This window comes from Pseudomonas sp. GX19020, from assembly GCF_023371075.1.
GTDB lineage: Bacteria > Pseudomonadota > Alphaproteobacteria > Rhodobacterales > Rhodobacteraceae > Pseudogemmobacter.
Genome location: NZ_JAMCCR010000016.1, coordinates 1 through 113,358 on the forward strand (window position 1 = coordinate 1; position 113,358 = coordinate 113,358).

General features: G+C 62.9%; 97 protein-coding genes, 2 tRNA genes and 1 pseudogene. 36 read left to right on the forward strand and 64 right to left on the reverse strand.

Annotated features, from left to right (window positions below):
* Window positions 1-175: 175 nt before the first annotated feature.
* From M3484_RS19185 to M3484_RS19205, 5 genes are all read right to left on the reverse strand, one after another.
* Window positions 176-2,842, reverse strand: coding sequence for a phosphoenolpyruvate carboxylase (locus M3484_RS19185; protein ID WP_249498797.1), 2,667 nt, complete (start codon window positions 2,840-2,842; stop codon window positions 176-178).
* A complete protein-coding gene (locus tag M3484_RS19190) occupies window positions 2,842-3,816 on the reverse strand; it encodes a 2-hydroxyacid dehydrogenase (RefSeq protein ID WP_249498798.1) in 975 nt (324 codons plus the stop codon). Before M3484_RS19190 ends, M3484_RS19185 begins: the two co-directional genes overlap by 1 nt.
* A 21-nt stretch (window positions 3,817-3,837) precedes the next feature.
* Window positions 3,838-4,725 (reverse strand): succinate--CoA ligase subunit alpha, encoded by an 888-nt coding sequence (gene sucD / locus M3484_RS19195; RefSeq protein ID WP_092895998.1) that lies wholly within the window; start codon window positions 4,723-4,725, stop codon window positions 3,838-3,840.
* On the reverse strand, window positions 4,722-5,921 hold the full coding sequence (locus M3484_RS19200; RefSeq protein WP_092896000.1) for a malate--CoA ligase subunit beta: 1,200 nt from the start codon (window positions 5,919-5,921) through the stop codon (window positions 4,722-4,724). Before M3484_RS19200 ends, sucD begins: the two co-directional genes overlap by 4 nt.
* A gap of 93 nt (window positions 5,922-6,014) precedes the next feature.
* The gene (locus tag M3484_RS19205) at window positions 6,015-7,208 is read right to left on the reverse strand and encodes an aminotransferase class V-fold PLP-dependent enzyme (protein WP_249498799.1); all 1,194 of its coding nucleotides are present in this window, start codon (window positions 7,206-7,208) and stop codon (window positions 6,015-6,017) included.
* A 220-nt stretch (window positions 7,209-7,428) separates the two neighbouring features.
* Between M3484_RS19205 and M3484_RS19210 the strand changes: the two genes are divergently transcribed.
* From M3484_RS19210 to M3484_RS19220, 3 genes are all read left to right on the forward strand, one after another.
* Window positions 7,429-8,103, forward strand: coding sequence for a response regulator transcription factor (locus M3484_RS19210; RefSeq protein ID WP_092896004.1), 675 nt, complete (start codon window positions 7,429-7,431; stop codon window positions 8,101-8,103).
* 73 nt (window positions 8,104-8,176) lie between these two features.
* Window positions 8,177-9,151 carry an HpcH/HpaI aldolase/citrate lyase family protein gene (locus tag M3484_RS19215; protein WP_249498800.1) on the forward strand — a complete coding sequence of 325 codons (975 nt, stop codon included), beginning with the start codon at window positions 8,177-8,179 and terminating at the stop codon, window positions 9,149-9,151.
* Between the two features lie 3 nt (window positions 9,152-9,154).
* Window positions 9,155-10,432 (forward strand): glycerate kinase type-2 family protein, encoded by a 1,278-nt coding sequence (locus tag M3484_RS19220; RefSeq protein ID WP_249498801.1) that lies wholly within the window; start codon window positions 9,155-9,157, stop codon window positions 10,430-10,432.
* 3 nt (window positions 10,433-10,435) lie between these two features.
* Here M3484_RS19220 and M3484_RS19225 read toward each other — a convergent pair whose 3' ends face one another.
* The 6 genes from M3484_RS19225 to M3484_RS19250 all read right to left on the reverse strand — a co-directional run bounded on the left by M3484_RS19225 (window position 10,436) and on the right by M3484_RS19250 (window position 17,333).
* On the reverse strand, window positions 10,436-10,840 hold the full coding sequence (locus M3484_RS19225; RefSeq protein WP_092896008.1) for a group II truncated hemoglobin: 405 nt from the start codon (window positions 10,838-10,840) through the stop codon (window positions 10,436-10,438).
* A gap of 13 nt (window positions 10,841-10,853) precedes the next feature.
* Window positions 10,854-13,223 (reverse strand): trimethylamine N-oxide demethylase, encoded by a 2,370-nt coding sequence (locus M3484_RS19230; protein WP_249498802.1) that lies wholly within the window; start codon window positions 13,221-13,223, stop codon window positions 10,854-10,856.
* Window positions 13,224-13,356: 133 nt separating this feature from the next.
* Entirely contained in the window at window positions 13,357-14,247 is an 891-nt protein-coding gene (locus tag M3484_RS23830; protein ID WP_092896010.1) for a bifunctional 5,10-methylenetetrahydrofolate dehydrogenase/5,10-methenyltetrahydrofolate cyclohydrolase, read from the reverse strand.
* Window positions 14,244-15,134, reverse strand: coding sequence for a bifunctional methylenetetrahydrofolate dehydrogenase/methenyltetrahydrofolate cyclohydrolase FolD (folD, locus tag M3484_RS19240; protein ID WP_092896012.1), 891 nt, complete (start codon window positions 15,132-15,134; stop codon window positions 14,244-14,246). The genes M3484_RS23830 and folD overlap by 4 nt, the downstream gene beginning before the upstream one ends.
* 48 nt (window positions 15,135-15,182) lie before the next feature.
* Entirely contained in the window at window positions 15,183-15,500 is a 318-nt protein-coding gene (locus tag M3484_RS19245) for a chorismate mutase (protein ID WP_092896014.1), read from the reverse strand.
* A gap of 156 nt (window positions 15,501-15,656) precedes the next feature.
* Entirely contained in the window at window positions 15,657-17,333 is a 1,677-nt protein-coding gene (locus tag M3484_RS19250) for a formate--tetrahydrofolate ligase (RefSeq protein WP_249498803.1), read from the reverse strand.
* 460 nt (window positions 17,334-17,793) lie between these two features.
* Between M3484_RS19250 and M3484_RS19255 the strand changes: the two genes are divergently transcribed.
* Entirely contained in the window at window positions 17,794-18,738 is a 945-nt protein-coding gene (locus M3484_RS19255; RefSeq protein ID WP_249498804.1) for a 1-phosphofructokinase family hexose kinase, read from the forward strand.
* 159 nt (window positions 18,739-18,897) lie between these two features.
* Here M3484_RS19255 and M3484_RS19260 read toward each other — a convergent pair whose 3' ends face one another.
* The 13 genes from M3484_RS19260 to M3484_RS19320 all read right to left on the reverse strand — a co-directional run bounded on the left by M3484_RS19260 (window position 18,898) and on the right by M3484_RS19320 (window position 35,465).
* Complete coding sequence (locus tag M3484_RS19260; RefSeq protein WP_249498805.1) at window positions 18,898-19,398, reverse strand: RNA pyrophosphohydrolase; 501 nt, start codon at window positions 19,396-19,398, stop codon at window positions 18,898-18,900.
* A 5-nt stretch (window positions 19,399-19,403) separates the two neighbouring features.
* Window positions 19,404-20,744 carry a S41 family peptidase gene (locus M3484_RS19265; protein WP_249498806.1) on the reverse strand — a complete coding sequence of 447 codons (1,341 nt, stop codon included), beginning with the start codon at window positions 20,742-20,744 and terminating at the stop codon, window positions 19,404-19,406.
* Window positions 20,745-20,751: 7 nt separating this feature from the next.
* Window positions 20,752-22,002, reverse strand: coding sequence for a murein hydrolase activator EnvC family protein (locus M3484_RS19270; RefSeq protein ID WP_249498807.1), 1,251 nt, complete (start codon window positions 22,000-22,002; stop codon window positions 20,752-20,754).
* Window positions 21,999-23,534: a 2,3-bisphosphoglycerate-independent phosphoglycerate mutase gene (gene gpmI / locus M3484_RS19275; protein ID WP_249498808.1), complete on the reverse strand. Its 1,536-nt coding sequence runs from the start codon at window positions 23,532-23,534 to the stop codon at window positions 21,999-22,001. The genes M3484_RS19270 and gpmI overlap by 4 nt, the downstream gene beginning before the upstream one ends.
* Window positions 23,535-23,630: 96 nt before the next feature.
* A complete protein-coding gene (locus M3484_RS19280) occupies window positions 23,631-24,518 on the reverse strand; it encodes a DMT family transporter (RefSeq protein ID WP_092896026.1) in 888 nt (295 codons plus the stop codon).
* Window positions 24,519-24,628: 110 nt separating this feature from the next.
* Window positions 24,629-25,792: a DNA recombination protein RmuC gene (locus M3484_RS19285; RefSeq protein WP_249498809.1), complete on the reverse strand. Its 1,164-nt coding sequence runs from the start codon at window positions 25,790-25,792 to the stop codon at window positions 24,629-24,631.
* Window positions 25,789-27,690, reverse strand: a complete 1,902-nt coding sequence (gene mutL / locus M3484_RS19290) for a DNA mismatch repair endonuclease MutL (protein ID WP_249498810.1) — start codon at window positions 27,688-27,690, stop codon at window positions 25,789-25,791. The genes M3484_RS19285 and mutL overlap by 4 nt, the downstream gene beginning before the upstream one ends.
* A 172-nt stretch (window positions 27,691-27,862) precedes the next feature.
* Window positions 27,863-29,176: a M16 family metallopeptidase gene (locus tag M3484_RS19295; protein ID WP_249498811.1), complete on the reverse strand. Its 1,314-nt coding sequence runs from the start codon at window positions 29,174-29,176 to the stop codon at window positions 27,863-27,865.
* Window positions 29,173-30,645 carry a M16 family metallopeptidase gene (locus M3484_RS19300; protein ID WP_249498812.1) on the reverse strand — a complete coding sequence of 491 codons (1,473 nt, stop codon included), beginning with the start codon at window positions 30,643-30,645 and terminating at the stop codon, window positions 29,173-29,175. Before M3484_RS19300 ends, M3484_RS19295 begins: the two co-directional genes overlap by 4 nt.
* A 114-nt stretch (window positions 30,646-30,759) precedes the next feature.
* On the reverse strand, window positions 30,760-31,362 hold the full coding sequence (locus M3484_RS19305) for a DUF3035 domain-containing protein (RefSeq protein WP_249498813.1): 603 nt from the start codon (window positions 31,360-31,362) through the stop codon (window positions 30,760-30,762).
* Between the two features lie 115 nt (window positions 31,363-31,477).
* Window positions 31,478-31,972, reverse strand: coding sequence for a signal peptidase II (gene lspA / locus M3484_RS19310; protein WP_249498814.1), 495 nt, complete (start codon window positions 31,970-31,972; stop codon window positions 31,478-31,480).
* Between the two features lies 1 nt (window position 31,973).
* Entirely contained in the window at window positions 31,974-33,587 is a 1,614-nt protein-coding gene (gene purH / locus M3484_RS19315) for a bifunctional phosphoribosylaminoimidazolecarboxamide formyltransferase/IMP cyclohydrolase (protein WP_249498815.1), read from the reverse strand.
* Window positions 33,588-33,608: 21 nt separating this feature from the next.
* Window positions 33,609-35,465, reverse strand: coding sequence for a heparinase II/III family protein (locus M3484_RS19320; protein ID WP_249498816.1), 1,857 nt, complete (start codon window positions 35,463-35,465; stop codon window positions 33,609-33,611).
* 172 nt (window positions 35,466-35,637) lie between these two features.
* Between M3484_RS19320 and M3484_RS19325 the strand changes: the two genes are divergently transcribed.
* The 3 genes from M3484_RS19325 to M3484_RS19335 are packed head-to-tail and all read left to right on the forward strand — an operon-like array spanning window position 35,638 to window position 39,136.
* The gene (locus tag M3484_RS19325; protein WP_249498817.1) at window positions 35,638-36,597 is read left to right on the forward strand and encodes a hypothetical protein; all 960 of its coding nucleotides are present in this window, start codon (window positions 35,638-35,640) and stop codon (window positions 36,595-36,597) included.
* Between the two features lie 2 nt (window positions 36,598-36,599).
* Window positions 36,600-38,309, forward strand: a complete 1,710-nt coding sequence (locus M3484_RS19330; protein ID WP_249498818.1) for a hypothetical protein — start codon at window positions 36,600-36,602, stop codon at window positions 38,307-38,309.
* Window positions 38,303-39,136, forward strand: coding sequence for a glycosyltransferase family 2 protein (locus M3484_RS19335; RefSeq protein WP_249498819.1), 834 nt, complete (start codon window positions 38,303-38,305; stop codon window positions 39,134-39,136). The genes M3484_RS19330 and M3484_RS19335 overlap by 7 nt, the downstream gene beginning before the upstream one ends.
* On the opposite strand, the gene M3484_RS19340 is transcribed toward M3484_RS19335, so the two are convergent.
* Window positions 39,120-40,382, reverse strand: coding sequence for a glycosyltransferase (locus M3484_RS19340; RefSeq protein ID WP_249498820.1), 1,263 nt, complete (start codon window positions 40,380-40,382; stop codon window positions 39,120-39,122). The two genes, M3484_RS19335 and M3484_RS19340, sit on opposite strands and share 17 nt — an antisense overlap.
* A gap of 194 nt (window positions 40,383-40,576) precedes the next feature.
* On the opposite strand from M3484_RS19340, the gene M3484_RS19345 reads away from it, so the two are divergent.
* From M3484_RS19345 to M3484_RS19375, 7 genes are all read left to right on the forward strand, one after another.
* Window positions 40,577-41,920: an oligosaccharide flippase family protein gene (locus tag M3484_RS19345; RefSeq protein ID WP_249498821.1), complete on the forward strand. Its 1,344-nt coding sequence runs from the start codon at window positions 40,577-40,579 to the stop codon at window positions 41,918-41,920.
* 177 nt (window positions 41,921-42,097) lie between these two features.
* Window positions 42,098-42,667 (forward strand): dTDP-4-dehydrorhamnose 3,5-epimerase, encoded by a 570-nt coding sequence (rfbC, locus tag M3484_RS19350; RefSeq protein ID WP_249498822.1) that lies wholly within the window; start codon window positions 42,098-42,100, stop codon window positions 42,665-42,667.
* On the forward strand, window positions 42,664-43,713 hold the full coding sequence (gene rfbB / locus M3484_RS19355) for a dTDP-glucose 4,6-dehydratase (RefSeq protein WP_249498823.1): 1,050 nt from the start codon (window positions 42,664-42,666) through the stop codon (window positions 43,711-43,713). Before rfbC ends, rfbB begins: the two co-directional genes overlap by 4 nt.
* A complete protein-coding gene (gene rfbD / locus M3484_RS19360) occupies window positions 43,710-44,564 on the forward strand; it encodes a dTDP-4-dehydrorhamnose reductase (RefSeq protein WP_249498824.1) in 855 nt (284 codons plus the stop codon). Before rfbB ends, rfbD begins: the two co-directional genes overlap by 4 nt.
* An 8-nt stretch (window positions 44,565-44,572) precedes the next feature.
* Window positions 44,573-45,445, forward strand: coding sequence for a glucose-1-phosphate thymidylyltransferase RfbA (gene rfbA, locus M3484_RS19365; protein WP_249498876.1), 873 nt, complete (start codon window positions 44,573-44,575; stop codon window positions 45,443-45,445).
* Between the two features lie 225 nt (window positions 45,446-45,670).
* Window positions 45,671-45,859, forward strand: a complete 189-nt coding sequence (locus M3484_RS19370; RefSeq protein WP_143040420.1) for a hypothetical protein — start codon at window positions 45,671-45,673, stop codon at window positions 45,857-45,859.
* A gap of 506 nt (window positions 45,860-46,365) precedes the next feature.
* Window positions 46,366-47,028 (forward strand): sugar transferase, encoded by a 663-nt coding sequence (locus M3484_RS19375; RefSeq protein ID WP_249498825.1) that lies wholly within the window; start codon window positions 46,366-46,368, stop codon window positions 47,026-47,028.
* A gap of 291 nt (window positions 47,029-47,319) precedes the next feature.
* On the opposite strand, the gene M3484_RS19380 is transcribed toward M3484_RS19375, so the two are convergent.
* Window positions 47,320-48,582: a Wzz/FepE/Etk N-terminal domain-containing protein gene (locus tag M3484_RS19380; RefSeq protein ID WP_249498826.1), complete on the reverse strand. Its 1,263-nt coding sequence runs from the start codon at window positions 48,580-48,582 to the stop codon at window positions 47,320-47,322.
* Between the two features lie 12 nt (window positions 48,583-48,594).
* Complete coding sequence (locus tag M3484_RS19385) at window positions 48,595-49,521, reverse strand: CpsD/CapB family tyrosine-protein kinase (RefSeq protein WP_249498827.1); 927 nt, start codon at window positions 49,519-49,521, stop codon at window positions 48,595-48,597.
* Window positions 49,522-49,934: 413 nt separating this feature from the next.
* Here M3484_RS19385 and M3484_RS19390 point away from each other — a divergent pair, with 413 nt between their 5' ends.
* Complete coding sequence (locus tag M3484_RS19390) at window positions 49,935-50,960, forward strand: glycosyltransferase family 2 protein (protein ID WP_249498828.1); 1,026 nt, start codon at window positions 49,935-49,937, stop codon at window positions 50,958-50,960.
* 54 nt (window positions 50,961-51,014) lie between these two features.
* Here the strand turns inward: M3484_RS19390 and M3484_RS19395 are convergent.
* Window positions 51,015-51,767, reverse strand: a pseudogene (locus M3484_RS19395) (WecB/TagA/CpsF family glycosyltransferase); the annotation flags it as partial.
* A 158-nt stretch (window positions 51,768-51,925) separates the two neighbouring features.
* Between M3484_RS19395 and M3484_RS19400 the strand changes: the two are divergent.
* From M3484_RS19400 to M3484_RS19430, 5 genes are all read left to right on the forward strand, one after another.
* On the forward strand, window positions 51,926-53,323 hold the full coding sequence (locus tag M3484_RS19400) for a hypothetical protein (protein ID WP_249498829.1): 1,398 nt from the start codon (window positions 51,926-51,928) through the stop codon (window positions 53,321-53,323).
* A 265-nt stretch (window positions 53,324-53,588) separates the two neighbouring features.
* On the forward strand, window positions 53,589-60,110 hold the full coding sequence (locus tag M3484_RS19405) for a type I polyketide synthase (protein WP_249498830.1): 6,522 nt from the start codon (window positions 53,589-53,591) through the stop codon (window positions 60,108-60,110).
* Between the two features lie 3 nt (window positions 60,111-60,113).
* Window positions 60,114-61,136, forward strand: coding sequence for a glycosyltransferase family 2 protein (locus tag M3484_RS19410; RefSeq protein WP_249498831.1), 1,023 nt, complete (start codon window positions 60,114-60,116; stop codon window positions 61,134-61,136).
* Window positions 61,137-61,139: 3 nt separating this feature from the next.
* Complete coding sequence (locus M3484_RS19425; protein ID WP_283258512.1) at window positions 61,140-65,858, forward strand: MupA/Atu3671 family FMN-dependent luciferase-like monooxygenase; 4,719 nt, start codon at window positions 61,140-61,142, stop codon at window positions 65,856-65,858.
* Window positions 65,851-66,498, forward strand: coding sequence for a 4'-phosphopantetheinyl transferase family protein (locus tag M3484_RS19430; RefSeq protein ID WP_249498832.1), 648 nt, complete (start codon window positions 65,851-65,853; stop codon window positions 66,496-66,498). The genes M3484_RS19425 and M3484_RS19430 overlap by 8 nt, the downstream gene beginning before the upstream one ends.
* A gap of 6 nt (window positions 66,499-66,504) precedes the next feature.
* Here M3484_RS19430 and M3484_RS19435 read toward each other — a convergent pair whose 3' ends face one another.
* From M3484_RS19435 to M3484_RS19465, 7 genes are all read right to left on the reverse strand, one after another.
* Window positions 66,505-66,738 (reverse strand): formate dehydrogenase subunit delta, encoded by a 234-nt coding sequence (locus M3484_RS19435; protein ID WP_249498833.1) that lies wholly within the window; start codon window positions 66,736-66,738, stop codon window positions 66,505-66,507.
* Window positions 66,728-67,546 carry a formate dehydrogenase accessory sulfurtransferase FdhD gene (gene fdhD, locus M3484_RS19440; RefSeq protein WP_249498834.1) on the reverse strand — a complete coding sequence of 273 codons (819 nt, stop codon included), beginning with the start codon at window positions 67,544-67,546 and terminating at the stop codon, window positions 66,728-66,730. Before fdhD ends, M3484_RS19435 begins: the two co-directional genes overlap by 11 nt.
* A 13-nt stretch (window positions 67,547-67,559) precedes the next feature.
* On the reverse strand, window positions 67,560-70,469 hold the full coding sequence (fdhF, locus tag M3484_RS19445; protein ID WP_092896069.1) for a formate dehydrogenase subunit alpha: 2,910 nt from the start codon (window positions 70,467-70,469) through the stop codon (window positions 67,560-67,562).
* 1 nt (window position 70,470) lies between these two features.
* Complete coding sequence (locus M3484_RS19450; RefSeq protein ID WP_249498835.1) at window positions 70,471-70,695, reverse strand: DUF4287 domain-containing protein; 225 nt, start codon at window positions 70,693-70,695, stop codon at window positions 70,471-70,473.
* A complete protein-coding gene (locus M3484_RS19455) occupies window positions 70,692-72,230 on the reverse strand; it encodes a formate dehydrogenase beta subunit (protein ID WP_249498878.1) in 1,539 nt (512 codons plus the stop codon). Before M3484_RS19455 ends, M3484_RS19450 begins: the two co-directional genes overlap by 4 nt.
* Window positions 72,227-72,694, reverse strand: a complete 468-nt coding sequence (locus M3484_RS19460; RefSeq protein ID WP_249498836.1) for a formate dehydrogenase subunit gamma — start codon at window positions 72,692-72,694, stop codon at window positions 72,227-72,229. Before M3484_RS19460 ends, M3484_RS19455 begins: the two co-directional genes overlap by 4 nt.
* Window positions 72,695-72,822: 128 nt before the next feature.
* On the reverse strand, window positions 72,823-73,710 hold the full coding sequence (locus M3484_RS19465; protein ID WP_092896077.1) for a LysR family transcriptional regulator: 888 nt from the start codon (window positions 73,708-73,710) through the stop codon (window positions 72,823-72,825).
* A 416-nt stretch (window positions 73,711-74,126) separates the two neighbouring features.
* Between M3484_RS19465 and M3484_RS19470 the strand changes: the two genes are divergently transcribed.
* From M3484_RS19470 to M3484_RS19510, 9 genes are all read left to right on the forward strand, one after another.
* The gene (locus tag M3484_RS19470) at window positions 74,127-75,197 is read left to right on the forward strand and encodes a hypothetical protein (RefSeq protein ID WP_171909459.1); all 1,071 of its coding nucleotides are present in this window, start codon (window positions 74,127-74,129) and stop codon (window positions 75,195-75,197) included.
* Window positions 75,194-75,466 (forward strand): hypothetical protein, encoded by a 273-nt coding sequence (locus tag M3484_RS19475; protein ID WP_249498837.1) that lies wholly within the window; start codon window positions 75,194-75,196, stop codon window positions 75,464-75,466. Before M3484_RS19470 ends, M3484_RS19475 begins: the two co-directional genes overlap by 4 nt.
* Window positions 75,459-76,583, forward strand: a complete 1,125-nt coding sequence (locus M3484_RS19480) for a hypothetical protein (protein ID WP_249498838.1) — start codon at window positions 75,459-75,461, stop codon at window positions 76,581-76,583. Before M3484_RS19475 ends, M3484_RS19480 begins: the two co-directional genes overlap by 8 nt.
* 145 nt (window positions 76,584-76,728) lie before the next feature.
* Entirely contained in the window at window positions 76,729-78,657 is a 1,929-nt protein-coding gene (locus M3484_RS19485) for an AAA family ATPase (RefSeq protein WP_249498839.1), read from the forward strand.
* Window positions 78,657-79,013, forward strand: coding sequence for a hypothetical protein (locus tag M3484_RS19490; protein WP_249498840.1), 357 nt, complete (start codon window positions 78,657-78,659; stop codon window positions 79,011-79,013). The genes M3484_RS19485 and M3484_RS19490 overlap by 1 nt, the downstream gene beginning before the upstream one ends.
* Window positions 79,010-80,416: a DUF6638 family protein gene (locus M3484_RS19495; protein WP_249498841.1), complete on the forward strand. Its 1,407-nt coding sequence runs from the start codon at window positions 79,010-79,012 to the stop codon at window positions 80,414-80,416. Before M3484_RS19490 ends, M3484_RS19495 begins: the two co-directional genes overlap by 4 nt.
* 139 nt (window positions 80,417-80,555) lie before the next feature.
* A complete protein-coding gene (locus M3484_RS19500; RefSeq protein WP_249498842.1) occupies window positions 80,556-80,825 on the forward strand; it encodes a hypothetical protein in 270 nt (89 codons plus the stop codon).
* Window positions 80,826-80,829: 4 nt separating this feature from the next.
* The gene (locus M3484_RS19505; RefSeq protein ID WP_249498843.1) at window positions 80,830-81,501 is read left to right on the forward strand and encodes a DUF1523 family protein; all 672 of its coding nucleotides are present in this window, start codon (window positions 80,830-80,832) and stop codon (window positions 81,499-81,501) included.
* A 1,657-nt stretch (window positions 81,502-83,158) separates the two neighbouring features.
* Window positions 83,159-83,232 (forward strand) — tRNA-Cys (locus tag M3484_RS19510).
* Between the two features lie 98 nt (window positions 83,233-83,330).
* Here the strand turns inward: M3484_RS19510 and M3484_RS19515 are convergent.
* Both M3484_RS19515 and M3484_RS19520 read right to left on the reverse strand, forming a co-directional pair.
* Window positions 83,331-83,624, reverse strand: coding sequence for a tyrosine-type recombinase/integrase (locus tag M3484_RS19515; RefSeq protein ID WP_249498844.1), 294 nt, complete (start codon window positions 83,622-83,624; stop codon window positions 83,331-83,333).
* 52 nt (window positions 83,625-83,676) lie between these two features.
* Window positions 83,677-83,850 carry a hypothetical protein gene (locus M3484_RS19520; protein WP_249498845.1) on the reverse strand — a complete coding sequence of 58 codons (174 nt, stop codon included), beginning with the start codon at window positions 83,848-83,850 and terminating at the stop codon, window positions 83,677-83,679.
* Between the two features lie 53 nt (window positions 83,851-83,903).
* On the opposite strand from M3484_RS19520, the gene M3484_RS19525 reads away from it, so the two are divergent.
* The 3 genes from M3484_RS19525 (at window position 83,904) to M3484_RS19535 (ending at window position 86,077) form a co-directional block, all read left to right on the forward strand.
* Window positions 83,904-85,025 (forward strand): endonuclease domain-containing protein, encoded by a 1,122-nt coding sequence (locus M3484_RS19525; RefSeq protein ID WP_249498846.1) that lies wholly within the window; start codon window positions 83,904-83,906, stop codon window positions 85,023-85,025.
* Window positions 84,946-85,695: a DEAD/DEAH box helicase gene (locus M3484_RS19530; protein ID WP_249498847.1), complete on the forward strand. Its 750-nt coding sequence runs from the start codon at window positions 84,946-84,948 to the stop codon at window positions 85,693-85,695. Before M3484_RS19525 ends, M3484_RS19530 begins: the two co-directional genes overlap by 80 nt.
* Before the next feature lie 226 nt (window positions 85,696-85,921).
* Window positions 85,922-86,077, forward strand: a complete 156-nt coding sequence (locus M3484_RS19535) for a hypothetical protein (RefSeq protein WP_249498848.1) — start codon at window positions 85,922-85,924, stop codon at window positions 86,075-86,077.
* On the opposite strand, the gene M3484_RS19540 is transcribed toward M3484_RS19535, so the two are convergent.
* The 3 genes from M3484_RS19540 to M3484_RS19550 all read right to left on the reverse strand — a co-directional run bounded on the left by M3484_RS19540 (window position 86,058) and on the right by M3484_RS19550 (window position 89,731).
* Entirely contained in the window at window positions 86,058-86,774 is a 717-nt protein-coding gene (locus M3484_RS19540; RefSeq protein ID WP_249498849.1) for an FkbM family methyltransferase, read from the reverse strand. The genes M3484_RS19535 and M3484_RS19540 overlap by 20 nt on opposite strands.
* Window positions 86,774-87,589 carry a hypothetical protein gene (locus tag M3484_RS19545; RefSeq protein ID WP_249498850.1) on the reverse strand — a complete coding sequence of 272 codons (816 nt, stop codon included), beginning with the start codon at window positions 87,587-87,589 and terminating at the stop codon, window positions 86,774-86,776. Before M3484_RS19545 ends, M3484_RS19540 begins: the two co-directional genes overlap by 1 nt.
* Window positions 87,590-87,748: 159 nt before the next feature.
* Window positions 87,749-89,731, reverse strand: coding sequence for a bifunctional glycosyltransferase/class I SAM-dependent methyltransferase (locus tag M3484_RS19550; protein ID WP_249498851.1), 1,983 nt, complete (start codon window positions 89,729-89,731; stop codon window positions 87,749-87,751).
* Between the two features lie 211 nt (window positions 89,732-89,942).
* On the opposite strand from M3484_RS19550, the gene M3484_RS19555 reads away from it, so the two are divergent.
* Together M3484_RS19555 and M3484_RS19560 are read left to right on the forward strand one after the other, a co-directional pair.
* Window positions 89,943-90,632 carry an FkbM family methyltransferase gene (locus tag M3484_RS19555; RefSeq protein WP_249498852.1) on the forward strand — a complete coding sequence of 230 codons (690 nt, stop codon included), beginning with the start codon at window positions 89,943-89,945 and terminating at the stop codon, window positions 90,630-90,632.
* Window positions 90,633-90,650: 18 nt separating this feature from the next.
* Complete coding sequence (locus M3484_RS19560) at window positions 90,651-92,897, forward strand: glycosyltransferase family 61 protein (protein WP_249498853.1); 2,247 nt, start codon at window positions 90,651-90,653, stop codon at window positions 92,895-92,897.
* A gap of 95 nt (window positions 92,898-92,992) precedes the next feature.
* Here M3484_RS19560 and M3484_RS19565 read toward each other — a convergent pair whose 3' ends face one another.
* The 8 genes from M3484_RS19565 to M3484_RS19600 form a co-directional block, all read right to left on the reverse strand.
* Window positions 92,993-93,346: a cupin domain-containing protein gene (locus M3484_RS19565; RefSeq protein WP_092896119.1), complete on the reverse strand. Its 354-nt coding sequence runs from the start codon at window positions 93,344-93,346 to the stop codon at window positions 92,993-92,995.
* 17 nt (window positions 93,347-93,363) lie between these two features.
* On the reverse strand, window positions 93,364-94,752 hold the full coding sequence (locus M3484_RS19570; RefSeq protein ID WP_249498854.1) for an NAD(P)/FAD-dependent oxidoreductase: 1,389 nt from the start codon (window positions 94,750-94,752) through the stop codon (window positions 93,364-93,366).
* 27 nt (window positions 94,753-94,779) lie between these two features.
* On the reverse strand, window positions 94,780-95,898 hold the full coding sequence (locus M3484_RS19575) for an ABC transporter ATP-binding protein (protein WP_249498855.1): 1,119 nt from the start codon (window positions 95,896-95,898) through the stop codon (window positions 94,780-94,782).
* On the reverse strand, window positions 95,895-96,689 hold the full coding sequence (locus M3484_RS19580) for an ABC transporter permease (RefSeq protein ID WP_249498856.1): 795 nt from the start codon (window positions 96,687-96,689) through the stop codon (window positions 95,895-95,897). Before M3484_RS19580 ends, M3484_RS19575 begins: the two co-directional genes overlap by 4 nt.
* Window positions 96,686-97,549: an ABC transporter permease gene (locus M3484_RS19585; protein ID WP_249498857.1), complete on the reverse strand. Its 864-nt coding sequence runs from the start codon at window positions 97,547-97,549 to the stop codon at window positions 96,686-96,688. Before M3484_RS19585 ends, M3484_RS19580 begins: the two co-directional genes overlap by 4 nt.
* A gap of 143 nt (window positions 97,550-97,692) precedes the next feature.
* Window positions 97,693-98,763, reverse strand: coding sequence for an extracellular solute-binding protein (locus M3484_RS19590; protein WP_092896127.1), 1,071 nt, complete (start codon window positions 98,761-98,763; stop codon window positions 97,693-97,695).
* Window positions 98,764-98,793: 30 nt separating this feature from the next.
* Window positions 98,794-99,462 carry a helix-turn-helix domain-containing protein gene (locus tag M3484_RS19595; protein ID WP_092896129.1) on the reverse strand — a complete coding sequence of 223 codons (669 nt, stop codon included), beginning with the start codon at window positions 99,460-99,462 and terminating at the stop codon, window positions 98,794-98,796.
* Between the two features lie 474 nt (window positions 99,463-99,936).
* Window positions 99,937-101,358, reverse strand: coding sequence for a GGDEF domain-containing protein (locus tag M3484_RS19600; RefSeq protein WP_249498858.1), 1,422 nt, complete (start codon window positions 101,356-101,358; stop codon window positions 99,937-99,939).
* Between the two features lie 339 nt (window positions 101,359-101,697).
* Between M3484_RS19600 and M3484_RS19605 the strand changes: the two genes are divergently transcribed.
* A tRNA-Sec gene (locus M3484_RS19605) sits at window positions 101,698-101,793 on the forward strand.
* Window positions 101,794-101,960: 167 nt separating this feature from the next.
* Here M3484_RS19605 and M3484_RS19610 read toward each other — a convergent pair.
* From M3484_RS19610 to M3484_RS19670, 13 genes are all read right to left on the reverse strand, one after another.
* Complete coding sequence (locus M3484_RS19610; RefSeq protein WP_249498859.1) at window positions 101,961-102,230, reverse strand: helix-turn-helix domain-containing protein; 270 nt, start codon at window positions 102,228-102,230, stop codon at window positions 101,961-101,963.
* Complete coding sequence (locus M3484_RS19615) at window positions 102,227-102,565, reverse strand: hypothetical protein (protein ID WP_249498860.1); 339 nt, start codon at window positions 102,563-102,565, stop codon at window positions 102,227-102,229. The genes M3484_RS19610 and M3484_RS19615 overlap by 4 nt, the downstream gene beginning before the upstream one ends.
* 106 nt (window positions 102,566-102,671) lie before the next feature.
* The gene (locus tag M3484_RS19620) at window positions 102,672-102,863 is read right to left on the reverse strand and encodes a hypothetical protein (RefSeq protein ID WP_092896140.1); all 192 of its coding nucleotides are present in this window, start codon (window positions 102,861-102,863) and stop codon (window positions 102,672-102,674) included.
* The gene (locus M3484_RS19625) at window positions 102,860-103,225 is read right to left on the reverse strand and encodes a hypothetical protein (RefSeq protein WP_249498861.1); all 366 of its coding nucleotides are present in this window, start codon (window positions 103,223-103,225) and stop codon (window positions 102,860-102,862) included. Before M3484_RS19625 ends, M3484_RS19620 begins: the two co-directional genes overlap by 4 nt.
* Complete coding sequence (locus tag M3484_RS19630; protein WP_249498862.1) at window positions 103,212-103,487, reverse strand: hypothetical protein; 276 nt, start codon at window positions 103,485-103,487, stop codon at window positions 103,212-103,214. The genes M3484_RS19625 and M3484_RS19630 overlap by 14 nt, the downstream gene beginning before the upstream one ends.
* Window positions 103,484-103,666, reverse strand: coding sequence for a hypothetical protein (locus tag M3484_RS19635; RefSeq protein WP_249498863.1), 183 nt, complete (start codon window positions 103,664-103,666; stop codon window positions 103,484-103,486). Before M3484_RS19635 ends, M3484_RS19630 begins: the two co-directional genes overlap by 4 nt.
* A 728-nt stretch (window positions 103,667-104,394) precedes the next feature.
* The gene (locus M3484_RS19640; protein ID WP_249498864.1) at window positions 104,395-105,054 is read right to left on the reverse strand and encodes a TrmH family RNA methyltransferase; all 660 of its coding nucleotides are present in this window, start codon (window positions 105,052-105,054) and stop codon (window positions 104,395-104,397) included.
* Between the two features lie 181 nt (window positions 105,055-105,235).
* Window positions 105,236-105,655: a hypothetical protein gene (locus M3484_RS19645; protein WP_249498865.1), complete on the reverse strand. Its 420-nt coding sequence runs from the start codon at window positions 105,653-105,655 to the stop codon at window positions 105,236-105,238.
* A 632-nt stretch (window positions 105,656-106,287) separates the two neighbouring features.
* Entirely contained in the window at window positions 106,288-106,557 is a 270-nt protein-coding gene (locus M3484_RS19650; protein ID WP_249498866.1) for a glutaredoxin domain-containing protein, read from the reverse strand.
* The gene (locus tag M3484_RS19655) at window positions 106,542-106,742 is read right to left on the reverse strand and encodes a hypothetical protein (RefSeq protein ID WP_249498867.1); all 201 of its coding nucleotides are present in this window, start codon (window positions 106,740-106,742) and stop codon (window positions 106,542-106,544) included. The genes M3484_RS19650 and M3484_RS19655 overlap by 16 nt, the downstream gene beginning before the upstream one ends.
* Window positions 106,743-106,744: 2 nt before the next feature.
* Window positions 106,745-107,284, reverse strand: a complete 540-nt coding sequence (locus M3484_RS19660) for an N-acetylmuramoyl-L-alanine amidase (protein ID WP_249498868.1) — start codon at window positions 107,282-107,284, stop codon at window positions 106,745-106,747.
* A 112-nt stretch (window positions 107,285-107,396) separates the two neighbouring features.
* Window positions 107,397-107,909, reverse strand: a complete 513-nt coding sequence (locus tag M3484_RS19665) for an acetyltransferase (protein ID WP_249498869.1) — start codon at window positions 107,907-107,909, stop codon at window positions 107,397-107,399.
* Window positions 107,910-108,158: 249 nt separating this feature from the next.
* Window positions 108,159-108,509, reverse strand: a complete 351-nt coding sequence (locus M3484_RS19670; RefSeq protein WP_249498870.1) for a hypothetical protein — start codon at window positions 108,507-108,509, stop codon at window positions 108,159-108,161.
* An 83-nt stretch (window positions 108,510-108,592) separates the two neighbouring features.
* On the opposite strand from M3484_RS19670, the gene M3484_RS19675 reads away from it, so the two are divergent.
* Window positions 108,593-108,991: a hypothetical protein gene (locus tag M3484_RS19675; RefSeq protein ID WP_249498871.1), complete on the forward strand. Its 399-nt coding sequence runs from the start codon at window positions 108,593-108,595 to the stop codon at window positions 108,989-108,991.
* A 597-nt stretch (window positions 108,992-109,588) separates the two neighbouring features.
* Here M3484_RS19675 and M3484_RS19680 read toward each other — a convergent pair.
* From M3484_RS19680 to M3484_RS19690, 3 genes are all read right to left on the reverse strand, one after another.
* Window positions 109,589-110,476, reverse strand: a complete 888-nt coding sequence (locus M3484_RS19680; RefSeq protein ID WP_249498872.1) for a hypothetical protein — start codon at window positions 110,474-110,476, stop codon at window positions 109,589-109,591.
* Window positions 110,477-110,479: 3 nt separating this feature from the next.
* Window positions 110,480-112,282 carry a hypothetical protein gene (locus tag M3484_RS19685; RefSeq protein ID WP_249498873.1) on the reverse strand — a complete coding sequence of 601 codons (1,803 nt, stop codon included), beginning with the start codon at window positions 112,280-112,282 and terminating at the stop codon, window positions 110,480-110,482.
* A 266-nt stretch (window positions 112,283-112,548) separates the two neighbouring features.
* The gene (locus M3484_RS19690) at window positions 112,549-113,211 is read right to left on the reverse strand and encodes a hypothetical protein (protein ID WP_249498874.1); all 663 of its coding nucleotides are present in this window, start codon (window positions 113,209-113,211) and stop codon (window positions 112,549-112,551) included.
* Window positions 113,212-113,358: the final 147 nt, after the last annotated feature.

The following is a 113,358-nucleotide window of genomic DNA, read 5'->3' on the forward strand; positions in this document are numbered from 1 at the left end:
GTTCTCGCTCGCGATCAACTCGATCTCATCGCGCTGACGGCCAAGTTCAGAGCGCACCGCTCCGAAAAGTTCGGGGTCGCGCGAGGAAAGAGATTCGGTGAAAAAGCCGGAGCTTTGGAAACTTGTATCGGGCATATCGGGCCTCTTTCTGGTCCTGGATCTGCGGAAAGGGGGGTCAGCCGGTCCAACCGAGGCCGGCGGCGATGCAGTTCATGCTTTGCAGGAGCGGCACGGAAAGGGCTTGCCGTTCGCTTTGGCGCGCATGGCGCAAGAGGTCAATCTGCAGGCGGTTGAGCTGATCAAGGGCGACCCGGTTGCGTTCGAATCCTTCGCGGAACATCGGGAACCGCGCGGCAAGAACATCCTGATTGGTGATCTGCAAGACCGCCGCGCAGGTCAGTTGGTATTCCTCGCGGATCATCCCGAACAGGGTGCGGGCGAGATCGCGGTCGGTGACAAGGCTGGCATAGCCGGCTGCGACATCCATATCCGCCTGTGCCAGGCTCTTTTCGATCTCGTCAACCACCATGCGAAACAAAGGGTTAGAGGAGAACATCCGCGCCAGGAGCAACCTGCCGCTTTCGCCACGCACCGAAAGGAAGGAGGTGATGGCAGATCCGAAACCATACCAGCCGGTCAGCATATGCCGGTTCTGGGACCAGGCGAAGACCCATGGGATGGCACGCAGATCAGCGAGCGTCTTTGCCCCGTGGCGCCGCGCCGGCCGCGAGCCGAGTTTCAACGCCGACAATTCGCCGACCGGGCTTGCCTCCTCGAAATAGCGCACGAAATCCGGGCTTTCGACCAGGCGAGACCAGACCGCCTGCGACATGCCGGAAAGGGCAACAAGGGCCTCGTCCTGATCAGGATGGACCACCGGTCCCTGCGGACCGGTGACGGCGGTATGGGTGAGGACGGCGGCGGTGAGCAACTCCATATTATGGAGGGCTGTGCCGCGATTGGCGTATTTTGCGGAAACAACCTCACCTTGCTCGGTGAGTTTCAAAGCGCCACCAATGGTGCCGGCGGGTTGCGCCGCAATGGCGCGTTCTGTCGGCGCGCCGCCCCGGCTGGCTGAACCACCACGACCGTGGAAAAAGCTGGGACGGAAACCATGGGCGGCCAGTGTTGCAGTGATGCGCCGTTGGGCACGGTGCAATTCCCAGGTCGAACAGAGAAAGCCTCCGTCTTTCCCGGAATCGGAATAGCCCAGCATGACTTCGACATGGCCGCGTTTTTCCCGCAGTCCTGCGCGAAATGCGTTGTTTTTCAACAGCTCTTCCAGAATTTCCGGACCAGCGCGCAGATCGGCGATGGTCTCGAACAGGGGGGCTACGATCAGCGCAGGCGCGCCGGGGCAGGGGCCAGCGGCATAACGCGCAAGCAGATGTACCGCCAGAATATCTTCGGCAGAGCGCGCCATTGACACGATGAAGGGGCCAAAGGCCTCCGGGTCATGCCCGCTTTCGCGGGTCAGCCGAAGCAGAGCGAGCAGGTCCTGCGCGACCGGCCCGAGGTCAGAATCCTGCGCCTGGGGCAGTTCGGGGTCGGCGAGGGCGCGCCGGATTTCCGCAGCACCGGCAGGAGTGCCGCTGCGCGCGCTGATCCCTTGCGCAGCCCAGATCTCATCCAGGACCGCATTGATAATGGTCGAATTTTGTCGCAAATCCAGCGAGGCTGTGCGAAAGCCGAAAACTTCGGCCCGCCAGCGCACCGGGCGGATCCAGGCCCTTGCGAGATCACCGGCACCGATGGCAAGCAGGGCGGTTTCGACGCTGTTCAGGTCTCCGACCAGCTCATGCGGGCCACGATAGGCGGTCGCAGTGCCATCGCGGCTCGCGATCAGGCGGGCGAGGATCGCGCTCAGTGCCTGTCGGAAAATCTCGTTGGGATTTCGTTGATTATGTGGCGTGCCGCTTCTGCTCTGGACGATGACGGCGGCCAGAGCGGCCATATTGGCCTCGGGAACCGGCACGATGCGACAGGAAATGCTGAGCCGCCGCGCGGCGCGCTCGACCCCTTCGATATGGCAGGCGAGCGCGGCCAGCCTCCCGGCATCGATCGCGGCCCGCGTCACCTCGGCCGTCACATTGGGATTGCCGTCGCGGTCGCCGCCGATCCAGGTGTTGAACCGCAGACAGGGACGTTCCGATGCCGCCGATTGCGGCGCGAATTCGGCGCGCGCGTCGATAAAGCGTTCATAAAGCTGGGGAACCGCGTCAAAGAGGCTGTTGCGGAAGAATTGCAGGCCCCAGTTTATCTCATCGGTGAGGCTGGGGCGTTCCAGCCGCAATTCCCCGGTCAGCCATAAAAGACCGATCTCGCAGCGGATCTCTGTATAAAGCGCTTCGCGTTCCCGCGGGGTCCAGCGTTGGGTCTCAAGCTCGACAAGGCGGCGATAGATGCGGCGGTGAATTTCAAGAATGGTGACCCGTTTCGCCTCGGTCGGATGCGCGGTCATCGTCGGCACCACCGAGAGCTTTGCGACCGCGGCATCAATTGCGGCAGAATCCAGCCCCTGCTGCGCAAGGCCCGCAAAGGCCGCGGCGAAAGAGCCGGGAACATTCTCCGCCCCTTCTCGCGCCTCGATCCGGCGGCGCTGCCGCATCGCGTCGTTTTCTTCGGCAATCCGCGACAGCTGAAAGCGGATGTTCAGCGCCTGGAGATAGGGGATGGCGCGATCATCGGCGGGGATCGGGTCGGTCGCGCCGGTGGAAAGCCAGGCAGCGACTTCAGGCGCACGCTGGGTCACCACCTCGGCCAGCAGGTCATGCAACAGGTGGCGCAGCGCGGCGGCATCGCTGTCGGCGGGCAGGCCCGGATCAGGCATCACCCGGTTCATCATGCCACCCTGTCGCGAGGGGCGCGGCCCTCAAAGAAATCGACCAGGTTTTCAAAGACGCGGAACCCCATGGCCTCGCGGGTTTCGCGGGTCGCCGATCCCAGATGCGGCAGCAGCACAAGGTTGTCGCTGTTCAGAAGATCGGCCGGGATCTGTGGTTCGCGTTCAAACACATCAAGCCCGGCGCCACCGATGGTGCCATACCAAAGCGCACGGGAAAGCGCATGTTCATCAACCACTTCGCCGCGCGCCGTGTTGATCAGGAACGCACCGGGCCGCATCAGATCGAGGCGCCGCGCATTGATCAGATGCCGGTTTGCCGCGCCCCCGGGGCAGTGGAGCGAGAAGAAATCGCAGGCCGGCAACAGGTCTTCGATGGTTTCTACCTGCACCGCGTTGTAGCGGGCAAGCACCTCAGGCGAGATGGGCGAGCGGTTCTGCACCAGGATCTTCATGCCAAATCCGTGATGCGCGCGCTGCGCCATCGCCTGGCCGATGCGGCCAAAGCCGATGATGCCGAGCGTTGCGCCTGAAACCCGGGTGCCGATCATATGGGTCGGCCGCCAGCCGGTCCATTTGCCGTCCCGGACCTCGCGTTCACCTTCACCGGCGCGCCGTGCAACCATCAGCATCAGCGTCATGGCGATATCGGCGGTGCATTCGGACAGCACATCGGGCGTATTCGTCACCATGATGCCGCGATCCTTCGCAGATCCGGTGTCGATATGGGAAAAGCCAACCCCATAATTTGCAAGGATTTTCACCCGCGCCGGGGCCTCGCAAAAGGCCTCGGCGGGAAGTTTGTCAGTCACTGTCGGAAGAACCGCATCATAGCTGCGAAAGGCGTCCCGGAACTCTGCGAGCCCCAGAGGCCGGTCGGCCCGGTTCAGATCGGTGTCGAAGATCTCCGACATTTTCGCCTCGACCGCAGCGGGCCAGCGGCGGGTGACAAGAACCTTTGGTTTTGCAGCCATGATGCGTTCCCCCCTTGCGGTTCAGGCGGCGTTCAGCACGCGGGCGATGGTCTCACCGATAACCGAGGGGTTCTCGGCCACGGTGACGCCTGCGGCGGTGAGGATCTCGACTTTTTCGCTGGCGCTTTCGCCAAAGGCCGAGATGATCGCGCCGGCATGACCCATGGTGCGGCCCTTCGGTGCGGTGAGGCCGGCGATATAGGCGACCACCGGTTTCGTCATGTTTTCCTGGATCCAGGCGGCGGCTTCGGCCTCTTGCGGGCCGCCGATTTCACCGATCAGGCAGACGATATGGGTGTCGGGATCCTTCTCGAACTGCTCAAGAATATCGCGGAAACTGGAGCCGTTGATCGGATCACCACCGATGCCGACGCTGGTCGAAACCCCGATGCCGCGATCTTTCAGCTGCTGTGCCGCCTCATAGCCGAGCGTGCCGGAGCGGCCAACGATGCCAACATGACCGGGCAGATAGATATGCCCCGGCATGATGCCGACCAGTGATTTCCCGGGAGAAATGGTGCCGGCGCAGTTCGGCCCGGTCAGGACCATGCGCTTTTCCTTGGGATAACGCATCATATAGCGCTTCACCCGGATCATGTCCTGGGCCGGGATACCGTCGGTGATGCAGACGCAGTAGCGGATGCCGCCATCTGCGGCTTCCATGATGCTGTCAGCGGCGAAGGGCGGGGGAACGAAGACAAGGCTTGCTTCGGCGCCGGTGGCCTCGACCGCTTGTTTTACCGTGTCAAAAACCGGAACGCCGTGGACGGTTTCACCGGCCTTGCCGGGCACGACGCCGCCGACGAGGTTGGTGCCGTAATCCAGCATTTCCTTGGCGTGGAACTGCGCCATGCGGCCGGTGATGCCCTGGATGATGACGGGGGTGTTTCTGTCGAGAAAGATGCTCATTTCACGATCCTCATCCGGGTGTTCTGGGTTTTGTCGTTTTTCCAGGCCGAAACAGCGCGCTCTGCCGCTTCCATCAGCGAGGTCGCACGGATGATCGGCAGCCCGCTTTTCGCAAGGATCTTCAGCCCTTCCTCGACATTGGTTCCGGCAAGGCGCACAACGACCGGCACATCGACCGGATTGGCCTGCAATGCCTGAACCACACCTTCAGCGACCCAGTCACAGCGGTTGATGCCGGCAAAGATGTTCACAAGGATCGCCTGGACGTTTTCATCCGAATTCACGAGACGAAACGCCTTCGCCACCCGCTCGGGCGTCGCGCCGCCGCCGATATCGAGGAAGTTCGCAGGCTCGCCACCTGCCAGCTTGATCGTATCCATCGTCGCCATAGCAAGCCCGGCGCCGTTCACGATGCAGCCGATATTGCCGGAAAGGCCAATGTAAGAGAGGCCACGATCCGCCGCGCGGCTTTCACGCGGGTCTTCCTGACTTTTGTCGCGCAGCTCGGCAATGGCCGGGTGGCGGAACAGGGCATTGGTATCAAAGGTCATTTTCGCGTCGAGCGCCAGGATGCGGCGGTCGGCGGTGATCACCAGCGGGTTGATCTCGACCATTGTCGCGTCAAGCTCGGTAAAGGCGCGGTAGCAGCCTTGCAGCGTGCGGACCATCTGCTGGATCATGTCGGTCGGGATCTTCAGCGCAAACGCGATTTCCCGCGCCTGGAATTCCTGAAGGCCCACCGCCGGCTCCACCGTCGAGCGAACGATGCTGTCCGGGCGGTTTGCCGAGATCTCTTCGATCTCCATCCCGCCTTCCGAGGAGGCGACGATCATCACCCGCTGCGACGAGCGGTCAAGCACGAAGCCGAGATAGATCTCGCGCTCAAACGGCACTGCCGCCTCGACATAGATGCGGTAGATGCCTTTGCCTTCGGCGCCGGTCTGATGCGTGACCAGACGGCGGCCGAACATCTCATTGGTGGCGTCCTGGATCTCATGTTCCGAGGAGCAGATCTTGACGCCGCCGGCCTTGCCACGCCCGCCGGCATGGACCTGGGCCTTAACGATCCAGCGTGAGCCCCCCATTTCCCTTGCGCGGTAAGCCGCCTGTTCGGGGCTGTATGCCAGTGCCCCATCCGGAATTGCGACACCGAAACGGTGAAGAATCTCTTTCGCCTGATATTCATGAATATCCATGCGCGGCCCTCCCTGACCGGTTATGGTTGTGAATTTCCGCGTTTCTCGCGGTTGGTGTCTGGCTGCGGGCGATGCCGCAGCCAGGGAAACGGCTTATTCCGCCGCCAGCGCCATCGAGCGCGAATTGGATTTACGCCAGAATTCCTCGGCCGCCGCGACGCCGGAACCGGCCTCAATCGGGATGCCGACATCGCGCATCGACATCTCGGCGCCGCCAAGCGCCATCATCAGCATCAGCTCGTTCAGATCACCAAGATGGCCGATGCGGAAAACCTTGCCGGCCACGACCGACAGCCCGGCGCCCAGCGAGAGACCATAGCGGTCATAGGCGCGCGCGATCACCTGGCGGGCGTCATGGCCCTCGGGCACGACGATGGCGCTGACGGTGTCGGAATGCCATTTCGGCTCTTTCGCGCAGAGCGTCATATTCCAGGCCGAGACCGCGCGGCGCACGCCTTCGGCAAGGAACTTATGCCGCGCCCAGATATTCTCGATCCCTTCCGCATTGATGCGGTCGAGCGAGGCGCGCAAGCCGCGCAGCATGTTCATCGGCGGCGTATAGGGGAAATAACCGGTCGCATTGGTCGCGGTCATGTCCTTGAAGTCAAAATAGCAGCGGCGCAGCCCGTTGGCTTTCGAGGCTTCCAGCGCTTTCTGGCTGACGCCGATGATTGCCAGGCCCGCCGGCATCATAAAGCCCTTTTGCGAGCCGGCCACGGCCAGGTCGACCCCCCATTCATCCATGCGGAATTCGAGCGAACCGATGGAAGAGATGCCGTCCACGTAAAGCAAAGCCGGGTGATCGCACTGATCCATCACTTTTCGAACACCGGCGATATCCGAGGTCACGCCGGTCGCGGTCTCGTTATGGCAGGCGAGGATGGCCTTGATCTCGCGCTTTTTGTCGGCGCTGAGGCGCTCGGCCAGCTTGTCGAGCGGAACGCCCGTGCCCCATTCGCAGTCGATGGTTTCGACATCGAGACCGAGGCGCTGGCAGAGATCAACCCAGAGCACCGAAAACTGGCCGAAACGCGGTGCCAGAACCTTGTCGCCGGGCGACAGCGTGTTGGTGATCGAGGCTTCCCAGCCACCGGTGCCGGTTGCCGGGAAAATGAAGACCTGGCCGGTTTCGGTGTGGAAGACCTTCTTCAGATCCTGGAACAGCGGCAGCACCAGCGCAGGCACATCGGGCGAACGATGATCCTCCATCGGCACATCAATCGCCTTGCGAATCGCCTCGGGAACATTGGTGGGGCCGGGGACGAAAAGGCCACGGATACCTTGCATAACAGTCCTCCCATGGGGCGGCGTCGGGTTATTCCCTTCACGCCGTGAATAATCGTTGACCTCAGGGAATACTTGTTATGAAAGTTTCACAACGGAACTACCTCCTGCTTTTGGGCTTCCGTTTGGGTGGGAAAAAACCTGCCATAATGTCTTGATATGCGGTTGTATGCAGAAAATTTACCTATCCATACGGGTAGGTTTCCTAGCGGAAGGGTTGTAAATGCAAGTGCTTAGCCCGGCGTCCAGACAGATCTCGCTTGCGCTGGCGGACAGCAATCCGCTGGTTCTGGGTGCGATGTCCGAGATTTTCGACCGTGATCCCCGATTCTCACTGGTCGCCACCAGTTCAAGCGCCGAAGGGTTTCTTGGTGCGGTGATGCGGGTGCCGGTGGAACTGGGGATTATCGACTGGCGGATCCCCGCGCTTGGTGGCCAGAAGCTGATCGAGGTGCTGCGTGATCAGCCCAATGCGCCCCGTCTGATCGTCTATGGCGATGATCAGAACGGCGAACTGCCGCGCAAGTCGATGATCGCTGGCGCTGCCGGCTTTGTCGCGCGTTCCACCTCGGTCGAGAAGCTGGTCGATACCTGTCTCGCGGTCGCGTCGGGCCAGATGGTTTTCCCCTTTCTCGACGTGCGCGAGCTGCAGACCGATCCGATCCACCAGCTGACGCGACGCGAAAAATCGCTGCTGGAGGCATTGGCACGCGGGCTGACGAATCGCGACCTGGCGGGCGATTTCGGCATCTCGGCCAATACGGTGAAATTTCACTTGTCGAACCTTTATGAGAAGCTCGGCGTCCACAGTCGCGCTCAGGCAATCGCTTGGTTCTACTCGCATCAGCAGAGCGGCGATGCCGGGGCTGCGCGGCTCGCATTTACGGCGCAGAAATAATATTTCTTGACAGGAAAGTAATTTTCTTTCTCGCATTGGGTCAGCACAGACCACATCCTGAGGAGGATCCACAATGAGCTTTCACCCCATCGAACAGGCGCCCGCACGGCTGAACCGCAGCGAATTGGCGGTTCCGGGAAGCCAGCCGCAACTGTTTGAAAAGGCAGCGCAATCTGACGCGGATGTGGTGTTCCTCGATCTCGAGGATGCGGTGGCGCCCGATGACAAGGCCCAGGCCCGCAAGAATATCATCAAGGCCCTGAACGAGATGGACTGGGGCAAGAAAACCATGTCGGTGCGAATCAACGGGCTCGATACGCATTACATGTATCGCGATGTTGTCGATGTGGTGGAGCAGGCGGGCGAACGGCTCGACCTGATCATGATCCCGAAAGTGGGCACTGCCGCCGATGTCTATGCTGTCGATATGCTGGTGACGCAGATCGAGGATGCAAAGGGCTATAAAAAGCGAATCGGGTTTGAACATATCATCGAGACCGCGCTTGGCATGCAGAACGTGACCGAGATCGCCGGCGCATCCAAACGCAATGAGAGCCTGCATTTCGGTGTGGCCGATTACGCGGCCTCGACCCGCGCCCGCACCACGATCATCGGCGGCGTGAACCCGGATTATTCGGTGCTGACCGACCCGCTGGAAGATGGCACCCGCGCCATTCATTGGGGGGATATGTGGCATTACGCGCTGGCGCGGATGGTGGTTGCGGCGCGCGCGAACGGGCTGCGCCCGGTGGACGGGCCGTTCGGTGATTTCTCGGATCCCGATGGCTATCGCGCGGCGGCAAAGCGCGCGGCAGTGCTGGGCTGCGAGGGCAAATGGGCGATCCATCCGAGTCAGGTTGCGCTGGCCAATGAGGTCATGAGCCCGTCTGAAGCCGAGGTCACCCGCGCACAACGTATCCTTGAGGCGATGGCGAAAGCGGCGTCGGAAGGCAAAGGGGCTGTTTCGCTTGACGGGCGGCTGATTGACTATGCGTCGATCCGTCAGGCAGAAGTTCTTGTCGAGAAAGCAAAACAGATCGCAGGGTAAGACATGACCATGGGAGAGGGCGCGGCCCGGGCTGAGATTTCGGGGCTGCGCGAAGAAGCGCGGGCGTTGTTCGCGCGTGCGGTTCAGGCGGCGGATCCGGCACTGGCGCTCCGGCGCGCGCTGGAGACTGCGCCCTTTCCTCTGGCGCCCGGGCGCCAGATCGTCATCGCCGTCGGTAAGGCGGCGGTGCCGATGGTGGCCGAAGCGCTGCGGCATCTGTCGCCCGAGGCCGAGATCATTCTGGTAACGAATTATGAGAATGCCGCGTCCCTGCCCGATGGGTTCGGGCGCGTGCAGGTTTTTGCCTCGGGTCATCCGGTACCTGATGAGAATGGGCTGCGCGCCGGTCAGGCCGTGATGGCTGCACTGCAAGGGGCAGGGGCGGATGATCGGGTGATCGCACTGATCTCGGGCGGTGGCTCGGCGCTGTTGCCGGCGCCGGTCGAGGGCGTCAGCCTTGCGAACAAGGCCGAAGTGAACCGGCTTTTGCTGGCGGGCGGGCTCGAGATCACCCAGATGAACCTGATCCGGCAGAACCTGTCGCAGCTGAAAGGCGGCGGAATGCTGCGGCTGGCGGCCCCGGCCCCGGTTTCGGCCTGGATCCTTTCCGATGTGATCGGCGATGATCTGCGCACGATCGCGAGCGGGCCGACGGTGGCCCCGCTCGGCGGACGGGCGGCGGCGGGTGACATCCTGCGCAAGGCAGGGCTTTGGGATGCCTTGCCCGAGTCAGTCCGGGCGCATCTGAGTGCTGCGGCAGACGAGACACCACCACCCGCAGCTGCGCTGAACCGGCTGATCGGGTCGAACCGGCAAAGCCTGGAAGCGATCCGTGACGGCGCAGGCCACCCGGTGGTGATCATGGATCAGCCGCTGGTCGGCGATGTGGGGGCTGCGGCAGAGACGATCCTCGCTGCGGCGGAACAGGCCGCGCCCGGGGATTGCCTGATCTGGGGTGGCGAGACCACAGTGACGCTGCGCGGAGACGGTAAAGGCGGTCGAAATCAAGAGCTTGCGCTTCGTGTGGCGCTTGGGGCCACGCGGATCAGCCGGCCCTGGGTCTTTCTGTCAGGCGGCACTGACGGGCGCGACGGGCCAACCGATGCGGCGGGCGGGCTGGTCGATGCGGGATCGGCTGCGCGGATGCGCGAAAGCGTCGATCCCGGGGCCTTGCTTGCGAATAATGATTCCAACAAGGCGCTGGCCGCGTCGGGTGATCTGCTGATCACCGGAGCCAGCGGCACCAATGTGGCCGATGTGCAGATCCTGCTGATCGGCTGAGCCTCAGGCGGGAATTCCCGAGGCGGGAAGGTCATTGACCAGCACATGCGCGACCCGGGTGAAGGTCGCGCGCATCCTGTCGACATGCGGGCCGCTGAGCCCGCAATCCAGGATCGCCTGATCCATCAGCGCCAGCCAGTCATCCGCATCGCCTGCCCGGATCGGGATATGGGCGTGCATCGTCTTCACGTCCATATTCCCATGTTTTTCAAGGTAATAGCGTCGACCGCCCAGAAAACCCGAGAGAAAGTTGAACTGTTCTTCCCGCACATGGCTCAGCCCGTGGCCGCGGAAATGCAGATGAAGGATCTGTCGGCCGCGCGGATCGGTCTCGACCAGATCATAGAAGCGGTTGACGAGGCGCCTGAGCGCCTCCTCTCCGCCGATCTGGTCGAGTATGCTGGTCATTTCGATTGCGGCCTCACGATTGCGGGCGGGTCTTTTTCGGATCGTAATGCGACAGCGTCACGATCTTCGCAGGCAGGCGTTTTTGCTGCCCGTCAAGCTTGCCGACCTCAACCTCGGTTCCCGGTTCCGAATGCGAAATATCAACGCGGGCCAGCGCGATATTCTTCTTCAGGAGCGGCGAGCGCATCGAAGAGGTGACCACGCCGATCTGCGCCCGACCGATATGGATGCAATCGCCATGCCCCACCGAGACATTCGAATCGATGTCGAGCCCGACAAACTTATGCATCGGATTTTCCTTGCGCCGGACCAGCGCATCACGCCCGATAAAGTCATCCGTCTTGCCCTTCAGCGGCACGGTAAAGCCGATGCCGGCTTCGAACGGGTCGGTCTGGTCGGTGAAGTCGTAATTCGCAAAGATCAGCCCGGCTTCGATCCGGAGCATGTCCAGCGCCAGCAGACCCATCGGGCGCAGCCCGTGTTCAGGACCTTTTTCCCAAATCGCGTCGAAGACTTCGCCCGCATGTTTCGGGTGGCACCAGACCTCATAGCCCAGCTCGCCCGTATAGCCGGTGCGCGAGACGACGACCGGAATGCCCTGGTCATGACCGATCCGGCCGACGGTAAAGCGGAACCAGGCCAGTTCCTGGATCTTCGGCTGATGCGGCGGCGTCCAGATCACCTTGTCGAGCAGGTCGCGGCTTTCCGGCCCCTGTACGGCGAGGTTATGCAGCTGATCGGTGGAATCGCGGATCAGCACTTTCAGGCCCAGCTTCTCGGCCTGTTCGCGCAGCCAGGTGCCGGAATATTCGTCCCCACAGACCCAGCGGAAGTTGTTATCGCCAAGCTTGAAGATGGTGCCATCATCGATCATGCCGCCATGCGGATAGCACATCGCCGAATAGACGATCTGGCCGGTGGTCAGCTTTTTCACATCGCGCGTCAGCGTATATTGCATCAGCGCCTCAGAGTCCGGCCCGGTGATCTCGTATTTCCGCAGCGCGGAAAGATCCATGATCACCGATTTCTGGCGCGCGGCGAGGTATTCCTCGGTCGGGCCGGCCTCGGCGAAGGAATTCACCAGCCAGAACCCTTTATATTCCACAAAATTGCGGGTGAGTTTGGACAGGCGGTCGTGGAACCCGGTTTCCCTGGTCATCTTCGGCTCCGAATCTGGGGTCGCGCGGAAAGCGACGGCGCGGCTGAATTTCTGCGTGGCCGCATAGGTGCGGACATGAATGTCGGTCGGGTTCCAGCCATTGGCGGCCGTGGTGTCATCGGGGCAGGCCGAATTGACGCAGACGATGTCGGTCAGGGCGCGCAGGAGGACATAATCACCCGGGCGCGACCAGGGTTCATCGGCATACATGACACCATGATCATCGACGCCGGTGTTGAAGAAGAAGTTCGCAGCCATCCAGCCGCCGCGTGCACCGATCCCATGCGGTGCGAGGACCGCATTGAAATTCTCGGTACAGTTCACATGGCCCGGATAGCCGATATCGTCGTAATATTTGGCATAGCAGGCCAGCGAGAAGGCGTCATGGCGCCCGCAGGTGTCCTGGATCACCTCGACCAGCGGGGTGAAGTCCTGGTCGTAATATTTCGCATGCAGGCCCGGCATCGGATAGGCGTGGCCCATGACCGAACGGGTCGCGGTGACGTCCAGCGCATGTTCGATGCCGCGATCCAGCTTACGGGCGTCAAAGCACTGGAAATCGGTGCATTGGCGGCCGTCGACATCAAGGATCTGGATATATTCGCCTGCTTTAACCACATAGGCCTCGGCCGTGGCCGAGCGCACACGGACCTCTTGCAGCGGGTCCGACAGCGGGTCGGGCAGTTCGGATTTCAGCGCGAAATTCGCCGCCGCACGTTTGACAAAGACGGTGAGCGGCGTCGCGGTGTCCTGGCCATCGGGATCCATATCGCCGCCAGGCGCCGCCACCACCAGAAAGCCCTCGCGGCTGGCGGTGAAATCGACCGAGGTGCGCGCGGGGGTATCGGCGGCAAAAAAGCGGCTGGCCTTTGCCCCGGCCAGATCGAGGCCAAGACGCTCAAGCCCCTGGCGCATCCGCGCAAGGCTCGGCTCGCCCGAGGCCAGCAGTGCTTTCAGCCCGCTTGCGTCACAGTCGCCGCCAAGCCCCAGAAGGGCCGGATCGATCCGCCCGTCCTGGCCTGCCGCCAGCACCTCGCAGGGCTGTCCGCCCTCGTCATTGACCACCGTGATCCGGTCGCCGGTGCCGATCCGGATCATCATCGCGCCGGCACCGGGCACCGAATAGCGCTCGGTGCCTTTGGGCAGCATCAGCCCGGCGGGGCGGATGATCTGGCTGGGTCTGGGCGGGCCCGGGATCACATCGGGATAAGCCTGGTCGAGCATCGCATCCTCCATCACGCCATTGGCGTATGCAGAAAATAAGTTTACGCTGAGGAATATTCTAGGCCCGGGCAAGCGCAAGTCAACGGAAACCACAGGCTCTTTTACTGATAAAGCGACCGAAGGGGTGGGGGGCTCAGCTTTGCAGCCAGCCCGCCGCGATCTGGCGTTGATGTGCGGTCACCGCATTGCGCATCAGGATCGCCACGGTGACCGGACCGACACCGCCCGGAACCGGCGTGATCCAGCCTGCGACTTCTTTGACGCGGTCGGTGTCGACATCGCCGACGATCCGCACAGTGCCATCGGGATCGGTCACCTGGTTGATGCCGATATCAATGACAGCCGCACCGGGCTTGATCATATCCGGCCCGATCAGATGCGCCTTGCCAACGGCAACGACCACCGCATCAGCGCGGCGCGAATGCATGGCAAGGTTGCGCGTCATATGGTGGCAGATTGTCACCGTCGCCCCCTCGGCCATCAGAAGAAACGCTGCCGGTTTGCCGACGATCTCGGAATGGCCGATCATCACGACCTCCAGCCCCTTCATCTCGAGGCCGGTTTCACGAAGCAGTTCAACCGCCGCGGCGGCGGTGCAGGGCGCCATCGCCACGTCATTATAGACGATATTGCCGATCGAGGCGGGGTTCATCCCCTCGACATCCTTCAGCGGATGGATCGCCGATTGCAGCGAGCGCACATTGATATGCGCCGGCACCGGACGCTGCAGGATGATCCCCAGCACATCGTCGCGGTCATTCATCTCGACGATCAGGCGCTTGGCCTCTTCCTGGGTGATCTCGGCAGGCCAGAGCTGCTGGTCGAACGGAATTCCCGCTGCCGCAGCGCCCCGCGCCTGGTTGCGCACATAGACCGCCACCTCGGGCGAGGGGCCAATCGAGACCGAGACCAGCCGCCCGATGGGGCGTGTCGCCGAAGCCTCCTGCACTTTGGCCCGAACCTCGGCAAGGAGGCGCTGTTGCACCGCCTTGCCGTCGATGAAACGGTGGTCGCTTACAGTCACGCGGTCAGACCTTCGGGCTCGGGGAGGTTATTGGCGCGGCAGGCAGCCGTCAGCGTATTTGCCAGCAGGCAGGCAATGGTCATCGGGCCAACGCCACCCGGCACCGGGGTGATCGCACCGGCCACTGCGGCGGCGCTTTCATAATGCACATCGCCGACAAGCTTTGCCTTGCCGTCGCGCTCGATCCGGTTGATGCCGACATCGATCACGGTCGCGCCGGGGCGCACCATGTCGCCGGTGATCATCTCGGGGCGACCGACTGCGGCCACGAGGATATCCGCGCCACGGCAGACTTCCGCGAGGTCTTTGGTGCGGCTATGCGCGATGGTCACGGTGCAGCTGTCGCCCAGCAGAAGCTGCGCCATCGGCTTGCCGACGATATTCGAGCGTCCGACCACAACCGCATTCAGCCCTGCAAGCTTGCCATGGTGATCGCGCAACATCATCAGGCAGCCCAGCGGCGTGCAGGGCACCATCGACTTCTGCCCGGTGCCCAGAAGACCCACATTCGAGATATGGAATCCGTCTACATCCTTCGCCGGATCGATCCGGTTGATCACCAGCTCGGAATTCAGATGGCCGGGCAGCGGCAGCTGCACGAGGATGCCATGCACCGCCGGATCGGCATTCAGCCTGTCAATCAAAGCCAGCAGATCGGCCTCTGACGTATCGGCCTCCAGCTTGTGCTCGAAGGAATTCATCCCCGAGGCCTTGGTCTGGATGCCCTTGTTTTTCACATAGACCGCCGAGGCCGGATCTTCGCCAACCAGCACCACGGCGAGGCCGGGCACCAGGCCCTTTTCCGCCTTCAGCCGGGCGACATGCGCCGCCACCTGCTCGCGCACCTTTTCGGCAAAAGCCTTGCCGTCGATCACCTTCGCCGCCATCCGATAATCCTTCCTGTGTGACGCCTGACCCCGTCTGAGCGGGCAGGTTTATCCGTTCCTGTCCCTGAGGCTGTCCGGCCCCAGGTGGCTTTCCTCACGCGCGATCGACCAGTCGATCAGCCGCCGCCAAAGCTTCTCCACCAGGTCGGGGGGCAGGCCTTCGCGCGCGGCATGGGCGCGGACATTGGCCACCACTTCCTCAACCCGGGAGGGGATCCGTGCTGGCAGATCCACCCCGGCCTTGATCGACGCCGCCCGGTCGATAAACTGCGCCCTCAGAGCGAACAGCCGGACCAGGTCCTGATCCAGCGCATCAATCCCGGCACGAATTTCCGCCATGGTCGAGCAGTCTTCCGGCTTTTGCATCTCATGCCCTCCGCAAACATCGCCCCTGACTTATGCCAGCAGGCCCTTAGCGAAAAGCCCTCTTCCTCTTGACGTAAATAGTCTGTGGGCGGATGGGGGGCGCAAAGCCCCCCATCCCGGTATCATACTGAGCGAAGGCTCAGAACAGAGCCGTGATCAGAACAGGCCTTCGACCTGGCCCGCTTCATTCAGACGGATGGTCTCAGCTGCCGGCACGCGCGGCAGGCCCGGCATGGTCATGATCTCACCGCAGATCGCCACGACGAAACCGGCACCCGCCGAAAGACGCACTTCGCGGACCGGGATCGTATGGCCCTCGGGCGCGCCGCGCAGGTTGGGATCGGTCGAGAAGCTGTATTGGGTTTTCGCCATGCAGACCGGCAGATTGCCGTAACCGGCAGCTTCCCAGGCCTTCAGCTGATCGCGAACCGACTTGTCGGCAATGACTTCGCCCGCGTGATAGATGCGCTTGGCGATGGTCTCGATCTTGGCGAAAAGCCCCATTTCGTCCGGATAGAGCGGTGCGAAGCTGGATTTGCCGCCTTCGGCCAGCTCGACGACTTTCTTCGCCAGATCCTCGATCCCGGCGGAACCCTGGGCCCAGTGCTTGCACAGGATCGCTTCAGCGCCCTGTTCCGCGACATAGGCTTTCACCGCTTCGACCTCGGCATCGGTGTCCGAATAGAAGTGGTTGATGGCAACCACCACCGGCACGCCGAAACCTTTGACATTGGCGATGTGACGACCGAGGTTCGGACAGCCCTTTTTCACCGCATCAACGTTTTCAGCGCCCAGATCGGCCTTCGCCACGCCGCCATTCATCTTCATCGCGCGCACCGTGGCCACGATCACCGCCGCCGCCGGTTTCAGCCCCGCCTTGCGGCATTTGATGTCGAAGAACTTCTCGGCGCCCAGATCGGCCCCGAAGCCGGCCTCGGTCACGACATATTCGCCCAGCTTCAGCGCGGTGCGGGTCGCGATGACCGAGTTACAGCCATGCGCGATATTCGCAAACGGGCCGCCATGGACGAATGCCGGGTTGTTTTCCAGCGTCTGCACCAGGTTCGGCTGCATCGCGTCTTTCAGGAGCACGGTCATCGCGCCATCGGCTTTGATGTCGCGGCAATAGACCGGCTTTTTCTCGCGGGTATAGGCGACGATGATGTCACCGAGGCGCTTTTGCAGGTCTTCGAGGTCTTTCGACAGGCAGAGGATCGCCATGACTTCCGAGGCCACGGTGATATCGAACCCGGTCTGACGCGGGAAGCCGTTTGCCACGCCACCAAGCGAGATGACCGCATCGCGCAGCGCGCGGTCGTTCATGTCCATCACGCGGCGCCAGGCGATGCGGCGCTCGTCGATGTCGAGCTCATTGCCCCAGTAGATATGGTTGTCGATCATGCAGGACAGCAGGTTATGTGCTGCGGTGATCGCGTGGAAGTCACCGGTGAAATGGAGGTTCATTTCCTCCATCGGCACGACCTGGGCCATGCCGCCACCGGCGGCGCCACCCTTCATGCCGAAATTCGGGCCGAGCGAGGCCTCACGGATACAGATCACCGCTTTTTTGCCGATGCGGTTCAGACCATCTCCCAGACCCACGGTGGTGGTGGTCTTGCCTTCGCCTGCCGGCGTCGGGTTGATCGCGGTCACGAGGATCAGCTTGCCATCGGGCTTGCCTTCCAGCGAACGGATGAACTCCTGGCCGACCTTGGCCTTGTCATGGCCGTAGGGCAGCAGATGCTCCGACGGAATGCCCAGTTTCGAGCCGATCTCCATGATCGGCTTTTTCTTCGCTTCCCGTGCAATCTCGATATCAGACTTGAACGCCATTGTGGCTCTCTCCCGTTGGCACTTTTCCCGCTGATGCATCCTTGTCTCGGATGGCACCAGATTCCCTTAACGCGTCCGGCCCCGGCAGGCCCGTCTCACCGGGCTATGCACCCGGGCGGCGGGCGCGACAGCTCGGCTGACGCGCTATTATTCTCGATAATAAATAGATATTCCTGACGGTCAACAAGTGACAGGTTCACAAACCCAGTTTCGCGCGATTTCTCTCCCATCTGGCGCGCCCCCCAGGTGCCGGGGGCGGTGACACTGCCCGCAAATGTCGCAAGGGCCAGAGAACATGATGTTTATTTGCTCTGTGCGGCTGAAACCGGCAATTCAGTGTAAATTTCCGTAGCCCGCAGACAGAGTTCGCCGATGCGCGATTCTCTTGCCTTCAGACAGGTGGTAGCGCAAACAGTAGCCGTGGCGCCGCAGCAGCAGACCAAAACAAGGAATATCGGCGATGAGCGACCAGGCCCCGATCCTGACCCTGACCCTCAATCCGGCGCTGGATATGGCAACAGATGTGGCCGAGATGCTTCCGGGCTGCAAGCTGCGCTGCTCCGAGCCGATGCTTGATCCCGGCGGCGGCGGGCTGAATGTCAGCCGGGCGATTCTCGCGCTTGGCGGCGACAGTCTGGCTCTGGTTGCCATCGGCGGGCTGACCGGTGACCGGCTTTCGGGGCTCATCCGCGAGGCAGGGGTGACCTTCCTGACGCTGCCCGGCCCGGGCGAGACGCGGCAATCCCTGACCGTCACCGAAGAGACCAGCGGCCAGCAGTTTCGCTTCATGCTGCCCGGGCCCCTTTGGGGCGAGGCCGAGCGCAACCGGGTCTTCACGCTTTTGCGCGCAACCTCGCGCCCGGGCGGCTATTCGGTCATCTCCGGCAGCCAGCCGCCCGGTGTTCCGGCGGATTTCCCGGCACAGCTTGCCGCAGCGATGCCGGGCTGCCGCGTGGTGCTGGATACATCCGGAAAACCCCTGACCGAGGCGGTGCGGGCACCTATCCCGGGGCTCGAAGTCCTGCGGATGGATGCGGAAGAGGCCGAAAGCCTGACCGGCCATGCCCTGGAAAACCGCGAGGCTACGGCTGATTTCGCGCAAGACCTCGTCCGGCGCGGCGTGGCGCAAAAGGTGGTGGTCGCGCGCGGTGCCGAAGGCAACATCCTCGCCACCGCTGAACGCCGCCTCTTCGCCAATGCCCCTAAGGTTAAAGTGAGATCGGCGGTCGGGGCGGGGGACAGTTTCGTCGCGGGCCTCGTCCTCTCGCTCGCGAGGGGGCAAAGCGATGATGAGGCACTCGCTCTCGCTGCCGCCGCCGCTGCGGTCTCCACCGATGCGACCCAGCTTTGCCGCCCGGCAGATGTCATGCGCCTGCGGCCCGGCGTAACGGTGGTGGAAATCTGAAGAATTTCTTTGCCGTCTGACGACGGCAATGCCTCCGGCGGGGATATTTAGAGACAGATGAAAAACCTTTGCTGCTTTCATCTGTCCTTAAATATCCCGGGGGTAAGCCGCAAAGCGGCGAGGGGGCAGGGCCCCCTTACCCGGCCGCGCGCCCCGGGATCAGGCCAGATGCGGCCGGAACGCCGCCACCACCTGCTCATAGACCGCGCGTTTGAACGGCACGATGGCCGAGACAAGGTCATCGGCCCGGATCCAGCACCAGGACGAGAATTCCGGGTGGGTGGTGGCGATGCCGATCTGATCATCGGTGCCGAGATAGCGCAGCAGGAACCATTTCTGGCGCTGGCCGCGATACTTACCCCCCCAGACTTTGCCGATCAGCTCTTCCGGCAGGTCATAGGTCAGCCAGTCATCCGTCTTCGCGATCTTTTCGACGAGATCGGCGGTCACGCCGGTCTCTTCCCACAGCTCGCGCAGAGCCGCGCCCTTTGGTGTCTCGCCCTCGTCAATCCCGCCCTGGGGCATCTGCCAGGCCAGCCGGTCGGGGGGGCTGGTGGCCCGCCCCCCGTCGATACGCTGCCCTGCAAAGATCAGGCCTTCAGAGTTCACCAGCACGATCCCGACGCAGGGCCGGTAGGGCAGATCCGCCGCCTTCACCATCACAGTCACTCTTCCCGGAGGGTGTTCAGCCCCTTCAGAATATCCACCGCATAGGCGAGCTGATAATCCTCATCGCGCAGTTTGGCGGTCTCTTCCGCATGTTCCTGCTCTTCGAGATAGAGTTTTTTCTCATCCTCGGTCATCGAATCATTGGTGATCGCACCGCGCAGCCCGGCTTCGGTCCGGGGCTGGATCGCCGTTTTGGGCTCAGCTGCGGGGGTGTCGGTCGCCGGATTGGGGCGCGCCGGCTGCTGCACCACGATATCGGGCGAGATGCCGAGCGCCTGGATCGAACGGCCCGAGGGCGTGTAATAGCGCGCCGTCGTCAGCCGCATCGCGCCTTCGTCGCGCAGCGGGATCAGCGACTGGACCGAGCCCTTGCCGAAGCTCTTGGTGCCGACCACCACCGCGCGGCGGTGATCCTGCAACGCGCCGGCCACGATTTCGGAGGCCGAGGCCGAGCCGCCATTGATCAGCACGACCATCGGCTTGCCTTCGGCCAGATCGCCGGCTTTGGCGTTGAAACGCTCTCCGTCTTCGGGGGTGCGGCCACGGGTCGAGACGATTTCGCCGGAATTCAGGAAAGTATCCGAGACGGTGATCGCCTCGTTCAGAAGCCCGCCCGGATTGTTCCTCAGATCAAGCACCACGCCGTCGATATTCTCAACGCCGCCAAGCTCTGCAATGCCTTTTTCAAGTGCGGTTTTCAGATCGCTGGTGGTCTGGTCATTGAAGGTGGTCACGCGCAGGACCACCGCCTTGCCGACAGTGCGGCCCTTGACCGCGTCAACCTTGATCGTATCGCGGATGACCGAGACGTCGAAGGGCTGATCAGTCCCGACCCGCACGACGGTGATGATGATCTCGGAGCCAACCGGCCCGCGCATCAGATCCACCGCCTGGTTCAGGTTGAGCCCGAGGATCGATTCCCCGTTCACATGGGTGATGTAATCGCCCGCCTGGATGCCAGCCTTGTCGGCGGGGGTGCCATCCATCGGCGAGATCACCTTGATGAAGCCCTCTTCCTGGGTGACCTCGATCCCAAGCCCGCCGAATTCGCCCTTGGTCTGGACGCGCATATCTTCGAAATCTTTCGCGGAAAGATAGGACGAATGCGGGTCAAGCGAGGTCAGCATGCCGTTGATCGCGGCCTCGACCAGTTTCTCGGTATCAACCGGTTCGACATATTGCGCGCGCACACGGTCGAAAATGGTGCCGAACAGATCGAGTTGCTCATAGACCGAACTGTCACGGGAGGCCTGCTCGGCGATCAGGGGACCGACTTGCGAGGTCAGGACCACACCGGCGACGGTACCGCCCACGGCGGCAAGCACGAGTTTCTTCATAAGGACCTCAGTCTCCTGTCGAGGCAGTGGCGGCGAACCATTCGGTCGGATCGACCGCAGTGGCCCCCATTCTCAATTCCAAGTAAAGCGTTTCCGTGGCTTCTGCACCAGCCCCGCTTTTCGATCCGCCCGGTGCAAGCGGCGCCTGTTCGGTGGGGACCGGCACGGATCCGCTGCCGTCACTGCCGCCCATCAGCCCAAGCGGCGCGCCGGTTGCGACAACTTCGCCCACTTCGCCATAAACCGTCCCGAGCCCGCCCAGAACCAGAAGATAGCCGTCACCGAGCTCGAGGATGATCACATTTCCGTAGTCGAGCAGTGGCCCGAGATAGCGGATGGTGCCGGGCCAGGGGGCGGTGACCAGAGCGCGGTCGCGGGTGGCAAGCGTCATACCGGGGCGGCGCACGCCGGCGCCATCGGCTTCATCGGGGCGCCGGATCAGGCTGCCCACCACCGGCAATGGCAATACACCCATCGCGGTGACAAAGGGGCGCGGTGCCGCGCCATCGGTCGAGGTTTCGATCAGCCCGGCGGCGAAACTGTCCAGCGTATCGGCGCTTTCCAGCAAGGCGCGCAGGATCACCGGATCATCGGTGAAGCGTTTGGGCAGATCGGTACGTGCCGAGATTGCCTTTGACAGCGCGGTACGTGCCGCCTGGGCCGAGGCGAGCCCGTCGGTCAGATGCTGTCCGGCCGAGACCTGCAGCGCCCTGAGATCGGCCAGTTCCTGAAGTTCGCGGCGCAGCTGATCGGCCTCGGCCTGGATCAGCGGCGTGACTTCGGCCACCAGCATGCCCGAGCGGGCAGTGCCAAGCGGCCCTGCCGGATGGATCAGCAATAAGGGCCCGCGGTTCTGTTCCATCTGCGCCAGCGCCGAGACCAGCTGACCCACGCGGTCGCGCTTGGCATTGAAGCGGAGTTTCAGCACTTCCTCGCGCAGTTCCGCCTGGCGCAGGGCTTCGCGCAGCGCGGCGAGGCCTTCCTCATAGGCGCGCACGGTCTGGGTCAGCGCGGCCACCTGGGCGCGGCCCGTGGTCGCCGCCTCCATTGCCGCCACCGCGTCACGCAGCTGACCAGAGGCACGCGCCGCCTGGTCGGAAACCGTCAACCCGGCATCGGTCGTCAGCGCCGGCTCTGCCACCGGCAGCGCGGCTGAAATCTCGTCCGGCTCTGCCTCCTGCGCGCAGGTCATCGCGGGCGCCAGCATCAGCGCGAGCGCGAGACCGCCGCAGAGAAAAGAGCCGTGCGCGGATGTCATCGCAGGATCAGGCTTTCGCCGGTCATCTCGGCCGGTTTGTCCAGCCCCATCAGATCCAGCAGCGTCGGTGCCAGATCGGCAAGCCGGCCACCGCTGCGCAGATGCGCGCCGCCCTGAATGCCGGTCGGCCCGCCAACCAGGATCACCGGCACCGGGTTCAGCGTATGGGCAGTATGGGGCTGATGCGTGACCGGATCGGTCATCACATCGCAATTGCCGTGATCGGCACAGATCACCATGGCGCCACCGGCTTTTTCCAATGCGGCAAGCGCAGCCGTCAGACCCTGATCCACCGCCTCGCAGGCCTTTATGGCGGCCCCGATCTTGCCGGTATGGCCGACCATATCGGGATTGGCGTAATTCACCACGATCAGGTCATAGCCTTTTTCAATGGCTTCGACGAATTTCGCAGTCACCTCCGGCGCCGACATCTCGGGTTGCAGGTCATAGGTCGCCACTTTCGGCGATTGCGGCATGAAGCGATCTTCACCGGGGAACGGCTCTTCACGGCCCCCATTGAGGAAGAAGGTCACATGCGGATATTTCTCGGTTTCCGCGAGGCGGAACTGGGTCTTGCCCTGTTTCGCCACCCATTCGCCCAGCGTGTTTACGATGTCCTGCTTGGGGAACATCGTGGTCATATAGTGGTTATGGGCCTCGGAGTAATCGACCATGCCGAGGCGCGCGACCAGATGCGGGCGGGCGCCGGGGTCAAAGCCGTCGAAATCCGGCTGGCCGATGGCGGCGAGGATCTCGCGCGCGCGGTCGGCGCGGAAGTTCAGGAAAAAGAGCCCGTCGCCGTCTTTCATGCCCTGGTAATCGCCCAGGACCGTCGCCGGGATGAATTCATCGGTCACGCCCGCAGCATAGGCCCGGGCAATCGCCTGACCCGCACTGTCTGCCGTCTCGCCTTTGCCATGCACCATTGCCTCATAGGCGGTGGCAACGCGTTCCCAGCGATTGTCGCGGTCCATCGCGAAATACCGCCCGGTGACGGTGACGATCTTCACCGAAGGCGGCAGCGCGGCTTCGATCCCGGCAATCTGGCTCGCAGCGGAAGAGGGCGCCACGTCGCGCCCGTCGGTGATTGCATGGATCACGACCCTGACGCCTTCGGCTGCGATGATCTTCGCGGCTTCGATCAGATGCGCCTGATGGGCATGGACACCGCCGGGCGAGCAAAGGCCCGCCAGATGCGCGGTGCCGCCAGAGGCCTCAAGCGCCGCAATGAATTGCCGGAGCGCCGGCTCCGCGCCGAAAGAGCCCGTCTCGATGGCCAGGTCGATCTGGCCCAGATCCATCGCCACCACGCGGCCCGCGCCGATATTGGTATGGCCGACCTCGGAATTTCCCATCTGTCCGGTCGGCAGCCCGACATCGGGGCCAAAGGTCACGAGGGTGGAATTGGGCCGCGTGGCCATCAGGTTGCGGAAGGTCGGGATATTGGCCTGGGCCGGGGCCGAGGTAGTCGGATCCGGTCCGATCCCCCATCCGTCGAGGATACATAAAACGACGGGTTTCGGAACAGACATGCGCGACCTCTCAGGCAGTAACGGGCCAAGTTTTACGCGCGGCCCGGGGGCAGAGCAACCGCAGAAAGCCGCCATTCCCACCCGCAGGGGGCTCTGTCACAGAGCTTTGTTGTTCCGTGCGCGAACCCGCTGCCGCCAGAGCGTGAAAAGCCCGGCCGCGACCACGATCACCGCCCCGATCACCACATTGATGCGCAGGTTCTCATTGAGGAAAACCAGACCGAGGAAAGACACGAATGGCAGCTGGAAATAGGCGAAGGGCTGGATATCCGAAGCCTCTGCCACATCATAGGCCTTGATCAGCAGCCAGTGCCCCAGCACGGCAGTGCAGCACAGAATGGCCATCAGGCTCCAGTCGAAGCCGGACATGTTCTGCCAGTGCATCAGCCCGAAAGGCGTGATGAAAACGGCACCCGAAATCCCGGTCCAGAAGAAACTGGTCGAGGCACTGTCCTCGCGCGCCACATAGCGGGTCAACAGCCCGTAAAGCGCGAACATGGCCGCAGCCGAAAGCGGCAAAAGCGCCCAGGGGGTGAAAACGCCGCCGCCCGGGTTGAGGATGACGATCACCCCGATAAAACCGACCAGCACCGCCAGCCAGCGCCGCCAGCCGACTTTTTCACCAAGGATCGGGCCCGAAAACAGCGTCACCAGCAGCGGATAGACCACGAAAACCGCATGGGTCTCGATCAGGCCCAGTCTGATGAAGGCCACAACCATGACGCAGATTTCCGCCACCAGCAGAAAGCCGCGCAGGATCTGCAACAGGGGATAGCGGCTCTTTGCCGCCGCTTTCAGCCCGCCCGGGCTGCGCGCGGCCAGCGCCAGCACGAAAACGGTCATGAACCAGAAGCGGATCATCACCACCATATAGATGTTCACCGACTCGCCGAGATGGCGCGAAAGACCATCCTGAATCGCAAAAATCGCCGAAGTGGCGATCATCAGCAGGATACCGAGTCGGGTGTTTTGGGGCGCGCTCATGATGCTGTCACCGCTATCACGGAGAACAGGGCTGCAACAGGGGCGAGGGCCGCGATCCTGCCCCCGTGACATTTCTGGCAGCCTTGCGCTTTTTGCATGGCACTGTCGGTTCAGCCCGGCCCGGCGTCCCGGCCCGGCAGGACGGGCGTGGCGTCCGGGGCCAGCTCCTCGAAGTCGAAATTATCAAGCCGGCGGGCTCGTTTTCCGGCCTTGTCCGAAGAGATACGGATCTCTTCTATATCCCGCGCCGCCATCTGGAAATGACGGTCAAGATTGCCGACCCGCGCGCCAAGCCGATCCACATCCTGCGACAAAAGCGAGAGCTCTTTGCGGATGGCGCCGGCCTGTTCGCGCATCCGCGCGTCTTTCAGCACCGCGCGCATTGTGTTCAGCGTCGCCATGCAGGTCGTGGGCGAGACGATCCAGACCCGGGCGGCAAACCCCTCACGCACGAGCTCGGGGAAATTCGCATGCAGTTCGGCATAGACCGCTTCCGAGGGCAGGAACATCAGCGCGCCATCTGCGGTCTCGCCCTCAAGGATATAGCGCTCCGATATGGCGCGGATATGGGCGCGCAGCGCCTGGCGCAACTGCTGGGCGGCCTCATGGTTCTGGCGCGGGTTTTCGGCGCGGCGCAGCGCCTCGTAGGGTTCCAGCGGAAATTTCGCATCGATCACGATGGGGCCGGGAGGCTTTGGCAGATGCACAAGGCAATCCGCACGGCGGCCATTCGGAAGCGTCGCCTGCATCGTATAGCTGTCGGCGGGCAGCGCCTTCGAGACGATGTCATGCAGCTGGATCTCGCCAAAGGCGCCCCGGGTCTGTTTGTTTGCCAGAATATCCTGCAAGGACAGAACGTTGCCGGAAAGTTTCTCGATCTTTTCCTGCGCCTTGTCGATGGTTTCCAGCCGCTGGTGCAATTCCCCGAGAGACCGCGCCGTGCGGGTCGATGTGCCATGTAGCGCCTCGGTCATCTGGCGCTGCACATCGGCAAGGCGGGCTTCCATCAGTTTCAGCATCGAGACCTGCGATGCGGCCTGCGCTTCAGATACATGGCTCAGCCCGCCCGAGAGCCGCTCCTGCCCCTCGGACAGGGCCTGGACGCGGTGGCTCATCCAGGCGATCTCATTCATCAGGGGCTGCGCGGAATTGCCCGCGCGACTGGCGGCCCGCAGGATCAGGATCAGAAGGGCAATGATCCCGAAGCCGATCGCGCCGCCGATCAGGATCTCAGGGGCGTTCCAGGCATAAGTCTGGCCGAAAAGCGTGATCATCTGCGCCCGAAAAGCCGTTCGATATCATGGAGCTTCAGCTCGACCCAGGTGGGGCGGCCGTGATTGCACTGGCCGGAATTCGGTGTGACCTCCATCTCGCGCAAAAGCGCGTTCATCTCTTCGGGGCGCATCTGCCGGCCAGAGCGGACCGAGCCATGGCAGGCCATACGCGACAGCACCACGTCGATTTTCGCGCGGGTCAGCTGGCTGTCGCCCTGATCCGACAACTCGTCGAGAATATCGCGGATCAGCGCGGCCGCGTTGACCTCGCCGAGGATCGCCGGGGTTTCGGTCACCGATATCGCCGAACCGCCGAAAGATTCGATGATGAGGCCGGCGCCGGCGAGGCTTTCAGCCGCCGAGAGGATCAGGCTCGCATCGGGCGGAGAGAGGGTGATGATCTCGGGGATCAGCAGCACCTGACGCGGGATCTCGCGGCTGGCCATCTGCGCCTTCAGCCGTTCATAGACGAGGCGTTCATGTGCAGCATGCTGGTCGACGATGACAATGCCGTCCGGCGTCTGGGCGATGATCCAGTTTTCGTGCAGCTGGGCGCGGGCGGCGCCGAGGGGGAAGCTCTGCGGCGCGGGCGCGGGCCCTGCCGGATCCTGATCCCGGATCTGCGCCGAGGTCCCGCCCAGATCTGCAATCGTGTTGACCTGAGGGGCTTCGGCGAAGCCGGGGGCGGGCAGGGGCGCCTGAAAGGCGAAGGCCTGGGCGAGGCTGCTCTGCGCAGGACGGTGCGGCAGGTCATGCGCGTAAGTCGGCCGCATCGGCTGGGGCGCCAGGTTCTGGCCTGGCCGGAAAGCCCCGATTGTTTCGGCCCCCACAGTGGTCGAGGCCCGATGGCCCGCTCCGCTCAGGGCCGTCCGGATCGCGGTGATGATCAGCGAGCGGGCGGCATCGGGCTCGCGAAACCGCACCTCGGATTTCGCCGGATGCACGTTCACATCCACCCGTTCGGGATCGACAATCAGGTTCAGCACCGCCGCCGGATGGCGGTCGCGTGACAGCACGTCGAAATAGGCGGCCCGCAACGCACCGAGCAGCAGGCGGTCATTCACCGGGCGACCATTGACGAAGAGATATTGCTGCGTCGAGGAACCGCGCGAATAGGTCGGCAGCGCGGCATAGCCCAGCAGGGCAAGACCATCGCGGCTGGCATCAATCGCCATGGCATTGGCGGTGAAATCCGCGCCGATGACCCGCGTAAGCCGCCCCTGCAATGCGTCAAACAAATCGCCCTGTTCGGGGTCAAGGCGCAGGATCACTCTTGGCCCGTCTGCGGTAACCTCGGACAGGGTAAAGCCCACCGCCGGCTCGGCCATGGCAAGACGTTTGACCACTTCATGGATCGCCTGGGCCTCGGCCCGGTCTGATCGCATGAATTTCAGCCGCGCGGGCGTTGCGTGGAACAGATCGCGCAGCTCGACCACGGTGCCCGAGGTCAGTGCGGCCGGTCGTGGCCCGTCAAGCCGCCCGCCGGTGCAGGTGATCAGGGCTGCGTCAAATCCCGCCGCGCGCGATGTGATCGCCAGTCGGCCGACGGCGCCCAGGGAGGGCAGCGCCTCGCCGCGAAACCCGAAAGACCGGATGTTCAGCAGATCACTGCCGTCGATTTTCGAGGTCGCATGGCGGCTAAGCGCCAGCGGCAGATCCTCGGGCGTCATGCCGCAGCCATCATCGGTGACCCGGATCAGCGTCTTGCCACCATCGGTATACTCGATCCGGATCCGTGTCGCGCCTGCGTCTATCGCGTTTTCCACCAGCTCTTTCACGGCGGATGCGGGCCGTTCCACCACTTCCCCGGCGGCGATGCGGTTGATCGCGGCCTCGTCCAGCTGACGGATCACAGGACGCATGGCTTCTTGCGAGAGGTTGGGGGCGAACTGGCTCATGCCGCAATATCTAGCAGCCGATAGCGAGTCGCGAAAGGCCCGCCAGATCTTGCCCGGCCTGCGGCTCTCCCCGCACAGGTCCCCCCACGCGCGGCGGGGAGGGGGCCGGGGAGGGTTGCCCTCCCCGGCTTTGTTCAGGAAAACACCGCCCTGTCAGGTGCTACAAAGCGCGTCACGGTGACGGGGTCACATCCACCGGCTGGCCCACCACCACGAAACGCAGGGCCTCGGGCTGATAAAGCCGCGCCGCGACCCGTTTCACATCCTCCATCGTGACCGCTTCGATCTTCGCATTGCGGGTGTTCGGATAGTCGATCGGCATCCCCTGCATCTGCATGCCCACAAGGATCGAGGCAATCGGCGCATTGCCGTCAAAGCGCAACGGATAGGCGCCGGTCAGATAGGTCTTCGCATCGGTAAGCTCTTTCTCGCTGATCCCTTCGGTCGCGATTTTTGCCCATTGCGCCCGGATCACGCTGATCGCCTCGGCGACCTTGTCATTCGAGGCCTGGAACTGCCCGAGATAGCTGTCCGAATGATCCATCCCCACGAGGTAGGTGCCGATCCCATAGGTCAGGCCGCGCTTGTCGCGTACCTCGGTCATCAGCCGGGCCGAGAACCGCCCGCCGCCCATCACCTCATTCAGGATGAAGGCGGCAAAGAAATCCGGATCCTTCTGCGAAATTCCCGACTGACCAAACACCACCACCGATTGCGGCGAGGGGAAATCGATCACGCTCACCCCCGGTGGCAGCAGCCAGGGCGCCGCCCCGGGCAGGGGGGCGCCGGTTTCCGGCAGACCGCCCAGCACGCGGTCGATGATCAGCCCCAGCTCTGCGGCGGTGATGTCGCCTGCGGCCGAGATATAGACATTCTCGCGCGCAAGAGCGGTCTTCCAGGCCTGGACGATATCGTCGCGGCTCAGGGCCGCAACAGATGCAAGCGTGCCGCGCCCGGTGCTGCCATAGGGATGTTCGCCATAAGCCAGCTGATCAAAGGTCTGCGACGCAATCGAAGAAGGATCGCGCAGGTTCGAGCGCAGCCCGGAGAGCACCTGTTCGCGCACCCTGATCACCGCATCCTCATCAAAGCGCGGCTTGTTCAGGGCCAGGGCCAGCAGATCCACCGCCTCATCGCGGTTCTCGCTCAGAAACCGGGCCGAGACCGAAAAGGTATCGGTCGAGGCCGCGAAGGAAAACGAGGCCGCAAGACTGTCTCGCGCCTCGGCGAAGCCCTTGCTGTCGAGATCGCCGGCGCCTTCCTCGATCAGCCCCGACATGAGGTAAATCGCGCCGCGTTTGCCCGGATCATCCAGCGAAGTGCCGCCGCGAAAGCGGATCTCCAGCGCGGTGAAGGGGATATTGTGATCTTCAACCAGCCAGGCGGTCAGCCCGCCGGGGCTTTTCACCTCTTTGATCGGAATATCGGCGCAGGCGAGCCCGGGGAGAAGGATCGCAAAAGCTGCGACCAGAGCACGAAACATCATTCTGCGGCCTCCGTTTCACCTGTTGCCGGTTCCGTCCCGGGGGCTGCCTCAGCCGGAGCGGCAGATTGTTCCGGTGACGCTTCCGGCGAGGCTTCCGGCGGGCGCTCCAGCCAGCCGGTCACCGCATTGTTGCGGTTCAGCACCTGATGCGCGGCCTGCATCACATCCTCGATGGTCACCTCATCCAGCACCGACGTATAGCTTTGGATATCATCAAGGCCGAGGCCGACCGAAAGCTCCTCGCCGTAAAGCTTTGCCAGCCCCATCGCATCGTCTTTGGCATAGATATCCGAGGCACGGATCTGGGTCTTGATCCGGTCAAACGCCTCCGGATCGGGGCCTTCCTCAAGGAATTTCGCCAGAACCGCATCCATCGCGGCCTCTGCCTCGCCAAGGCTCACCCCGGGTGCGGGCACGACATAAAGCCCGAAAGTCGCGTCATCCAGCGCAGTGCCATCGTAAAAGGCCGAAGACCAGACCGCGACCTGGCTATCGAACTGAAGCGCGCGCGGCAGGATCGCCGTCTGACCATTGCCGCCGAGAAGCTCAGCCAGGATCGACAATGCGGCTGCGGTCTTCTGATCGCCCGGATTGCGCTCCGGCGCCAGGTAAGAGCGGTAGACATAGGGGTCAGAGACCCGCTCATCGGCATAGGCCAGCCGGCGTTCCGCCAGATGCGGCGGCTCTTGCGGGCGGATGCGCGGTTTTATGCCTTCCGAGGGCGCGATGGGGCCGTAATATTTTTCGGCCAGTCCCTTCACCTGATCGGGGGTCACATCGCCCGCGATGATCAGCGTGGCATTGTTCGGGGCGTAATACTTCTCATACCAGGCCAAGGCATCCTCGCGGGTCAGCTCGGCAATCTCATGGCGCCAGCCGATGATCGGAACGCCGTAGCGGTGGTTCAGGAACAAGGCCGCCCGCATCTGTTCGCCCAGCAGCGCGCCCGGATCGGAATCGGTGCGCTGCGCGCGTTCCTCAAGGATCACCTGGCGTTCGGTGAGCACCACGGCGGGGTCGAGTTTCAGCCCCCGCATCCGGTCGGCCTCCATCTCCATCACCATTTCCAGCTTATCGGCGGCAATGCGCTGGAAATAGGCGGTGTAATCCCAGGAGGTGAAGGCATTGTCATCACCGCCATGCGCTTCGACCGTGGCGGAAAACTGGCCGGCGGGCACTTTGTCGGTGCCCTTGAACATCAGATGTTCCAGAAAATGTGCGATTCCGGACTTGCCTGCAGTCTCATCGGCGGCGCCGGCGCGATACCAGATCATCTGGACGACGACCGGGGCGCGGTGATCTTCGATCACCACCACATCAAGGCCGTTTTCCAGCCGGAAAGCCGAAACCGTTTCGGCCTGGGCGGCAAAGGCCGACAATGCCGCAAGCAGCGGCAAGGCAGGCATGATCCTCGCAAAGCCGCGGGTTTTTCCCCTGGCTTTACGGGCAAGTCGGGTCACAAGACGCATCCGTCCTCCGATGGTTTTCCGCTGTGTTCCGTGCGCTGCCCGGCAAGGGGCAGGTTTAACGGGCTCCTGGCGGCTGAGGTCCGGGGCGCGCGGCTTACGGGCGCATCCCCGACATCAGAACAGCTGGAGGCCGCCGCGCTTCTTCTTCTGGCGTTCCTTTTCTTCCTTCTGCTTGTCATAGCCTTCCGGCGGAGCAGATGGGGTCAAAAGACCGCGAGAACGCCAGTATTCCAGTTCACGATACTGATTCAGCGACTGGTCTTTATAGGCGCGGTAATAGGTGTTGACGCTGAACATGCGCTCAAGAATGCGGCCCTTGTTGTCGCGGCGCCATTGCAGATCTTCCGAGGCCAGCTGGCTGCGGATATCGGCCTGGGTGCCATTGCGCGCGGCATGGGCGTAAAGTGCGGAATCAGCGGCGGGGATGCCACCCGAGGCGCCGGGCTTGCCACCAAGCGCCACCACAGCATCATCAAGCGGGCGCTGATCGGTGCGGTTGCCGCCGCCCGGCGTGGGCGCGGGCAGGTCCTTGAGACTGGTTGGCATTTCCAGCGCCTTCGGCGGCAGGACCGCGAATTCATCCGGCCCGTCTTTCGAGCGCAGCCGCATCAGATCGGTAGAATCGCCCTTGTCGGCGGCACATCCGGACAGCACCAGCGCAATCGTCAGCGCGATCATGCCCTTGCCCGATCTTGCCTGCATCCTGTTCCCCGGCATTCGTCTTTCCGTCTTATGCTGCCCTTCGGCCTTTGAAGTCTCTTAGCCTATGGGATTGGTCGCGTCACGGGGTCTTTCGGCCAGGGCACAGGCCCGGCACCGTCAGAAATCCGGCTCAGCCCTTTTTTGCCCCCGATTTGCTGCCCTCAGCCGGCTTGCCGGTAAAGAGCACCAGGCCAAGGGCCCCGGCAAAGATTGCGATATCGGCGACGTTGAACGCATAGGGATTCTCGAATCCGCAGCAGGACGTATTGAGGAAATCCGCCACCGCGCCGTACCAGATCCGGTCGATCACATTGCCAAGCGCGCCGCCGACAAGCAGACCGGCGGAAATCTGCGCAAGGGTGCCGGGGCGCGAGCGCCGCACCCAGATCCAGACCCAGCCCGAGATCACCAGCGAGACCAGAACGATTCCCCACCGCACCGCCTCGGCATCCCCGGCAAAGAGGCCGAAATTGATGCCGCGATTCCAGGCCATGCGGAAGACGAGGAAGGGCGGCCAGACATCGATCTCGCCGCGGCTGATAAGATCGAGCCCCTGGACCACCGCCAGTTTGGACGCCTGGTCGAGGCCGAAGGTGATGAGGGCGGAAAGCCAGGCTGCGCGCATGTCAGTGCCGGAAATGGCGCTGGCCGGTGAAGACCATCGCAAGACCAAGCCGGTCCGCGGCCTCGATCACATCGGCATCTTTCATCGAGCCGCCGGGCTGGATCACGGCTTTGACGCCATTCCCCGCCAGAACTTCGATCCCGTCGGCAAAGGGGAAGAAGGCGTCCGAGGCGACGACCGAACCAACCGCCGGGCTTTCGCTCAGCCCCAGTGCCTGGGCGATCTCGCCGGCTTTCCTCGCGCCGATCATGGTGCTGTCGACGCGGCTCATCTGGCCCGCGCCGATGCCGACCGTGGCCCCGTCTTTCACATAGACGATGGCGTTCGATTTCACATGTTTCGCGACTTTCCAGGCGAAGAACAGGTCTTCCAGCTCCTGGTCCGAAGGGGCGCGTTTCGTCACCACTTTCAGATCAGAGGGCGTGATGGTGTCGACATCCGAGTCCTGGACAAGAAAGCCACCCGCGACCTGGCGGAACGAGAGCATGCCCTGCGACGCATCCGGCAGCGCGCCCGTGGTCAGGAGGCGGAGGTTCTTTTTCGCCGCAAAGACCGCTTTCGCCGCATCGGTGGCCGAAGGCGCGATCACGACTTCGGTGAAGATCTTCACGATCTCTTCGGCGGTGGCAGCGTCAAGTTCCTGGTTCAGTGCGACGATGCCGCCGAAAGCCGAGGTCGTGTCGCAGGTCCAGGCGCGCTGGTAAGCCTCGAGCAGCGTAGACCCTTTGCCGACGCCGCAGGGGTTCGCATGTTTGATAATGGCAACCGCCGGGCCCTGGCCCGCAAACTCCGCCACCAGCTCGAATGCGGCATCGGTATCGTTGATATTGTTGTAGCTGAGCTCCTTGCCCTGCCACTGTTTTGCGGTGGCCACGCCGGGCCTGTTCGATCCGTCCAGGTAGAAGGCCGCTTTCTGATGCGGATTCTCGCCATAACGCAGGGTCTGTGCAAGTTTGCCGGCCATGGCGCGGTAACGCGGCGCGGGTTCCGCAATCGCCGCCGCCATCCAGGTCGACACGGCGGTATCATAGGCCGCGGTGCGGGCATAGGCGGTCAGCGCGAGCCGCTGGCGGAACGCATAGCTCGTGCCGCCATTCTGTTCGATTTCTGCAATTACACCGGCATAATCTTCGGTATCGGTCACCACCGCGACAAAGGCGTGGTTCTTGGCCGCCGCCCGGATCATCGCCGGGCCGCCAATGTCGATATTCTCGACTGCGGTGGCATAATCGGCGCCCTTCGCCACGGTCTCTTCAAACGGGTAGAGGTTCACGACCAGGATATCGATCGCGCCGATCCCGTGATCCTCCAACGCCGCGACATGATCTTTATTGTCGCGCAAAGCCAGCAGCCCGCCATGCACCATCGGATGCAGTGTCTTGACGCGACCGTCCATCATTTCCGGGAAACCGGTGATCTCGGCCACGTCCTTCACCGGCAGATCTGCCTCGCGCAGCGCTTTTGCGGTGCCGCCGGTCGAGAGCAGTTCGACCCCGTGGCCATGCAGCGCGCGCGCAAACCCGATCAGGCCGGTCTTGTCTGATACCGACAAAAGGGCGCGGCGCGGGCGGACGGGCGTGGTAGGGGCGGCGGAGCTGGGCGCGGAAATCGACATGGGGCCTCTCTGACGGGTAATTCAGATGGGAACCGGGTCATCCCGGTCCAGATCGCGGATCGCGAGCGGAGTATCCTGGGCTTTCGCAAGCGTCCAGCCGATACGGTTGTCATAGTGCTGGGCAAAGCCCATCAACACGATCTGTTGTGCATGGCGGGGCGCAAGCCGGCCACGTTCAAGCCAGGCCGAAGGCTCCAGCGACAGATCGGCGCCGCTGTCATGGCGGAAAACCCAGATCTCGCCGGAGCGCAGCTGCATCGACACCGCCGCGCCCCCCATATCCAGCGAGGCATCGACATCGGGATGCAGATGAAAGCGGATAGTGAAGGGCAGCCCTCCGAGCGGCGAGCGTTCTACCATCCGGTCGAACTGCGCGCGGGCATCCGGTGTGGTCGAGGACAGAAGATCCGTGCCACTCAGCCGCCGCCCGTCAGGCGAGAGATGCAGCTCGCGTGTGGCGATGAGGCCGTGACCCGCCTGCCAGCCATCATGGCTGAGCCGCACGAAAGCGCCGTCGGCTCCGGCGAAATGCAGGTCCGAGACATGGGCGCGCTCGCTCAGATGGCTGGTCGAGGCGCCGAAGCGCGACGAGGAAAACCCGGTCAGAGACAGGGCCGAATGCGACTGCGTCGCCCGTGCCGCGAGCCGCCATTCCGGCCCGGCGCTCTGACCCGGGCCGCAATTGACGATCAGCGGGCGGCGCCCGGAACTCAGCTCAAACGCGGTGGTCGAGGCATGTGCATGAAGCGCCGCCGGGCCACCGGGCGGGTCGGCCACATCAAGAATGACGCTGGTGCGGGCGGCGGAAAGCCGTGCATAGCCCATCGCCAGAGTAACATGCCCCGCAGCGGGCAGCGCCCGTGAGGCAGCGAGTGCCTGGTCAAGCCGCCCCTCCGTCCCTGTACCGCCGGAATGGAAGCGCGCCAGCCCGCCATCGGAATGGCGCAGCGCGCGCAGGCAGGGCGCGATCCGATCCAAAGCCGCCGAAAGCGCCACCGGAACCGTGTGCCCCGCATCCGAGAGGCTTTGCACCACCCAGCCGAGCAGGGTGAAAATCTCCAGCAATTCCTCGGGGTTGCGGCTGTTGATCGCGCCGCTGCGGTCAATACGCTCGTCGCATTCCTTTGCCAGAGCGGTCAGGGCCTGGGCCAGTTTTGGCGCCTCTTCCTCCAGCGAGAGATGGGTGTAGACCAAGCCGGTCAGCGCCTCGATCCTGGCCAGGCCAGGCCGGGCCGAAGTCGCGCGGCGCGCCAGAAACCCCGCCTGCCGCGCCAGAGAGGCAAAGAATCGCGCGCGGTCTGAAGGTGCTTCGCCCTCAAGCAGGAAATCGGAATGGTGGATCCAGCGGATCAGCCGCCTGCCCGTCAGCGCCGGGGTCCAGCCGGGGCGGGTGCCATCGCCGAATCGCCGGATCCAGCTCCAGGTCCAGGCACGGGCCCGGTCGCGCGCCCGCGATGTGCCAAGTGCTGCCAGGTCATCAAGCCAGGTGAAGCCATGCGCCTCATCGGTAAAGGCGGGGTCGGGCGCGGTCAGATCCCAGATCTCGGCTTCGGCAGTTGCGTCCCGGGCCTCGACCAGATGGCCGGCCAGGACGATATTCCCGGCCATGATCTGCTTGCCGCGCGCATAAAGCCCGATGGAGCGTGGTTCGGGGCGCAGCGAAAAGCCGTCCGCCGGTTTTGCATGGCGCGCGGCCCAGGCTGCATAGCGATTTGCCAGCCGCTCGCGCCGGCCCGGCGCCTCAGCGCCCCCCGCAAAGATGCGATCACCGATGCGATCATTGGCGCGTGTCACCCGCTGCTGCCCTTCCTGCCAGACGCCCTCGGATTGTTCCCCGGAGGCGGCGCGGAGAATAGCCGCAGCCCGGAGGAATGTCACCGGGCGGTCGTGTGAAACTCCTCTGCGCGTGGGTCATAACGCGGCAGCCCGCTCAGTTTTCGGTATCGTTTTCAGCCTGGAAACGCAGCTTTTTCTGCCCCGCTGTGGTAACTGCGAAGAATTAAGGGCAAAATCATCCGGTGATCCTTCTGTGGCAGCCAGGGAACAAGCTGTGAAAAAGCCGATTCTTCTGCTGGCGGGCGCCATTCTGGCCTGCGTCGTTCTTCTGGGCGCGGTGCTGAGCCTGCCATTCGTGCTGCCCGGCGCGGCGCTGGGGCGCGAATTGTCGCAGGAGGAATTTGCCGCGCGCTATGAGGTGCCGCTGGCACCACCGGTCGGGCCGGTTGCGGTCTACCATCTGGGCCATTCGCTGACCGGGCGCGATATGCCGGCGATTCTCGCGGGCTTCGCCGGGCATGACTGGAACAGCCAGCTCGGCTGGGGGGCAAGCCTGAACGCGCATCGTAAGGGCGAAGTAGCTGGAATGGCAGAGGAAAACGCGACAACCGCCTTCCGTCCGGCGGGTGAGGCCATTGCCAGTGGTGAATATCCGGTGGTGGTTCTGACCGAAATGGTGGCGCTGGAAGACGCGATCCGCTGGCATGATGCGCCGGGCGCGCTCGGCTTCTGGGTGGCCGAGGTCCGCAAGGCGCGTCCTGATGCGCGGGTCTATCTTTACGAGACCTGGCATTCGCTGAACGACACGTCGAACGACCCCGGCGACTGGCTGGGGCGGATCGGCCAGGACCTGCCCGCCCTGTGGGAGGGCGCGCTGCTCCGCCCGGCCATGGCGGCAGAGGGCACCGGCACCATCCATGTCATCCCGGGCGGCCAGGTGATGGCCGCAGCAGTTCGCGCGGCAGAGGCGGGTGAGTTGCCTGGCCTTCGGGGTGTCGAGGATTTCCTGAGCGATGACATCCATTTCAACGATACCGGCGCCTGGCTGATGGCGGTGGCACATTATGCGGTGATCTATGGCCGCTCGCCGGTGGGGCTGCCCGTCGCAGTCTCCCGTGCCGATGGCAGCCGCATCAATATTGATCCGGTGGCGGCAAGGCGGATGCAGGAAATCGCCTGGGATGTCGTGACCGCCTATCCGCCAAGCGGTGTGGTACAAAGGCGGGAGCCGTGAGGGTGGCGCTGACCCGCCGGGCTTTTGGCAGAACCGTTGCGGGCGCTGTTTCGGGCGCGATGGCTGTGCCGCTGTTGCCCGGCATCGCCTCGGCAGAGGCGAGGGCGCGGGGCCTCGGCATGGGGCTTTTGGGCGGGCGCGACTGGTCGCCGGAGCAGCCCTTCCTTGATGTGATGAAATCGGCACGCGACTGGATCGGGCATCAGCCGGGGCAATGGGGCGGTCAGGACCATAACGCGCTGGCAGCGGCGGGCGTGCTGGATGATCAGGGCTGGCCGCGGCGCATCCCCGAAGGGCTCGACGCCATCGGCACCGTGCTTTTGACGGATATGCCGCCCGGCGCGCGCGATCTGGCCGGCCGTTATCTCGTGACCTGGGGCGGCACTGGTGATGTTGCGGTTGGCGGGCTTGCGCGCAATCCGCGCAGGGATGGCAGCCGGATCATCTTTGATTTTACGCCAGGACCGGGGCTCGTCGATCTGCGCATCACCGCCAGCGATCCCGCCGATCCGGTCCGCGAGATCCGCGTCTTGCGCGAAGACCGTGAGGCGCTCATGGCGGCGGGTGAGGTTTTCAACCCCGATTTCCTTGCGCGGCTCAAAGGGATCGGGCTTTTGCGGTTCATGGACTGGCTGCAGACCAATGACTCGCCGCTGATCACGCCCGAAGACCGGCCCCGGCCCGGGGATTACACCTGGACGCGGCGCGGCGTGCCGGTCGAGGTCGTGGTAGAGCTTGCGAACCGGCTGGAGGCCGATCCCTGGATCACGCTGCCGCATATGGCGTCGGATTCGCTGCTGCGCGAGATGGCGCAGATTGTGGCAACAGGTCTGGCGCCGGGCCGTGTGGCCTGGGTGGAATATTCCAACGAGGTCTGGAACTGGCAGTTTTCCCAGGCTGCATGGGCGGATCAGCAGGCAAAGGCCCGCTGGGGCGGGGAGGGTGGCTGGCTTGCCTTTTATGCGCTGCGTGCGGCCGAGGCCATGGCGATCTGGGCGGAAGAAATCACTGATCAGGCGCGGCTGGTGCGGGTCCTGTCGACCCAGACCGGCTGGCTGGGGCTGGAAGAGCATATTCTTGCGCCAAAGCAGGTGACGGATGAGGGGCGGCCCGCACCGGTGACCAGCTTTGATGCCTGGGCGGTGACCGGCTATTTCTCGGGCGCGCTGGGCCATGAGGACCGGCTGCCGATGATCCGTGCCTGGCTTGACGAAAGCAAGGCGGCAGCAACGGATCACGCGGCGCGGCTGGGGCTTGAAGGTCGGTCGCTGGAGGCCTGGGGCGAGAAATACGGGCTCGACGAGGCGATTGAGCGCGCGGTCGCGGAGCTGCGCCATGGCGCGGTTTCCGGCAGGCCCGATGACACGCTTGCCCATCTGATCGATGTGGTCTGGCCCTATCAGGCTGAAATCGCAAGAAAACACGGGCTTCGCCTGGTGATGTATGAGGGGGGCACCCATGTGACCGGGATCGGTCCGGTCGCCGATGACGCCGAGGTTACTGCCTTTTTTACCGCTCTGAATTACTCGGACGGAATGGGTGTGCTTTATGAGGACCTGCTCGCGTCCTGGGCTGCGCTGACCGATGCGCCTTTCACCCATTACGGCTTTGTCGCGACGCCTGGACGGCATGGCAGCTGGGGCGCGCTCAGGCATCTCTCGGATGACAATCCGCGCTGGCGGGCGCTGATCCGGGCCTGTGGCACATGCTGAACCCGCCGTCTGCGCTCAGCGTTATCATCCCGGCCTCGAATGAGGAGGCCTGGATCGGCCCCTGCCTCATGGCTGTCTTTGCCTCGGATCCGGTGCCAGGAGGGGCCGAAGTGATCGTGGTGGCCAATGGCTGCGGCGACCGCACGGCAGAGTTCGCGCGGCGGGTCGCGGTGCCGGACGGCTGGGAGATGACGGTGCTTGATCTCGCCGAGGGCTCGAAACCAGGCGCGCTGAATGCGGGCGAGGCGGTGGCGCGGGGCCGCGTTCTCGCCTGGCTTGATGCCGATTGCCTGGTGTCACCGGGGGTGGCGGCGGGGCTGGTGGCGGCGCTGGCCAGCCCCCGCGCGCTTTATGCCGGGGCCACGCCGCAGATCCCGCGGGCGAAGTCATGGATCACCCGCGCCTATGCGCGGTTCTGGCAGAGCCTGCCTTTCGCGCAGAGCACTGCACCGGGCTACGGGCTTTACGCCACCAACCCGGAGGGCCGCGCGCGATGGGGGGAATTTCCCCGGCTGATCTCGGATGACACTTTCGTGCGGCTGCAATTCGAGCCTGAGGAGCGGGTGCAGATCGCCGCACATTATTCCTGGCCGATGGTCGAGGGCTTTGCCGCCCTGGTCAGGGTGCGCCGCCGTCAGGATCTTGGCGTGCGCGAACTCGCCGCGACCTGTCCCGGCATTCTGGAACGCGAGGGCAAGGCCTCTTTGGGCGTGGGCGGGCTGATGCGACTTGCGGCGCGCGACCCGCTGGGCTTCGCGGCCTATGCGGCGGTTGCACTGGCGGTGCGGCTCAGACGCGGCACTACGGAGTTCACCCGTGGTCGCTGACCGGATCCTGGCCTTCGGCCGGCAGGCGCATCGCAGCGCGGAAATGACGGGCGAGCTTTGCGGCTTCGATATTGATGTCATGGCGGGCAAAGACATCGGCCCGCGCCTCGCGCCCCATCCGGGCCAGCACCCCGACCGGCACCGCGGCAAAGCCGCGCATCGCATCGGCCAGCGCATCGGCGTCACCTGCGGGCACCAGCCAGCCGGTGCCGGGCGTGACCAGTTCCGGAATGCCGGCAATGGCGCTGGCAATCGCGGGGCGCCCGGCGGCGAAAGCCTCCATCAGCACCATGGGCAGCCCCTCGGCGAAAGAGGGCAGCACCAGCGCATGCGCGCGTGCGAGCTCATCGCGGACGCCTGCCTCATCCAGCCAGCCGGTCAGGGTGATGCGGTCCTCAAGCCCCGCCGCGCGGATCTGCGATTCGATCATCGGGCGCAGCTCGCCCTCGCCGATCAGGGTGAGGCGCAGATCGGGCAGATCGGTTTTCACCCGCGTCATTGCCTCGATCAGCAGCGGAAAGCCCTTTTGTTCCGACATGCGGCCAATGGCAACCAGGCGGCGCGGTCCGGTATCGCGCATCGGTGCGGGCTCGGGAAAGCGCCAGGTCTCGATGCCGCAATGCACGACCTCGATCGTTGGCCAGTCCTGCACCCCGGCCCAGCGGCAAAGCTGCGAGCGCCCGAAAGACGAAATCGCCACCGAGAAATCGGCGCGCGAGGCTTTCTCACCGAGATTATGGGCGCGGGGGGCGTCGAACTCTTCGGGCCCATGCGTGGTGAAGGAAAAGCCAAGCCCGCCGATTTCGGCCGCAAGCATGGCAACCGTGGTGGAATTGGTGCCGAAATGCGCGTGAATATGCGGCAGGCGCGCCAGGTGGCAGCGCCGCGCGACCTCGGCCCCTTCGATCCAATAGACCAGATGACGCAGCCGCCCGCCGGTTCCGGGCGCGCCGCCCGCGCCATTGGCCCCGCATTTCAGCGCCAGTCTGAGGCTGCGCCAGGCTGCGCCAGGGCGGCGCAGGGCGAAGGGCAGGGCGCTGCGGATCAGACGGAACAGCCCGTGTTCCAGCAAATGTTCGGTGCGGCTGTCTTCGGCGATATCGGCGGCTTCGACCAGCGCCGCGTGTGCCGAGCGCATGGCGAAACGATGCACCTGCCAGCCCATCCGCTCCAGCGCGTGAATCTCGCGGCGGATGAAAGTCTGCGAGGGCAGCGGATAGCTGTTGACCAGATAGGCGAGTTTCATGATCCGAATTTATGGCAGCGGCAGCGAATGCCAGGATCGGGTGCGGCCGTGCCGCTTGCAAGCGTAAAGCGCCCGGGCCAAAGGGATGAGGGCAAAGCGTTGCACAGGGGCACTTGTGGCGGCACTGACGGCGGTACTTCTGGCCGCATCATGTGTCGCATGACGGGCCGGGGCAGGGCAGAAAAGGGCAGATCATGGAACTGACCGGAGGCAAGAGCCTCTTCCGGCGTGCGCTTGGCGGCGGTGCCTTTGTCGCGGGGTCTTACGTTTTCGCGCAATTCGCCCGGCTGTTGTCGAACCTGGTTCTGACGCGGCTTTTATATCCCGAGGCCTTCGGGGTGATGGCGCTGGTCATGGTCGTGCTGGTCGGCCTTCAGATGTTTTCCGATGTCGGCATCGGCCCGGCGATCTCGCGTTCTGCGCGGGGCGATGACCCGGATTTTCTGAACACGGCCTGGACGCTGAATGTGTTTCGTGGTGCGGGGCTCTGGGTTCTGACCTGCCTTGTCGCCTGGCCCGCTGCCTGGTTTTACGGCGTGCCGGAGCTTGCGCTTATGGTGCCTGTCGCGGGGCTGACATTGCTGATCGGTGGCTTTAACCCGACGCGGATCGACACGGCGAACCGACATTTGCTTCTGGTGCGGGTGACGCTTCTTGATCTCGCGGCGCAGATCGGCGGCATTGTGGTGATGGTGGGTTTCGCCTGGATCACCGGCTCGATCTGGGCGCTGGTGGTGGGGGCGGTGGCGCAGGTCCTGCTGAAACTGTGCCTCAGCTCGGCCTTCCTTCCCGGCGCCGCCAACCGTTTCCGCTGGGAACCCGATGCCGCGCGCGAACTGGTGCATTTCGGGAAATGGATCCTTGCCTCGACGGCCGCAGGGTTCCTGCTGACCCAGGGCGATAAGGCGGTGCTGGGGTCTTATCTCAGCATGGCCGATCTCGGGCACTATAATATCGGCTTTTTCCTTGCCTCCTTCCCGGTGCTGCTGGCGGGGCTGGTGGTGACGCGGATCATGATCCCGATCTACCGCGAACTGGGCCCGCATGCCGATCCGGCGGGCGCGCGCAAACTGCGTCATTTGCGCTTTGGCCTGACGATCCCGATGCTTTTGGTGATGGGCGCCATGGCGGCGGGCGGTGACCTGATCGCCGGCGTTTTATACGATGCGCGCTACCAGGATGTGGGCGTGATCGTCTCGGCGGTGGCGATGGCGCAGATGCCGATGCTGATCGGGCTGACCTATGACCAGGCGGCCCTGGCGGCCGGAGACGGGCGGGGCTTTTTCTTCGTTCAGGCGATAAGGGCGGCGTTGCAGACCACGGCGCTGATCATCGGCGCAGGCTGGGGCGGGCTTGGCGGCGCCCTTCTGGGTCAGGGGCTGGCGCTGGCGCTGACACATCCGTTCCTGATCCGGCTGGCGCGGCGTCACAAGGCCTGGGATCCGCGCCATGATCTGACGGCCGCCGCGCTGGCACTGGTGCTGATAATTGCACTTTGCTGGTCCGGGCGTGACGAATTGCTGACATTATTTGGATAGATATGACGGTTACGGGCTGTTCCGTGCCCCGAAAGCTGCAGCACTTGCGACAGGCGGCGCGGGGCTTATGGAGGGGCACTGCCCGTTGATGACGATGCCCGATTGCGACCCAGACCTGATTGTGCCCCGACCCGATTGCGACCGCCCCGATTGCGACCCCTGAGGAAGACCACCCAGATGCAGACCGAAGCCACCGCCCTTCCCGAAGTCCTCCTGCTGACGCCGCGCCGTTTTGGCGATGCGCGGGGCTGGTTCACCGAGACGTTCAATGCGCTTCGGATGAAAGAGGCCGGGATCGATATTGACTGGGTGCAGGACAACCATTCCTTTTCCGCCGCCAAAGGCACTTTGCGCGGGCTGCATTACCAGTCCGCCCCCCATGCCCAGGACAAGCTGGTGCGCTGCACCCGCGGCGCGATCCTTGATGTGGCGGTGGATTTCCGCGAAGGCTCGCCCCGCTTTGGCAAATGGGTCGCCGAAGAGCTGTCGGCGGAAAACGGGCGCCAGCTTCTGATCCCGCAGGGCTTTTTGCATGGCTTTGTTACCCTGACCCCGGATGTCGAGGTGCAATATAAATGTTCGGATTTCTACGCGCCCGACTGCGACGGTGCCGTCCGCTGGGATGACCCGGAGATCGCGATTGACTGGGGCCTCGACGGCGCGCAGCCGGTTTTGTCCGACAAAGACAAGGCCGCGCCGCTGTTGAAAGATGCGGGCCGCCCCTTCCGCTATGAGGTGAAAGCATGAAGCTTCTCGTGACCGGAGGCGCGGGGTTCATCGGATCCGCCGTGGTGCGGCTGGCGGTCTCGCGCGGGTACAGTGTTGTGAATGTCGATGCGCTGACCTATGCGGCCTGCCTGGAAAATGTCGCCGCAGTCGGGAACAGCCCGCTTTATACCTTTGAACAGGCCGATATCCGGGACCGGGCGGCGCTTGACCGGATTTTCGACGCGCATAAGCCCGATGCAGTGATGCACCTGGCGGCGGAAAGCCATGTTGATCGCTCGATCGACGGGCCGGGGGATTTCGTCGAGACGAATATCACCGGCACCTATAACATGCTCGAGGCCGCGCGGGCCTGGTGGACGCGCGCCGGCAAACCTGCGGCTTTCCGGTTTCACCATATCTCGACCGATGAGGTCTTCGGCTCGCTGCCGCGCGATCCGGCGGTGAAATTCACTGAAGACACCGCCTATGACCCGCGTTCGCCCTATTCGGCATCGAAAGCGGCCTCGGATCATCTGGTGCGCGCCTGGGCCGAGACTTACGGCCTGCCGGTGGTGCTCACGAATTGCTCGAACAATTACGGGCCGTTCCATTTCCCGGAAAAACTGATCCCGGTGATCATCCTGAACGCTCTGGCCGGCAAACCACTGCCGATCTATGGCGATGGGTCGAATATCCGCGACTGGCTTTATGTCGAGGATCACGCCGATGCGCTGCTGCTGGTTGTGGAAAAGGGTCAGCTGAACCGCAGCTATAATATCGGCGGCGAGAATGAGCGTACCAATCTGGAACTGGTACAGACGCTTTGCGCCATCCTTGACCGCAAACGCCCGAAAGGGGCGGGGTCTTACGCCGATCAGATCACTTTCGTGACCGACCGGCCCGGCCATGATGCGCGCTATGCCATTGATCCGTCACGCATCCGTGAGGAACTTGGCTGGCGCCCGTCGGTCACCGTCGAAGAGGGGCTGGAGCGCACGGTCGACTGGTATCTCGCCAATGAGGCCTGGTGGCAGCCATTGCTGGCCCGTCGGGGCGTGGGCGAGCGGCTGGGGGTTAAGGCATGAAGCTGCTCGTTTTCGGAAAGACCGGCCAGGTCGCGACGGAATTGCAGCGCCGTCTGCCGGCGGGCGTGCAGGCGGTGTTCCTTGGCCGCGATCACGCGGATCTCACCGATCCCGCCGCCTGCGCAGCCGCGATTGCCGACGGGCGGACCGAAGCGGTGATCAATGCCGCCGCCTGGACGGCGGTCGACAAGGCCGAAAGCGAGGAGGCGCTGGCGAGTGTGGTCAATGGGGACGCGCCCACCGCCATGGCCCAGGCCTGCGCCAAAGCGCGGATCCCCTTTCTGCATATTTCGACCGATTATGTCTTTTCGGGCCGGGGTGATCAGCCCTTCCGCCCTGGCGATCCGGTCGCGCCGCTGGGCGCCTATGGCCGCTCGAAGCTGAAGGGCGAGGAAGGCGTGCGCGCCGCCGGCGGTCAGCATCTGATCCTGCGCACCTCCTGGGTATTTTCGGCCCATGGCGCGAATTTCGTCAAAACCATGCTGCGGCTCGGGCGCGAGCGTGAGACTCTGAACGTGGTTTCAGATCAGCATGGCGGCCCGACCCAGGCTTCGGCAATCGCCGATGCACTGCTGGTGGCCGTGCAGGCGATGAAGGCGGGGGCGCCGGGGGGCACACATCATTTCTCTGGCGCGCCGGATACGACCTGGGCGGATTTCGCGCGCGAGATCATGACCCGTGCCGGGCTTTCCTGCCGGATCGGGGGTATTCCGACCCGCGAATATCCGACCCCGGCGCAGCGGCCGCTCAATTCGCGGCTGGACTGTTCAGCGCTGGAGGCGGCGTTCGGCATCCCGCGTCCTGACTGGCGGAGCGGGCTTGATGAGGTTCTGAAGGAGCTGGCGGTATGACACAGGGCATGGCACGCAAAGGCATTATTCTGGCGGGCGGTTCGGGCACGCGGCTCTATCCGATCACCATGGGCGTCTCGAAACAGCTGCTGCCGCTTTATGACAAGCCGATGATTTACTATCCGCTCTCGGTGCTGATGCTGGGCGGCATCCGCGAGATCGCGATCATCACCACGCCAGACGACCAGATGCAGTTCCAGCGGCTGATGGGCGATGGCAGCCAATGGGGCCTTTCCCTGACCTGGATCACCCAGCCCTCGCCCGATGGTCTGGCTCAGGCCTATCTGCTGGCCGAAAATTTCCTCGACGGCGCGCCTTCTGCGATGGTGCTTGGCGATAATATCTTCTTCGGCCATGGTCTGCCGGAAGTTCTGGCCTCGGCCTCAGAATGCGAGACCGGCGGCACGGTGTTCGGCTATCACGTCTCTGACCCCGAACGATATGGCGTGGTGGATTTCGACCGCGACGGCAATGTGCGCGCGATCATCGAGAAACCGGCCAATCCGCCATCGAATTTCGCCGTGACCGGGCTGTATTTCCTCGACGGTCGCGCATCGGAACTGGCGGCGCGGGTGAAGCCTTCCGCGCGCGGCGAGCTGGAGATTGCGGATCTGCTGGAGATCTACCGGGTCGAGGGCACTCTCAGGGTTGAGCGGATGGGGCGCGGCTATGCCTGGCTTGACACAGGCACCCATGGCAGCCTGCTCGATGCGGGGAATTTCGTGCGCACGCTGACGCTGCGGCAGGGGCTGCAGGTGGGCTCGCCCGATGAAATCGCCTTCCGTCAGGGCTGGATCGACGCGGCGCAGCTGGCCGCGCGGGCCAAGCTCTTCGGCAAGAATGATTATGGCCGTTATCTGTCAGAGTTGGCCGCCGACTGAGAGCCTCCTCCGCCTGAATCGCCTGCCGGCTGTGTCACCCTGTGACTGATATCCCCGGCAGGCGAGCGGGCTGCCCTGTGGTTTTTCTGCGCAACATTCGGCAATTATTAACCTGTTTTACAGCAATCCTTGCAAAATTCCTGCTTTTGCGCTGTTCTGAGGGGAGTAGCCGCGGCCCCAGGTCGGGACACGCCGCGTTGCAGGTAGTGTAAGTAGCGGTGACATATGATAGCAGGATATCTCGCGCTCTCGGTTCTGGTTGCTGGTCTTGCGCTCAGTCTCTCTGTCATGGCGGGCCACCCGCCTCTGGCCTGGCTGCTCTGCTATTCCGGGGCAGGGGCTACCTCTCTTATGACGATGGCTTTTTTCCACACAGGCGACTGGGAAGAGACCTCGGGCGCCGGTGACGCCTGAGAAACCGCGCGGCGATACGCCTGTTGCCAGGGGGCAGAGCGGCCAGATCTCGCCGATTGTAATAGAATACGAAACAACATTTCGGGACTTTTCAGCCGCCTCCCCAAAAGCCCGCATGCTTTGCGGCGATCAACGGGCTCCGAATCGCGTCTGGGACCTTGTGTCGTTCGCCGGGCGCTTCCGGGCCGGAACGTGGCATTTCCGGCGCGAAGACAGGAGTTGCCCCCCTGTTATGGCCAAAAATCTCTGAATTGCGTCGGAATTGTGGTGATCACATGGCGATCATGCTTTTCGCGCCCTATCCCCATCGGATAAAATAGTCCCTGGGGGCATTCTGACCGGGTGCTGTAAATGTGGTTAAAAGTTCTGCCAAATTTTGATGTGGCGACGGTGAATATCGTCACCCGGGGGGTCTGTGCTGTGCCTCATTCGCCAAATTTGTTGACCGAGCGCTGACAATGTCAATCATGTCAGCAAAAACCGCAGGGGCTGCGGGCGCTTCACCATTGTTGCGGAAAGCATCTGATAATGGCGAGCGGGTGTTGAACCTGCCCGGCCGTGGCGGTGTCTATCGCCATGCTTTCAAACGGGCGCTGGATCTGTTCGCCATATTGGCGGCGGTGCCGATTATGGTGCCGGTGGTTCTTGTGCTGGCGATCCTTGTGGCGCGCGATGGGGGCAGCCCCTTCTACAGCCAGATGCGGATCGGCAAAGGCGGGCGTGCGTTCCGGATGTGGAAGCTGCGCTCGATGGTGGTTGATGCGGATCAGCGGCTGGAGGCCTGGCTGGCGGCCAATCCCGCGGCGCGCGCGGAATGGGACAGCACGCAAAAACTGCGCAATGACCCGCGTGTCACCCGGTTTGGCCATTTTCTGCGTCGCTCGTCGCTGGATGAGCTGCCGCAGCTCTGGAACGTCTTCATCGGCAATATGAGCCTTGTCGGCCCGCGACCGATGATGCTGAACCAGCGCGACCTCTATCCCGGCACGGCTTATTACGCGCTGCGCCCGGGTGTGACGGGCTACTGGCAGACCGCAGGCCGCAACCGCACGACCTTTGAGGCGCGGGCAGAATATGATGCAGTCTATGAGGAACAGCTTTCTCTGATGACTGACCTGCGTATTCTGGCGCGGACGGTGAGCGTGGTGCTGCGCGGCACTGGCTGCTGAAACACGGATGTCTATGAGCGGGGCGTTTTTGCCCCCGCAAAAATCCTCTAAAGCTTTTCACTACAAGGATGCAGATCCGGCCTCGCGGCCCGATGTTACGGGACGCGGCCAGTAGACTGGTCAGGGCTGCGCGGGGCGGTGAAGGAGGTGCCGGGATATCTGGTCGCGAGATCCAAAAGCGTGGCCAGCCGTGACGCCGGCTCGCGCTGCACTCAGAAATGTCTGCGACCCAAGCCCCTGTGACGCATAGCGCCGATGTAAGCGGCGGAGCGATTGCCTTGTCCTTGCAGGTCATCCTGACGCGCTGGCGCCGGCCCGTTTGTGATGGCCGGCAGGGTGGATTTCCGGCAAGGCAATGATCGGGCGCAGACCGAGTTCGCGTTCCATCTGCGCTGACGTGCGGATCACCGGCCTCAGCAGATCGAGCAGGAAGGCAAGGATCAGCCCGCCGAGCAGCCCCGCAATCGCCCCTGCAGCCACGAACATCTTGCGGCGCGGGCCGTCGGGATGTTCGGGCGTGATGGCGCGATCGAGAATGCCGAAACGTTCGCCCTGCTGGCGTTCGGCCAGCCGCACCTGAGAATCTGCTTCGGCCAGCGCATCCGACGCCTGGTCGAAATTGCGCTGGATCTGACCAAGGTCCCGCTCGAGATCCGCGAGACCGCGTTCCGCCACTGCAACACCAGCGAGCCCGGCTTCGATGCCCGCGGCACGGGTCTTCAGCGCCGCTTGCTGGCCCGCGATCAGCGTGGTCTGGTCATCCAGCTCGCGCAGCCGCTGCCGGTCGGTCGGGCGCAGCGTCTCGCGCGCCGAGATGCGGCGGCGCTCTTCATCGACCAGCAGCAGATCACGGTCGAGCCCGCGCAGATCGGTCTCGATGGTTGTCAGTTCTTCGCGCCGCGTCGCCGATACCGGCGGCAGCATTTCGGCATTTGCGTTGCGCCAGGAGATGATCTTCGCCTCCTGCGCCTGGATCTCGGTGTTCAGAACCGCCAGCCGGTCGGAATGGAAAGTGTAGCTTTCGCGCGCCCGTGCAAGCTGGCCCGAGGCCGAGAGATCCACCACGCTTTGCGCCAGATCATTGGCGATCCGCGCGGCATTGTCGGCATCACCGAAGGTCGTGCTGATCACCACCGCCGAGACCTGGGTTGGCTGGCCATAGGCGGGATCGCCTGAAACCTCGACCGTGTCAAAGCGGATCGCCGCGCGCAGGGCGGTCACTTTCGCCTCGGTCGACATCGCCGGCAGGTCGCTGAACAGCTTGTGCCGTTCGATGATCGCGACCAGGTTTTGCCGCGTTGTCAGCCGATGTTGCAGCGATTGCACCAGCTGCGCCGAGCCGGAGGCCTGATTGGCCTCGGCCGGCTGTCCGGCGACCGGCACCCGGACCTGGGCGGTCTGGATCTCGATCGAGGCCCAGGCGGTATAATTGTCAGGGCGGGCTTTGGCGTAAAGCGCGGCCAGCACGACCGCGATCAGCGCGCAAAGCGCGATCAGCCAGCCGCGCCGCAGCAAAAAGCCCAGAAGATCTTCGATATTGCGCAGATGTCCCATGGAGTTCGTCCCTCAGCCGCGCCCGAACCAGCGGCTGATCGTGCCCCCGAACAGGCGGTCGGCCAGGCCCTGGCCCGCCAGCAGCCCGCGATCCTGGGCCCGGTTCAGCACCACCGCGAGCAGTGGCACGCGGCCCTCGAACATCCGTTCGCAGGCGGTGATATCGGCGGCGGTGGTACGGGTGCCATCCACCACCAGAAGCACCGCATCGACCTGGCCGCTCAGCGCAATCATATCGTCATATTCCAGCGCCGGCGGCGTATCGAAAAGCTGGATATCGGGCTGCAGCAGGTCACTTGCCGATTGCAGCGCGGCGGTGGTCTGCGGATCCTGGAGTGTCTCGGCCGGGCGGGCGACAGGCTCGCTGTTCAGCGCCAGCGCAAGGTTCGGGCCGATGCGGCGGAACTGGCCCTCAAGCGGCTGTTCGCCCCGGAGGAATTCCAGCAGCTGCGGCGACGGTGTTTGTGCAAAGAGGCTTGCGAGGCGCGGGTGGCGCAGATCGAGATCCATCAGCACCGTCCGGCACGAGGGCAGCCGGCCCAGCGACAGCGCGAGATTGGCGGCGACATAGCTCTTGCCACAGCCGGCGCGCGGCGAGGTGATGGCAAGCCGGCTCATTCCTTCTTTGGTCATCGCCTGGGCGATGCGGGTGCGCAGCATGTCGAAATAGCGGGTGATCTGGTGGTGTTCCGGTTTCAGGAACAAACCGTTTCTGACCAGCCGGGCCGCATCGACATGGATTTCTCCGATTGATTCCCAGACTTTCGACGGGTTCGGGCTGGCAAAAACTGCGGGCGAGATAGAGATCTCGCGCCCGGTGCGCTGGTCGAGCGCGATGGGCAGATTGATGCGCGGATGGCCGGGTTTGAACAGTGAGACAGCGGTGCCGCGCGCGGCGGCCCCGGCTTTGCGATCCTGGTTGTTATCTTCTGCGCCCATCAGGGGAAATCCCATATCCAGGGGGTTTGAACCGAAAGGGCCATGTATGTTGTGGCGGCTCATCTGTAATCCGGTTCCGACAGAAGGACGGCAGCAGGACTGCGCGCCCGGAATTGATACCCCCTGCCGGATGGCAGGCGCGATGCCGGTCCCGGATGCGGGATCTCCTCCGGGGCCGGTCTGGCCTGAAGGATGCAGCCTGGAGTCCGGGCCCCCGCCCAGAAGAGCATTCCTAACAGATGGAGGGTAAAAATGAAACCCCGGCGCAGGGGAAATGGCTGTGATCTCAGTTACTTTACCGGCCGCGCGGGGCGCGCCTGTGGCACCCCCGCTGCCCGGGCCGGGGCGGGCAGGGGCGCGGCCGCTGCGCAGGGCTTTGACTTTGAAACCTGGCGGGCTTAGGCGTGATGGTCATGACAGCCGACACGCCTCATATCCCTGCGCGACGGGACCCGTCTGCCCCAGCCGGGCCGGTCGTTGATGCCGTGGTGATCGGCCGCAATGAGGGGGACCGGCTTGCCACCTGTCTCGCCTCGCTCAAAGGCCAGGTGCGGCGGCTGGTCTATGTCGACAGCGGCTCGACCGATGGCTCGCAGGCGCTGGCGCGGGGGGCAGGGGCGATTGTGGTCGGGCTTGATCTTTCGCGCCCCTTCACGGCGGCGCGGGCGCGCAATGCCGGTGTGCTTGCGCTGGCTGCAGCGGGCGCAGCGCCCGATTACGTCCAGTTCGTCGATGGCGATTGCGAGGTGGTGCCTGGCTGGGTGGCGCGCGGGCTGCAGGGTTTTCGCGACCACCCCGGTGCCGTGGTGATCTGTGGTCGCAGACGCGAGCGGCACCCGGAGGCTTCGGTCTATAACCGGTTCTGTGACCGCGAATGGAACACGCCTGTCGGCCAGGCGCTGGCCTGCGGCGGGGATGCGCTGATGCGGCTGCGGGATTTCCAAAAGGTGGGCGGCTACCGCGAGGACCTGATCGCGGGCGAGGAGCCGGAGCTTTGCCAGCGGCTGCGCCGGGCGGGTGGGCAGATCTGGCGGATCGACGCCGAGATGACGCTGCATGACGCAGCGATCACGCAGCTGTCGCAATGGTGGCGGCGCACGAAACGCGCCGGACATGCTTTCGCCGAAGGTGCGGCCCTGCATGGGCGCGGCCCCGACCGCCATTGGCGCCGGGAAACGGCGCGCGCTTTGGTCTGGGGCGCCTTACTGCCGGTTTTGGTAGTGCTGGCGGGGCTGACCCATCCGGCGTTCTGGCTCGCGGGTCTGATTTGGCCCTTGCAGATGCTGCGTCTCGGATTTCGCTGGCGTCATGAGGGACGCGCGGGCGCTGAGGCCGCGGTTCTGACGGTCCTGGGGAAGTTTCCTGAAGCCCTGGGCGCGCTTGGCTATCTGCGTGACCGGGTGTTGCGTCGCAGGCGTGGCCTGATCGAATACAAATAGATCTTGCGACCGCAGCTGCCAGGCCTTCCTGATCTCATCCGGCAGGATCGCGAAGCAGGCAGCATAGCGCGGCAGCAGCCGACGCGGCGAAGCCACCGCCCGCCAGGCCCATTCCAGCGCGATTTTCCGCACCCATTGCGGAGCGCGCGTCTGATCGCCCGAGAGAAATTCGACCCCGGCCCCGACGGAGGCAAAGCCCATCCGGGGCGCAAGGCTGCGGCCAAGGGCGGCAAAACGTTCCTGCTTGGGCGCGCCAAGCGCGATCAGGCACAGGCCAGGCCCAAGCGCGTCAAGGCGGGCGAGGGCGTCGCGAGCCTCTGGACCTTCGGGGTCAAACCCCATGGGCGGCGCGATCAGGAGCCCTTTCCGATAGCCGGGAAGTACCCGTGCGAGCTGCTCGCTGGCGCCTTCCAGCGCAGCTTCGGTGGCGCCCAGCATCGAGACCGGCAGACCTGCCTCCGAAGCGAGCCAGCATAGCGGCACCACCAGATCCGACCCCGGCATCAGATCGACGGGCTTTTTCGCGAGCTTCGACAGCCAGACGATCGGGTTGCCATCCGCAACCACCATATCCTGACGCGCATAGGCTTCGAGAAATGCCGGGTTTCGACGCAGTTTGACGAGATGATCAACGTTGATTGTCGCCAGCGCAAAGCCCTTGCCCCGACGCATCAGCCGTTCCACATCGTCAAGCAATGCGGTGCGGCTCGCGTGAGTCACCTCGATACAGGTCTTTTGAATGGTGAACTGCAAGGCGATCATCCTGACAGGGCGGGCTGATATCATTGTAGCGCGTGCGAGCGTCATAGGCGACTGGTTCCCGAGGTCAACACTCTGTTTCCAACTCGTGCAGAGTGGGGGCGACGCCGCGCCCCGTCCCGGCCTCGCCTCGGGGAGCGGCTCATGCTAGGGTACAGGCTTAAATTGCGCCCGGTTAAAGCGCGAGCAGAACGGATCCCGGCCGGATGTCATCTACGATTGCCCTGCTGGCGCTTTTGATCTGGCCCTTTGTGGTCTGGGTTTTCTACAACCGGATGGCGCCGGGCCGGGCACTGATCTGGTCGGTTCTGACCGGCTATATGTTCTTGCCAGAGCTGGCGAAAATCGACCTTCCGATGCTGCCGGACCCCGATAAACACATGCTGCCGGCGCTGGCGGCGGCGGTGATCTCCTGGCTGATGCTGGGCAGGACCCTGCCGGTTTTCACCGGCAATATGATGGTCAGGGTTCTGGTTGCGGGTTTTCTGATCTCGCCGGTCTTTACCGCCCTTCTGAACACAGATCCGATTTTCCTTGGCCATGGCCGCGAGATCCAGGGCATGCGAATCTATGATTCCATCGCCATCACGGGCACCGAGGCGATGTATCTTCTGCCACTGTTCCTTGCGCGGCGCGATCTCGCGACGCCCGAGGCGATGCGCGACCTTCTGATGGCTCTGACGATTGCGGCGCTGCTTTATACCGGACCGATTCTGATCGAGACTGTGATGTCGCCGCAGCTGCATATCTGGGTCTATGGTTACTTTCAGCATGACATGTCCCAGGCGGTGCGGTTTGGCGGCTGGCGGCCCTTTGTCTTTATGCCGCACGGGCTTTGGGTGGCGTTTTTCGTGCTCTCCTGCCTGATTGCAGCGGGGATGCTGCTCCGGCTGGGGCCGGCGCCGGCGCGGGTCTGGCAGTTGCCGGTCTTCCTTCTGACCTGTGCGCTTCTGATTCTGTGCAAAAGCTTTGGTCCCATCGCCTATGCGCTGGCCGCAGCGCCGCTGGTCTTTCTTGCGACCCCGCGCCAGATCCTTGGCGTAGTCGGGCTGCTGGCGGTGGTGGTGATCCTGTATCCGCTTTTGCGCGGCGCCCATCTGGTGCCGGTTGATTATATTTCCAGCTTTGCCGGCGATCTGAGCGAGGACCGCGCCCAGAGTTTTGGTTACCGGCTGATGAATGAGGATCTGCTGCTGGCCCGCGCCGCAGAGCGGCCGCTCTTTGGCTGGGGCGGCTATGGGCGCGGTTTCCTCTATGATCCGGTGACCGGCATCGTCGAGACGGTGGCGGATGGCGCCTGGATCATCCGGATCGGGGCATTCGGCTGGGTCGGCTATCTCGTGCAATTCGGGCTTTTGTGCCTGCCCTTATGGCTCCTTGCGCGCGAGGCGCGGCTGCAACCCGGATCGGTCGGCCTGCCGGCGGCGGGGGTGGCGCTGATCCTTGGGCTGAACCTTGTTGATCTTTTGCCCAATGCGACGCTGACGCCGCTGAGCTGGCTGATGGCCGGCGCGCTCCTTGGTCAGGCCGAGGCTTTGCGTGCCGTACGCGAGGCCTCACTTGCAGAAGTACGGCGAACCCAGCCGCGCCGCACCATTATCTGAGCAGGTCTCGCCATCAGATTGACGGAAACCTGGTCGGGGCTGCGCCAAATGCGTCATAAATGCGGCGCTAATGCGGCGGGCTTGTGGCATTGTTGCCTCGCGGGATAAGAACTGGTCACGGCCGCGCTCAGGGTATGAGTTTGCCTTAAATTGAGCTAGATTAACGCGGATAATCAACAGACTGGCAGGGGGCTGTCTGTCAGGGAGGGAACGCTTCTGTTCCACCCCGGATCCCCTGAGCCACTGAACCGAAGTGATGGATGATATGACGCGCAGACCCTCAGGTGTGGCCGCGACCGACATAGCGATTGTCGGCATGGCCGCGCATTTGCCGGGTGCCGGTGATATCTCCTCCTTCTGGGCCAATCTGCGCGCAGGCGTGGAATCGATCCGGGTGCTGTCGCGCGACGAGCTGCTGGCCGCGGGCGAGAGCGCGTCAAAGATGGCGCGACCGAATTACGTTCCAGCCGCCGCCGTGCTGGACGGGTTCGAGACCTTCGACGCCGACTTCTTCGGCTTCTCGCCGAAAGAGGCCGCGATCCTTGATCCGCAGCACCGCCAGTTCCTCGAAGTCGCCTGGGAGGCGCTGGAAAATGCCGGCCATCCGCCAGAGAAATTCCCCGGCGCCATCGGGGTCTGGGCCGGCTGCGGCATGGGGTCGTATTTCTATTTCAACCTCTGTTCGAACCCGGATCTCGTCGAAGAGACCGGCATGTTCCTTTTGCGCCATACCGGCAATGACAAGGATTTCCTCGCCACCCGCGCGAGCCATATCCTTGATCTCAAAGGCCCTTCGGTGAATGTGCAGACCGCCTGTTCAACCTCGCTGGTGGCGATCCATTACGCATCGCAGGCGCTGTTGAACAGCGAATGCGATATGGCGCTGGCGGGCGGCGTCACCATCGAGCTGCCCCATGCGCGGGGATATCTCTTCCAGGAGGGCGAGATCCTGTCGCCCGATGGTCATTGCCATGCCTTTGACCACCGCGCGCAGGGGACGGTATTCGGGTCAGGCGCGGGCTGTGTGGTCTTGCGCCGTGCGGTCGACGCGATCCGTGACGGCGATCATATCTGGGCGATCCTGAAGGGTACCGCGATCAACAATGACGGCGCGGCCAAGGCGGGTTATCTTGCACCATCCGTCGACGGGCAATCGGCCTGCATTGCCGAGGCCCAGGCCCTGGCGGGCGTCACCGCCGATACCGTGACCTATATTGAATGCCATGGCACCGGGACATATCTCGGCGACCCGATCGAGGTCGCGGCGCTGACCGGGGCCTTCCGCGAGACCACGGATGCGGTCGGCCATTGCCGTATCGGCTCGGTCAAAACCAATATCGGCCATCTCGACACGGCCGCTGGTGTTGCGAGCCTGATCAAGGTTGCGCTTTCGCTGCATCACCGCGAATTGCCGCCGAGCCTTGGCTATGAGGCGCCGAACCCGTCGATTGATTTCGAGACCTCGCCGTTTCGGGTCAATGACCGGCTCACGCCCTGGCAGGCGCCGGTGCTGCGCGCGGGCGTCAACAGCCTGGGCGTCGGTGGTACCAATGCCCATGCCGTGCTGGAAGAGGCGCCCTTGCGCGCCGCTTCGCAAGACAGCGACTGGCCGTTCCAGCCGCTGGTGATCTCGGCGCGTTCAAAAGCGGCGCTTGAGGGCCAGGCGAGCCGGCTTGCTGCCCATCTGCGCGCGCATCCGGATCAGAAGCTGGCGGATGTGGCCTGGACGCTGAAAGAGGGCCGTCGCGCCTTTGAGAAACGCCGGGTGATCGTGGCGGAAAGCCACGCAGAGGCGGCAGGCCTGCTGGATGGCGCCAATCCGCGCCTTATCTTCAACCATGATCATCTGGGCGAGAACCCCGAAGTCATCTTCATGTTCCCCGGCGGCGGCGCGCAATTTGCCGGCATGGCGCGCGACCTTTACGAGACCGAGCCGGTTTTCAAAGACTGGATGGATCGCGGCCTTGCGGTGCTGGAGCCGCAGCTGGATTACGATATCCGCGCGCTCTGGCTGCCCGTAAAGGGGGCTGAAGCGGCGGCGGATCAGGCGCTGAAAAAGCCCTCGGTGCAGCTGCCGCTGATCATGATCACCGAATATGCGCTGGCGAAACTCTATGAAAGCTGGGGCATCACCCCCGCCGCGCTGATCGGCCATTCGATGGGCGAAAATACCGCCGCGGCCCTGGCCGGTGTGATGTCATTCGAGGATTGCATCGGGCTGGTCCTTTTGCGCGGGCGGCTTTTTGACACGGTGGCGCCGGGGGGGATGCTGTCTGTGCCGCTGCCCGAGGCAGATCTGGCGCGCTACTGGGCCGATGATCTCGATATGGCCTCGGTCAATGCGCCGGGGCTTTGTGTGGTCTCTGGGCCTGATGCGGCGCTGGATGCGCTGGCCGCAAGGCTCGCGGCAGATGAGATCGAGACGCAGCGGATTGCGATCAATATCGCCGCGCATAGCCGGATGCTCGCACCTATCCTGCCCGCCTTTGGCGATTACCTGCGTGGCATTCGTCTGTCTGCGCCGCAGATCCCGATCATCTCGAACCGTTCGGGCAAGGTGCTGACGGATGCCGAGGCGACGGACCCGGATTACTGGGTCGCACATCTTAGAAATACCGTGAATTTCCAGGCCGGGCTGGCGGAACTGACCGCGACCTCGGGCCGGGTCTATATGGAAATGGGGCCGGGACGCGCACTGTCCTCGCTTGCGGGCGCCAATGGGGTCGGACCGGGCCAGGTGGTGCCGGCCTTGCGGCACCCCGAACAGAAGATCGCCGATGATGCCTGGCTGGTCGGATCCATAGCGCGGCTCTGGGCCTGCGGCGTCGCGGTCGACTGGGGTCAGATCTGGGGCGGGCGTCTGCGCCAGCGCGTACCGCTGCCGGGCTATGCCTTTCAGCGTAAACCGTTTTTCATCGCGCCGGGCGAGGCGGCGCCGGTGGCGGCAGAGCTGCCCGCGCGGGTGGAAGACCTGACCGGCTGGGGCTGGAAACGGCATTGGACCCCTTCGCCTGCAGGCTTTGACATTGATGATCTGGGCGTGGCGGCACCGGCAAGCTGGCTGGTCTTTGCCGATGATGCAGGGCTTTGTCTGGCTGCGGCAGACCGGCTGCGCGCGGCGGGGCATCGGGTGATCCTGGTGCATCCGGGTGACAGTTTCCGCGCCCTCGGCGAGGATCGCTACAGCCTTGCGCCCGAACGCGGGCTGGAAGGGTATGAGGCGCTGATCCGCGATCTGGCGGGACGGGGCATCGCGCCCGCGCAGGTGCTGCATGGCTGGCTTGTCACGAAAGACGAAAGCTTCCGGCCCGGGTCAAGTTTCGCGCAAAGGCTGATCGAACAGGGGTTCTGGTCGGCTTTGTTCCTGTTGCAGGCCATGGCGGGAGAGAACCTTGCTCAGGGGGTGAAATTCACTTTCCTGACGAATGGCGCGGCGGCGGCGAAAGGCACTGTGCTGCGCTGGCCGGAAAAGGCGCTTTTGCGCGGGCCGGTGCTGGTGGCGGGCAAGGAATTGCCAGGCGTTGCGCTGGCGCAGTTGGACCTGGAGCTGCCGGTATTGCGGCGCGGCGAAAGCCTGCCCGACTCGCTGGTTGATGCGGTGATCGAAGAGGCGCTGGCGCCAGAGGGTGGTGTGGCGGTCTTGCGTGGCGCGCGGCGTTACACCGAGGCGCTGCGCCCGGCGCCCTTGCCCGAGGCGGGGTTCGAACTGCCATATGGCGCGCATGTGCTGATCACCGGCGGCTTCGGCGGGATCGGGCTGACGCTGGCAGAAGACCTGATCCGGGCGCGCGGTGCGAAAGTCACGCTGATCGCGCGTTCGCGCCTGCCGGAGGGGGCTGCTCGCGCAGCCTGGCTGCGGGCCCATGCGCCCGAGGATGCGGTGTCGCGGCGGATTATGGCGGTGGAGCGGCTCGAAGCGCTGGCGCGTGAAAGCGGCGGCGGGATTGCGCTGGCCCGGGCCGATGTGGCCAATCTGTTCGAGATGCAGGCGGTGGTTGAGGCTGCGATCGCGCGCATGGGGCCGGTAGATGCGGTGATCCATGCGGCGGGGATGGTGGCGGATGGGCCGATCCTCGGCAAGGATCCGGGCAGTGTGGAAGAGGTCTTCGCGCCGAAGCTGCATGGGACCGGGGTCATCGACCGGCTGTTCCCGGATGGGGCACTGAAGCTTCTGGTGCTGTTTTCCTCGACTTCGACGGTGACGGGGCCGGCGGGACAGGTCGATTATGTGGCGGTGAATGAATATCTGAATGCCTTTGCCGAGGCGCGGGCCGGGGGGGCTACGCGTGTTGTCGCGCTGAATTGGGGGATTTGGCAGGGCGTCGGCATGGCGGCCGAGAGTCTCGCGGACCGGATGGGGCGCGAGGCGGCGCCGCCGGTGCCGGTGCGCCAGCCGATGCTGACAGCAGCCGGGTTTGATGTTGCGGGCAACCGGGTCTTTACCGGCGATCTGTCCTGTCAGCAGTGGATCTTTGATGGCCACCGCACCCGCGAGGGTCAGGCTTTGCTGCCGGGGACCGGCTATCTGGAACTGGCGGCCGAGGCCTGGGCCCTGCAGGAAGGGGCCGTCGGGGTGCCGGGAACTGGCGCCGGGTTCGGGATCCGCGATCTGACCTTCTTTGCGGCGCTTGATCTCGCGGAAAGCGAAACGCGCCCTCTGCGGGTGAGGCTGAGCCGCAGCGAGGCAGGCTATGATTTCGAGGTGCAGACGCTGATGCGGGCGGGAGGCCGGGATGGCTGGGCCACCCATGCCACGGCGCGGTTGCTTGCTTTGACCGGAGAGCAGGCCGCGATCTCGCCGGGGATCGACCCCGGTGAGATCGCGGCGCGGCTTCGCGCGCCCGAGATGGGCCAGCCGCAGGAGGGGGAGGCAGATGGCTGGCTCTCCAGCCCGCAGGAGGCGCATCTGGCTTTTGGCCCGCGCTGGCGGGTCTTGCGTTCGCGCGCTTATGGTGCGGGGGAGGGGCTGGCGCGGCTGGCGCTGCCCGAGCGGTTCCGGCGCGAAGTGTTCGGCGGTGAGCCGGTTGCGGGTAATCCGGTTACCAGCGAGCCGGCAGGGGGCTGGCTTTTGCATCCGGCGCTGCTGGATCTGGCCACCGGCTGGGCGATGGATCTGATTGCAGGCTACCAGCCGGACCGGCTCTGGGTGCCGCTGTCCTACGGATCGGTGCGGGTCTTTGCGCCGCTGAGCGCTGACCTCGTCAGCCATATCCGCAATGCAGGCGAGAACCGTGCCGACCGGCCGACCGCCGTGTTTGACATCACGCTTGCCACACCGGAGGGCCGGGTGCTGGTCGAGATCACCGGCTTTACCATCCGCCGGCTGGATGCGGCTTTGTCCTTTCCGGCCCCTGATCCGCGCCTGCTGGAGGCGCCCGAGGGCGGCCCCGCTCGGGCGCTGTCACCGGCGGAAGAGCGGCTGATGATGGCGTTCCGCCAGGGCATCCGCCCGGAAGAGGGGGCCCGGGTCTTTGGTCGCGCACTGAATGCGGGGCTGTCGCAGATCCTTGTGTCTTCGCTGGATCTGCCGGCCCTGGTGCGCCAGACTGCGGCAGTCATTGAAGCGCGCAAATCGGGGCAGAGTTTTGAACGCCCCGATCTCGACACGGATTACATCGCGCCGCGGGATGATATCGAGCGCAGCCTGACTGGCTTCTGGCAGGATCTGCTCGGGGTTTCGCAGGTGGGGGTCGAGGATAATTTCTTCGACCTCGGCGGGCACAGCCTGATCGCGGTCCGGCTTTTCGCGATGGTGAAAAAGACCTGGGCGGTCGATTTCCCGATCTCGGTGCTTTTTGAGGCGCCGACAGTGGCGGCCTGTGCGGGCCTGATCCGCGAGGCGGCGGGGATCACCGGTGAGAGCCTGGTTGCACCCGGGGGCGCGGGTGCAGACCCGGTGCCGGTGGCAAAGGCCGTGAAACCGTCGCGCCGCTTTACCCATCTGGTGCCGATGACGCCCGGGGCAGGGAAATCCGGCGCATCGCAAGGGGCGAAGACGCCCTTCTTCCTCGTCTCGGGCATGTTCGGCAATGTGCTGAACCTGCGCCATCTGGCGCAGCTGGAAGGGCGGGACCGGCCGTTTTATGGCCTCCAGGCCCGCGGGCTTTACGGCGAGGATCGGCCGCATGATGATTTCACCGAAGCCGCGCGCGATTACATCGCCGAGATCCGCCAGGTGCAGCCTTCGGGCCCCTACCTGCTGGGCGGATTCTCGGGCGGCGGGCTGATCGCCTGGGAAATGGCGCGCCAGCTGGAGGCTGAGAGGGAAGAGGTGGCGCAGCTTGTGCTCCTGGATACGCCTTTGCCGATGCGACCCGGCCTCAGCCGCCGTGACAAGGCGCTGATCAAGCTGGCAGAGCTGCGGCGCAAAGGGCCGGGCTATCTGGCGGAATGGGCAAGAAACCGGCGCGACTGGGAGCGGCGCAAACGCGCCGGCGCCCCGGTCGGGGAAGAGGGCTTCCATAACAGCGCCATTGAAGCGGCGTTCCGCGCCGCGCTGCCGCGCTATCAGATGCGCCCGCGCCAAGGCGCGACGGTGCTGTTCCGGCCAGCCCTCGATCGTCACTGGCAGGTCACGGGCGGGAGATGGGTCTCGGCGGCGAAGGAATTTGTTTATGATGATAATGACCTGACCCGCTTCGCCCCGAAGCTGCGGGTGATCGAAGTGCCCGGTGATCATGATTCGATGGTGCTGGAGCCGAATGTGCGGGTGCTGGCGGCGGCGCTGAAGGCGCTGCTGGCCGAGGCTGAGGCGCAGGACGACACAGTGGCAACGGCGGCGGAATAGGCGATGGCAACGGTTCTCACCATCATTCTCAACTGGCGCTCGCCGGAGATGACGCTGCGCTCGGTCGAGGCCGCGCTGGTCGCGATGCGGGGGATCCCGGGCGCGATCACCATCGTCGATAACGATTCCGGTGACGGATCCTTCGAGATCATGCAGGCGGGGGTCACGGCGCGCGGCTGGGACCACGCGGAAACCCCGGTCCGGGTGTTGCAATCGGGGCGCAATGGCGGCTTTGGCGCCGGGAATAATGTTGGTATCCGGGCGGGCCTGCCGGATGGAATTGCGGATGGATTTGCGGGCGGGTCACGACCGGATTACGCCTATGTGCTGAATTCGGACGCCTTTCCGGCGCCGGATGCGATCCGGGTGCTGCTGGATCATCTGGAACGAACACCTGCAACGGGCTTTGCCGGCAGCTATATTCACGGCGAAGACGGCACGCCGCATCACACCGCCTTTCGCTATCCGACCGCGCTGAATGATTTCGAGCGTCATATCCGGCTGGGGGTGGTTTCGCGGGCGATGAAGGACAGCATGGTTGCGATGCCGCTGCCGGATCGGGTGACGCGGGTCGACTGGCTGGCGGGAGCCAGCCTGATGATGCGGATGGATGTGCTGGACCGGATCGGTCTCTTTGATGAGCGGTTTTTCCTCTATTACGAGGAAACCGATCTTTGCCTGCGCGCTGCCCGGGCCGGTTTCCCGACCGATTATGTGCCCGAAAGCCGGGTGGCGCATATCGGTTCGGTTTCGACCGGGATGGGGAAATGGCAGCGCATTCCCGGTTTCTGGCTGGATTCGCGGCTGCATTATTTCGCCAAGAACCATGGGCGCGCCTATGCGGCGGCGGCGACGGTTCTGGCAGCCCTTGGCGGCGTGATCTGGCGGGCGCGGCTTCTGGTGCAGCGCAAGCGCGACCGCATCGATCCGCCACATTACCTCCGCGATTTGATTCTACATGATATTCGTCGTGGCTTTGGCATGAGCCCGGAGCCCGTGACCGACCATTCCCGGAAAGAGACCTGAGATATGAGCCTGACCGCCATTCTGATCGGCAATGAGACGCTGACGCGCGAATGTGGCGCGCTCTGGCTGGCGCGCGGGCATCGGATCGTCGCGGTGGTCAGTGAGGCGGGGCAGGTCAGGGACTGGGCGCTGGGGGCGGGGCTGATGCTTTGCGATCCGGAAGATTTACCGCAGGCGGAGTGGATCCTGTCGGTTGCCAATCTGCGGCTGCTGGGGCCGGGGGTGCTGGGACGGGCGTCAGCGGGTGCGGTGAATTTCCATGACGGGCCTTTGCCCGAACATGGCGGGCTGAATGCGCCCGTCTGGGCGATCCTCGCGGGTGAGGCGCGGCATGGCGTGACCTGGCATATGATCGAGGGTGGCATCGATCAGGGTCGCATCTTTGCGGAGCGCCGCTTTGACCTCGACGCCGATGAAACGGCGCTGATGCTGAACACGCGCTGTTTCGAGGAAGGGCTCGACAGTTTCCCCGAGGTGATGGCGGCGCTGGAAAGCGGAGCGGAGCCGCGCGCGCAAGCGGCGGGGGGCGGCGTGATGCATCGCGGCGCGGATCGGCCGGCAGCGATGGGGCGGATCGATTTTGCGCGGCCTGCGACCGAGGTGATGCGTCTGGTCCGTGGCCTTGATCACGGGCGCTACTGGAATCCGCTGACAACGGCAAAAATCGACACCGGGTCCGAGGTGCTGAATGTAGGCGCGGCCGAACTGACGGCGGGCGGTGGCGTGCCGGGCGCGGTGCTGCATGCCGGGCCGGAGGGGCTGGTGGTGGCCTGCAGTGAGGGGGCGGTGCGGCTTGACCGGCTGAGCTGCCAGGTCTCGGGACGGGCGGTGGCGGCTGATGTGGTGAAAGCGGCCTCCCTGCCGCTCCTCGCTGCGACGGAGGCGGAGGTGCTGACGGCGGAGCTTGCAGCGGTTGCGCCGCAGGAGGCGCGGCTCCGGGCGGCGCTTCTGGCGCTGCATCCGGTGGCCCTGCCGGTGGTGTCGCCGATGGTGTTGCGGGCAGAACAAGGCGGCGCGGCTGAGTGGCACCGGATCCCGTTCGGGCGTCGGCACGGTCTGGGGGAACTTGCGCTGGCCGGCCTCCGCGCGACCGGAACCACCGCCGGCGATTTCGCGAGGGCGGCTAAGGGCCGCGCCGGATATATCGCGGCCTGGGAGCCTTTGCGCGCGGGTGGCGGGGCCGCCGGTGAGACGGTGACGGCGGCGCTGGCCTCGGTCGAGGCGGCTCTGGCGCGACCGGCGACCGGCTGGCCGCTGGATCTGATGGCGCGGGATGCGGCGCTCATGGGCGTGGCGGTGCCACCGGTCGCATTGTCTGAGGCAGAGCCGGTTCCGGGGGCGGGGCTGGTGCTGACGCCGGAGGCCGTGCTCTGGAATGCGGCGCGGCTGGATGAGGCGGCGGCACAGGCGCTGGCTTTGCGGATCGACTGGCTGGCGGGTGAGGTTACGCGGGTGGTTGCCGCAGCCGCAGATCTGCGTCTTGCGGATCTGCCGGCGCTGACGCCTGCGGAATATGACCTTGTGATCAGGGACTTCAACCAGACGGCGGTAGACCATGACCGCGCGATCCTGGTTCATACTGCCTTTGAGGCGCAGGTGGCGCGGACACCCGATGCACCGGCGCTGGCCTTTGAGGGCGAGGAGTTCAGCTATGCCGCGCTGAATGCGCGGGCCAATCGGGCGGCGCATGTGTTGCGCGAGATGGGGGTCGGGCCCGGCGTGCTGGTCGGGCTGTCTGCCCGGCGCAGCGTCGACCTGGTGGCCGGCGCGCTTGCGATCCTGAAGGCGGGTGGCGCCTATGTGCCGATGGATCCGGCATATCCGGCCGAGCGCCTGGCTCTGTTCGCGGAAGACAGCGGCGCCCCGGTGATCGTGACGCAATCGGATCTGGCGGCAGGTCTGCCCGCGGGGGTGGAGAAGCTGGTGCTGGACCAGGACCCGCGCCTTGCCCTGGCCCCCGAAACCAATCCGGAGAGCGGCGCGCGGCCCGAAGATGTCGCCTATATGATCTATACCTCGGGTTCGACGGGGCGGCCCAAAGGGGTGCAGGTCGAACACAGGAATGTTGCGAATTTCTTCACCGGCATGGATCAGCGGATCGGGCCTGAGCCTGGGGTCTGGCTCGCTGTGACCTCGCTGTCTTTCGACATCTCGGTGCTCGAGCTGTTCTGGACACTCGCGCGCGGGTTCAAAGTGGTGATTTCCTCGGATGAGAACCGGGCGCTTGTGTCGGGCGCGCCGATCACCTCGGCAAGGGCGATGGATTTCTCGCTGTATTACTGGGGCAATGATGACGGGCCGGGGCCGAAGAAATACCAGCTTTTGCTGGATGGTGCGCGTTTTGCCGATCAGCATGGGTTCTGCGCGGTCTGGACGCCGGAGCGGCATTTCCACGCCTTTGGCGGCCCCTATCCGAACCCGAGCGTGACCGGCGCGGCGGTGGCGGCGGTGACCTCGAATATCGGGGTCAGGGCGGGGTCGGTGGTGGCGCCGCTGCATCATCCCGCCCGGATCGCCGAGGAATGGGCGGTGATCGACAATCTGACCGCAGGGCGGGCGGGGCTGGCCTTTGCCTCGGGCTGGCACCCCGATGATTTCGTGCTGCGCCCGGAAAATGCGCCGCCGAAAAACAAGGCGGCGATGTTCCAGGCGATCAGGGATGTGCGGGCGCTGTGGCGCGGCGAAGGGGTGGATTTCCCCAAAGCGGATGGCACGACTTTTACGGTAAAGACCCAGCCGCGCCCGGTGTCAGCAGAGCTGCCGGTCTGGGTGACGACCGCCGGCAACCCGGAAACCTGGGCCGAGGCGGGCCGCGCCGGGGCCAATGTGCTGACCCATCTTCTGGGCCAGTCGATTTCCGAAGTTGCAGAAAAGATTACCCTTTACCATGGCGCGCTGCGCGAGGCCGGCCATGATCCGGCCGATTTCACCGTCACGCTGATGCTGCATTCCTATATCGCGGCCACGCGGGAGGAGGCGCGGGCTGTCGCCGAAGCGCCGATGAAAGCCTATCTCGCCTCGGCGGCGGCGCTGGTGAAGCAATATGCCTGGGCCTTCCCGGCCTTCAAGAAACCTGCGGGCGCGGCCAATCCGATGGATATTGACCTCGCGGCTTTGTCGGCAGAGGAGAATGAGGCGATCCTCGATTTCGCCTTCCAGCGCTATTTCGACGAGTCAGGCCTGTTCGGCACGGTCGGGGATGCGCTGGACCGGGTGGAGGCGCTGAAGGCAATCGGCGTGGGCGAGGTGGCCTGCCTTGTCGATTACGGCATCGCGCCGGAGGTGGTGCTGGAGGGGCTGAAGCCTTTGGCAGAGGTTGTGCGGCTGGCCAGTCAGGGCGGGCCGGCGCCGGATGATTTCTCGATCGCGGCGCAGATCCACCGTCATGGGGTTACGCATCTGCAATGCACGCCTTCAATGGCGCGGATGATCCTGATGGATGATGAGAGCCGCCGCGCGCTTGCGGGTGTCCGGACGATGATGGTTGGCGGTGAGGCCTTGCCGGGCGCGCTGGCGGCCGAGCTGAAAGCGGCCGGGGTGGGGCGGCTTCTGAACATGTATGGCCCGACGGAAACGACGATCTGGTCTTCGGTCGGGGAGGTTCTTGCGCCGGAGCCGGTGGTGAATATCGGAACGCCGCTTGCGAACCAGCAGCTTTATGTGCTGGACGGCGCGCGCAGGCCCGTTCCGCCAGGCGTCGAGGGTGAGCTCTGGATCGGCGGCGAGGGTGTGACCCGGGGCTATTGGCAGCGACCTGACCTGACGGCGGAGCGCTTTGTCGAAAACCCGTTTCATCCCGGACCAGGGGCGGCGGGGCGGATGTATCAGACCGGAGACCTCGTCCGGCTGCGCCCCGATGGGCGGGTCGATTATATCGGACGGGCAGACGCCCAGGTGAAGCTGCGCGGCTACCGGATCGAGCTGGGGGAAATCGAGGCGGTGCTTGAGGCGCAGCCGGGGGTGACCCAGGCGGTGGTGATGGTGCGGGAAGATCAGCCGGGTGATCTGCGGCTGGTGGCCTATATCAGCGGCGCTGCGGGTGAGGCGGAACTGCGCGTGGCGCTGGCGCGGGAGCTGCCGGACCATATGAGGCCTGTGCATTATGTTGCGGTGGAACGCTTCCCGCTGACACCGAACCGCAAGGTTGACCGTAAGGCGCTGCCGGCACCGATCCGCTTCTCGCCCGAGACCGGGCCAGCAGCGCCGGAGGCCCTGGCGCCTGTGGCGGCGTCTGCTGTCGCGCCGTCGCAGCCTGGCGTCGGGCGGGGCGGGGTGGGGCCCGTGACTGGCCCGGCGACTGGCCCCGCAAATGGCGCCACAAATGGACTGGCGCTCGGCACTGAGATCGCGAAGATCTGGGCGCGGGTGCTGGGGGTGGCGCGGGTCGGGCCGAAGGACAATTTCTTCGCGCTTGGCGGCCATTCGCTGCTGGCGGTTCAGACCCATCGCGAGATTCGCGAGCGCCTGCCGCAGGTGAAGGTCTCGATCACCGATATCTTCCGCTTCCCGGTGCTCGACGCTTTGGTTGCGCATATCTCGGGCGGTGCACCGGCTGCGGTTGTGCCGGTGCGGGCGGCGGTTTTTGCGCCCGCTTCTGCCCCGGCTTCGCCTGTGGCTCCGGTTCAGGCCTCGCCTGCTCCCGTGGCGGTTGCGACCGGGCTTGACGAGGCCATGGCGCGGCGGAGGGCGATGCGTCTGGCGCGGCGGGGCATGGATGCCTGACGCGGGCGAGACCCTGGCGGCGCGGGCGGCGGAATTGCTGCCGGCGGGATGCTTTACCGCCTCTGCCGATCCGCGGCGCACCTGGCCGCTATGGCAGGGTGAGGAGGGTCAGGGCATGGTGCCACGGCGCCTGGCCGAGTTTTCCGCCGGGCGTCAGGCGGCACGGCTTGCGATGGGTGCGGCAGGGCTGCAGCCGGTCGCGGTTCCAAAGGCGCCGGACCGGGCGCCGGTCTGGCCTTTTGGCCTTGCGGGTTCCATCAGCCATTCTGATCTGGCCTGTATCGCGGCGGTCTCGACCGGTCTTGCGGGTCTCGGTCTGGATCTGGAACCGCTGCGCCCCCTTGACCCCGCAGTTGCGGCGCTGGTGACGGGGCCTGAGGACCGGGTCGTTGCAGACGGGGATCCGGGGCTGCTGGTGTTCTGTGCAAAAGAGGCGGCTTACAAGGCGCAATATCCGCTGACGCGCCGGCTTTTCGGGCCGGAGATGCTGGCGGTGACGATCACGGGCGAGGTGTTCCGGGCGCGATTTCTCGGGGCTGTTACGCCCTTTGAGCGCTGTGCAGAGATCGAAGGGCGCATCACCCTATGCGCCGGGCATGTGCTGGCGGTGGCCTGGATTGCAACTCGGGCCACCGCCTGAACGCGGTCAGGCGGGATCGGGGCGGCGGATCTTTTCAGAGGCCTTGATCACCAGCGGGCGCAGGCCCTCGCCACCGGCATCGATCAGCTGAAAGAACTGACGGCGCATCCGGGGTTCCCAGAAGTCATTGATATGGCTGGAAAGACCCTCGATGCCTTCGGCCTCGGGCTTGCTCTCCATGAACATGGCGATCTGGTTGGCCATGCGCGTGATTTTCGGGTTGATGCCGTCAGTTTGCATGGGATTGCTCCGTCACGATGCGGTCAGAATGGGTGAAAAGCTCGAACCGCTCCGGGCGGGCGAGCGCGATTACAGTGATGCCGAGATGGTCGGCCAGTGCTACGGCGTCAGCGGTCGGGGCCGAGACCGCGATCAGCATCCCGGCGCCGATGGCCGCGACCTTCTGCACCATATCGGTCGAGACGCGGCTGGTCAGGACCACCGCGCCTTCGGGATGATCGTGGCGGATCAGATGACCCGCGAGTTTGTCGAGCGCATTATGCCTTCCGACATCTTCGCGCGCCGCGAAAAGCCCGCCCGGCACCCAGTAAGCGGCGCAATGGGCGGCGCGGGTGATATCATGGAGCGGCTGATGCGCGGGCAGGGCTGCAATGGCCTCGCGCACCTGAGCGGGTGTCATGCGGAAGGGGGTGGGCGGCACGGGGGGCAGGTCGCGCAGCGCCTCGTTGATGCTGTCGATACCGCACAACCCGCAGCCGACAGGGCCTGCCATGGTGCGGCGGCGTTTGGCCAGCCGCGCCTCGGCCTCGGGGACCAGCCAGGACTGCACATCGATGCCGCGCTCACCTTCGACCACGGTGATCTCTTCGACCTCATGTGGGCGGGCTATGCCTTCGGTCAGCGCGAAACCATAAGCGAAATCAACCAGATCATCGGGGGTCGCCATCATCACGGCCTGTGTCGTGCCATTGAACGACAAGGCCACCGCAAATTCCTGCGGCAGGGTGCGATTGCCCTGCTCGATGGTATCCCCACCTTCCCGCGCCCCGAAGAAGAGGCGCGGAACCGGTTTCGCTCCGATGGTCATTTCCGCTCCGCCCTTACTCTGCGGCAGGCAGGATCCGACGCGACAGGGTAGCCTGAGCGTTATACTCTTCCTGCCAGTCCGATGGCCCGTTCGAGGGGCTGACCTGCACCGCCGTCACCTTATATTCAGGGCAGTTTGTCGCCCAGTCCGAGAAATCGGTGGTGATGACGTTAGCCTGAGTGTCGGGATGGTGGAAGGTGGTATAGACCACGCCCGGCGAGACTTTGTCGGTGATGTCGGCCCTGAGCGAGGTCACACCGGCGCGCGATGCAAGCCGCACCCAGTCCCCATTGCGGATGCCCCGGTTTTCGGCGTCATGCGGGTGGATTTCCAGCATATCCTCGGGGTGCCAGGCGGTGTTGTCGGTGCGCCGCGTCTGCGCGCCGACGTTGTACTGGCTGAGGATGCGGCCGGTGGTCAGCAGGAGCGGGAATTTCGGCCCGGTCTTTTCATCGGTCGCGACATATTCGGTGCGGATGAACTTGCCCTTGCCGCGCACGAAGCCGTCGACATGGACCAGCGGCGTGCCTTCCGGCGCCTTGTCGTTCACCGGCCACTGCACCGAGCCCATGGTCTCGATCTTCTCATAGCTCACACCGGCGAAAGACGGCGTGGTCATGGCGATCTCTTCCATGATCTGGGCGGGGTGGGTGTAGCCCCATTTCGCCCGGCCCTGGTCTTCCAGCATGCGGTTCGCGAACATCTGGGTGATTTCCCAGTCGGCATAGCCCTGTTTCGGGGCCATCACCTTGCGGACCATATTGATGCGGCGTTCGGCATTGGTGAAGGTGCCGTCTTTTTCCAGGAAGGACGAGCCCGGGAAGAAGACATGCGCGTAATTCGCGGTCTCGTTCAGGAAGAGGTCATGGACGACGACACATTCCATCGCAGCAAGGCCCGAGGCGACGTGATGGGTGTCGGGGTCGGATTGCAGGATGTCTTCGCCCTGGCAATAAAGACCCTTAAAGGTGCCCTCGACCGCCGCGTCCAGCATGTTCGGGATCCGCAGACCGGGTTCCGGGTCGATTTTCACATCCCAGAGCGTCTCATAGATCGCGCGGACTTCCGGGTTCTTGACGTGGCGATAGCCGGGCAGTTCATGCGGGAACGAGCCCATATCGCAGGAGCCCTGGACGTTGTTCTGACCGCGCAGCGGGTTCACGCCAACGCCGGGGCGACCGATATTGCCGGTCAGCATCGCGAGGTTTGCGATCCCGATCACGGTGGTCGACCCCTGGCTGTGCTCGGTCACGCCGAGGCCATAATAGATCGCCGCATTGCCGCCGGTGGCGTAAAGGCGGGCCGCGCCGCGCACCTCTGCCGCCGGAACGCCGGTCAGCATCTCGATCGCTTCGGGGCTGTGACGCGGGTCGGCGACGAATTCCATATAGTCCTGGAATTCATCCCAGTCGCAGCGGGTGCGGATGAACTCTTCGTTGTAAAGACCCTCGGTCACGATCACATGCGCCAGCGCGGTGACCACAGCCACATTGGTGCCGGGCTTCAGCGCGAGGTGATGTTTCGCGCGGTAATGCGGGCCTTCGACCGATTCCGTGCGACGCGGGTCGACGACGATCAGCTTGGCCCCCTTGCGCAGGCGCTTTTTCATCCGGCTGGCAAAGACCGGGTGGCCGGAATGCGGGTTGGCGCCGATTACGAGGATCACGTCAGCCGCTTCGACCGAGTCGAAATCCTGGGTTCCGGCCGAGGTGCCGAAGGTCTGGCCAAGCCCATAGCCGGTCGGCGAATGGCAGACGCGGGCACAGGTATCGGTATTGTTGTTCTGGAAGACGGCGCGGGTCAGTTTCTGAACGAGATAGGTTTCCTCATTCGTGCAGCGCGAAGAGGTGATCACGCCGACCGACTGACGGCCATATTTTTCCTGGATCGCCTTCATCCGCGACGCGGCGAAATCCATCGCTTCGGTCCAGGAGACTTCCTGCCAGGGATCGTTGATGCTGTCGCGGATCATCGGGCTGAGGATGCGGTCCTTGTGGCTGGCATAGCCATAAGCAAAGCGGCCCTTGACGCAGGAATGGCCACGGTTCGCCTTGCCATGCTTATAAGGCACCATGCGCACCAGCTCGTCGCCGCGCATCTCGGCCTTGAACTGGCAGCCGACGCCGCAATAGGCGCAGGTGGTGACGACGGATTTGTCCGGCGTGCCGATGTCGAGCACCGATTTCTCGATCAGGGTCGCGGTGGGGCAGGCCTGAACGCAAGCGCCGCAGGAGACGCAGTCCGAGGCGAGGAAGCTGTCATCCTTGACGCCGGCATGGACGCGGCTCTCAAAGCCACGGCCCTCAATGGTCAGCGCGAAAGTGCCCTGGACTTCCTCGCAGGCACGAACGCAGCGGTTGCAAACGATGCATTTAGAGGGGTCGTATGAGAAATAGGGGTTCGAGTCATCCTTCGGCAGCCAGTCGATATTGGCCTCGCCCGAAGTGTTTTTCGCCAGGAAGTGATTGGCTTCCGCCTCATAGCGCACATCGCGCAGGCCCACGGCACCGGCCATATCCTGCAGCTCGCAATCGCCATTGGCGCCGCAGGTCAGACAGTCCAGCGGGTGGTCGGAGATATAGAGCTCCATCACGCCTTTGCGCAGCTGCTTCAGCTTGCCGGTCTGGGTCTTGACCTTGATCCCGGGCGCGACGGGCGTGGTGCAGGAGGCCGGAGTGCCATTGCGACCCTCGATCTCGACCAGACAAAGCCGGCAGGAGCCGAAGGCGTCGATGGAATCCGTGGCGCAAAGCTTCGGCACCGTGATGCCAAGCTCGGCGGCGGCGCGCATGATCGAAGTGCCTTCGGGCACGGTGACCTCAAAGCCGTCGATCTCCAGCGTCACTTGCGTCTTCGACTTTGACGCGGGCGTGCCCATGTCGCGGTCGGAGAACATCGGGGCGGGGATGATGAAATCTTTCATCTCATATGTCCTTCTGGCTCAGCGCATGAGCAACAAGCGCATTGGCGTGGCCGTGGCCAAGACCGTGGTTTTCTTTCAGCCACCCGACAATCTTCATATGGGGCTGGCCGGTTTGTGTCGCAATGAGGTCCAGCCAATGTTGTATTGGCTGGCCATATTTCGCCTCGATCGAGGGAAAGTAAGAGGTGGGCCCCTTAACCTGTCCGCTGATCGGGGCGTTGGTCATTCGGCGGCCTCGCGGGCGGCGCCCGTGAAATCATCCGGGAAATGCGTCAGCGCCGACATCACCGGGTAGGGGGTAAAGCCGCCAAGCGCGCAGAGCGAGCCGGATTTCATCGTCTCGCACAGATCCGTCAGCAGCGGGATCGCCGCTGCGTCTCCGCGCGCGATGCGGTCAAGCGTCTCGACGCCGCGCACCGCACCGATCCGGCAGGGCGTGCATTTGCCGCAGCTTTCAATCGCGCAGAATTCCATCGCGAAACGCGCCATCGCCATCATATCGGCGGTGTCATCGGCAACCGTCAGACCGGCATGGCCGATCAGTGCATTCTGGCCGGCATATTCCTCATAGCCGAAAGGCGTGTCGAACTGGCTGACCGGGATCCAGGCGCCCAGCGGGCCGCCAACCTGCACCGCCTTGACCGGGCGACCGGACGCCGTGCCGCCGCCGATCTCATTGACGATCCTGTCGAGCGTCAGACCAAAGGCGATTTCAAAAAGGCCGCCATGTTTCACATTGCCCGCGATCTGCAGCGGGATCGTGCCTTTCGAGCGGCCGATGCCGAAGCTTGCATAATGCTCGGCGCCTTCCGCCAGGATTACCGGCACCGAGGCGAGCGAAATGACGTTGTTCACCACCGTCGGGCGGCCCATGAACCCCTGCAGGGCCGGCAGCGGCGGCTTGGCGCGCACCGTGCCGCGCTTGCCCTCAAGGCTGTTCAGCAGGGCGGTCTCTTCGCCGCAGACATAGGCGCCGGCGCCGACGCGCAGTTCCAGCTCGAACACCTTGCCCGAGCCGAGCACGTTCTGCCCCAGGAGCCCCTCGACGCGGCCCACCGCGATGGCAGCCGCCATCACCTCATTCGCGTCCGGATATTCCGAGCGGGAATAGATAAAGCCCTTGGTGGCGCCGACCGCGATCCCGGCAATGATCATGCCTTCGATCAGGGTGAAGGGGTCGCCTTCCATGATCATGCGGTCGGCGAAGGTGCCGGAGTCGCCTTCGTCGGCATTGGTGACGATGTATTTCTTCTCGCCCAGTTCCGGCTTTATGGGCGCATCATGTACGGTTTTCCATTTGATGCCGGTGGGGAAGCCCGCGCCGCCCCGACCGCGCAGGCCGGAATTCAGCACTTCCTGAACAACTTCGGCGCCGGTCATTGCCAGCGCCCGGGTCAGGCCTTTGAGGCCGCCATGGGCCCGATATTCATCCAGCGAAACGGGATCGATGATGCCGCAGCGCGCGAAAGTCAGACGGGTCTGCGCCTTGAGCCAGGGCAGGTCTTCGGTCAGGCCAAGCGCCAGCGCGCCACCGTCGAAAATCTGCGCCACGTCTTCCGGCGTCATCGGGCCAAAGGCCACGCGGCCTTCAGGCGTTTCCACCTCGACCAGGGGTTCCAGCCAGACCATGCCGCGTGATCCGTTGCGGGTGATCGTCACCTCAACACCACGGCGCGCCGCCTCGGCCTTAACGGCCGATACAACCTCTTCAGCTCCAAGCGCTTTTGCGCTTGCGTCGCGGGGGATCCAGATCCTCATCAGCGCATACCCTTCACGATAGCGTCAAGTTTCGCCTCGGTCAGGCGGCCAACCACTTTGCCGTCGACCAGCGCCGACGGGCCGCAGGCGCAAAGGCCAAGGCAGAAGATCGGCTCCAGCGTGATCTTTCCGTCGGGTGTCGTCTCATGCCAGTCGAGGCCCAGTGTCTCTTTCGCATGGGCCGCCACACGGTCCGCACCCATGGTCTGGCAGCTTTCGGCACGACACAGCTTCAGCACATGGCTTCCGGCGGGTTTGGCCCTGAAATCATGATAAAATGTCATCACGCCATAGGCTTCGGCCTTAGAGATATTCTGGTGCCGCGCGATCTGCGGCAGCACCTCCTCCGGCACGTAACCAAAGCTTTCCTGCACCGAATGCAGAATGGGCAAAAGCGCGCCCTCGGTGCCCGAATGGGCGGCGAGGATCTCTTCTACACGGGCGGCGATGTCTACAGAATCAAGCATATGCGGGCCTTTCGCTGGCCCGTTGATTTGTAAACCTTATGATAGGTCAATCAATTCATATTGCCCGTTGTGCGATAGGATTTTCCTATCAAATCTCGAGAGATTTGGTTGGTTTTGCCTTTCGGATCTCAGCGCCGTGCGCGGTACTTCTGCGCCTCGTCAATCAGCGCTGCGATGACGGGCGTTTGTGGATCGCGCCGCGCACAGATCAGGCCGACCATATGTTCGACTTCGGGTTCGACCAGCGGCACGGTGACGATCTGGCCGCCGCCGGCAAAGATATCGGCCAGGCGTTTCGAGACGATGGAGCACCAGTTGCCCGTCAGCACATGGCTCACCAGCACGATCGAGGAATTGCTTTCGACGCCTGGCGTGCGCAGCCCCCCGGCCGCCGCGAGATTCTGGTCGACAATGCGGCGGTTCTGCATGTCCTGGGTCAGCAGGCAAAGCGGCTGCGTCGCGGCCTCGGACCAGGAGATGCGGTCGCGCCCCGCCATGTCCGACCCCGGCGTGCAGATGAACCTGTAGAATTCCGGATAAAGCGGCGCCTGGGTCACGCGCCCCAGCGGCTCATTGTCGAGATAGGTGATGCCGGCATCCAGATCGAGGCTCTCGATACCGGTCAGGATCTCGGTCGATGTTCTCGACAGCACCGAAAGGGTGACATTGGGGTGACGGGTAAGGAAAGGGCGGGTCAGTTCTGCCACCATCGGCAGTGCCGTCGGGATCACCCCGATCCGCAGATGCCCCGAAAGGCCCGAGCGCGCCACGCGCATTTCATCGCGCAACGCACGCACATCGCCGACGATCTGCACCGCGCGTTCCAGCACGCGTTTGCCTTCGGGCGTCAGCCCCTGAAAGCGCGAACCGCGATGCACAAGCTGCACCCCGAGCGTCTCTTCCAGCTGGCGGATCGCAGAAGACAGCGAGGGCTGGGTGACGCCGCAAGCCTCGGCCGCGCGCCCGAAATGCCGTTCTTTCGCCAATGCGATGAACATCTGCAGCTTGTCGATCATTCCGGTTTCCGGCCACTATTATTATTTGCTAATTTTTCATGCGGTTACGGCAATGGGATCTGCCTGCAGACCTGCATATGCCCTGTCACACGCAACTATATACAGAACCCTGAACATCGCCAAAACGCAAGGCCGCGCCAATGGCCCTGCCGCCCGCCCTGCCGGAAGCACCAGGCATGGCCAGGCGCCTCATTATTTTCAGTGAGCCGCGGGCGGCCGCCATTGCCCCGGCTGTGTCATCCGGTCTCTCAGCCCGGAAGCCCGTACAGGTGGGGTATTCCGACCTGTCGCAGACGAGCGAAAGCTGGCTTGTCTTAATTGTTTTCTGCTTCCGCAACCGGGCCCGGACGCGTAGCATTCGCGCGACGGCCCCGGCGTCGGGGGCAGAGTGATCCGGTTGTTTGATGGAGGGCAGATTGTCGAATTTTGAAGCTCAGATCCTTGAGAGTGAAAAACAGGTCCGGGTGGCCCAGGACAAGATCACCGCGATCACATCGGTGATTGAAAGCGCACGGATCAAGGCCGATCAGGGCATCGAGATTGATGTGGAAAATGCCACGCTGGAAGATGTGCACAAACATACCGATGTGATGAACGCCAATATCGCCGAGCTGATCATGGGGCTTGACGATGTGACCGCCGCTTTCTCGAAAGATTTCGACGAAATGCGGACCAAGACCGGCTGGGAAAGCTTTGTTGGCATCTTTTCCTCGGGAAAATCGGAAAGCCTGCGCCAGGAGCGGCTGCGCTCGGCCACCATCGACGACAAGCTGCAGGATCTGATCTCGAAATCGGACGTGATCGTAAAGCTGCTGCAGGGTCAGCTGGAGCTTCTGAACGGGCAGAAGGCGAAGGTCGAGACCAATCTTGCCGCGACCCTGACCGATCGCGAAACCACTGTTGCTGAACTTGAAGCGGTGCGCCGTGAAGTGGCCGCGATGGATCCGGGGCTGATCGAGCTGGAAAACCGGATCGCGGTCGAGATGGATGCAGCGGCGCGGACCCGGCTTGAGACCGAGCTCGCCGGGCTGAATGCGAAACACAATGCGCTGATCCAGGATGAACAGGTCAAGCTTGCCCGCAGCCAGACGCTGGAGCGCTATATCGAAAAGGGCAAGACCTGGGTCGACAGCCTGACCAACCAGGCCGCGACCCAGCTGGTGCTGATCAACAAGCTGCAGACTGATACCCGCCAGCGCGTGGTGCTTTATGACGCGCTGACTTCGTCCCTGAAAACCGCGCAGCAGCAGGATGTCGCGCACCGCATCAATGAGATCGGGGTCAAGACCGATCAGGAAGCCCAGGCGGCCATGGCGGCCATCGGCTCGGCCACCAATGCGAAAATGGCCGATATGCTTGAGGCGCATGAGGGCAATATGGTCTTCGCCCGCAAGATCCTTGAGGAAAAAGCCAAGGCGGATGAACGCTTCGCCCGTCGCTTTGCTGCGATTGTCGAGAAGCACGACAAAAGCAGCTACGGCGGATGAGGGGGATCCGGCTGCCTGGCCGGGTCTTCCCGGCAGGACTGGCATTGATCGCGCTTGGGATCGTTATGATCGGGCTGGGCGCGGTTCTCGACCATTACGACATGACCCGGGCCGAATGGTATATCGGCGAAAGCGGCCTTTTTGTGCTGGGGGCCGGCAGTGTCCTCGCGCTTGTTGCGGTGCTGGTTGTGCTGATGGGCGGCGGCGATGTTTCGGGGCCTGCGCCGGGAGGGCCAGCCGGGGGAGAGGATGGAGGCGCGAATGGCTGATAACAGCGTCAGGGAAGCGCTGGTCAGCGATCACGCCGAAATCTACGATACCGCCCAGGCACGGCGCTATTTCGCAAAATTCGGCAGGATCGGCGGCTATCTGGCCAGGATCGCGGCGGAATTCGAGAAAGAAGGCCGCTTCAGCCGGGTCGAGACACGGATACTGGCCGCCTATCTGAACGGGGTGATCGGCACGTTCAGCGCGCTCAGCCATAAATACCTGATGTCAGGCCTTGCCGAAGGTGCGCCGCGCCTGACCATCGACCGCCATGAAAGCGGGTTTCCGGTGGTGCAGGAACTCATGATGATGGCCGTCGATGCCCAACAGGCCGAACGTCATCTCTCGGGCATGGCCTCGGCTGCAGAGCTGCGCGACCGCATGATCCGCACCATCCTGGGCGAGCGCAAAGTGCCGGTACAGCTCCAGTTCGCGCTGAGCCAGCGGCTTTACTATGAGGCGGTGCGGGCGGGCGGATTGTTTCACGCGAGGAATGATCCGGAAGCGCAATGGCTGGGGCAAAACGGCGACCGCCGCCGCTATCTGATCCATTGGGCGGTCTGGGATTCCGGGCTGAACCTGCCGGTGGTCTATCTGCTGGAGATGGAGGATACCGGCCGCCGCCCGCTGCCCGAAGACGCCTGGCGCTGGCCCGGGATCCAGCAAAAGCTGCTGGCGCAGAGCGTGGGCGGGCTGAAGCTGGTGACCATGGCCACCGGCTTTGACAAGGATTTCGAGGACGCCTGTCCAAAACGCCTGCGCCGCATCACGCTGGGGCCGATGTATTCCTCGGGCTTCACACTGCAATCGGGCCCGATCTCGCATGTGCTGGAAGATGCGCGCGCCTTGGAAGGCGAGGATTGGGCGCTGGTCTGGACGCTGGAAGATCTGATCTCGGATCGTGAGGAGCTGGTGAAAGATGGCTGGTTCTCGACGCGGCCCGGGCAGATCTGGCGTCTCGCGCCGGTGATCGGGGCCGATACGGGGACGACGGTGACAGAACGGATGATCGTGCTGCCGGAGCGCCCCTATCAGGTGCTGGTCGAACAGGACCCGCCGGGCCTGCGGGGAATCCGGAAATTCGTGGTGGGCGCCGGGGGCAGGCTGATCCCGGGCTAGGGGGCGCTGCCCCCGCCCGCGCCTGCGGCGCGGACTCCCCCGGGATATTGAGAGACAGATGAAAGACGCTTTTTCATCTGTCCTTAAATATCCCCGCCGGAGGCATGAGCGGTTGAAGCCGGGGGTTCCGGCAGGAAGGTAAGAGATGGTTGCGCGCGATACGATGGAACTGAAAGAAGAGGCGATCCGGGGCCAATATGAGGCGGCGCTCGGGCTTGTTTCCGGGTTCGATCATGCGCCGAGGCTGGCAAAGCCACAGGAGGCGGCGCCGGCATCTGAGCGCTCGCCGGGAGTGGGCGCGCGGCCGCGATTTCGCTCGACAGTGCCGGGGATGGCGGCCCGTCCGGCGGTGCGGCCGGGGGGCGTGCGGATCCTCGATCGGATCGAGGCGCTTTCTGACGGGCTGCTCTCTCCGGGCCAGGCGGCAGCGCTGAATATGCTCCGGCGGTCTCTGGCGATTGCTTTGGCTATGGGCGAGACCTATGCGGCGCAATCGGGGCTGGCGGAGCTGAAGCGTGCCAATCTCGAAGGCCGTCTTTCCGAGGCGCGGCGCGCGGAATTTGGTGAATTGCTTCAGGCCGAGGCGCTTGCGGTGCTTTATACATTCGCCAATGCGACAGCGTTTCTGATCGCGCCGCATCTCGGCAGCCAGACCGTCGAAATCGGCGAGGTCGAAGAGGTGCTGACCGACAATGCGCCGCTCGCGCTGCAGGGGGCGCTGTGGGAGCTGGATCAGGACATTGCTGTCCTGGCCACAGATGATCTTCGACTTGTCGCGGTGATTTCGGCTTTTGCAGAAGCTCTGATGCAGAAAGTGGCGCTCCGGGCCGAGACGGCGCCGCGCCTTGCCGCCTTTTCCGGCGGGTCCTGGAAGGTCGAAGCTGATGGGTTGCTGATTGCCGGGTTCCGTCCCGCGCGGGCGGCAAAGGGCGGTCAGACCACCATGGCGTTTAAAAAGCCACATGAGGTGGTTGGCAATCACATCGCGAAATATCAGAGCCTCCGTCTGGCAAAGATGCTGATGGCCTATGATTTTGAGCGCCGGTTGAATCCCTTTGCGGAACTGGGCGGGTTTATTTTCACCTTCATGGGAGATGGCAAGCCCGGCACCGGGAAGACCACGCTGATCCAGATGATGGCAGGGCTTTTGAATGATTACTGCCAGATTGCGGGATATCCGTTCCGCTATCAGAATTTCTCGATTGATCAGATAGACTCCTATCAGGGGAAATCAGGTCAGAACGCGAAATCCTTTGTCGAAACCATTCTTGATCCTTCGGCAATTGGATTTGGCACGATTGACGATATAGATCAGGTCGCGGGGAAACGCGGTGACCGGCAGTCAAGCGCCGGTCAGCAGGAGGTGACCGCTGTTTTCATGGGTGCCTTTGCCGGATCCGGAACAGTGGTGCGTGGGAATTGCACTTTTGGCATGTTCTCGAACTATCCGGAGAATGTCGATGACGCGCTGCGGCAAAGGGCCGGGGCGCGGTTTCTGGTTGATGGGCCGCAAACACGCGAAGATTATATCGATATTCTGTCGCTGCTTCTGGGGAAGAACCATTCCATTCCTTTGGGAGAGCATGATCTTTTTGCGGCTCAGGAAATCAAAAAGGCAGTGCAGGCCAGTTTTGCTGGCCATTCCCGCCCATATGAGGTGGGTCTGGTGAAGGTATGGGAAGATGTCGGCGCAAAGCTTGGGCCACTTGATACGATTGCGAAAATCGGCGCCTATCTGAAGGCGATCCAGATGGCGGATGAGCGGTTCACCGGGCGCGCCATCAAAAACATCACTGATGCTGTCAAGGTCCGTGCAATGGATTTCGAATTGCCGGATGAATGGATGGAGGAGCCGGATCGCTTCCTCTTCAGGTCATATGATGAAAAGATGCAGATGATACGGGAGCTTATGACCCCGATCACGGTTGATATGGTGGTGCAGGAAATCAACCGCTATGCCGACAGCGAATTCCGCTATGCCGATAATTCGGATGAAGTCGCGGTGCAGAACATGATGCGCGACTTCGCGCGCCAGGAAGAGGCGAAGCGGCGTTATCTTGAGAGCAAGAGCTGATGGAGGGACAGGCCTATTCAGGTGAATTCGAAAGCATGGTGATCTGGGCGATCATCGCTTTGATCTGGCTGGCTTTGACCTTTATGGTCTTGCGGGCTTTGCCGGGGATGCGAGGCGGGATGCGGGTCGGGGGATATGTTCTCGGTGTATTTATGACGGCAACGGCAACGGCAGCGGCCCCGGCCTGGTTTTTTGTCATGCTGATGCTGTTTGCGATGGGCAGCTCCGGGCCGGAAGGTCCGGTGGGGATCGGTGGACCAGCCATCGTTTCCGGAATTGTTCTTGGCATTATCTCCGGCCTCGTCATCTGCACGGTTGCGAACAAAAGGCGCCCGGCTGAGGGGCGCCAATCATGAAGCGTCTCATCGAAAAAGGGCTGATGTATGGAAACCTGATCGAGGTTTCCTCGCCCCAGCTTGTGGCCCGCTATAACCGTGCGCTGAAGGCATTGATCGGGCGCGAAACAAGCCTGACAGAATTCCATATCGACCTGTCGGGTTTCTCGCCCGAGATCGGGGATGAATTCAATGATCCGTGGTATCTCAACCCGAATGGGGCAAACCGACAATTCATCCTGCTGACTACAGCGCAGAAATCTGCGCCTTTGCTGAATATCCGCTTCTCGACCTCGCGCGGCATTCTTGTGCAATTCATCGAGGCCAATGAGGCTCAGCTTTTTGCCCTTACCGCTCGCGATGTCGTGGCGGGTGAATTGCAGGGATCGGTCTTTTCGGTCGAAAAGCCCGAACAATTGTTCCGGATGCGCCGCGTTACGGTCGAGGCCGATACGATCGGCGGTCATGTCGCCGATGCTGAAAAACTCACGACCCTGATCGAGCGGTTTCGGGCCGAGCCCGATGGCTGGCGCGACGAGGCGCTGATCGCAGAGATGATCGCGCTGGCCGCGCGCACCGGCGATGTGACGCGGGTGCCGATCAATTTGCCGGCGATGACCTTTGAGCAGCCCGATTTCTGGTCGGCCCTGTTTGGCGGCATCTATATCTTTCAGGGGCTGAAGTTTCCCGCCGCCATCACCCGCCGTCCGATGATGGAGTTCGGCACCCTGCCCATCGCGCAGGTGATGGATTTCAGCCATCGCAACCACATTGCCGACTGGCTGGAACGCAATCAGCTGGTCGAACCTGTAGTGCAGTCGCGCAGTGGTGGACCGGGCGGCGCCGGGGCAGGGGCGATCCTCCGGCAGAAGATGGATTTCATCCTGATCAGCATTGCCGATCAGCTGGGGCTTGAGGTCGGAACGGCGCGGCGGACCGAATTGCGCAAGCTGGCTTATCGTCTGGGCGAGGCGCTGCCCGAGGAATTCCTCGGTCTTGCCGCCATGCTGTCCTGGGTGGAAGCGGCCGGACCCTGGCCCCGCATTTCCAGCGAACATCCGGCCTATTTCTACACGATCCGCGCCCGACCCGGCCCGGATCGCGATCTGGTCAATATGCTTCTCTCAGAGCTTTCCGTGCTGGATATCCGCCAGCTCTTCATCACCCATAAAGAGCGGTTTTATGAGGAATATCGCGGCTGGTCCGAGGTAAAGCGGCAATATGTGGTCGATTTTCTCGAACGTGAATATATGGTCGACAAGGAGGGCGCGCGTGAGACATTGTTCGGACCAGAGCCGAAAATGGACGAGCTTGCGCGACCCGAGATGAGAACCGGGATGGGATCAGGGACGCCGAGCGGTACAGGTACCGGATTGCAGGGGAGCCGCAGACCCGCGGGACCATGGGGCAGAGCCCTCTCCTGAGGTGGGCGCCAGACTGCAGGCCGGGAAGGCAGACGAGGGCGCCGGGTCACAGGAGCAGGGGTGCCGCGCCGGATCACGAAGCCGGAGCATTTGGCCAGAGGGGGAGGCGCAGGATGCAGAACGGAGACCGGGACCCCCTATGATCATCGGCTGGATCAGACTTGCTTTCTTCATGCTGATCGGCCTGACGATCGCCTATTTTCTCGCATCGGTCTATTCCCGCTCAGTCCGCCGCGAGAAGCTTGAAAAGCACTGGGACGCGCGCGCCCTGGAAGGCGACCGCACCGCCTTTATCGAGCGCGGGATGCAGGCCTATCAAAGGGGGCTGAAACGGCGGCTCTTATGGCTTATCTATATCCTGCCCATGGTCGCCTTTAACGCGATCTTCTTTTATGTGAACTGGTTCTGACCCTATGCGCTACGTCAAATGGACCCTCTGGCTGGCTGTCATTCTTCTGGTGGGCAGCTTCCTGCATTACAATTTGCCGCAACATGACATTGTGCGCATTGTCGGTACCGAGAACCGCCGCGTTGATATTGGCGAAAACTCCCTGTTCTGGAGCCGGGCAGAGGTCGGCATGACCAACTCCACCTCGCGCGATGTGTTCTTTATCAATGCCGTGACGCCTGGTGGCAGCCCGATGGAATATCGCAACGAGGATACCGGCTGGGGCTGGCCGCCCTATTTCAAGATCGACAGTTTCGGGCTGCAGACGCGGGCAAAGGATCTGGTCTCGACCCCCGCCGACCCGATCTGGGTCGAGGTCACGCATTACGGCTGGCGCAACAAATTCTTTACCATCTTCCCCAATGCGGTTTCGGCCAAGCGGGTCGCGGGTCCGGATGTGACCGTGATCCCCTGGGTCTCGATCGTGATCCTTCTGGTGCTGGCCTTCCTTTTGTTCATGCTTCGCCGCATGTGGATGCAGTTTCGCGAGCGGATGATCGACCCGGCCATGGTCAGGGCCGAACAGGCTTTCGACCGTGTCGATGCCGGAGTTGATGACATGCGGGCGGGGGCCAAGGGCATCTGGGGCAGGCTGCGCGCCTGGCTCGACAGCTGGAAATCTAAGCCGCGGCGCTGACGGGCTGCGGGCTTTCCGTGGTCCCGCCCGGAGCCCGGTTTGACGCCGGAGCCCGGGCGATATGGGGGGGGCTGTCAGATCCGGTCTTCGACGCCTTCAACCGCGATCCGCGCCATGCCGAGATTGGCGGTGCTGAGATCAACTGCCACATAGAGGAGCACCAGCGGGGTCGAGGCCAGCGGGCGGATCAGGTGGAACTGGTCACCCGGCGTTTGGTGCGGACGACTTCAGTATTGGCGTCAGCCGCAGTGTCGATGTCGAATATCGCCGATTTTACTTCTGAGAGGTTCTGTCGGACCGCTCGTTGCTGGGCAGCGAACCAGGTGGGCAGTTGGCGGATAAGCGAAGCCTTCTGCACAGGCTTCGTTACGGGCACGATAGACGTCTCGGGCTTTGCATTCGGTTTTCCGCGTCGAGAAGAAGCACTCCATTGCAGAATTTTCCCTGACCTTGCCCGCACGACTCGAGCTCGCAGCCAGTGGCCGTCTGGAGGCTCTGGCCTGGCGCTTACGAGGGCCGTTTCTGAATTCTGAACTGACGCTGGCGGCACCGGCCAGCGGCGTTCCGACGCGACAGCCCAGGCGCAAAGCCGCCGGGGCAAAGAAGCCACGTGTTGGGCCGATCTGTGTAGCAGAGGTCGCGCCGCTGCCGGTCACCTGCGGCAGGTGCTTATCCGTCTTTCCCCCGCGCCACGTGTCAGGCCAAGGAGGCGTCAGGAAGCATCAAAGAAACGGGGCGCCCCATTCCCTGAGCGCCCCGCAAGTCCAACAGGGAAAACGACGATCCGATGTGGTCCATCGGTTGTCACGGGGAAAACCAGCAGACAGCGATCTGGTTCCCTGAGAGATGTGATGACGCTGCGGAAAACAGGAGAATAAGCAAGATGACGCCATTGGAGATCAGCCTGCCCGACGCGGCGGCTGGCAGATGTGAAAGGCACTGACCTGTTGTCCCGCCGCGCGCCAGCGCTGACCAACAGATGGACAAGGCCGATGCTGAGGTTTTCGACGACCCTCATTTGCGACGCTCTGCTCTCAGTGTGCTTCCGCCCGACGCCAAAAGACGGCGTACTCTGCGATGGATCGCGGGTGGCGCGGGCTGAACATGCGGCGGCACTGGCGGTCTCGCCGGATGACCGGGCGGTGGTGAACATGGCCTGGCTGACAGCCCTGTTGAGGCAAAGCGCCAGGTCTGATCCCGCTTTCGTGGCGACAGGTCAGATACCATTCCGCAGTGGTCGCTCCATACCCATAAGTGCTGCCTGAGCTTGACCGCGCAGCCGGCGGCATGGGCAAACTCAGTCAGCACAGATGGCGCGTCCCCGGCGCCTGCCGACGCGACATAGCGCGCGCGGCTTGATTTGCCTGATCGTCCGCACCCGCCACAGGTCAGTTGGGTGCTTTCGGGCAGGGGGTCAGATGAGTGGGCATGGACGACCAGGGAATTGGCCTCATCATTGTTCACTATATGCTCTCATCGCGCACTGGCTGTACGCTCACCCGTTCCCGGCTCAGCGCGGATTGATCTCCACGGGCAACCGGGAGCTTGTTGGCTCAAGAACAGAACAGGGCCAGACCGGGAATGTTGAGAACATTGTTGAGAGCGGGCCTTGCGGATTTTTCAATGGTCGTCTAAACGATTGATCAATCTGGACAACGGCGGGTTGGCGGAGAGGTTACGCAGCGGATTGCAAATCCGTGAAGACCGGTTCGATTCCGGTACCCGCCTCCAAATATTTTCAATCACTTAGCTAGACGCCAGATGCAGATTGAGAAATCTGGCAACATCCGTGGCAACATTCCTGTTCTGGACGCGTTCTGTTCTGAGGCTCATTTTCGCAGCTTCTGAGCTCCAATGGCGCGGACCTTTTGCCGAGCAGCTCCGGCATATTTCCTCACCATCGCGCCCGTGGCGTGGCCGGTCACAGCTGCAATGAGTTCGTCGCTACATCCGACCGCCGCCAGTTCTGCCGCCGCTGAATAGCGCAGACCGTGAATATCGAATGCCTCGGCCCCGATCTCCCGGCGTACGGCCGTGATCAGATCGGCGGCGCCGCGATAGCTGGTTGGCTTGCCGCGCCCCCAGGCGCAGATCGTGACGCCGATCTTGTCTGTCGTAGCCATGACCGCGCGAAAGTGCGGCGTGAAAGGTAGACATGGGCGGGCTGGGCGCGTTTCAACGGCTGAAATCCACCATGTCATAGGCATCAGGAGTGCCGCCAACGGTCGCGGGTGCGGGCGGATCTATCTCCATCAGTCCCGTGTTTGTGTCCCATTTGACCTTGCAGCCCATGGCGACCATTTCCTTCATCACGGCCATCCGCTCGCTCGGGCGGATAATGGGCTTCACTTCACACATCCGATCCTCCATCCGATAATACAAGCTTATGCAGCCCCTTAACCATGGGGAGGATTACCGGAACATATCATGGCGCGCTCTTCCGCCGCAGTATCGAAGGGGTATATGCGCCTGGTGCCGCAAGGCAGATCGGCTACCTCATAGCGCGCCAGGTTCTGAAGCCATCGGTGGGGCAAGAAAGTGCCACGCTTCTGGCTTTTTTCTGCACAGTTTCAGGCGGTAGTGCTCTACTGTTGAGACATCGCTTTGAGGCCAGAAATTTGCCTGCTATCTGTGCCGGTTACTTTGCCGGGGACATGCTATTCGATCTGACCGGGCTTCAGGGCTCTCCTGAGCCTGTTGCTGGCTATGTCGCAAACACGTTCGCCATCCTGACGCGCGGAGCGCCGACCCGGCCCTCGCCAAAGCTGCGAAGCTTACTTGTTTCTGACGAACGCAAGCACTCATCAGAGTGGTCTGCGCTTTTTTCTGAACCTCTCGTGCTGGTAAATGGCGCTGCCCGTGACTGGCGCCAAAGCATTCGCGGGGCGCCCGACGGCTATAATCCGGCATTGGAATTCTTTGAGGCACTCCTGCCGATCCAGTTACCTGATTGGGCCTTCATCCAACAGCTTATCATACCCGAGTATCCCGTCTTCAGGTGTTTGGGAGCGCCGGGAAAGCTGGTGTCCGCCCCCAATGAAGAGCAGGTGGACTTCTATCTTCCGCAGGCGGATTTGGTCATTGAAATTGATGGCGGACCACATCGAGAGCCTAGGGAGGCATGGAAGGATCAAGCCCGCGATCGCCATCTGGAGCGTTGTGGTATTACGACACTCCGTCTGGCGACATCGGACCTGCGCGCCGAGAACCAGACATTTCGCGCCTTCTTCGCAAAACTCCGGCAGCGGTGCGAGGAGAGCGCAGAATTGCGCCGATATCGGGTTTTTACAGTCGGCCGGAAGTATTCGGCACCATCCATTCGATTTGATCTGACTGCAGCTCTCTGTCATTGTCGCCATTTCCCACCGTCAGCTGGATCCGGAAGCAGCCGAGTGGCGCTTGAACATATCGCAGGATTTCGCTGCGCGGTCTGGCGTGGACTGGGTGACGATCGCAATCGAGGAACTATTCGACTGGTTCGGTCTGTTCGCACGGCTGTCCCATTCCACATTCAAAGCACCTAAACTGGTGCTTGCACCCGATGGGTTCACATTCAATCTTCGTCTGTTTTCTCGCGCAGATGACGAAACCGGCAGAACCGGCGGGATCAGCATAAATACTGCCAGTGTGCAGCAGCTTCCTTTTTCCATGGATGCAAAACAGCCCCCGACGGTGACCCGCCTGCAAGAGCTTGGGGTCTCTTATCTTGCAGTGAAGGAGGAAGCCGTTGCTCCTGCCCCGCCCGCCACCGCCGACCTGGCAGAACTTTGCCGCCGCATCTTCGGGCATGATGAGTTTCGTCCGGGGCAGGAAGCCCTAATTCTCAATGCCATCTCGGGCCAAAAGTCATTGGGTCTGATGCCGACGGGCGGAGGTAAGTCTCTCTGTTTTCAGGTTCCCGCGCTTCTTAAATCGGGCACTACGATTACGGTTGTGCCGATCAAGGCCCTGGGCCGTGATCACTGTGCGGAACTGGAAGCCGCCGGTTTTACGGGACGTGTCGTCAATATCGACAGCGACATGCCGGCGCAGCTGCGTGATCGTGTCCGGTCGGCTTCTCAGGCCGTGGCAGAGGCCGCAAAGGAAACGGTTTACGAGGCCAATTCGGACATTCTGGCAGCCGTGGTCTGGACCGCCACCCTGGACAGCCGCAACACGTTGATGTGCGACGCGCGCGACGGGAAGCGCTATTAGGTGAAGGGGCACAAGCCTATCGGTCACGATCTGCCATGGGAGGCGGGGCCGGGAAACCTGCATTGGGGCTGCCGGTCGAGCAGCAGGCCGGAGACGAAAAGCTGGCGTGATCTCGGCATCGATATTGACGATCTGTGTCCCGGCACCAGCGCCAGCATGGACGGGCAAGTTGCAGCGGATCTGAGCTTTGAGAGCTGGCTGGAGCGCCTGAGTGAGGCCCGCCAGAATGCTGCGCTTGATCGAAGGGGCAGTGTCATGGCAGCGAGATGACCTGCGCATCCCTGCCAAAGTTGAACAGGTTTCCAGCGACTACCTCGATGCCGAAGACATCCACGTCTGGTTTGCCCGGGTCACGGCGACACTCAGATCCAGTCGAGATTGACATGGGTTGGTGGATATGCCTCTGCCACGCGCCGGCGCAGGTCGCGAAATCTCTGGCGCAGTTCGGGGAATTTGCGCTCATGCGTCTCGGCCACGAGGCTTTTGACCCGGGCGAAAAGACCATCGTGCTCCATGGTCTCAAGGATTTCCAGCTCTGCACCCTCGATATCGAGCTTGAGGAAGCAGATCTGCCCCTTGTCGCGCAGGAAGGCGGGGAAGTCGATCAGCTGTACCTCGACGGAATTTCCTTCATCAATGCCGCGCCCGCCATCGAGGATGGTGTTTTTCACTGAGGCCCCCACCGGATTGGCGTCGAAATTCCCGGCGCGCATCAGACGGACGGTGCCGGCGCTGGTGCCGACAGCGGCATTGATCAGCGTGACATTCGCGGTGGCACCGAATTTTTGCTGCAGCGCCGCAAAGCAATCCGGATCGGGTTCAAAGGCGATCACATCGGCGCCGGTGGCGGCAAGCTGTTCCGTCACCACGCCCATATTGGCGCCACAATCCACCGCCAGATCGCCCGGCCGCAGCATGGCGCAGATGCCGGTCAGATAGCCCTCGGCCCAGGCCTTGCGCATATTCCGCTTCTGGCGGCGGATCATCAACTCGGCCCGCTGTTCGGCCTTTGACTTCGGCGCGCGCTCTTCGGCGACAGGCACGACCTCAGGCGGCGCGGCTTTCCTGCGCGCGGCCATTACTCCTCCAGCGCCTTTGACGGATCGACACCGATCTCTTCGCACATCCGCGCGGCATAGGAATTCGCGAGCGGCACGTTCTTGCGCCACCAGGGTCTGGTGCCATTGGTATAGAGATGCACCGAGAGCGTCTTATCGGTGAAATGCCCCTCGACCCGACCATAGGGGTCGTAAAAGACGTCATTCAGCTGGAAGGGCACCGGGTAGAGCACATCCGGGCTGAGCGCCTTTTCATAATCGCCGGTCTGTTGGGCGAAATATGTAAAGGCCTGGGGGCCAAAGGCGGTGCGTTCCGCGTTATAGATGCGCACGGCCTGGGGCAGGGCGCTGTCCTGTTTCTCGATCCGTTTGCGCTGCTGTTTGTTGAACCAGGCCGGCGCCTCGGGCAGGTTGTCGTAATAGTCGAGCAGCTGGTGGATCAGCTCGCCATCTTTCGGAATATAAACCACGCCGCAATTCAGCGCGCCGCGGAAACCATGGCCGGCATAGATATTCTGCATCTCGTCGGGGAAAGGCTTGTGGCAATAGGCGTCGCAGTCGATCCAGACCGCGTCGGTTTTCTGGATCATCTTGTAGCGGAAGACGTTCGACAGAAAGCTCTCCGAGGTCTGCGCGACGATGGACATGTCGATATCCATGATCTCGGTCGCGGGGCGGACCTCGACCCCTTCAGGGACATTCGAGACTTCTTCCGTGCAATAAAGCGTGGTCGGATGGCCGTGGCGCAGATGGCTCAGGAGACAAAGCTGGTTCAGGTAATGCAGGCGCGGGCCAATCCAGAGAGAGGCGACGGGGCGGCGTACTGGAGTCGACAAGGGCGGAACCTCAACCGTTATTGTTTCAATTCAGGATACAGTATTGCCGCATCCCCCCAACAGAGTCCTGCCCGGATCCTGGCTGGATTATTCCCGATCCACATCACGCGGCGAGGGTTTTCCTGTGGCGCAATGGTGGCGGGAAGGTGATTTTCCTTCTCAGACCGGGACAGGGGGGCCGCCGGCCGGGTTTTTCGCGATGCGGAACATTGTCAGCCCGGCATCAAAGCCGGGGGCGGCGATATAATCGGCCTCCATCACCCTGGCATATTCTTCAAGCCGGTCGCGGCCGGCTTCGATCAGACGGCCATAGAGAAAGATCTGTGCCGGGCTGACGCGGGCGAGAATATCGGCCAGGCCATCGGGCGTTATGCGCGGATCGGCGAGCAAAAGCGCCTCCGGTGCGGTCCTGGTGATCATCTCAGTCAGGGGGCCATCTTCCAGGAGGCGCAGCCTTTCCCCCTGGCGGCGCCCGTTTTGCGCCCAGACCAGATCCAGCACACGGCGCAGCTCCGGCTCACCCTCGCTCACGCTCAGATGCAGATCGGGGCGCAGGGCCGCGAGATGCGCGGCGAGAAACCCGATCCCGGCGCCGATCTCTGTCACTCTCGCGTCTCTGGGAAGGAGTTGCGGCAGGCGCCTGGCAAGGCCGCGATCGAATTTCCCTTTTGCGATCAGCGCAAGGCCGGGGGGCGAAAATACACCAGGATCAAGCGGCAGCAGCACGCCATGGTTCGCCACCCAATCCCCCGCATCACCCGGATTGGCGCGCGGCTGGCTGAGATACGCGCCCGAAGGCAGCGCCTCAACCGCCTCGCGCGGCGCGGATCTGCGCTTTTCGCGGGCCGCCTCGTTGCGTGTCTTTTCGATATCGCTCATCAGCGCGGCGATCTTTTCCGGGTCGCGCGCCTGGGGCGGTTTGGCGACGATTTCCTGGATCGGCACCTGGCCCGCACGCGCCAGATCGGCGACCAGAGCGGTATAGGCCTCAGTCCCCCGGATCTCCGCCAGCCGCTGATCGACGCGTGCCAGCGCCGCCTCGTGCAGTCGCGCCAGCACCGGATCTTTCAGCAATTCGAGGATGATCTCATCGCGCCGCGCCGTGTAGCGCAGCATGGTGTCATCCCTGACCTCGTTGCGGTCCTGGAGCGACCAGTAATCGGAATTATACTTATCTTTCTTATTGTTGACATTGCCGCGCAGCTTGCGGATCGCGTAAGAGTCGACCGATTTCACCGCGTAATGGTTCAGCTGCACCCAGTCATAACCGACCGTCCTGGTGATTGAACGCCAGCCGCGGAACTTGAAATAATCCTCCATCTCGCGGCCCGAGCCATTCAGCCACTTCACCTCATCGGCGAACCCGGCCTTGATGGCTTTTGTCTTCATCTTCGGGCGATGGATGCCAAGCTTCCAGTTTTCCGGATCGAATTTGAAAAGCGTCTTGACCCCCCAGCCCTTGTTCCAGTCCTGCGGCGCGGCCAGCAGATATTGCTCGGATACAGGGGCGGTGGACCAGTCGACCACGCCGCCCGAGCCGAAGATGCGCCAGGTCACCACGATCCCGTTGGCGTCCTGGGCTTTGGCGGCGGCGATCAGATCATCCAGCGTGCCATCCCCGTAGCGGATCGAGAGAAATTCATCGGCATCAAACACCATCACCCAGTCGGAAAGGCCCACAACCGGCTCGTCCTGGGCATAATTCAGCGCCGAGGGCTGCGGGCGGATGCCTTCGGGAATGTCATTCCGGCGATGATGGGCAAGCCCGAGTTCCTCCAGGCGGATCAGCATGTCATCGGTGCCGTCGGAACAATCATTGGTATAGACGACCAGATCCGAGAAGCCGACGGCAAGGTGATGCGCCACCCATTCGATCACATAGGGCCCCTCATCCTTCATCATCGAGACGGCGGTGACCTGGCCATGCGGGCTGGCATGGCGCTTCAGTGTGAAGGGGACGGTCGCGAATATTTCCGAGGCACCCCGGGGCAGGCCCGGACGCACGTCCGGGGCGGGGGCGGCTTTGGCGGCCCGGGTCCTGCCCGGTTGCGCCTTGCCCGCAGCGGGCTTTGCTGCAGGTTTTTTCGCCGGACCCTTGCCGCCTTTTGCCTCCGGACCGGTCCCGGTTTTTGCCTCGCTCATCATAGCTCTCCTGCAGTCTGAGCCTGTTTAGCCTGACATTCCGGGCAGCGGTAAGGCGGGAAAGCTGAGAAATTTCGACCTGTCTTACGAACGGGCTTTGCCGGATTGCAGAACAATCGCCAGGTTTCGTATGGATTGCGCCCAACTGCCGCCATAGTCTTGGCCGTAACATCGGGCAGAGTGCAGTAACAAGAACACGGGCAGTGAAAGAATGACCGAGGCAACCCTTACCATCGTCGCAACCTGTCACGGTGTCGAAGTGCCCGATGCGCCCATTTTCGGGCCGAGTATGATCGCGGCGATGAACAACCTCCGTTATGAGCGCCAGGAAATCGAATGTGGTCTCGCGGTGATCCCGAAAGGTGCACGGATCCTTGAGTTGGGGGCGGGGGCAGGGGTTGTCGGCGCGGTTCTGGCAAAGAACTGTGCGCCGGTTTCGATCCTGTCCATCGAGGCCAATCCGGGCCTGCTGCCCCATATCAACCGTCTTTACGCGCATAACGGGTTGCAGGATCTGATCTCGGTGCGCCATGCCGTGGTCTTGAGCGCGCCCGATGCGCCGGGGACAGTCACCTTCAACGTGGCGGGGAATTTCCTCGGCTCTTCGCTGACGGAACTGCCGGGCAAAAAGACCCGCGCGGTCGAGGTGCCGGTGCTGCGCTACAGTGATCTGACCAAAGAATACCCCCATGACACGATCATGATGGATATCGAGGGGGGCGAGCTGGATTTCCTGCGCCATGCCGATCTTTCGGCGGTGAATACCATCGTTCTTGAAATGCATAAGGCTATATACGGCCGCGAAGGAATGCAGGAATGCCGCAAGCATTTGCGCGCTGCCGGGCTGAGCTTTGACGAGGATCACAGTGCATCGCGCGTTCATGTCTGGCGCCGGGGCTGAACGTTGATGACTGCTGAGATGGACCTGACAGACAAGGGTGATCCGGACAAGCTGGACGAAAGCGGTCCGGCCGGGGCGGTGGTAAAGCGCAAACCTGCGAAAAAGCGTGCCCGCGCGGCCTTTCTGCCGCGTCCTGACCCGGCGCCTTCGATTGCGGCGGCTATGGCGGGTGGCAGTTTCTTTCTGCAAGGCGGGCGCGTTGATGCCTGGTATAACGAGGCCGCGCCCGGTGGTCATTCCGATGTGCTGATGGTCACATTCGACAACGTGACGTCAATCCATGCGCATGAACCGCATCAACCCTGGCTGTTGGGCCGTGCGCTGAAGATCAATGTCCCGATCCTGGGCCTTTTGGCGGGTGAGCGCGACTGGTATCGCAATGCCGATGCACAAAAGCTGCTCACCCAGCTGCATGAGGCTGGTTTTTTCAGGCGTTTCCGCAGGGTTGTATTTATCGGAACGTCGATGGGCGCCTTTGCCGCGCTGGCATTGTCAGCGCTGGTGCCCGGCGTCGAGGTGGTGGCCTTTTCACCGCAGTCGACACTCGCCCCTGATCTTGCCCCGTTTGAAGACCGCTATCCCGGCCCGACCCGCCACTGCGACTGGCAGGATCTGCCTTTGCGCGATGCAGCGGACTCGCTGGCGCCGGCGGCGCGGATCTGGCTGATCTATGACCCGTTCAACCGCACCGACCGGCTGCATGCCAACCGGCTTAAGGGCGACAATATCGAACGGGTCCATTTCAATTTCGCGGGCCATCGCATGTTGCGTGAATTCCGCCAGTCCGAGATGTTGAATGATCTGATTGCCGGGCTGGTGCTGGGCGAGATGGACCGCACTGCGGTGAACCGTCATATGCGGCAACGGCGCGAGATCGACGCCTGGCAGAACGCGCTTTTGCGCAAGGGCGAGGCGCTTGGCCATGCTGCGCTGACGGCGCGTGCCGCCCGCCGGCTGTTTGCAATCCACCCGGAACGGCGCGATCTGCGCAAACTGGCCTGGAAGCTGGAACGCATTGCCCGGGGCGAGCCGGCGGAAAGCCGCGAGGAACGCCGGGCCCGTCGCGAGAAAAAGACGGCCGCGCGCAGGCTCCGGGCCTGGAAGAACGGCAGTGATACGAGCCTGAACGTCTCTCATCCTGATCTGCGTCCGCCCTTTACCGGCGAGATCCGGATGCTGTCCAACGCGCTGATCCTGCCTGAGCGTGAACATGATACGCCGTTGGCTTCCGGTGTGCTGCATGCCGACGGAAGCTGGTGCGACCTCTCTGAAGCCTGGATCCGGGCGCGTAAATCCACTCCGGCGCCGGTGTTGTCAGATCAGGACGAGATCCGCGATCTGCCGGGCACCCATCTTTACGGCGGCCATTTTCGTGGCCATTTCGGGCATTTCCTTGTGGAATCCACCGCGCGGCTCTGGGCGCTGGATCATCTGGGCGAGACGCCCGAAAGCATCCTCTATCTGCCCTATCGCGGCGATGTGGAGGCGATTGAAAAGGTGATCAGGGGTCACGCGCCGTTCTTCCGGCTTCTTGGCATCGACCTTCCCGTGCGCACCTTTGGCGAGGTGCTGCGGGTGGAGCGGCTGATCGTTCCCGAGCTTGGGTTCGGCTGGCTTGAACGCTATGCCGGCTCGCCCGCATATCGTGATTTCATGCAAAGTCGCCTGAGCGCGGCGGCGGTGGCTGAGGGCGGCGAAAAGCTCTACGTCTCGCGGGCACAGTTGCGAGCGAACAAGGGCGGGATCCTCGGTGAAACGGTGATTGAGGAAAACCTTGCCCGCGCCGGGTTCGAGATCTTCCACCCCGAGCGCCATCCGCTCGAAGTGCAGATCGCGCGGTATAAGGCCGCGAAGACGATTGTGGCTCTGGACGGATCGGCGCTGCATCTGGCTGCCTATGTGATGCAAAAGGGGGGACGGGTGGGGATGATCCTGCGCCGCTCCTCCGCCCTGATCCTCAACGCCCCCGATTACGACCTGCAATTTCGCAATTTCGCTGGGCTGACGCCCGATGTTATCAATGTGATCGTCAATGACTGGGTGGCGGGAGATGCAAAACGGGCCGATTTCCGTTCGGTCGGCGAGGTTGATTTCGTGGCGTTGTTCGACCGGCTCAGGGATCTGGGCTACCTGCCTGTTGATTTCCGCCCCGAACTGCCGACGCAGGACGAAGTCCGTGCCATGCTTGCGCCCTTCCAGGACCATCGCGGCGATTCCTTGCGTCCGCTGATGCGCGGTGAAAAACATGGGGATGAAGAAGACTGATCCCATTTCGCGGCCCCGCCAGGCCATGAAATAAGGGGAGGCGAGTGATCGCCCCCCCTTATTTTTCCGGTCAGGGATCTGGTCGCTTTGCCGTATCAGCCTTCGAAGAAGACAAAGATCTTGCGGGTATGTTCCTGGATCTCCCAGGTGCCTTTCCAGCCTTTCGGCAGCATGATCGCATCCCCCGGCCCGAGGGTCTTCTTCGTGCCGTCGAGATGGGTCATCACGATCCTGCCCTCCAGAAAGTAGCAGAATTCGGCGGCAGCTGAGCGGTCAGCGGTGAACTGGCCCGGCGTGCATTCCCAAAGCCCGATCTCCAGCACACCATCGGGTGAGGTCCAGAGCGAATGCGCGGCCTCCTGCTGGCCAGGATTCAGGGTGGTCGGCTTGTCTTTCAACTGGCCGAGGTCGATCCCTGAAAGGGCAGTGAAAACGGAAAGATCAATCATAGCTGTCTCCTGCGGCCTTAACGACCGGTCAGTTTATTGGCGAGTTTGGCGAGGGGCGAGCTTTTGGTCCCGCCCGAGCGGGCTTCCTGGCGGTCTGCCAGGTGATACAACCAGTACATTCCGTGGACACCGAGCCAGCGGAAGGGTTCGATTTCCCATTTTTTCGGACGGCGGTTGACCCAGGGCAGGCTGGTGCGTTCGGTATTGCGGTCAAGGACCAGATCCGCGAGCGTCTGCCCCGAGAAATTCGAGGTCGAGACGCCGAGGCCCACATAGCCGCCGGCCCAGGCCATGCCGGTATTCGCGTCCATGCCGGCGGTCGTGCACCAGTCGCGCGGCACCCCCAGCACACCACACCAGGCGTGATCGATCGACAGGCCCTTTGTCTGTGGCAGCATCCGGTAGAGGATCTCGATCAGCGCCTCGACGGTTGCGGGCTGGGTCTGGCCGTTCACATCGGTTTTTGACCCGAAGCGATAGGGCACACCGCGCCCGCCCATAGCGATGCGGTTGTCGGCGGTGCGTTGCGAATAGCAATAGGCGTGGCTGGCATCGGAGAGGAGCTGGAACTTCTCCCAGCCGATCTCATCCCAAAGTGCGTCGGGCAGGGGCTGGGTCACGATCTGCGCCGAATTCAGCGGCAGCCATTCGCGCTCCTGGCCCTTGATGCCATGGGTGAACCCTTCGGTTGCGCGCACGATGCGTTTGGCTTTGACCGTGCCGCGACTGGTGACCACGCGCCCCTTTTCGATGCTGGTCACGGCAGTCTGTTCATAGATCCTGACGCCGCGCCGCTCGACCGCTTCGGCCAGCCCGCGCACCAGTTTCGCAGGCTGCACCCGCGCCACATTATGGCGCACCAGCGCGCCTTTTGCATTCGGGACCCGGATGCGCGCGGCGGCCTCAGGGCCGTCGATCAGCTCCAGCCGTGTCGCAGGCACAGACCATGACATCGCCGTCGCGTAATCTTCCTGCAGGCGTTCCCATTGCGCGGGGGTCTGGGCGAAGGTCAGGCAATCGGTCATCAGGAAGTCGCAATCAATGCCTTCCTTTTGCGTCACCCGTTCCACCTCGGCCACGGTGCCGCGCAGCTGACGCTCGAATTCGATCACGCCTTCGCGGGTACCGGTCGAGAGGTATTTGTTGCGGCTCCAGCTGAACTCGCCCGAGCACCAGCCGCCATTGCGCCCCGAACCGCCAAAGCCCGCGAATTCCTTTTCCACGATCGCGATCCTGAGCGAAGGTTCGATCTCGGTCAGGTAATAGGCAGTCCAGAGCCCGGTATAGCCCGCGCCCACGATGCAGATATCGACTTCGATATTGCCGGGCAGCGGCGGGCGGTAGCCGGGCGTGCCGCCGATATTCTCATACCAGAACGAGACGCCGCCGTTTTTCTTAGCTTGCATGTTCATCACCTGTTAGTGGCCCAGGACCTAATGTCCGCCTACCGAGCCGTCATCGGTCAGAAGCCTGCCATCTTCCGGCTTCCAGGCCAGCTCAATCCCGGCCCCGATCCCGAAAGCCTCGCCTTGCGTGGCGGTGCGCGCCACGATGGGCGTGCCGTCCGCGAGGAGAACTTCATATTTCATTGCCGATCCCAGATAGATCGCCTCGCGCACCGTGCCCTGAATCACATTGGCGCGCCCGTTGGCCGCACCCGTGCCGGGGGCCTGGACGGCGACATCTTCGGGGCGCAGCAGAATGACCTGCGCGCCGTCAGATTTTGGGATGCCGGGGGCCGAAATGCTGGTTCCGCCGACATCCAGCGCGGTTTCCGCGCCATTCACCCGGTGACCGCCGCGCAGGATCGAGCTTTCGCCGATGAACTGGCCGACAAACAGGGTCTGCGGGTCAGAATAGAGCTGATGCCCGGTCCCGACCTGTTCGATCCGGCCTTTGTTGAAGACCGCGATGCGGTCGGACAGCACCAGCGCCTCTTCCTGGTCATGGGTCACATAGACAAAGGTCGATCCGAGCTCTCGATGGATGCGCCGGATTTCCAGCTGCAAGACTTCACGCAGCTTTTTGTCAAGCGCACCAAGGGGTTCGTCCATCAGGAGGACCGAAGGGTCAAAGACCATCGCCCGTGCCAGCGCGACGCGCTGCTGCTGGCCGCCGGAAAGTTCGGACGGGTAGCGATGCGCGAATTTCTCAAGATGCACCTTGGCGAGTGCGCCATCAACCAGGCGGTCACGCTCGGCTTTAGCCACACCGCGCTGACGCAAAGGGTAGGCCACGTTCTTCGCCACCGTCATATGCGGGAACAGCGCGTAATGCTGGAACACCACCCCGATATTGCGCTTATGCGCGGGGACATTGCTGATCGGGCGCTCGCCCAGCCGGATCTCGCCCCGGCTCAGATCGGTGAACCCGGCGATCAGGTTCAGCGTCGTGGTCTTGCCCGATCCGGACGGCCCGAGAAAAGACATGAACTCGCCCGGCTCGACCCTGAGCGACACATCATCCAGTGCTGTGAAATTGCCGTAGAATTTCGAACAGGCCTGGATGTCGATGGCCGCGCCCTTGCGGCTGCCGGTTTGTTCATTGGTCATGATTTGCGCCCTTTACGGGTTCCGAAGATAAGGCCCAGTCCGATGACGAGCGTGGTGGTCAGGAAGATCAGCGAGCCGACGGCTGCGACGGTCGGATCGGCGTCGCGGGTCATCGACGAGAAGATCTGCACCGGCAGGGTTTTCAGCTGCGGGCTGGTGATGAACAGTGACACGATGACTTCGTCAAACGAGGTGACAAAGGCGAAAAGCGCGCCGGACAGGATGCCGGGGCGGATCAGCGGCAGGGTCACGGTGAAAAACGTGGTCAGCCTGTTGGCGCCGAGGCTGGCAGCGGCGGTTTCAAGCCGCTGGTCAAAGACCGCAAGGTTCGCGCCAACCGCGATCACCACGAAGGGGATCGCCAGCAGCGTATGGGCCAGCACATAGCCGGTCCAGGTCCCGACAAGGCCCTGGGTCAGATAGACTGCGTAAACGCCCACTGCGAGGACGACGCCCGGCACCACCATCGGCGTGATCAGCAGCATCCGGATCAGGCCGGCGGCGCGGGATTTCATCCGCTCGATCCCGATGGCGGCCATGGTCCCGATCACGGTCGCCACAACCGATACCATCACCGCAACCTTCAGCGAGGTGGTGAAACTGTTGAACCATTGCGGGTTGGTGAAGAAGTTCTCGTACCATTTCAGCGAGAACCCACTGGGCGGGAAGGCCAGCGATTTCTTATCGGCGAAAGACATCGGCACCACGACAATGGTGGGCGCGAGCAGCCAGATTGCAATCAGCGCAACCGCCAGCCCGAGGATAAGCTTGCCAGGGTTGAAGCGTTTCACCTGCTGCCTCCGCTCATCTTGTATTTCTGCCGCATGAAGGGGGCGGCAAGGGCGAGGAAGCCGAAGGTCGCGATCAGAAGCACAACCCCCATCGCGCCGCCCCGGCCCCAGTTCAGCAGCGACAGCACCTGTTGCTGCACAAGGGTCGAGAGCATCGAGCTTTGCGTGCCGCCAAGCAGCATCGGCGTGATGTAGAAGCCAAGCGCGAGGATGAAGACGATGGTGGCGCCGGCGAAGACACCCGGCAATGAAAGCGGCAGATAGACCTGGAAGAAGGTTTTGACCGGATGGGCGCCCAGGCTTTTTGCCGCCTGGATCAGCCGCAGGTCGATGCCGCGCATCACAGCATAGAGCGGCATGATCATGAAGGGCAGCAGGATCTGGGTCATGCCGATGGTGACGCCCAGCTGGGTGCGGATCAGCTTGACCTTGTCAAACCCAAGCGCAAGCAGCGTCTTGTTGATGACACCGCTGTCTTGCAGCAAGATCACCCAGGCCAGTGTGCGCACCACGCCCGAAACCCAGAACGGCACCAGCACGCACATGATCAGAAAGAGCCGCAGGCGCGGGCCCACGACCGACATCGCATAGGCATAGGGATAGGCCACGATCGCGCAGACCAGCGTGACCACGGCGGCGATGCGGAAGGTCCGGATCAGCACGGTCATGTTCACCGGCGTGGTGAAAAACCAGTAGTAATTGTCGAGAAACGCATCGCCCTCGGTAAAGCTGCGGCTGATCACGGTGCCAAGCGGCACCGCCATGACAAGGATCAGGATCGCCAGCGCAGGCAGCGTCAGCAAAGCAGGATGCGACAGGATCCTGCGGGGCGAGAGGGCGCTTGGGTCGGGCACTGACATGGATCCTCTGACGGGGCTCGTGATGTCTCTTCGGGGCCGGCTGCCGCGTCAGCGCGCAGGTGCCGGTAGGGAGCTGCGGCGACCCTGGCAGGGGTCGCCGCAGCATGACCGCGCAGGCTCAGGCGCGCGGGGTTCGGTTGGGCTTAGTTGCCTGCGATGAATTCAGCCCATTTCTCGCTGAGAACATCGTAGTTATCGACCCAGTATTGCACATTCTGGTTATAGGCCATCGCCTGTTTTTCGGGCGTATTGGTCATGAAAGAAGCGGTCAGCTCATCGACCTGCGGCTTCGAGTCGATATTGATCGGCGAATAGGAGGTCTCTTCGGCCATTTTGCTTTGGGCTTCGGCGCCGAGATAGGCATTGATCAGCGCATGGGCGGCGTCGACATCCTTGACGCCGACCGGGATGGTGATCTGATCCTTCACGACGACCCAGTCCTGCCAGACCGGCTCATAGTTCGCGCCATTTTCCAGCGCGGCCTTGCCACGGCCGGACCAGACCATGACCATATCAACCTCGCCCGATTCCATCATCTGCGCGCTTTCCGCGCCGGTGGTCCACAACACGAGGCTGTCGCGCATCGACCGCCATTTGTTCAGGCCACGGTCGATATCTGCCGGGAAAAGATCAGCCTTTGCCACGCCGTCATTCAGAAGCGCGAGCTCGATCATATAGCCTTCGGCATCGGAATAGCCGGGAATGCCGCGGGTGCCGGGGAATTTCTCGGTATCAAAGAAATCCGCCCAGGAAGCCGGGCCATTCTCGGGCCATTTGTCTTTGTTGTAGAGGAACATGATCGCATAGTTCATCGCGGGAACCGAGCATTCCCCGACCTGGCCTTCCGGCACTTTCGAAATGTCGAGCTTCGAGAAGTCAAGCTTCTGGAACAGGGTGCCACAATGGACAAAGGGGGTGTAGTCGCCGGTATCGACCACATCCCACATCACATTGCCGGATTCGACCTGAGCCTGGATCTTTGCGTTTTCGGTGGGGCCGTCCGACAGAAGCGTGACCCCGGATTGCGCCACGAACTGGTCAAGGGCGGCGATCTGGCCGTCCTGGAAAGTGCCGCCATATGACACGAAGGTCAGCGTCTTGCCGGCAAGCGAGCCCTCGGCGGTTTCGCCTGCGACGGGGGTATCGGCCTGCGCCTGGAGGGAAAGGCCAAGGCCGAGGATCAGCGACAGGCCGGTGAGGTTTTTCAGCTTCATTGCGGTTGCTCCCTGAGTGTAAGATTTTGTTTAATCATATTTTATCTGGATCCGGTCTTCGCCGGATCTTTCGCTGCGGCCGGCGCGGAACGTGTCGAGATAGCCGGTGGTCGAGGTGGGCGGTGAGGTCACGAAGAGGACCGAGGCCGGCCCGGTGCCCGTATTTGCGACGCGGTGGGGGACCGAGCTCTGGAATTCGATGCTGTCGCCCTCATCGAGCTGGTAGCTTTGCGGGCCGAGGTCGATCTGTACCTTGCCGGCCAGAACGAGGATCATCTCATGTGAATCGCCGTGGCTATAGGCCTCGTCGCCGGTCGAGCCGCCCGGCTCAAATTCCGAGACATAGGCCTCGAACTGGGTCAGGGGCCGGCGCGAGAGCAGCATTTTGCGATGCCCGCTCATCTCGGGCAGGGTGGGGCGATCCTTGCGGCGCAATACCGGGTTCTGCGCGCTGTCGGTGAAGGCGAAAAGCTCGGCGATCGAACAGCCGAAAGCATTGGCGATGCGGATCAGCGTTGAGGTGCTGGCACCGGTCAGGCCGCGTTCAAGCTGGCTGAGAAAACTGGCCGACGTCCCCGTTGCATCGGCGAGCTGGCGCAGCGAGAGGCCGCTGGCCTTGCGCAACCGGCGCAGACGCTCTGCCAGCAGCCGCTGCTGGTCCGAGGTTTCTGCTGTGATTGCATCGCTGAGCTGTGACACCAGAATCTCCGCCCAAATGCCCGGGCTGGGGTGTGGGATAGCAGTTCCAGATGTCCCACTGCACAAGTGTTAAGTGATACTTTATTTATGGGCAATGATTCTGAACGCGCGGTGAAAAGTTGTCATCTGACCGGCGCAGCTGACATTCTGGCTGCAATGAAAAGCGCCGCCTGTCGCGGGAACAGGCGGCGTTTGCAGGGGGAGGGTCGATCAGCGATCCAGGTGCCTGAAGCTGTCCTGGGGCCTTCGCCACAGCTGCCCCGCCAGTTGCGGAGCACCGCCTCGAGATCTTCAGTGATCTCGACCTGCGGGGTTAAACCACAGGCATCTGCCTCTGCGGCGTCCTGACTGGCCAGAGCGGCAATATCGGCTTGATCGCAAAAGCTCCTGGTCAGTTCTGCCCAACATTCGTCAAAGGGACGCCCTGAAGATGGGCAGCGCGCCGGCAAGGAATAAGGGTCTTTATGTGGGAGGCTATTTTCCGGACACCCCGACCGTGACCACCCGGTTACGTCCCCCATGTTTCGCCTGATAGAGCGCATGATCCGCCTGCTGCATCAGGGCGTCCGGCGAGGTTGCGCCGTCAGGCCGCGCGACGGCAAGACCGATGCTGGTGGTGACCGCAATCAGGATCGACCCGTCGCCAACCCGTACCGGTTGTTCGGAGACAACGGTCAGCAGGCGCTCGGCCACTGATTGCGCCTGCTCAAGCGTAACACCATTGATCATCACCACGAATTCCTCGCCACCCACCCGCGCAAACAGATCAGCCGGGCGCAGCATCCGGACAACCCGCCGCGCAGTCTCACGCAGGACCTCGTCACCGGCTGCATGGCCCCAGGTGTCATTTACGGACTTGAAGTGATCGAGATCTATCATCAGCATCGCGGTGCTGCGATCGGCTGCGGCAAGCCGTCTCGAGGCCTGTTCGTGGAAGGCCGCCCGATTGGTCACGCCGGTCAGCGCATCATGACTGGCCAGATAGCGCAGCCGCTCGGTCAGTTCGTTGCGGCTGCGCATCACGATGGCGAGGGTGATCGGCACCAGTGCAATCGCCGAGGCGCCAAGGCGGAACGAAGACAGCGCGGCCTTGTCGGGGAACCCGTCGAGATAGGGAACCATCCCGCTGGCAATCACCCCAAGTGCCATGACCCCGAAGACCAGCGTCAGCACAGCGGTTGCAAAGACAGACCAGGTCAGGCCGCACCAGAGGAGCGCAAGGACAGGGAAGGCCACTGCACCGGGGCCACCGATCAACAGCGAGGCGATGAAGGTCAGGACAACCATCATGGCGGGAACAAGGTCGCTTCTGTCTATGAGATCGAGCCGGTACCAGTATTTCCTGATCTGCACCAACGGCGGCGCAGAGAGGATCACAGGGAGAAAGGCGATGTAGGTGACGAACTCACCCGCCGTCCAGTAGACAATCCCGCTGAGCGCATCGCCGCCCCAGTACTTTATGCCGGCGATCCCCCCCAACAGGCCTGAGGCAAATCCGCCTGCAAGCGAGGCCAGCACGATCCACAGCATTGAAACCGGCTGTCGCAACTCGCTGATCTCCGCCGGCAGACGGGTCAGTATGGCATAGGCGGTCGAGATACTGATGATATTGGCGATATTGAGGATCAGGGCCTTTTCGAGACCCGCGCCAGTCAGCAGGTCACCGATCATGAACCCGGCGAAGCCCGCCATCCAGCCGGGCGCCTGCGCCATGACCGGATTGCGCAGCATCAGTCCAAGCATGATTGCATTGGCCGGCCAGATACTGGCGAGAAAGCCGACCGGTCGACTGTAGATCCCGAAAAGGGTTGCCAGGAAGATTGTGGCAAAAAGCACCCCGGCTGCCCGCCAGGCTTCAGGTACGGCCGCGACCCGGAGTTCCATATCTGCGTTCATCCGTAACCCCTTACATCCCTCTTCCTGTCTGTCTGCCGGCTTTTGCCCGTCCCCAGCTTCCGACCTCTGTTTTTACAGATGTCCTGTAGGATTCCGGCCGCTTCCTGTTGTCAGACGAGGAACATCCTCTGCACCACCAGACTGATCCGCGTCACAGAAGGACGGCTCGGACCAATATCCCGTCAATCTGCACATGCTTTCGAAAAAAAGTGTTAACGCGGATCAGGCCAGGTGATGAATTGTCACGGTCATAGCCTCAGCATCCGCCACGAGCGCGCGCCCGCCTGGCGGCTCCGTGCTTGCGCCGCCAGCGCCGCGTCACTAGTTTTGATCCGTGAGGGAAGGGAATCGTCTCCGGTGGGGCGGTCGGTCTTCAAAACCGGTTGGGGCAGCGAGACTGTCCCGGGTGGGTTCGACTCCCACTCCCCTCCGCCAATTAAATGAATTAAGTATTTGATATTATTGAGTTTATCCGGGATGTAGTGATCCTGTTCCGCCGTTCATTCCCCCACTTGGCGAAGGAACTTCCCGGAATACAGCGGAATAACTGTCACCTTTTTGTGATCGGGTCTGCCCCGACCGATGCCGGGGCAGGGCAGGGGTCACGGGCACCCGGCCACGCTATAAACTAGGCTGGTGCTGCGATTGAGATGCCGGCCGATCTGCCGGAAGCTCGCGCCACCGTCCCGCATCTCGACTATCTTCCGGCGATCTTTCGCGGTGAGCTGACGCCCCCGCCGCACAGATCCGGCGGGCGCCCATGGGTCATAGGCCTCCGCGATCACCCCGGGCGGGATAATCTTCACCTGACAGCGCACCGGGACACCATAGCGGGCGGCGATTTCGGCCCGAACCTTGTCGGAATAGGTCATGCCGTTGCCGCGCCCTTTTCCCGGCGATATGCAGCCCGGAGCATACCCTTCACATCGCCGCAGAAAATGAAGTCGAGGCTCACGCCGGTCTTCTGGCAGAAGTCCATGATCTCGGAAGATGGACCGCCATCGGGGGCCAGCAGGGACTGCGGCGCTTCGACCTCCAGAGCCCCGGCGGCATAGGAGGCGCGGCCTGCCGCTGTAGCAGGAACATTGTCCTCGTCGTCCCAGGGAAGTTCCTCTGCCTCCCCGGTCATGGCGACCAGTAAAGAGACTGCCATTTCAAGAGCACTGTTTTTGAAATGGCTTAGGCCGAACATCACTTCCGGGTTCAACCTCGTTTCGTTCGCAAGGATCTGCGTCTGGATCAGCCCGATTGCGGCGCAGAGGTTTTCATGCGGAGTGCAGAGGCGGGCGGCGCGAAACTTGAAATCTTCCATATTACTCACTCGCCCCCTCTGCGGCGGGTTTCAGGAGAGCCAGTCCAGCATTCAGCCGGATCAGCGCGGCCTCACAGCCCGAAGCCAGAGCCTTGCGGTCGTCATCGGGATCGTGCCGGGTGGTCATCTCGAGAAGCTGGACCAGATCGCGGGCACGAGTAAGTTCATCAAGTGCGTCGAGGACCTGGCTCATTGCGACACCCCCACCAGTGCGCGGGCCTCGGCCCAGAGCTCCGGCAGTTCCGTGATGTCAGGCATCCCGCCTTGCCCCCAATCAGTCGAGGCGATCACCTTCATGATGAAGTCGGCGGCGCTCTCGGCCGGGATGGTCAGCAGAGCCAGCCCCATCCCGTCCAGTTCTTCGACCAGCGGATTAAACTCTGTGTTTTTCATCCCTTTGGTCGCGGGTCCGTTGATATAGGCACGGAAAGCGGCCCATTCCCGATAGGCGGTGGCGACCAGCGTTTCATCGAGGCGCAGGGTGCAGGCCCTGGCGGGAACTGCGCAGCCAGCCAGGGCGGCAGGGGCGAGAGTCAGGAGGTCACGCCGCTTCATGGCCAGCCTCCTTCGTCCAGAAGCCCATGCCCCGCGCGCGTTCATGCTCCTCGGTGCCGTCTATCACTACGGCTTGCATTTCCTCCGCGACCTCAAGTGTCAGGGCGATGCTACCGAGCTTCACGGCCTCGCTGGTACCGCCGGTATCGCTGCTCTCCAGCGCGATCCGGGCAGTCCTGATCAGGGCGGCAACCGTATAGGCGAAATCATTGGCGCGCTCATCAGGAACAAGGCCCGCGAAGATTTGACGATCCACAATCATGCTGCCACCCCCGATTTGATCAGGTGCAGGGCGTGGCGCAGGTAGCTGGCGGCTTCGGCCAACTCGCGAGCGCTCGGCTGCGGCGCGGTGATCGCGTCCAGCGCAAGGGCAACATCGTCGTGCAGTTGGTCACGGCGAACGGGCGGCAGATGGAACTGCCCCATATCGTGCTTGGTCATGGTTTTCGTACTCGCGGTCAGGACCGGCTTCTCAGGGCCGGGGAAAAGGGCAATTTCTTGCACAATTTCCTATGCCAGCGAACGGCACTGGCGCCGGGAGTCTGAGAACACATCCGCGAGAATGTGCGCCACGGCCTTCACCCGAAGGCTTATATAAGGGTCAAGATTGCTCTTGACCGCACCGTGGCACTCCCGGCATAGTGGTGCCGGTCACGCCCACAGCAAAATGGGCGCGTTATTTTCGGAAGGGGCTAAGCCCGGCAAGGCTGGACACTTCCTATCGCGGTTGATGCGCAATCCCCGTCAAGGGACCGCATCGAGAGTTCTCAGGCTCTGCTCCGCACAATGCCTCCGCACATTTCGGAAATCAAGCACAACCCTTCGGGGTTCGGCTTGGCATGTCCGTTGTGGACGCTCCTGATTTTACAGGATCGCCGAGATGCCCTGAAATCTGAGGGCATATACCTGTCCACCATGGACAGCGATCGCTCCCCAAAACGGGGAAGCAAAGCCAGATTTTTTGCTTAGGCCAGACCCCGAAATCGGGGTGCGAGGTCGGAACGCCACTCGTACCGACCTGCGAGACCGGTGATCCCCTGTCTGACTTGCGGTCCCCAGAACCGGGGAGTGCAAGCTTCTTCCCGGCCAGAAGAAGCTTTTCCCCACTTTCGGGGACAACCTCCACCGGTGGTGGAAGTTGCTTTGAGTCCATTGCAGACGGTCGTTGGTTAAGGGTCGCTCCCGTCACGCTCTATGACCACGGGCAGAGGGGCGGCCCTTATTCCCTTCCTGTCCCGCCTGCTGAAAATGCTCAGATACGCGCGCCGCTGACGTGTCACTTCGTAGAGGACAATACCCGAGCTTGTCGCGAGGTTCAGGCTTTCGATCATGCCGAACATGGGAACTGACACGCACATATCGCTGCGCTCAACTGCGAGCGGACTGATCCCCCTGCTCTCATTTCCGAACCAGACCGCCAGCTTGTGGTGTATGGTGTAATCACCTTCGTGCAGCAGGATATTTGTCCTGCCCTTGATGTGGGGCGAGGTGACAATTGATACGAAACCGTTGCGCTCCAGATGATTCAAACATGCCTCAGTGCTGTCAAATCTCTTCACAAAGGTCCATTTGACACCAGAGACTGATGTGGATGAAAGCGCTTTCTCTTCCCGCATTTCAGCCCATTCGTCAGGCAGCTTCTTGCGAGGGTCGATAACGTAAACCTTCTCTGCGCCAAGGGCGTTAGCATTTCGAATAACGGTGCCGATGTTTCTGGTCTCAGAGGGGTCTTCGATGACAGCAATCAAATTCTTGCAGCGAAACGCCTTAATCTCGTCTGCACGCTGACGCGCCGCAGATTTGGGTCGTTTCTCCGCTTCCATCTTCATGGCCATCGCCTCTTTGCCGTATCACTTCGGAAGCATTAAACGTTACCAGCGAAGCTATGTCGACCGCCCGCTCCGTCCCGCATAGCTGCCACCTGCGCTCCGGTCCAGCACGACTGGCCGGGGCCGCAGCCCGGATCGACGCTTTGAGCCATTGCGGACGGTCACAAGGAGAGCGAATGCCTCACTGCGTCAGGGTCTGATGTTTTCCCAACCAATAGGCGATTGTCGGTCCAATGATCATAAATGGTATGCCACCAACAATAAAAGCGGGAAACAGAGCAGACGTCATCCAACGGGGCAAATACGACGCATCTTCACCAACTGACATTGCTATCACCGAAGCGGCGGTTGCGGCGGTGCCGGACCAGAATACAGTCGCTTTCACGCTCGGGCGATAACGACTCGCTCCCTCTGCGACCAAAACCCATGTCAGTGCCGCCGGTACCAAGGTGATGACGATTGTAGCAATTGCCGACTCAGCCCACGACCGAAGCGCGTCAACGCGCAGCGCTATGAGGAACGCGAACCCGCAGATGCATAGGAAGGTTACCGCATACCAGTATAGAAACACCGTAAGGTACTGGGTAAAGCGTGGCCGCATATAGCTTTCCGTAGGGTTACGAGGTGGCTGCTCAGAGGGGATTGATCGCAGAATATGTAGCGCTGGCAAGGAATACCACACTAATGTCCGCTTTGTCCCGGAGACTGTTGAAAAACACCTCCGCCTCTCAAGAGAGGGGGAAATCCAGAAATTTGTCCCGCCTCGGCAGGCGCAACCGACGCAAACCGATGAATATGCACCCTTCGGAGGGCAGATATTCTACTTTTCCGGTGGCGCCTGACAGCGGCCCGGGTTTTTCAAAAGTATCTCCCCCATAGCTGACGGTCGCCGAAACGAAAAGAGCCGCCCACGGCATCCCGGGGCGGCTCTAAAGTTGTTCAGGTGAAGAAGCTCTCACGGAACCACACTCGCTGCAGTGTGCTTAGGTAAGGGGAACTTATCACCCCTGTTACCTCTGGCAACGAGTGCAAAAGCGAGTGCAAGCACCATGACACCTCGAGAACGCGCAGCGCGCAGGCTCTGCAGCCTTTCCGGCGAGGATCCTGACACCGACCTGGTGGGCATGCGCCTTTGGCAAAACTACGTCTTGCAGGTCGATACGGTTCTAAGGGCGGCGCTCGGGGAAATGGCATGGCAACGACTGTTGGAAGCTGATCTGTCGGCAGCCAAACCTAGGGGCTCCCGAAGCTTGGATCCAGATCGCAAGATGCGGGCTGAAATGTATTGTCGACCAGATCAAGCATCTCCAGCGGTAGGCCGTCATCGGTGACCACGACAGGCGCCTGCCGGTATCCGAGGCTCTGGACATAGCCCATGGCCTCGGCGTCCTCGGTCAGGTCGATCACGCGGTACTGGAGCCCGGCCTGATCCAGCGCGCGCTTGGTGGCGTCACACTGGACACAGGTCGGCCTGCTGTAGAGGGTGATTACCTCACACCCCACCGCGCGAAGATCGACCAGGAGGCGCCAGCTGCGCCGACGACAGCGGTCAGCAGCGTCGGCAGATGGACGGTCAGGCTCTGGGCGTCAGCATCCCAGACCACGCCCCAACCGGCCAGCCATGCAGCGGTCAGCCCGAGGAAGGTGGAGAGGACGTAAAGCGCGAGGCGCACATAGACGGAATTCATGATCAGGCTCCTTTGAGATAGGCCGTGCAGGCCTCATGAATGACGCGGGCGAGCGCCGAGAAGTTGCGATCCGCTGCGGCGCAGTCGGTCGGGTTGCTGCCGAAGTACGGCTCGATCAGCACGGCCGGCGGCTTGCCGGTCCAGAGCGAGGCCCCGCCCCTTCCGTTCCGCGCGATGACCTTCACTCCGCGATCCCGCAGGCCAAGGGCGCGGACCATGCCGGCCTGGACGCCGCGCGCGAGGCGGGCGCTGTTGATGGTGCCGCTGGTCAGGGTTTCGGTGCCGGTGGCGCTGGCCGCTTCCGCGCTGTTGAAGTGCAGCTCGACCGAGGCTGCGACGCCCAGCCGATCAACCTCTGCATAGGCGCGGCCGATCTCACCGGTGCCATGCGTGCGCCGCACGATCACATAGCGCGCCGGATCCAGATCCCGGATCGCCGCCGCGAGGTCGCTGTTTATGTCATATTCGGTACGCTTGTCCGTCACGCGGACAGCCCCCTGCGACCGGGCATTATGCCCGATCACCAGAGCAATCTTGCTCATGATGTTCTCCATGTTTGGATGTGAAAAAGCCCCGCTGGCTGGCGGGGCATGGTGGAAAGCGGATTGCGCTTCAGTTGATGCGAGGGTCAGCTATGCGGGACAGAGCGGACGCTCACATGTGCGACTGATATCGCAGATGAATAAGGGGGTAAGGTCTTCCTTGCCCATCATGGGAAGATCGTCCCGTGCGGACGAATCCGATATGCTCGTAGAACCCGAGCGCCTCTGTATTTTGCTCGTTCACATCGGTCGTCAGTTCAGAGTGTGCCGCGACTGCCCGTGAAATCAAAGCTCTGCCAACCCCGTTGCCATGTTGATCCGGATCGACAAACAGGGCCTCCAGATGCCCCGCATGCAGAAACATAAAGCCTTGCGGCATCCCCGTTGCATCCGCAGCAAGCACCAGGCTCAACTTTGGAAATAACTCCAGAACTTCGGCCTCAATTGCCCGTCTGTCGAGGGGCGCAAGAAAGTGATGGGTGGCGTCGACAGACCGGCGCCAAATCTCCATGACGCGCGGCAAGTCCTGATCTGTTGAAGGTCTGAAAATAAGCATGCTGTCTGATACCATGTATTTCCGACTGACCGCAAACGGCTCTTGCACTTCAGGTGATGCGAGGGTCATCTATACCCTTGCGGCAGTCGGAGTCTGGCATTTGTATCTTCTGAATGCGCAGGATGCTTGCCTGGATCGCGGCGGCAAGTGGCTTCTAACCAATATGTACGAAGAGCCCTCACCGAACAGCACCGAATGACCGCTAAGGGCTCAAAGCGTCAAGCATCTCACAGACCCGCAATCAGCCCGGCCACGATCAGCGCAAAGACCACGCGCACGATGAGCGCATGAACGGGGCAGAGAACCACGGGGCGAGGATCACGGATTGTCACGGGGCAGCCTCCCTGCACGGATACGCTGAATAATCACCTCGAATATGGCGGCACCGAGAGAGCCGGTCAGATAGGCCACCGAACCACCCGCCGCCCCACCGCCTGCTCCAATCGCATCGGGTGGCAGGCCCAGCCAGTGGCCGATCAGCGGCGCACCCAGTCCGCCCAGCCCCGCCGCGATGGTTGCACCAAGGGCGATGTGGCGCAGCGCCTCCCGCGCTGTCACCCGGATCACCAGGGCGTTTGTCGCGCCTCCGAGCGCGCCCCAGATCACTGCTGCCATGACGGAGCCGGCAAGGATTGCGGCCTTGATCTCGGCCCAGAGATTGGAATCCATAGCGCCTCCTGCGCGTCAGGGCATTGCGGCGATCACCATCGCCCATATAGCGGCCCCGCCGAGGATCGACGGAACCAGCCACCATGGGGTTAAAAGGAGGTCTCGAAGCCGAACAAGCGTCACTGGGCTGGCGCAAGCAACCCAGTGAAAAAAGCCGCTCTGCTCCAGAATCATTGACACCCGCAACACAACATAAGCTGATCCTTGCATTCATTTCTGAAAGGCGAAAAATGTCAGAAAAACTTGGATACGGTGCATATTTTCGGACGCCGCTTGATGATGAAGATTTCGTCATCATAGGCAAGATTGTCACTCAGCTCGCCATGATTGAGCGGATTATTGATTTTGGAATAATGAGATTTAGCGGCCTGACAAGCGAATGGAGCCGAGAGGTTCTGACCTCTCGAAATGGTACATCTTCCAAAATTCAAATTCTGCTCGAATTGTTAAAGATAGATGCCGAGGAAGATGCAAATAGATAAGCCTTAAAGACGTCACTCAATCGCATCGCAGGTTTTCTTCCCAAGAGGAACGCTATTGTTCACGGAGCTTGGTGTGAAACCTATGAAAGCTTATCAAGCGATTTTTCAGAATTAGACTCGAAACGCAAGACATTCGGCGTGGGAGATATGAAAATAGCCACGCCCTCCGGAAATTACATGCAGGCAGTAGTCTTAAGGGAGGATTTGCCCTCGTTGCTGTCTGAATTGGCCGAGATAAGCCGCGATTTCTTCACAGCAACGAAACCCATCTTCAATTTCGGTAATCCCCCTATGACAGTGCGAGCCTCTAGGAGTCTTCCTGACCCAAGGAAACAAGGCGTTTAAGCTCAGGCTCAGCCTTAACAGCCGCATCCGCTATTAAGATCAGGCGTGCGCAAAGGCCTTCCCATCTCTCGCCAATTCCGGGCTGAAACGAACAAATCTCGTCCATCATTCTGTGCACGAATTTCTCGGGAATAGCGGATGATACTTCTGTTAGGTTAAGCGGCACTGATCTTCTCCATGGACTGTGATCTCAGAAGGACGCACCGGCGTAAACGACCTTGGTGGCATCGGTGCGTCAAATTAGTTGGCGGGTCAAGGCAGCGTTGCGGGATCTGGATAGGTGTCGCCGAACCATGCCCCGCCCGCCGCATGCGCGGCGGTGAATATGGCAAAGTCGATGGCATCGACCTCGGCATAGCTGCGTCCGGAGACAGTGAGGTCTTCGATGTAGCAGCGCTCAATGATCCCGGACCACCCAGGTTGATTCAGCGATCCCGCCCAAGAACCGTATGATCCTGTCATGAACCATGGACCGACAGCGTTCACCAAAGTGGGCTTTGTTCCGGCCCAACCTTGCCGTGCAAGATTATTGATACGGGGCGCGTTCGCATCAAATAGCGCGTTGTTCGTGCTGAAGCCTTGCTGGCGAGATGGCGCGGCGATTGTCCCGTTGTTTATGAGCAGTTGATTGGCAGAACCAGACACAGATCCATGCATGGCGGAAAGTGGCGATGCGGCGCTCCCAGTACCCACCCGGCCTGATCGAAGTGAGCGCGCCCAGATGCTCATGAAATACATGTGGTCATTCGTCCACATATACTCCTTCGCAAAATCTGCCAGCATACCAAAATTGGTCTGTCCCAGGCGATCACCTACCGCATGGGCCTTGCTATAGACCCCATAAAGACCCCCTTTTGCGGTGCGACGCTTCATGCTCTGAGTGACGGTTGCTGAACCAGCTTCTGCGCCGACATTAGAGATAGTTGGTCGCGCAGCAGCTTCGCTGATCCCAATCAGTCTCGCCGCAATATCTGCCGCTACGTTCGCCAATGACGCGCCATTGGCAACACCAGCGGCATCGCCGCCCGACAGATGCGTCGGATCCCAAAGCAGCAAACTGCCTTTCGACAAGATGGGGTCGGCATAAATCTTCGGGCCGGTGAACGAAGTGATCCCCGGAATGATAAGGCGCTTGCCCATGGTTCAGCTCCAGTAAGAGAGGGAGACGCCTGCCAGGTAGAAGCAGACGGCGATAACGTATTGACCAGCATCATTGTGGTGGACAGCATCGGACAGGAAGGACGGCGGGATGGAGCCGACCCCGATGGCATCCAGATCGGCTTGCGTTGGCGTGATCCCCGCGGTCTTGAAGGCCCAGAGCGAGGAAAGCATTGCGCGGATGTTCACGAAGCGCGGACCGAACTCTTTCTGGTAACGCGCTTCCATCTCTGCGTTGGTTGCGGCGTTGACACCTGTCCGTGTCCAGACGAGGAAGCGACCGGCCCGCCCTTGGCTGGTCCAGTTGATCATGGCCCAGTTCATCCGGATCAGGTCATCCAGATCGACATAGCCGCCATTCTGGCCGATCCCGATGATTGGGAAGCCTCCCCGAAATGCATCATATGCGGCGGTTTTCACCCTCGAGGGTGAAGGCATCGTGACCGCGGCCCCAGCTACCGAGCGGGTGAAGCGATACACCACCGGTGGCCCCGCAACCCGAGACAGGTTTCCGACGACACCGCAGATCTCGACAGGGTTCACGCCAAGGCTCCCCTGCACGAGAGGCGCCACAGCGGCGCCGTCCTGATAGGTCAGGGTTACATCAACCGGCGCAGTGGCGGCCGGGATCTCATTTCCCGGAAACGCAGCCAGCATGCTCAGCGCGGATGTGCGCGAAGTGATGGTGCGAGCCGTTTCGCCACCGACCCCCATGGGATCGTGGGGAATGCCCGTGAGAACGGAGAGAACATTTCTCCAACGCGCAGCCTCGGTGGTGGCAGTTGCGCCAGCTGTCAGGCTGTCACCAATGGTCAGCAGTCGCTCGGGCGGGCGGTCCCAAAGGTCTGCAACAGGCATGCGAGCCATGACATATGTAAAAATGCGCTGCATAGTGGCTTCGAGGAAGTAGCCATGCTCGTCCACGCTTAGGTCTGGCGCGGTGCTCCCGTTCTCGTCGGTGACCGCGAAGCCGTAACCAGAACCCTTAGGAAGTTCTTCCGCTCGGATACCGTCCAACGTGGCAGGCGGAAGCTTTCCTACAACCCCCGCAGCAATCACGCCATACGCATCTTCGCTGAAATCCCCCTCATGGTTGAAGCGCCAGACCGGTGAAGAATTCCCGTCCTCGTCAGTGGCCGCGAATGAGAGCGTTGGATCTCTCATCTCCGCAAATCGTATATCCCCAATTTGGCTTTGAACCTGCTCAAGGTCGGCCTTCTCCGCCTTCCCCGCCAGCGGGCTTTCCCCGGTATCCACCCATGCGCTGCCGTTGTCGCTCCAGACATGCATGGTCTGGCGGACATAAGCGGTCTGTCCTGCGGTCATGCCGGTGATCGCAGCGAGAGCGGCATTGTCGACCGGGGTGTAATTCCATGTTCCAGCCGCAATGGCTGCATCGAGGGCGGCCTGCGCCTGTGCGGCAGATGCTGCGGCTGCGGCCTGAGCAGAACCTGCGGCGGCGACAGCCGGGGCGATCTGAGCACTGGCTTCGGCGGCAGCCAGCCCTGCGGCAACCTGAGTCTGTGCGGCAGATCCTGCGGCTGCGACTGAAGCAGCTTCGGCAGCCAGCCTGTCTTCCAGCACGGGCACCGTCGATTCAGCCGCGGCCTGCGCGCTCGCCGCAGCCCCAAGCGCCTGCGCCAGCGCATCCGGCACGGCCGGCACAGGTGCCGGGATTGCCAGAAGGTCGGCAAGGGCGACAGGACCGGGGCCGGTCAACGAGATCGAGCCCAGCGGCTCTTCCAGCCACTGCCCACGGGCGGCTGCGTTTGGATAGGTGTAGATCACATCGTAGAGCGTGCCGCGCTCGCTGCGCCGAGGTCCGGTTCAGTGTTTTGTCAATAACACCCCCCACAACCACGGCCTCTTCCGGCCCCTTCATGATCAGGGCACCCCCCTGGCGATCCCAGGACCGCAGGCGGAAAATCACCTTGCCGCCGTTTGGTGCGGGCGACCCATCGGGCAACATTACAGGCCCGGTGAGCCAGACCAGCACCACCGGATGAAACGAAGGCCTGACAGCGCGGCCAGTGTCTCGGGATGGATCACGCGCATCAGATCCATGGGTCAAGCTCCGTAAAACCGCCGACCTCATCGGCCAAGACCTCGCGGAAGGTCCAGCTATAAGACCAGTCTGCGCCAAGCGGCTGCTGACCTGTCGGGATACCCTGCGGGCGGAACACAGCGCTTTCCTGCGCCTCGAAATTCACCACGCCCGAGCCGCTGACAGCACTCATCACGCGGATTACAGCCACACCCGAGGCATCCGCCTGCGCATTGTTGACCGCCTGAAACAGCGCACCATTGACCGCGAACCGCTCGCCGGGCCGGATCACTTGCATGTAGGGGGGCAGATCCACGATCCGCCAGGCCGGGAAGCCTGCCGAAGTGATCGCGGTCGCGGTCATCGGCAGCGAGTACCAGTTGAAGCCATGGCCGGGATCTGCGTTGAGGTGCCAGTTCGGCGACCAGCTCGCGAGCCGGACCCCATTGACCCCGCCTTTCAGCAGCCTGCCCAGCATCTCCATATAGCCGCCGCCAATCCTGCCCCGGGCCAGTGCCGACACTTCCAGCGAGACCCAGCGGCGCGGGCGCTGGCTGGCCTGCATCTGGTCCCGCCCGGTCAGGGCAGAGCGCAGCGCAGCGACAGGTTCCTCAACCTTCCAGCTGCGCCCCTTCACCCCAACCGGGGGCCAGGCAAAAACATCGATCGGCATCAGCGCTGCCCCAGAACCGACTTCGACTGGCGCGAAGTTTGCACCGTCGCCGCGACCGACCGTCCAACAATAGAGGGAGTGGCCCGCTGGATCCGGCCATCTACAACCGTATCAAAATATGGGCTCGGGACCACCTGCACGCTCATC

Coding starts and splice junctions, on each gene's coding strand:
- M3484_RS19645 (WP_249498865.1), bottom strand. CDS start 105,655: ATGCGGCCACGCTTTACCCAGTACCTTACGGTGTTTCTATACTGGTAT.
- M3484_RS19430 (WP_249498832.1), top strand. CDS start 65,851: ATGCCTGACGCGGGCGAGACCCTGGCGGCGCGGGCGGCGGAATTGCTG.
- M3484_RS19465 (WP_092896077.1), bottom strand. CDS start 73,710: ATGATCGACAAGCTGCAGATGTTCATCGCATTGGCGAAAGAACGGCAT.
- M3484_RS19585 (WP_249498857.1), bottom strand. CDS start 97,549: ATGTCAGTGCCCGACCCAAGCGCCCTCTCGCCCCGCAGGATCCTGTCG.
- M3484_RS19665 (WP_249498869.1), bottom strand. CDS start 107,909: ATGACCCTCGCATCACCTGAAGTGCAAGAGCCGTTTGCGGTCAGTCGG.
- M3484_RS19410 (WP_249498831.1), top strand. CDS start 60,114: ATGGCAACGGTTCTCACCATCATTCTCAACTGGCGCTCGCCGGAGATG.
- fdhF (WP_092896069.1), bottom strand. CDS start 70,469: ATGAAAGATTTCATCATCCCCGCCCCGATGTTCTCCGACCGCGACATG.
- M3484_RS19575 (WP_249498855.1), bottom strand. CDS start 95,898: ATGACCAATGAACAAACCGGCAGCCGCAAGGGCGCGGCCATCGACATC.
- M3484_RS19280 (WP_092896026.1), bottom strand. CDS start 24,518: ATGAGCGCGCCCCAAAACACCCGACTCGGTATCCTGCTGATGATCGCC.
- purH (WP_249498815.1), bottom strand. CDS start 33,587: ATGTCGATTTCCGCGCCCAGCTCCGCCGCCCCTACCACGCCCGTCCGC.
- M3484_RS19655 (WP_249498867.1), bottom strand. CDS start 106,742: ATGAATTCCGTCTATGTGCGCCTCGCGCTTTACGTCCTCTCCACCTTC.
- M3484_RS19670 (WP_249498870.1), bottom strand. CDS start 108,509: ATGGATTCCAATCTCTGGGCCGAGATCAAGGCCGCAATCCTTGCCGGC.
- M3484_RS19495 (WP_249498841.1), top strand. CDS start 79,010: ATGAAGCGTCTCATCGAAAAAGGGCTGATGTATGGAAACCTGATCGAG.
- M3484_RS19450 (WP_249498835.1), bottom strand. CDS start 70,695: ATGACCAACGCCCCGATCAGCGGACAGGTTAAGGGGCCCACCTCTTAC.
- M3484_RS19285 (WP_249498809.1), bottom strand. CDS start 25,792: ATGATCACGCTTTTCGGCCAGACTTATGCCTGGAACGCCCCTGAGATC.
- M3484_RS19270 (WP_249498807.1), bottom strand. CDS start 22,002: ATGACATCCGCGCACGGCTCTTTTCTCTGCGGCGGTCTCGCGCTCGCG.
- M3484_RS19265 (WP_249498806.1), bottom strand. CDS start 20,744: ATGAAGAAACTCGTGCTTGCCGCCGTGGGCGGTACCGTCGCCGGTGTG.
- M3484_RS19205 (WP_249498799.1), bottom strand. CDS start 7,208: ATGCAAGGTATCCGTGGCCTTTTCGTCCCCGGCCCCACCAATGTTCCC.
- M3484_RS19565 (WP_092896119.1), bottom strand. CDS start 93,346: ATGATTGATCTTTCCGTTTTCACTGCCCTTTCAGGGATCGACCTCGGC.
- M3484_RS19260 (WP_249498805.1), bottom strand. CDS start 19,398: ATGGTGAAGGCGGCGGATCTGCCCTACCGGCCCTGCGTCGGGATCGTG.
- M3484_RS19560 (WP_249498853.1), top strand. CDS start 90,651: ATGGACCTGACAGACAAGGGTGATCCGGACAAGCTGGACGAAAGCGGT.
- M3484_RS19335 (WP_249498819.1), top strand. CDS start 38,303: ATGCTGAACCCGCCGTCTGCGCTCAGCGTTATCATCCCGGCCTCGAAT.
- M3484_RS19210 (WP_092896004.1), top strand. CDS start 7,429: ATGCAAGTGCTTAGCCCGGCGTCCAGACAGATCTCGCTTGCGCTGGCG.
- mutL (WP_249498810.1), bottom strand. CDS start 27,690: ATGAGCCAGTTCGCCCCCAACCTCTCGCAAGAAGCCATGCGTCCTGTG.
- sucD (WP_092895998.1), bottom strand. CDS start 4,725: ATGAGCATCTTTCTCGACAGAAACACCCCCGTCATCATCCAGGGCATC.
- M3484_RS19480 (WP_249498838.1), top strand. CDS start 75,459: ATGGCTGATAACAGCGTCAGGGAAGCGCTGGTCAGCGATCACGCCGAA.
- M3484_RS19640 (WP_249498864.1), bottom strand. CDS start 105,054: ATGAAGATGGAAGCGGAGAAACGACCCAAATCTGCGGCGCGTCAGCGT.
- M3484_RS19200 (WP_092896000.1), bottom strand. CDS start 5,921: ATGGATATTCATGAATATCAGGCGAAAGAGATTCTTCACCGTTTCGGT.
- M3484_RS19540 (WP_249498849.1), bottom strand. CDS start 86,774: ATGGCCGCGCGCAGGAAAGCCGCGCCGCCTGAGGTCGTGCCTGTCGCC.
- M3484_RS19625 (WP_249498861.1), bottom strand. CDS start 103,225: ATGAAGCGGCGTGACCTCCTGACTCTCGCCCCTGCCGCCCTGGCTGGC.
- M3484_RS19485 (WP_249498839.1), top strand. CDS start 76,729: ATGGTTGCGCGCGATACGATGGAACTGAAAGAAGAGGCGATCCGGGGC.
- rfbA (WP_249498876.1), top strand. CDS start 44,573: ATGGCACGCAAAGGCATTATTCTGGCGGGCGGTTCGGGCACGCGGCTC.
- folD (WP_092896012.1), bottom strand. CDS start 15,134: ATGGCGGCGAAGGTGATCGACGGCAAGGCTTTTGCCGAAAAGGTGCGC.
- M3484_RS19500 (WP_249498842.1), top strand. CDS start 80,556: ATGATCATCGGCTGGATCAGACTTGCTTTCTTCATGCTGATCGGCCTG.
- M3484_RS19515 (WP_249498844.1), bottom strand. CDS start 83,624: ATGGCTACGACAGACAAGATCGGCGTCACGATCTGCGCCTGGGGGCGC.
- M3484_RS19690 (WP_249498874.1), bottom strand. CDS start 113,211: ATGCCGATCGATGTTTTTGCCTGGCCCCCGGTTGGGGTGAAGGGGCGC.
- M3484_RS19225 (WP_092896008.1), bottom strand. CDS start 10,840: ATGACCAGCATACTCGACCAGATCGGCGGAGAGGAGGCGCTCAGGCGC.
- rfbB (WP_249498823.1), top strand. CDS start 42,664: ATGAAGCTTCTCGTGACCGGAGGCGCGGGGTTCATCGGATCCGCCGTG.
- M3484_RS19550 (WP_249498851.1), bottom strand. CDS start 89,731: ATGAGCGAGGCAAAAACCGGGACCGGTCCGGAGGCAAAAGGCGGCAAG.
- M3484_RS19460 (WP_249498836.1), bottom strand. CDS start 72,694: ATGCTTGATTCTGTAGACATCGCCGCCCGTGTAGAAGAGATCCTCGCC.
- M3484_RS19620 (WP_092896140.1), bottom strand. CDS start 102,863: ATGAGCCAGGTCCTCGACGCACTTGATGAACTTACTCGTGCCCGCGAT.
- M3484_RS19635 (WP_249498863.1), bottom strand. CDS start 103,666: ATGACCAAGCACGATATGGGGCAGTTCCATCTGCCGCCCGTTCGCCGT.
- lspA (WP_249498814.1), bottom strand. CDS start 31,972: ATGCGCGCAGCCTGGCTTTCCGCCCTCATCACCTTCGGCCTCGACCAG.
- M3484_RS19535 (WP_249498848.1), top strand. CDS start 85,922: ATGCTGCGCTTGATCGAAGGGGCAGTGTCATGGCAGCGAGATGACCTG.
- M3484_RS19190 (WP_249498798.1), bottom strand. CDS start 3,816: ATGGCTGCAAAACCAAAGGTTCTTGTCACCCGCCGCTGGCCCGCTGCG.
- M3484_RS19220 (WP_249498801.1), top strand. CDS start 9,155: ATGACCATGGGAGAGGGCGCGGCCCGGGCTGAGATTTCGGGGCTGCGC.
- M3484_RS19255 (WP_249498804.1), top strand. CDS start 17,794: ATGAGCGACCAGGCCCCGATCCTGACCCTGACCCTCAATCCGGCGCTG.
- M3484_RS19425 (WP_283258512.1), top strand. CDS start 61,140: ATGAGCCTGACCGCCATTCTGATCGGCAATGAGACGCTGACGCGCGAA.
- M3484_RS19680 (WP_249498872.1), bottom strand. CDS start 110,476: ATGGGCAAGCGCCTTATCATTCCGGGGATCACTTCGTTCACCGGCCCG.
- M3484_RS19660 (WP_249498868.1), bottom strand. CDS start 107,284: ATGAGCAAGATTGCTCTGGTGATCGGGCATAATGCCCGGTCGCAGGGG.
- gpmI (WP_249498808.1), bottom strand. CDS start 23,534: ATGTCTGTTCCGAAACCCGTCGTTTTATGTATCCTCGACGGATGGGGG.
- M3484_RS19295 (WP_249498811.1), bottom strand. CDS start 29,176: ATGATGTTTCGTGCTCTGGTCGCAGCTTTTGCGATCCTTCTCCCCGGG.
- M3484_RS19590 (WP_092896127.1), bottom strand. CDS start 98,763: ATGAAGCTGAAAAACCTCACCGGCCTGTCGCTGATCCTCGGCCTTGGC.
- M3484_RS19400 (WP_249498829.1), top strand. CDS start 51,926: ATGTCATCTACGATTGCCCTGCTGGCGCTTTTGATCTGGCCCTTTGTG.
- M3484_RS19600 (WP_249498858.1), bottom strand. CDS start 101,358: ATGAACGCAGATATGGAACTCCGGGTCGCGGCCGTACCTGAAGCCTGG.
- rfbD (WP_249498824.1), top strand. CDS start 43,710: ATGAAGCTGCTCGTTTTCGGAAAGACCGGCCAGGTCGCGACGGAATTG.
- M3484_RS19630 (WP_249498862.1), bottom strand. CDS start 103,487: ATGATTGTGGATCGTCAAATCTTCGCGGGCCTTGTTCCTGATGAGCGC.
- M3484_RS19390 (WP_249498828.1), top strand. CDS start 49,935: ATGACAGCCGACACGCCTCATATCCCTGCGCGACGGGACCCGTCTGCC.
- M3484_RS19340 (WP_249498820.1), bottom strand. CDS start 40,382: ATGAAACTCGCCTATCTGGTCAACAGCTATCCGCTGCCCTCGCAGACT.
- M3484_RS19245 (WP_092896014.1), bottom strand. CDS start 15,500: ATGCAAAAGCCGGAAGACTGCTCGACCATGGCGGAAATTCGTGCCGGG.
- M3484_RS19570 (WP_249498854.1), bottom strand. CDS start 94,752: ATGCAAGCTAAGAAAAACGGCGGCGTCTCGTTCTGGTATGAGAATATC.
- M3484_RS19405 (WP_249498830.1), top strand. CDS start 53,589: ATGACGCGCAGACCCTCAGGTGTGGCCGCGACCGACATAGCGATTGTC.
- M3484_RS19525 (WP_249498846.1), top strand. CDS start 83,904: ATGGGGAGGATTACCGGAACATATCATGGCGCGCTCTTCCGCCGCAGT.
- M3484_RS19215 (WP_249498800.1), top strand. CDS start 8,177: ATGAGCTTTCACCCCATCGAACAGGCGCCCGCACGGCTGAACCGCAGC.
- M3484_RS19185 (WP_249498797.1), bottom strand. CDS start 2,842: ATGAACCGGGTGATGCCTGATCCGGGCCTGCCCGCCGACAGCGATGCC.
- rfbC (WP_249498822.1), top strand. CDS start 42,098: ATGCAGACCGAAGCCACCGCCCTTCCCGAAGTCCTCCTGCTGACGCCG.
- M3484_RS19370 (WP_143040420.1), top strand. CDS start 45,671: ATGATAGCAGGATATCTCGCGCTCTCGGTTCTGGTTGCTGGTCTTGCG.
- M3484_RS19380 (WP_249498826.1), bottom strand. CDS start 48,582: ATGGGACATCTGCGCAATATCGAAGATCTTCTGGGCTTTTTGCTGCGG.
- fdhD (WP_249498834.1), bottom strand. CDS start 67,546: ATGACCATCGGAGCGAAACCGGTTCCGCGCCTCTTCTTCGGGGCGCGG.
- M3484_RS19385 (WP_249498827.1), bottom strand. CDS start 49,521: ATGGGCGCAGAAGATAACAACCAGGATCGCAAAGCCGGGGCCGCCGCG.
- M3484_RS19345 (WP_249498821.1), top strand. CDS start 40,577: ATGGAACTGACCGGAGGCAAGAGCCTCTTCCGGCGTGCGCTTGGCGGC.
- M3484_RS19230 (WP_249498802.1), bottom strand. CDS start 13,223: ATGCTCGACCAGGCTTATCCCGATGTGATCCCGGGCCCGCCCAGACCC.
- M3484_RS19610 (WP_249498859.1), bottom strand. CDS start 102,230: ATGACCTATTCCGACAAGGTTCGGGCCGAAATCGCCGCCCGCTATGGT.
- M3484_RS19435 (WP_249498833.1), bottom strand. CDS start 66,738: ATGCAAACTGACGGCATCAACCCGAAAATCACGCGCATGGCCAACCAG.
- M3484_RS19305 (WP_249498813.1), bottom strand. CDS start 31,362: ATGCCGGGGAACAGGATGCAGGCAAGATCGGGCAAGGGCATGATCGCG.
- M3484_RS19300 (WP_249498812.1), bottom strand. CDS start 30,645: ATGCGTCTTGTGACCCGACTTGCCCGTAAAGCCAGGGGAAAAACCCGC.
- M3484_RS19675 (WP_249498871.1), top strand. CDS start 108,593: ATGGGGTTAAAAGGAGGTCTCGAAGCCGAACAAGCGTCACTGGGCTGG.
- M3484_RS19250 (WP_249498803.1), bottom strand. CDS start 17,333: ATGGCGTTCAAGTCTGATATCGAGATTGCACGGGAAGCGAAGAAAAAG.
- M3484_RS19490 (WP_249498840.1), top strand. CDS start 78,657: ATGGAGGGACAGGCCTATTCAGGTGAATTCGAAAGCATGGTGATCTGG.
- M3484_RS19555 (WP_249498852.1), top strand. CDS start 89,943: ATGACCGAGGCAACCCTTACCATCGTCGCAACCTGTCACGGTGTCGAA.
- M3484_RS19475 (WP_249498837.1), top strand. CDS start 75,194: ATGAGGGGGATCCGGCTGCCTGGCCGGGTCTTCCCGGCAGGACTGGCA.
- M3484_RS19505 (WP_249498843.1), top strand. CDS start 80,830: ATGCGCTACGTCAAATGGACCCTCTGGCTGGCTGTCATTCTTCTGGTG.